The 115343-nt window shown below is 70.0% G+C and carries 85 protein-coding genes and 4 pseudogenes (2 of these 89 running past the window's edge); 56 read left to right on the top strand and 33 right to left on the bottom strand.

Annotated features, from left to right (window positions below; genetic code table 11):
- The 12 genes from OG966_RS03575 to OG966_RS03520 form a co-directional block, all read left to right on the top strand.
- Positions 1-347 carry the 3' portion of a general stress protein gene (locus OG966_RS03575; RefSeq protein ID WP_326647873.1) on the top strand. 145 nt of this gene lie to the left of the window's left edge, so only the last 347 of its 492 coding nucleotides appear in the window; its start codon lies beyond the left edge, outside the window; its stop codon occupies positions 345-347.
- Between the two features lie 60 nt (positions 348-407).
- The gene (gene dnaK, locus OG966_RS03570; RefSeq protein ID WP_326647872.1) at positions 408-2306 is read left to right on the top strand and encodes a molecular chaperone DnaK; all 1899 of its coding nucleotides are present in this window, start codon (positions 408-410) and stop codon (positions 2304-2306) included.
- A 9-nt stretch (positions 2307-2315) separates the two neighbouring features.
- Entirely contained in the window at positions 2316-2888 is a 573-nt protein-coding gene (locus OG966_RS03565; protein WP_326647871.1) for a nucleotide exchange factor GrpE, read from the top strand.
- A 6-nt stretch (positions 2889-2894) separates the two neighbouring features.
- On the top strand, positions 2895-3839 hold the full coding sequence (locus OG966_RS03560; RefSeq protein WP_326647870.1) for a J domain-containing protein: 945 nt from the start codon (positions 2895-2897) through the stop codon (positions 3837-3839).
- Complete coding sequence (locus OG966_RS03555) at positions 3836-4195, top strand: chaperone modulator CbpM (protein ID WP_326647869.1); 360 nt, start codon at positions 3836-3838, stop codon at positions 4193-4195. The genes OG966_RS03560 and OG966_RS03555 overlap by 4 nt, the downstream gene beginning before the upstream one ends.
- A complete protein-coding gene (gene clpB / locus OG966_RS03550) occupies positions 4186-6828 on the top strand; it encodes an ATP-dependent chaperone ClpB (protein WP_326647868.1) in 2643 nt (880 codons plus the stop codon). Before OG966_RS03555 ends, clpB begins: the two co-directional genes overlap by 10 nt.
- 5 nt (positions 6829-6833) lie before the next feature.
- A complete protein-coding gene (trxA, locus tag OG966_RS03545; protein WP_326647867.1) occupies positions 6834-7283 on the top strand; it encodes a thioredoxin in 450 nt (149 codons plus the stop codon).
- Between the two features lie 2 nt (positions 7284-7285).
- The gene (locus tag OG966_RS03540) at positions 7286-7549 is read left to right on the top strand and encodes a UBP-type zinc finger domain-containing protein (protein ID WP_326647866.1); all 264 of its coding nucleotides are present in this window, start codon (positions 7286-7288) and stop codon (positions 7547-7549) included.
- Complete coding sequence (locus OG966_RS03535) at positions 7549-9264, top strand: FAD-dependent oxidoreductase (RefSeq protein WP_326647865.1); 1716 nt, start codon at positions 7549-7551, stop codon at positions 9262-9264. Before OG966_RS03540 ends, OG966_RS03535 begins: the two co-directional genes overlap by 1 nt.
- A 124-nt stretch (positions 9265-9388) precedes the next feature.
- On the top strand, positions 9389-9865 hold the full coding sequence (locus tag OG966_RS03530) for a phosphate-starvation-inducible PsiE family protein (protein ID WP_326647864.1): 477 nt from the start codon (positions 9389-9391) through the stop codon (positions 9863-9865).
- A 41-nt stretch (positions 9866-9906) separates the two neighbouring features.
- Positions 9907-10071, top strand: coding sequence for a hypothetical protein (locus tag OG966_RS03525; protein WP_326647863.1), 165 nt, complete (start codon positions 9907-9909; stop codon positions 10069-10071).
- A 135-nt stretch (positions 10072-10206) separates the two neighbouring features.
- Positions 10207-10656 carry a DUF1931 family protein gene (locus tag OG966_RS03520; RefSeq protein WP_326647862.1) on the top strand — a complete coding sequence of 150 codons (450 nt, stop codon included), beginning with the start codon at positions 10207-10209 and terminating at the stop codon, positions 10654-10656.
- Positions 10657-10794: 138 nt separating this feature from the next.
- Here OG966_RS03520 and ligD read toward each other — a convergent pair whose 3' ends face one another.
- From ligD to OG966_RS03495, 5 genes are all read right to left on the bottom strand, one after another.
- Positions 10795-11817 (bottom strand): non-homologous end-joining DNA ligase, encoded by a 1023-nt coding sequence (gene ligD, locus OG966_RS03515; RefSeq protein WP_326647861.1) that lies wholly within the window; start codon positions 11815-11817, stop codon positions 10795-10797.
- Positions 11818-12206: 389 nt separating this feature from the next.
- Entirely contained in the window at positions 12207-13295 is a 1089-nt protein-coding gene (gene glsA / locus OG966_RS03510; protein WP_326647860.1) for a glutaminase A, read from the bottom strand.
- Between the two features lie 475 nt (positions 13296-13770).
- Positions 13771-14328 (bottom strand): DoxX family protein, encoded by a 558-nt coding sequence (locus tag OG966_RS03505; RefSeq protein WP_326647859.1) that lies wholly within the window; start codon positions 14326-14328, stop codon positions 13771-13773.
- A gap of 550 nt (positions 14329-14878) precedes the next feature.
- Positions 14879-15271 carry a DUF2267 domain-containing protein gene (locus tag OG966_RS03500; RefSeq protein WP_326647858.1) on the bottom strand — a complete coding sequence of 131 codons (393 nt, stop codon included), beginning with the start codon at positions 15269-15271 and terminating at the stop codon, positions 14879-14881.
- A gap of 151 nt (positions 15272-15422) precedes the next feature.
- Positions 15423-15845: an Hsp20/alpha crystallin family protein gene (locus OG966_RS03495; RefSeq protein WP_326647857.1), complete on the bottom strand. Its 423-nt coding sequence runs from the start codon at positions 15843-15845 to the stop codon at positions 15423-15425.
- 525 nt (positions 15846-16370) lie between these two features.
- Here OG966_RS03495 and OG966_RS03490 point away from each other — a divergent pair.
- Positions 16371-16820 (top strand): Hsp20/alpha crystallin family protein, encoded by a 450-nt coding sequence (locus OG966_RS03490; RefSeq protein ID WP_326647856.1) that lies wholly within the window; start codon positions 16371-16373, stop codon positions 16818-16820.
- A 207-nt stretch (positions 16821-17027) separates the two neighbouring features.
- Here OG966_RS03490 and OG966_RS03485 read toward each other — a convergent pair whose 3' ends face one another.
- A complete protein-coding gene (locus OG966_RS03485; RefSeq protein ID WP_326647855.1) occupies positions 17028-17312 on the bottom strand; it encodes a hypothetical protein in 285 nt (94 codons plus the stop codon).
- 232 nt (positions 17313-17544) lie between these two features.
- On the opposite strand from OG966_RS03485, the gene OG966_RS03480 reads away from it, so the two are divergent.
- A complete protein-coding gene (locus OG966_RS03480; protein WP_326647854.1) occupies positions 17545-18741 on the top strand; it encodes a PP2C family protein-serine/threonine phosphatase in 1197 nt (398 codons plus the stop codon).
- Between the two features lie 79 nt (positions 18742-18820).
- Here OG966_RS03480 and OG966_RS03475 read toward each other — a convergent pair whose 3' ends face one another.
- From OG966_RS03475 to OG966_RS03465, 3 genes and pseudogenes are all read right to left on the bottom strand, one after another.
- Positions 18821-20668, bottom strand: coding sequence for a serine/threonine protein kinase (locus OG966_RS03475; protein WP_326647853.1), 1848 nt, complete (start codon positions 20666-20668; stop codon positions 18821-18823).
- A gap of 131 nt (positions 20669-20799) precedes the next feature.
- Positions 20800-21298 (bottom strand): annotated as a pseudogene (locus OG966_RS03470) (YoaK family protein); the annotation flags it as partial.
- A gap of 273 nt (positions 21299-21571) precedes the next feature.
- Positions 21572-22189 (bottom strand): annotated as a pseudogene (locus OG966_RS03465) (molybdopterin-dependent oxidoreductase).
- Between the two features lie 269 nt (positions 22190-22458).
- Here OG966_RS03465 and OG966_RS03460 point away from each other — a divergent pair.
- The 3 genes from OG966_RS03460 to OG966_RS03450 are packed head-to-tail and all read left to right on the top strand — an operon-like array spanning position 22459 to position 27204.
- Positions 22459-23403, top strand: coding sequence for an oxygenase MpaB family protein (locus tag OG966_RS03460; RefSeq protein ID WP_326647852.1), 945 nt, complete (start codon positions 22459-22461; stop codon positions 23401-23403).
- A complete protein-coding gene (locus tag OG966_RS03455) occupies positions 23385-25637 on the top strand; it encodes a serine/threonine-protein kinase (RefSeq protein WP_326647851.1) in 2253 nt (750 codons plus the stop codon). Before OG966_RS03460 ends, OG966_RS03455 begins: the two co-directional genes overlap by 19 nt.
- 34 nt (positions 25638-25671) lie before the next feature.
- A complete protein-coding gene (locus OG966_RS03450; RefSeq protein WP_326647849.1) occupies positions 25672-27204 on the top strand; it encodes a phytoene desaturase family protein in 1533 nt (510 codons plus the stop codon).
- An 18-nt stretch (positions 27205-27222) separates the two neighbouring features.
- On the opposite strand, the gene OG966_RS03445 is transcribed toward OG966_RS03450, so the two are convergent.
- Positions 27223-29052, bottom strand: coding sequence for a serine hydrolase (locus OG966_RS03445; protein ID WP_326647847.1), 1830 nt, complete (start codon positions 29050-29052; stop codon positions 27223-27225).
- Positions 29053-29203: 151 nt separating this feature from the next.
- Between OG966_RS03445 and OG966_RS03440 the strand changes: the two genes are divergently transcribed.
- Both OG966_RS03440 and OG966_RS03435 read left to right on the top strand, forming a co-directional pair.
- The gene (locus OG966_RS03440) at positions 29204-30313 is read left to right on the top strand and encodes an NAD(P)H-dependent flavin oxidoreductase (protein ID WP_326647846.1); all 1110 of its coding nucleotides are present in this window, start codon (positions 29204-29206) and stop codon (positions 30311-30313) included.
- Positions 30310-31896: an acyl-CoA synthetase gene (locus OG966_RS03435; RefSeq protein ID WP_326647845.1), complete on the top strand. Its 1587-nt coding sequence runs from the start codon at positions 30310-30312 to the stop codon at positions 31894-31896. The genes OG966_RS03440 and OG966_RS03435 overlap by 4 nt, the downstream gene beginning before the upstream one ends.
- A gap of 131 nt (positions 31897-32027) precedes the next feature.
- Here the strand turns inward: OG966_RS03435 and OG966_RS03430 are convergent, their stop codons facing one another.
- Complete coding sequence (locus OG966_RS03430; RefSeq protein ID WP_326647844.1) at positions 32028-34466, bottom strand: penicillin acylase family protein; 2439 nt, start codon at positions 34464-34466, stop codon at positions 32028-32030.
- Positions 34467-34550: 84 nt separating this feature from the next.
- Between OG966_RS03430 and OG966_RS03425 the strand changes: the two genes are divergently transcribed.
- Positions 34551-36053, top strand: coding sequence for an acyl-CoA synthetase (locus OG966_RS03425; RefSeq protein ID WP_326647843.1), 1503 nt, complete (start codon positions 34551-34553; stop codon positions 36051-36053).
- On the opposite strand, the gene paaK is transcribed toward OG966_RS03425, so the two are convergent.
- Positions 36040-37326: a phenylacetate--CoA ligase PaaK gene (gene paaK / locus OG966_RS03420; RefSeq protein ID WP_326647841.1), complete on the bottom strand. Its 1287-nt coding sequence runs from the start codon at positions 37324-37326 to the stop codon at positions 36040-36042. The genes OG966_RS03425 and paaK overlap by 14 nt on opposite strands.
- A gap of 258 nt (positions 37327-37584) precedes the next feature.
- On the opposite strand from paaK, the gene OG966_RS03415 reads away from it, so the two are divergent.
- The gene (locus tag OG966_RS03415) at positions 37585-38121 is read left to right on the top strand and encodes a VOC family protein (protein ID WP_326647840.1); all 537 of its coding nucleotides are present in this window, start codon (positions 37585-37587) and stop codon (positions 38119-38121) included.
- 270 nt (positions 38122-38391) lie between these two features.
- Here the strand turns inward: OG966_RS03415 and OG966_RS03410 are convergent, their stop codons facing one another.
- Entirely contained in the window at positions 38392-40014 is a 1623-nt protein-coding gene (locus OG966_RS03410) for an acyl-CoA synthetase (protein ID WP_326647839.1), read from the bottom strand.
- A 177-nt stretch (positions 40015-40191) separates the two neighbouring features.
- Here OG966_RS03410 and OG966_RS03405 point away from each other — a divergent pair, with 177 nt between their 5' ends.
- From OG966_RS03405 to OG966_RS03385, 5 genes are all read left to right on the top strand, one after another.
- Complete coding sequence (locus OG966_RS03405; RefSeq protein WP_326647838.1) at positions 40192-41001, top strand: crotonase/enoyl-CoA hydratase family protein; 810 nt, start codon at positions 40192-40194, stop codon at positions 40999-41001.
- A 16-nt stretch (positions 41002-41017) separates the two neighbouring features.
- Positions 41018-41986: a Zn-ribbon domain-containing OB-fold protein gene (locus OG966_RS03400; RefSeq protein ID WP_326647837.1), complete on the top strand. Its 969-nt coding sequence runs from the start codon at positions 41018-41020 to the stop codon at positions 41984-41986.
- Positions 41986-43038 (top strand): thiolase domain-containing protein, encoded by a 1053-nt coding sequence (locus OG966_RS03395; protein ID WP_326647836.1) that lies wholly within the window; start codon positions 41986-41988, stop codon positions 43036-43038. The genes OG966_RS03400 and OG966_RS03395 overlap by 1 nt, the downstream gene beginning before the upstream one ends.
- The gene (locus OG966_RS03390; RefSeq protein ID WP_326647835.1) at positions 43035-44216 is read left to right on the top strand and encodes a thiolase domain-containing protein; all 1182 of its coding nucleotides are present in this window, start codon (positions 43035-43037) and stop codon (positions 44214-44216) included. Before OG966_RS03395 ends, OG966_RS03390 begins: the two co-directional genes overlap by 4 nt.
- A gap of 132 nt (positions 44217-44348) precedes the next feature.
- The gene (locus OG966_RS03385; RefSeq protein WP_326655071.1) at positions 44349-44579 is read left to right on the top strand and encodes a DUF397 domain-containing protein; all 231 of its coding nucleotides are present in this window, start codon (positions 44349-44351) and stop codon (positions 44577-44579) included.
- 3 nt (positions 44580-44582) lie between these two features.
- Here the strand turns inward: OG966_RS03385 and OG966_RS03380 are convergent, their stop codons facing one another.
- On the bottom strand, positions 44583-45167 hold the full coding sequence (locus OG966_RS03380; RefSeq protein ID WP_326647834.1) for a hypothetical protein: 585 nt from the start codon (positions 45165-45167) through the stop codon (positions 44583-44585).
- Between the two features lie 213 nt (positions 45168-45380).
- Between OG966_RS03380 and OG966_RS03375 the strand changes: the two genes are divergently transcribed.
- From OG966_RS03375 to OG966_RS03365, 3 genes are all read left to right on the top strand, one after another.
- The gene (locus tag OG966_RS03375; protein WP_326647833.1) at positions 45381-45728 is read left to right on the top strand and encodes a hypothetical protein; all 348 of its coding nucleotides are present in this window, start codon (positions 45381-45383) and stop codon (positions 45726-45728) included.
- A gap of 140 nt (positions 45729-45868) precedes the next feature.
- A complete protein-coding gene (locus OG966_RS03370; protein WP_326647831.1) occupies positions 45869-48784 on the top strand; it encodes an ATP-binding protein in 2916 nt (971 codons plus the stop codon).
- Between the two features lie 67 nt (positions 48785-48851).
- Positions 48852-49352 (top strand): hypothetical protein, encoded by a 501-nt coding sequence (locus OG966_RS03365; RefSeq protein WP_326647830.1) that lies wholly within the window; start codon positions 48852-48854, stop codon positions 49350-49352.
- A gap of 134 nt (positions 49353-49486) precedes the next feature.
- Here OG966_RS03365 and OG966_RS03360 read toward each other — a convergent pair whose 3' ends face one another.
- The 4 genes from OG966_RS03360 to OG966_RS03340 form a co-directional block, all read right to left on the bottom strand.
- On the bottom strand, positions 49487-51709 hold the full coding sequence (locus OG966_RS03360) for a terpene synthase family protein (RefSeq protein WP_326647829.1): 2223 nt from the start codon (positions 51707-51709) through the stop codon (positions 49487-49489).
- A gap of 101 nt (positions 51710-51810) precedes the next feature.
- A protein-coding gene (locus OG966_RS40705) for an IS630 family transposase (RefSeq protein WP_442806643.1) occupies positions 51811-52904 on the bottom strand; the annotation gives its coding sequence in 2 pieces (ribosomal slippage) (positions 51811-52440 and positions 52443-52904; 1092 coding nt in all).
- Positions 52905-53036: 132 nt separating this feature from the next.
- A complete protein-coding gene (locus tag OG966_RS03345) occupies positions 53037-54962 on the bottom strand; it encodes an N-acetylmuramoyl-L-alanine amidase (RefSeq protein ID WP_326647828.1) in 1926 nt (641 codons plus the stop codon).
- 357 nt (positions 54963-55319) lie between these two features.
- Positions 55320-56444, bottom strand: a complete 1125-nt coding sequence (locus OG966_RS03340; protein ID WP_326647827.1) for an aminoglycoside phosphotransferase family protein — start codon at positions 56442-56444, stop codon at positions 55320-55322.
- A 233-nt stretch (positions 56445-56677) separates the two neighbouring features.
- Between OG966_RS03340 and OG966_RS03335 the strand changes: the two genes are divergently transcribed.
- A complete protein-coding gene (locus OG966_RS03335) occupies positions 56678-58171 on the top strand; it encodes a DNA-binding protein NsdB (RefSeq protein ID WP_326647826.1) in 1494 nt (497 codons plus the stop codon).
- Positions 58172-58270: 99 nt separating this feature from the next.
- On the opposite strand, the gene OG966_RS03330 is transcribed toward OG966_RS03335, so the two are convergent.
- The 3 genes from OG966_RS03330 to OG966_RS03320 form a co-directional block, all read right to left on the bottom strand.
- Positions 58271-59707 (bottom strand): PP2C family protein-serine/threonine phosphatase, encoded by a 1437-nt coding sequence (locus OG966_RS03330; protein ID WP_326647825.1) that lies wholly within the window; start codon positions 59705-59707, stop codon positions 58271-58273.
- A 190-nt stretch (positions 59708-59897) separates the two neighbouring features.
- Positions 59898-60428, bottom strand: a complete 531-nt coding sequence (locus OG966_RS03325; protein ID WP_326647824.1) for a DM13 domain-containing protein — start codon at positions 60426-60428, stop codon at positions 59898-59900.
- 261 nt (positions 60429-60689) lie between these two features.
- Positions 60690-62183, bottom strand: coding sequence for an FAD-dependent monooxygenase (locus tag OG966_RS03320; protein ID WP_326647823.1), 1494 nt, complete (start codon positions 62181-62183; stop codon positions 60690-60692).
- Between the two features lie 53 nt (positions 62184-62236).
- Here OG966_RS03320 and OG966_RS03315 point away from each other — a divergent pair, with 53 nt between their 5' ends.
- Genes OG966_RS03315 through ligA form a run of 3 tightly spaced genes read left to right on the top strand, consistent with a single transcriptional unit; the run spans position 62237 to position 65423 of the window.
- Positions 62237-62872, top strand: coding sequence for a TetR/AcrR family transcriptional regulator C-terminal domain-containing protein (locus tag OG966_RS03315; protein ID WP_326647822.1), 636 nt, complete (start codon positions 62237-62239; stop codon positions 62870-62872).
- Positions 62865-63236 (top strand): nuclear transport factor 2 family protein, encoded by a 372-nt coding sequence (locus OG966_RS03310; RefSeq protein WP_326647821.1) that lies wholly within the window; start codon positions 62865-62867, stop codon positions 63234-63236. Before OG966_RS03315 ends, OG966_RS03310 begins: the two co-directional genes overlap by 8 nt.
- A gap of 57 nt (positions 63237-63293) precedes the next feature.
- Positions 63294-65423, top strand: a complete 2130-nt coding sequence (gene ligA / locus OG966_RS03305) for an NAD-dependent DNA ligase LigA (RefSeq protein WP_442806659.1) — start codon at positions 63294-63296, stop codon at positions 65421-65423.
- 20 nt (positions 65424-65443) lie between these two features.
- Here ligA and OG966_RS03300 read toward each other — a convergent pair whose 3' ends face one another.
- Both OG966_RS03300 and OG966_RS03295 read right to left on the bottom strand, forming a co-directional pair.
- Positions 65444-66028: a GNAT family N-acetyltransferase gene (locus tag OG966_RS03300; protein ID WP_326647819.1), complete on the bottom strand. Its 585-nt coding sequence runs from the start codon at positions 66026-66028 to the stop codon at positions 65444-65446.
- On the bottom strand, positions 66018-68099 hold the full coding sequence (locus tag OG966_RS03295) for a penicillin acylase family protein (RefSeq protein WP_326647818.1): 2082 nt from the start codon (positions 68097-68099) through the stop codon (positions 66018-66020). The genes OG966_RS03300 and OG966_RS03295 overlap by 11 nt, the downstream gene beginning before the upstream one ends.
- A 91-nt stretch (positions 68100-68190) precedes the next feature.
- On the opposite strand from OG966_RS03295, the pseudogene OG966_RS03290 reads away from it, so the two are divergent.
- Positions 68191-68915 (top strand): annotated as a pseudogene (locus tag OG966_RS03290) (siderophore-interacting protein).
- Between the two features lie 158 nt (positions 68916-69073).
- Here OG966_RS03290 and OG966_RS03285 read toward each other — a convergent pair.
- Positions 69074-70969 (bottom strand): Xaa-Pro dipeptidyl-peptidase, encoded by a 1896-nt coding sequence (locus OG966_RS03285; RefSeq protein WP_326647817.1) that lies wholly within the window; start codon positions 70967-70969, stop codon positions 69074-69076.
- Positions 70970-71267: 298 nt separating this feature from the next.
- On the opposite strand from OG966_RS03285, the gene OG966_RS03280 reads away from it, so the two are divergent.
- The 4 genes from OG966_RS03280 to OG966_RS03265 all read left to right on the top strand — a co-directional run bounded on the left by OG966_RS03280 (position 71268) and on the right by OG966_RS03265 (position 74917).
- Entirely contained in the window at positions 71268-71501 is a 234-nt protein-coding gene (locus OG966_RS03280) for a hypothetical protein (protein ID WP_326647816.1), read from the top strand.
- Positions 71502-71506: 5 nt separating this feature from the next.
- The gene (locus OG966_RS03275) at positions 71507-71974 is read left to right on the top strand and encodes a GNAT family N-acetyltransferase (RefSeq protein ID WP_326647815.1); all 468 of its coding nucleotides are present in this window, start codon (positions 71507-71509) and stop codon (positions 71972-71974) included.
- A 291-nt stretch (positions 71975-72265) separates the two neighbouring features.
- Positions 72266-73855: an adenosine deaminase family protein gene (locus tag OG966_RS03270; RefSeq protein WP_326647814.1), complete on the top strand. Its 1590-nt coding sequence runs from the start codon at positions 72266-72268 to the stop codon at positions 73853-73855.
- 99 nt (positions 73856-73954) lie between these two features.
- The gene (locus OG966_RS03265; protein WP_326647813.1) at positions 73955-74917 is read left to right on the top strand and encodes an alpha/beta fold hydrolase; all 963 of its coding nucleotides are present in this window, start codon (positions 73955-73957) and stop codon (positions 74915-74917) included.
- Between the two features lie 17 nt (positions 74918-74934).
- On the opposite strand, the gene OG966_RS03260 is transcribed toward OG966_RS03265, so the two are convergent.
- The 3 genes from OG966_RS03260 to OG966_RS03250 all read right to left on the bottom strand — a co-directional run bounded on the left by OG966_RS03260 (position 74935) and on the right by OG966_RS03250 (position 78361).
- Positions 74935-75957 (bottom strand): alpha/beta fold hydrolase, encoded by a 1023-nt coding sequence (locus tag OG966_RS03260; protein WP_326647812.1) that lies wholly within the window; start codon positions 75955-75957, stop codon positions 74935-74937.
- A 361-nt stretch (positions 75958-76318) separates the two neighbouring features.
- Entirely contained in the window at positions 76319-77266 is a 948-nt protein-coding gene (locus tag OG966_RS03255; RefSeq protein WP_326647811.1) for an NAD-dependent epimerase/dehydratase family protein, read from the bottom strand.
- 573 nt (positions 77267-77839) lie between these two features.
- Positions 77840-78361 carry a hypothetical protein gene (locus OG966_RS03250; RefSeq protein WP_326647809.1) on the bottom strand — a complete coding sequence of 174 codons (522 nt, stop codon included), beginning with the start codon at positions 78359-78361 and terminating at the stop codon, positions 77840-77842.
- Positions 78362-78698: 337 nt separating this feature from the next.
- Between OG966_RS03250 and OG966_RS03245 the strand changes: the two genes are divergently transcribed.
- The 3 genes from OG966_RS03245 to OG966_RS03235 all read left to right on the top strand — a co-directional run bounded on the left by OG966_RS03245 (position 78699) and on the right by OG966_RS03235 (position 81531).
- Positions 78699-79811, top strand: coding sequence for an XdhC family protein (locus tag OG966_RS03245; RefSeq protein WP_326647807.1), 1113 nt, complete (start codon positions 78699-78701; stop codon positions 79809-79811).
- Positions 79812-79979: 168 nt separating this feature from the next.
- Positions 79980-80582, top strand: a complete 603-nt coding sequence (locus tag OG966_RS03240; protein ID WP_326647805.1) for a TetR/AcrR family transcriptional regulator — start codon at positions 79980-79982, stop codon at positions 80580-80582.
- Between the two features lie 76 nt (positions 80583-80658).
- Positions 80659-81531: a hypothetical protein gene (locus OG966_RS03235; RefSeq protein WP_326647803.1), complete on the top strand. Its 873-nt coding sequence runs from the start codon at positions 80659-80661 to the stop codon at positions 81529-81531.
- 133 nt (positions 81532-81664) lie between these two features.
- Here the strand turns inward: OG966_RS03235 and OG966_RS03230 are convergent, their stop codons facing one another.
- Entirely contained in the window at positions 81665-86233 is a 4569-nt protein-coding gene (locus tag OG966_RS03230) for a glycoside hydrolase family 2 TIM barrel-domain containing protein (RefSeq protein WP_326647801.1), read from the bottom strand.
- A gap of 239 nt (positions 86234-86472) precedes the next feature.
- On the opposite strand from OG966_RS03230, the gene OG966_RS03225 reads away from it, so the two are divergent.
- The gene (locus tag OG966_RS03225) at positions 86473-87147 is read left to right on the top strand and encodes an alpha/beta fold hydrolase (protein WP_326647800.1); all 675 of its coding nucleotides are present in this window, start codon (positions 86473-86475) and stop codon (positions 87145-87147) included.
- A gap of 43 nt (positions 87148-87190) precedes the next feature.
- Here OG966_RS03225 and OG966_RS03220 read toward each other — a convergent pair whose 3' ends face one another.
- Complete coding sequence (locus OG966_RS03220; RefSeq protein ID WP_326647799.1) at positions 87191-88087, bottom strand: DMT family transporter; 897 nt, start codon at positions 88085-88087, stop codon at positions 87191-87193.
- Positions 88088-88106: 19 nt separating this feature from the next.
- Positions 88107-88586, bottom strand: coding sequence for a hypothetical protein (locus OG966_RS03215; protein WP_326647797.1), 480 nt, complete (start codon positions 88584-88586; stop codon positions 88107-88109).
- A gap of 328 nt (positions 88587-88914) precedes the next feature.
- Between OG966_RS03215 and OG966_RS03210 the strand changes: the two genes are divergently transcribed.
- The 7 genes and pseudogenes from OG966_RS03210 (at position 88915) to OG966_RS03180 (ending at position 99274) form a co-directional block, all read left to right on the top strand.
- A complete protein-coding gene (locus OG966_RS03210) occupies positions 88915-90360 on the top strand; it encodes an MFS transporter (RefSeq protein WP_326647796.1) in 1446 nt (481 codons plus the stop codon).
- 149 nt (positions 90361-90509) lie between these two features.
- Positions 90510-92588 (top strand): FUSC family protein, encoded by a 2079-nt coding sequence (locus OG966_RS03205; protein WP_326655069.1) that lies wholly within the window; start codon positions 90510-90512, stop codon positions 92586-92588.
- Positions 92589-92764: 176 nt separating this feature from the next.
- Positions 92765-93451 (top strand): FadR/GntR family transcriptional regulator, encoded by a 687-nt coding sequence (locus OG966_RS03200; RefSeq protein WP_326647794.1) that lies wholly within the window; start codon positions 92765-92767, stop codon positions 93449-93451.
- A 23-nt stretch (positions 93452-93474) separates the two neighbouring features.
- Positions 93475-94866, top strand: a complete 1392-nt coding sequence (locus OG966_RS03195) for a hypothetical protein (protein ID WP_326647793.1) — start codon at positions 93475-93477, stop codon at positions 94864-94866.
- Positions 94863-95992 (top strand): annotated as a pseudogene (locus OG966_RS03190) (GMC family oxidoreductase N-terminal domain-containing protein); the annotation flags it as partial. The gene OG966_RS03195 and the pseudogene OG966_RS03190, both read left to right, overlap by 4 nt.
- Positions 95993-96040: 48 nt before the next feature.
- Positions 96041-96697 (top strand): GMC family oxidoreductase, encoded by a 657-nt coding sequence (locus OG966_RS03185; RefSeq protein ID WP_326655068.1) that lies wholly within the window; start codon positions 96041-96043, stop codon positions 96695-96697.
- 162 nt (positions 96698-96859) lie between these two features.
- The gene (locus OG966_RS03180) at positions 96860-99274 is read left to right on the top strand and encodes a SpoIIE family protein phosphatase (protein ID WP_326647792.1); all 2415 of its coding nucleotides are present in this window, start codon (positions 96860-96862) and stop codon (positions 99272-99274) included.
- Positions 99275-99399: 125 nt separating this feature from the next.
- Here OG966_RS03180 and OG966_RS03175 read toward each other — a convergent pair whose 3' ends face one another.
- Together OG966_RS03175 and OG966_RS03170 are read right to left on the bottom strand one after the other, a co-directional pair.
- Complete coding sequence (locus OG966_RS03175) at positions 99400-102684, bottom strand: GH92 family glycosyl hydrolase (protein WP_326647791.1); 3285 nt, start codon at positions 102682-102684, stop codon at positions 99400-99402.
- Between the two features lie 401 nt (positions 102685-103085).
- Positions 103086-104459 (bottom strand): hypothetical protein, encoded by a 1374-nt coding sequence (locus OG966_RS03170; protein ID WP_326647789.1) that lies wholly within the window; start codon positions 104457-104459, stop codon positions 103086-103088.
- Between the two features lie 442 nt (positions 104460-104901).
- Here OG966_RS03170 and OG966_RS03165 point away from each other — a divergent pair, with 442 nt between their 5' ends.
- The 4 genes from OG966_RS03165 (at position 104902) to OG966_RS03150 (ending at position 111377) form a co-directional block, all read left to right on the top strand.
- Positions 104902-105423, top strand: coding sequence for a DinB family protein (locus tag OG966_RS03165; RefSeq protein WP_326655067.1), 522 nt, complete (start codon positions 104902-104904; stop codon positions 105421-105423).
- Between the two features lie 503 nt (positions 105424-105926).
- Positions 105927-108338 (top strand): SpoIIE family protein phosphatase, encoded by a 2412-nt coding sequence (locus tag OG966_RS03160; protein WP_326647788.1) that lies wholly within the window; start codon positions 105927-105929, stop codon positions 108336-108338.
- A 175-nt stretch (positions 108339-108513) separates the two neighbouring features.
- The gene (locus OG966_RS03155) at positions 108514-110733 is read left to right on the top strand and encodes an NADP-dependent isocitrate dehydrogenase (protein WP_326647787.1); all 2220 of its coding nucleotides are present in this window, start codon (positions 108514-108516) and stop codon (positions 110731-110733) included.
- A 287-nt stretch (positions 110734-111020) separates the two neighbouring features.
- The gene (locus OG966_RS03150; RefSeq protein ID WP_326647785.1) at positions 111021-111377 is read left to right on the top strand and encodes an STAS domain-containing protein; all 357 of its coding nucleotides are present in this window, start codon (positions 111021-111023) and stop codon (positions 111375-111377) included.
- A 166-nt stretch (positions 111378-111543) separates the two neighbouring features.
- Here OG966_RS03150 and OG966_RS03145 read toward each other — a convergent pair whose 3' ends face one another.
- Positions 111544-111840 carry a hypothetical protein gene (locus OG966_RS03145; RefSeq protein WP_326647783.1) on the bottom strand — a complete coding sequence of 99 codons (297 nt, stop codon included), beginning with the start codon at positions 111838-111840 and terminating at the stop codon, positions 111544-111546.
- A gap of 234 nt (positions 111841-112074) precedes the next feature.
- Here OG966_RS03145 and OG966_RS03140 point away from each other — a divergent pair, with 234 nt between their 5' ends.
- The 3 genes from OG966_RS03140 to OG966_RS03130 form a co-directional block, all read left to right on the top strand.
- The gene (locus OG966_RS03140) at positions 112075-112857 is read left to right on the top strand and encodes an oxidoreductase (protein WP_442806658.1); all 783 of its coding nucleotides are present in this window, start codon (positions 112075-112077) and stop codon (positions 112855-112857) included.
- Between the two features lie 61 nt (positions 112858-112918).
- Positions 112919-113890, top strand: coding sequence for an aldo/keto reductase (locus tag OG966_RS03135; RefSeq protein ID WP_326647782.1), 972 nt, complete (start codon positions 112919-112921; stop codon positions 113888-113890).
- 373 nt (positions 113891-114263) lie between these two features.
- A protein-coding gene (locus OG966_RS03130; RefSeq protein ID WP_326647781.1) for a hypothetical protein crosses the window boundary here: on the top strand, positions 114264-115343 show its 5' portion. 270 nt of this gene lie beyond the right edge of the window; only the first 1080 of its 1350 coding nucleotides appear in the window; its start codon is at positions 114264-114266; its stop codon lies beyond the right edge, outside the window.

Below are 115343 nucleotides of genomic sequence, written 5' to 3'. Positions count from 1 at the left end.
TCGGCCGGATGGACTACGGCAGGGCGGCACTGCACGGCGCCGCCGCCGGCGCGCTCCCGGGTGCGCTCATCGGGTGGATCTTCGGCCTTCTCAACTGGCTCGACCCGGTGGTCGCCGGGTTGCTGCTCGCTCTCTACGGGCTGATCTTCGGAGCGATCGTGGGCGCCCTGCTGGGGCTGCTGCTGTACGCCCTACAGGGCGGACGCCGTGATTTCGCTTCGATCAGCACGATGCAGCCCACCCGGTACGACATCGAGGTGGACACGGAGGTGGCCGAGGAGGCCGAGCAGCTCATCGCCGGCCTGCGGCGTGTGACGGGCGCCCCCGACAAAGGGGCCATCACCTGACAGAACCGTTGCCGCCCGGCATCGGCAGATGCCGACGGCAGCCAGGGCAAGGAGTTCTCCATGGGCAAGGCAGTCGGAATCGACCTCGGCACCACCAACTCGGTGATCGCCGCATGGGAGGGCGGTGAACCCACGGTCATACCGAATGCCGAGGGGACCCGCACGACCCCCTCCGTCGTCGCCTTCACCGACAGCGGGGAACGCCTGGTGGGGCAAATGGCCCGCCGCCAGGCCATCCTCAACCCCAAGGGCACCATCTACTCGGCCAAGCGGTTCATCGGCCGGCACTACGACGAGATCTCCGACGAGGCCAAGGCTGTCTCGTTCGACGTGGTCGAGGGCGAGGGCGGTGTCGCGCGGTTCAAGGTGGGCGACAAGCTGTACTCGCCGGAGGAGATCAGCGCACAGATCCTGCGCAAGCTCGCCGACGACGCGGGCAAGCAGCTCGGCGAGCGCGTGACGGAAGCGGTCATCACCGTGCCCGCGTACTTCAACGACGCCCAGCGCACCGCGACCAAGGACGCCGGGCGTATCGCCGGGCTCGAAGTACTCAGGATCATCAACGAGCCCACCGCGGCGGCGCTGGCCTACGGGATGGACAAGAAGGGGCACGAGACCGTGCTCGTATTCGACCTCGGCGGCGGCACCTTCGACGTGAGCATCCTGGACGTCGGTGACGGCGTGGTCGAGGTGCGCTCCACCGCGGGCGACAGCCACCTCGGCGGTGACGATTTCGACCGCCGGCTCGTCGACCATCTGGCCGACAACTTCAAGCAGGAGAACAGTATCGACCTGCGCAATGACCCACAGGCGCTGCAGCGGCTCTTCGAGGCCGCGGAGAAGGCCAAGGTCGAACTGAGCTCGGTGACGCAGACGCAGGTCAGTCTGCCGTTCATCACCGCTGACGCCTCCGGGCCCAAGCATCTGACCATGTCGGTCATGCGGTCCACGTTCGAACAGATCACCGCCGATCTCGTCGAACGGACCATGGACCCGGTGAAGCAGGCGATGGGCGACGCCAAGATCAGCGAGAACGATATCGACGAGGTCATCCTCGTCGGCGGTTCCACCCGGATCCCCGCCGTGCAGAACCTCGTCCGCAAGCTCACCGGCGGCAAGGACCCCAATATGAGCGTCAACCCCGACGAGGTCGTGGCCATGGGCGCCGGGATCCAGGCCGGGGTGCTCAAGGGCGAGGTCAAGGACGTCCTGCTGCTCGACGTCACGCCGCTGTCGCTGGGCGTGGAGACCCGGGGCGGTCTGATGACGAAGATCATCGAGCGCAATACGACCATTCCCGTCCGCCGCAGCGAGACCTTCACCACCGCAGAGGACAATCAGCCCGCCGTCGATGTCGTCGTCCTCCAGGGCGAGCGTGAGCGTGCCGCGGACAACCGCGTCCTCGGTCGCTTCCAGCTGACCGACATCCGCCCCGCCCCCCGTGGCGAACCGCAGGTCGAGGTCATCTTCGACATCGACGCCAACGGCATTCTCAATGTCACCGCACGCGACAAGGACACCGGCAAGGAGCAGGGCATCACCATCTCCGAGGGCTCGAACCTCGACCCCGCCGAGGTCGAGCGGATGGTCGCGGAGGCCGAGCGCAACCGTGGTGAGGACCAGGCACTGCGTGAGGCGGTGGACGCCCGCAACGAGCTGGACGCCGTCGCGTACCAGGTCGAGCGTCGGCTGGACGAACTCGGCGAAGCCGCGCCGTCGCACGAGCGCTCCCGTGCCGAGATGCTGATCACCGAAGCCCGCCAGCTGGTCAAGGACGAAGCGGGACCCGACAAGGTCCGGCCGCTCACGTCCGAGCTCCAGCAGATTTACGCCGGGCTGGCCGCGGCCCAGCGGGGCGGAACCTCGGCCGACGGACCCGTCGCGGGGGAGGCCGGGCCCACGAGCGCGGGCGGCTCCGACGACGAGGATGTCGTCGACGCCGAGTTCGACAAGAGCTGAGGCGGTCCCGTGACCACCCACCCCCAGCACCCCGAGCCGGAAGGCGCCGACGCCCCGCCGCAGCAGGAACAGCAGGAACTGCAGGAATTGCAGGAGGCTACGGCGGAGGCGGCGTCCACCAGGCCTGAGCCCCGGCCCACGGACGACCACGCGACGGCCCTGGACGAGCTCCAGGACCGCTGGCGGCGTGCCCTCGCCGACATCGAGAATCTGCGCAAGCGCCACGCCAAGGAGCTCGACCGGGAGCGGGCCTCGGAGCGGGCCAGTACCGCCGCCGCACTGCTGCCCATCCTGGACGGCCTCGAACTGGCCCTGTCCCACGCCGACTCCGATCCCGGAGCCATCGTGGAGGGCGTCAAGGCCGTCCACGACCAGGCCGTGGCCATCCTCGGGCGGCTGGGGTACGAGCGGCATGCCGAGACGGGTGTGCCCTTCGACCCCTCCCGGCACGAGGTGGTCGGCGTGGTGGACGACCCGGACGTCGAGCCCGGGACCGTCGCGAAGGTCATGCGCCCCGGATACGGGGAGGCGGAACGCCAGTTGCGGCCTGTCGCGGTTACCGTGGGCAAACGGCGGGAGTGAACGTCCATGGCACGGGACTACTACGAGGTGTTGGGAGTGTCGCGGGGCGCGAGCCAGGACGAGATCCAGCAGGCCTTCCGCACACTGGCCCGTAAGTACCACCCCGATGTGAACAAGGACCCCGGGGCCGAGGAGCGCTTCAAGGACCTCAACGAGGCGTACTCCGTGCTCTCCGACCCCGAGACCCGTGCCCGCTACGACCGCTTCGGCGAGGACTTCCGGCAGATCCCCGAGGACTACGACGAACGGGTGGCCGCCGGCGCGGGCGCCGGATTCGGCGGCTGGGGAGGTGCGGCCGGCGGAGAAGGCGGACCCCGCGTCCGGTACGTCAGGGGCGGCGACGCCGGAGGCGGCATCGACTTCGAGGACCTGTTCGGCGGTCTCTTCGGAGCCGGCGGTGCCCGCGGCCCCGTACCCGGCGCCGACCAGGAGGCCGAACTCCCCCTCACCGTCGAGGACGCCTATCGCGGGGGCAAGCGCAGCATCACCCTCGCCGGTCCCGGGGGACAGCGCACCTTCGACGTCAACGTCCCCCGCGGTGTCGTCGACGGGCAGCGCATCCGTCTGTCGGGGCAGGGCGGCCATGGCAGCGGCGACGCCCCGCGCGGCGACCTGTATCTGCGCGTACGGATCCAGCCCCACCCGCAGTTCCGGCTCGAGGGCCGGGACGTCAACGTCCAGCTTCCCGTCGCCCCTTGGGAGGCCGCGCTCGGCGCCACGGTCCCCGTCCCCACCCCCGGCGGCACCGCGAAGGTCACCGTCCCCGCGGGCTCCTCCAGCGGCCGCCGCCTCCGGCTGCGCGGTGAGGGCATGCCGAACCCGCGCGGCGCGAACGGCGACCTGTACGCGGAGCTCCGCATCATGGTGCCGCCCAAGCTCACCGACCGCGAGCGGGAGCTGTTCGAGGAGCTCGCCGCCACCTCCTCCTTCGACCCGAGGAAGCAACGATGAGCACCCATCATCCGACCTCCGCAGCGGCCCGGAACACGACGGTCGTCCGTTACGCCATGGTGCCCGTCCCGGCGCTCGGCCTGGACGGCGTCGCACGCCGCTCGCGCCTCCACCCCGATCTGATCCGCCGGTTCGTCGCGCTCGGCCTGGTCGACGCCCATCGCGACGCCGCGGGGCAGTTGGTGTTCCCGCCGTCCGCACCGGCGACCCTCGCCCGTATCCAGCGGCTCCGTACCGGACTCAACCTCAACTATGCATCCATCGGCCTGGTGCTCGACCTGCTCGAGCGCATCAGCCTGCTCGAAGCCGCGCTGCGGCGCAGCGGCACGAGGAGTGATCAACTTCCATGGATATGAACCGCCTCACCCAGAAGTCGCAGGAAGCCCTCCAGGAGGCCCAGACCGTGGCCGTCCGCATGGGCCAGACCGAGGTCGACGGAGAGCATCTGCTGCTGGCCCTCATCGACCAGGAGGAGGGGCTGGTACCGCGGCTGTTCGAACAGACGGGTGCCGACACCGGCGCGCTGCGCACTGCACTCGAGGCCGAGCTGGCCCGTAAGCCGAAGGTCACCGGTCCCGGGGCCTCTCCCGGGCAGGTGTTCGTCACTCAGCGTCTGGCGCAGCTGCTGGACACGGCCGAGAAGGAGGCGAAGCGGCTCAAGGACGAGTACGTGTCGGTGGAGCACCTGGTGCTCGCCCTGGCCGAGGAGGGGTCGTCCACGGCCGCGGGGCGGGTGCTGAAGGAGCACGGCGTCACCAAGGAGGCGTTCCTGAACGCGCTCACCCAGGTCCGGGGCAACCAGCGGGTCACCTCGGCCAACCCCGAGGTGGCCTACGAGGCCCTGGAGAAGTACGGCCGCGATCTGGTCGCCGAGGCCCGCGACGGCAAGCTGGACCCGGTCATCGGCCGGGATGCCGAGATCCGCCGTGTCACTCAGATCCTCAGCCGCAAGTCGAAGAACAACCCGGTGCTCATCGGCGATCCCGGCGTCGGCAAGACCGCCATCGTCGAGGGTCTCGCCCAGCGCATCGTGCGTGGCGACGTACCCGAAGGACTGCGTGACCGGACGGTGTTCGCCCTCGACATGGGCTCCCTGGTCGCCGGTGCCAAGTACCGCGGTGAGTTCGAGGAACGCCTCAAGGCCGTGCTCAGCGAGGTCAAGGCCGCCCAGGGACGCATCCTGCTCTTCGTCGACGAGCTGCACACCGTCGTCGGCGCGGGCGCCGCCGAAGGGGCCATGGACGCGGGCAACATGCTCAAGCCGATGCTCGCCCGCGGCGAGCTGCACATGATCGGCGCGACCACCCTCGACGAGTACCGCAAGCACATCGAGAAGGACGCCGCCCTCGAACGCCGCTTCCAGCAGGTGCTGGTCGACGAGCCGAGCGTGGAGGACACCATCTCCATCCTGCGCGGACTGCGCGAGCGTCTGGAGGTCTTCCACGGCGTGAAGATCCAGGACACCGCGCTGGTCTCCGCGGCCACCCTCAGCCACCGCTACATCACCGACCGGTTCCTGCCCGACAAGGCCATCGACCTCGTCGACGAAGCCTGCGCCCGGCTGCGTACCGAGATCGACTCCATGCCCGCCGAACTCGACGAGATCACCCGCCGCGTCACCCGCCTGGAGATCGAGGAAGCCGCCCTGTCCAAGGAGACCGACCCCGCCAGCAAAGCCCGCCTGGAGGAACTGCGCAAGGAACTGGCCGACCTGCGCGGCGAGGCCGACGCCAAACACGCCCAGTGGGACGCCGAACGCCAGGCCATCCGCCGCGTCCAGGAACTGCGCCAGGAACTGGAGCAGGTCCGCCACGAGGCGGAGCAGGCCGAACGCGCCTACGACCTCAATCGCGCCGCCGAACTCCGCTACGGCCGCCTCCAGGACCTGGAGCGCCGACTCGCCGCAGAGGAGGAGCAACTGGCCGCCAAACAAGGGCAGAACCGGCTGCTGCGCGAGGTCGTCACCGAGGAGGAGATCGCCGAGATCGTCGCCGCATGGACCGGCATCCCCGTCTCCCGCCTCCAGGAGGGCGAACGCGAAAAACTCCTGCGCCTCGACGAGATCCTGCGCGAGCGCGTCATCGGCCAGGACGAGGCCGTCAAGCTCGTCGCCGACGCCATCATCCGCGCCCGCTCCGGCATCCGCGACCCTCGCCGCCCCATCGGCTCGTTCATCTTCCTCGGCCCCACCGGCGTCGGGAAGACCGAGCTGGCCAAGACCCTCGCCCGGGCCCTGTTCGACTCCGAGGAGAACATGGTCCGCCTCGACATGAGCGAGTACCAGGAGCGGCACACCGTCAGCCGGCTCATGGGCGCACCGCCCGGATACGTCGGCTACGAGGAAGGCGGCCAGCTCACCGAGGCCGTACGCCGCAAGCCGTACTCCGTTGTGCTGTTCGACGAGGTCGAGAAGGCGCACACCGATGTCTTCAACACCCTGCTGCAGATCCTCGATGACGGCCGCATCACCGATGCTCAGGGCCGCACCGTCGACTTCCGCAACACCGTGATCATCATGACGTCCAACATCGGCTCCGAGCACCTCCTCGACGGCGCCACCGCCGAAGGGGAGATCAAGCCGGACGCCCGCGCCCGGGTGATGGGCGAACTGCGCGGGCACTTCCGCCCCGAGTTCCTCAACCGGGTGGACGACATCGTGCTGTTCAGGCCCCTCGGCGAGGCCCAGATCGAGCGGATCGTGGAGCTCCAGTTCAATGAGTTGCGCGAGCGGCTCGCGGATCGCCGCATCACGGTCGAACTCACCGACGCGGCCCGTCAGCACATCGCCAAGCAGGGTTTCGACCCCGTCTACGGAGCCCGGCCACTGCGCCGCTACATCTCCCACGAGATCGAGACCATGGTCGGCCGGATGCTGCTGCGCGGCGAGGTCGAGGACGGCTCGACGATCCGTGTGGACGACCAGCACGGCGAGCTGGTGGTCACCTACGACCAGCCCCAGCAGCAGACCCAGGTCGGAAAGGCCGCGTGAGAAGGATGGAGAGCAGGATCGTCGCCTGCGAGAAGTGCCGGCGAAAGAACCGTGTGCCCGCGGCGGGGGAGGGCCAGCCCAAGTGCGGCAACTGCGGCGCGCCGCTGCCCTGGATCGTGGACGCGGGCGACGACAACTTCGCCGAGATCGCGGAGAAGGCCACACCGTACGTACTCATCGACTTCTGGGCCACCTGGTGCGCCCCCTGCCGGATGGTCAGCCCGGCACTCGAACAGGTCGCCAAGGACCTCGCAGGCACGATCAAGCTCGTCAAGGTCGACATCGATCAGAACCCCCATCTTTCGCAGCGGTTCCAGATCCAGGCCGTCCCCACCCTGCTGATCATGGACAAGGGGGTTGTGGCCGACCGGAAGACCGGCGCCGCACCCGCCCCCACGCTGCGCTCCTGGGTCGAAGAGGCCACAGCCGGCCGCAGCATCGCGAATGGAGGATGACCATGGCAACCCATGCCGACCCGCATCTGGCCATGGTGCGCCCGGTCACCCCTCGTACCCCCGAGGGCTGCGAGGAATGTCTGCGCATCGGCTCCCCTTGGGTGCATCTGCGGGTCTGCCTCACCTGCGGCCATGTCGGCTGCTGCGACTCCTCGCCCCTCAGGCACGCCCGCGCCCACGCCGGAACTGTGGCCCACCCCATCGTGGCCTCCATGGAACCGGGAGAGGACTGGCGGTGGTGCTTCGTCCATGAGGCGCTGGTCTGATGACGGATCACGACACCGCCCCGGAACCCGAGGCCGTACCCTTCGAGACCCCCGATCGCCACGGGGCCTTCCCCCGGCTGACGCCCGAACAGATCGAATTCCTCGCCCGGCACGGGGAGCGGCGCCCCGTCGAGGCCGGTGAGGTCCTGTTCCAAGAGGGCCGGCCTTGCGGGGAGTTCCTGGTCATCCTCAGTGGCTCCGTCGTCATCCTGGACTCCTACGGCACTCCCGACGAGCACATCATCAGGGTGCACGGGCCCGGCCGCTTCCTCGGCGAACTCGGACTCCTGCAGGGGCAGGCGGCCTTCTCCACCGCACGGGTACGTGACTCCGGAGAGGTGCTGTCCATCCCGGTCGACCGGCTCCGGCGGCTCGTGGCCGAAGATCCCGTCATCGGCGATGTCATTCTCCGCGCCTATCTGGCCCGCCGGAGCCTGCTCGTCGGCCAGGGCGCGGGCTTCCGCATCCTCGGATCGCGCTACTCGCCCGACACCCGCAGGCTCCGGGAGTTCGCCGCCCGCAACCGGCTCCCGCACCGCTGGGTCGACCTGGAGACCGACCGGGAGGCCGAGGCGCTGCTGCGTCGCTTCGGCATCACCCCGGAGGAAACGCCGATCGTGATCTGGCGTGAGGAGCAGATGCTGCGCAATCCCAGCAACGCCGAACTCGCCCGGCTCATCGGCCTGCCCACCCCCGCGTTCGACGAGAGTGTCGGAGACCTGCTCATCATCGGCTCGGGGCCCGCGGGGCTGGCGTCCGCCGTCTACGGGGCGTCGGAGGGGCTGGACACCACCGTCGTCGACGCGATCGCCACCGGCGGCCAGGCGGGCACGTCCTCCCGGATCGAGAACTACCTGGGGTTCCCCTCGGGGATCTCCGGAGCCGAACTCGCCGACCGCGCCGTGATCCAGGCGCACAAGTTCGGCGCACGGATCACCGTCCCGGCGGACGCGACCGCGCTGGAGAGCCACGACGGCCACTACCGGGTCACCTTCGCCGACGGCAGCCAGGCCGCCGGGCACAGCGTCATCCTCGCCACTGGTGCCCGCTACCGCAGGCTCCCCGTCCCGGGGATCGAACGCCTGGAAGGAACCGGCGTCTACTACGCGGCGACCGTCTACGAGGCCCTGGAGTGCCGTATGGACCCGGTTGCCGTCGTGGGGGGCGGCAACTCGGCCGGCCAGGCCGTCCTCTTCCTCGCGGACTACTCGCCCCGCGTGTATCTGGTCGTCCGGGGCGACGACCTCGGGGCGAACATGTCGCGATACCTGGTCGACCAGGTCGAACGCCACGCGCGCGTCCAGGTGTTGCGCAACACCGAGGTCCGTGAGGTCATCGGCAAGGAGACGCTCGATGGGCTCGTGGTGGAGGACAACCGTACGGCGGAACGCCGTTCGCTGGACGCCCGCGCCCTCTTCCTCTTCATCGGGGCACAGCCCTGCACGGCCTGGCTCATGGGCGGGCCGGCCCTGGACAGCCGGGGTTTCGTCCTCACCGGCCGCGAGGCGGAGGCGTGCGCGGTCCCGGGGGTGTGGGAATCCCGTGGCCGGGGCTGCCTGCCTCTGGAGACCAGCCTGCCAGGGGTGTTCGCGGCGGGCGACGTCCGCAGCGGATCGGTGAAACGGGTCGCCTCGGCCGTCGGCGAGGGAGCGATGGCCATCCACCTGGCCCACCATTACTTCGGGAGGCCCGGCGGCGCGGCCGGAACGAGCTGACCCGGGGCCCGCCGTGAGGCCGGTGGCCCGTCCCCGTGAGGCCGGTGTCCGTCCGGTCATTGACGGCTCGCCGTGACGGGCCGGCAATGCGGAGCGATCGACGCGGGGGGCATAGATTACGTGTGTGTCAGAGTTCGCCCGCACCTTCGAAAAACGCGTCCAAAATCTTCTGAAGAACGCTGAGGACGGCATTCACCTGATCGTCGCGGCGCTTCTCGTGCTGCTTTCGATCCTGCTCACGATCGGGGTGGTGGGCGATGTCGTACAAGCGATCCAGGGCCCGTACCGCGAGGAAGTGGTGGTGCTGTCCGCGTTGGACAACAGCTTGATCCTGTTCATTGTGGCCGAACTTCTGCACACCGTGCGGCTCACCATCAGAAACCGCACGCTGGACGCCGAGCCGTTCCTCGTGGTCGGTATGATCGCGGGGGTTCGAAAGGTGCTCATTGTCACCGCCGAGGCAGACAAGTCGTTCCAGTGGAATGTGCAGGGTGTTGAGCTTCTGATCCTGATCGGGCTGATTCTCGTCATGGCGCTGGCCATTTACATCTGGCGCCGTTCCGGCGGCACCGCACCGACAGGTCAAGATCGCAGCGGCTGAACAATAGCTCCACCACTGCGGCACATCGGCACGGGGCGCTTTTGACACGGCGGTACCGCGCTGCCAAGCGCTACGCCGGCGCCTTCGACCGCGAGGACAGCGAGGACCTGGGCCGTCGCGCCCCGCTCATCGGACTGTTCCCGCTGAGGCTGCTGAGAGCGCTGCGCAAGCGCCGGGCGGAATCCGGGACGAGAAGCGCGAGCTGAGTCTCACCCCGGCAGCACAGATCGACGGGGTCCTTTCGTCACCACATGGGCATATTGCGCCGTGCCCCATCGGCGAGGCTGGTGTGGAGAGGGAGCGCCGCATCCGGCGCAGTTCCGATCGTGGAGGTTCGAGTCATGCCTGTGATGTCCGTGTCCCGGTTCGAGAGGTTCTTCCGCATGGCGGCTGGACTCGATGTCGACAAGAACGATCTCAAGCGCTATGGCGAGTTCGTCGACGCCAAGCTCTACGATCTCCTGCTCGTCGCCCAGGCGACCGCCAAGGCGAACGGCCGGGACGTCGTACAGAAGCACGATCTGCCGATCACCAAGGGATTGCAGGAAAGCATCCACGGCTTCAGGAAGCTCGACCACGAGATCGAGCTGAAGCCGATCCTCGATCAGCTCGCCACGCATCCCCTCCTGGACCGCGCGCCCGACGAGGAGACGGAGGCGGCGTACCCGGAGATCATCGGCGGGCTGAGCCTGGCCCTCGCCCAGACGTTCAAGATTCTCCACCCGGATCTGAAGAATCCGCAGACCCGCCACTGGAACGAGGTCCGGGCCGTCTTCGACCAGCTCCTCTGATTCGACCAGCTCCTCTGACGTCTCCGAAGGAACCGCGGACCACGGTCCCTAGGGCAGCAACGGGGCCATGGACGAGGGCACACGGGCCCTGAGGTCTTTTCGATTGGCGAGGTGTTCGTCGATCGTCTCTCTCGGCCGTCAGCCGGAGGCGGGCACCTCGCGCACCACGTCGGTGGGCTTCTTGTCGAATCGGAGGCCGAGGAAGCGGGGGTGCCGCAGCCTGCCGTCTCGGGTCCACTCGGTGAAGCCGATCTGGGCGACCAGCTCCGGACGCACCCAGTGCGCGCCGCGTTCCCGTATCTCGGGCCCCGCCTCGAACGGGGAACGCGACTGCCGCAGAGCCTCCAGGCGGCGGCGCAGATCGAGCAGGGTGGCCCGGTCGAAGCCGGTACCGACCTTGCCTGCGTAGCGCAGGCGCCCGCCGTCGTAGTAGCCCAGCAGCAGCGCGCCGAAGCCGGCCCGGCTGCCGGTTGGCTCGGTGAAGCCGCCGATGACGAACTCCTGCCCGGCGGCGCACTTGAGCTTGAGCCAGTCGGACGACCGTCTGGCGACGTAGACCGAGTCGGCGCGCTTGGCGATCAGCCCCTCCCAGCCGCGGGCGCACGCCTGGTCCAGTAGCTCCTGCCCGCCATGGTTGCGGTGCGGCGTGAAGCGCAGCAGTCCGCGGAACTCGAAGGCGCTGCGCAGCAGCTGCTTCCGGGTGCGCAGCGGCAGCCGGGTGGTGTCGCAGCCGTCCAGCCGGAGCAGGTCGAACAGGAAGTAGACGACGGGGACCCCGCTGGCCAGGGCCGTGCGCGGGTCGGTGAGCTGCATCCTTCGTTGCAGGAGGGAGAAGTCGGTGCGGCCGTCACGGAGTGCGACGATCTCGCCGTCCACGGTGAAGTCGGAGCACTCCTGCTCCGCCAGGGCGGCGGCGAGCTCGGGGTAGGTGGCATTGAGGGGCAGGCCATTGCGGGAGAGGAGCTGAACGCGGTCATGGCCGCGCAGTCCGAGGGCACGTTCGCCGTCCAGTTTGCGTTCGAAGAGCCAGCCACCGTCGAAGGTCCGCCGGTCGCTGAGCACGGCCAGCATCGGCCGGTCCACCGCGTGCCCGTCCGGTGGCGGGCAGCGCAGGCGGTCTCGTTGTTCCACGGGCAGCCGGTCCAGCAGTCCGGCACTCATGGCCGCCTCCTCCCGGGTCCGGATGCCCGCCTCGGAGAGTCAACCCTCGGGATCGCCCTCCGCTGCCTGGAACGTCCTGGTCCAGTTGGCGCCGCACCGGCAGCGGACTGCTCGATCAGATCGCCGTCCTGGGACACGGCCAGGCCGTGGTTGAAGCGGACGTGAACATGCTGACTCATGGCCGGCCGACTTCCGCTTGATATTCGGGCAGGAGCTGCTGACGGTCCTGCCCGTCCATCATGCAATGGTTCCGGGGCGGCGGTCGCCGTGGCCGCAGGAGGCGGCGACGTTGTGCGCGGCGGTCCTGCCCTGACGGACGGCGTGCTGAGCCGTCATCGGCGTGAGTTCTCCGGGGCGGGCGGGCGGGGTCGACGGGACGAAACGCCCTCTCAGTCTTCGGATCTCAGGTACGGGGCGGATGCGAAGAGGTTGAGGCCCAGCGCGCCGGACAGGTAGTGGGTCGCCCGTTGTCCGCGGACGCTGTTGCCGGCCGGGTCCAGACCGGGGGAGAACGCGGCCAGCCCGCCCTTGCCGGGAGCGACGGTCAGGATGCCGCCGGACACCCCGCTCTTGCCCGGCATGCCGATCTCGTAGAGCCAGTCGCCGCTGCGCTCATACAAGCCGGAGGTGGCCAGCGCGGCCAGAGTGTCGCGGCATACCGCGGCGTCGACGACCTGGTCGCCGGTGAGGGGATTGACCCCGCCGTCGGCGAGGGTGGCCCCCATGATGGCCAGGTCGCGGGTGGTCACCGAGAGGGAGCACTGCTTGGTGTAGACGTCCGTGGTCTCGATCGGATCCCAGCCGAGGCGCTCGTAACTGTCGAGCAGCCGGGCGATCGACTCGTTGCGCTGGTTGGAGGCAGCCTCCGACTCGTACACCCGCATGTCCAGGTCGAGTTCACGGCCGGCGAACCGGGACAGTCCGTGCTGGATGAAGTCCCAACGCTCGGCGGCGTCCGCTCCCGGGACCAGGCTCGTGGTGGCGAGTGCGCCGGCATTGACCATCGGATTCATCGGGCTGCCGTGATTGAGTTCGATGGCCAGGATGGAGTTGAACGGCAGGCCGGTGTTGTTGACCCCCACCCGCCGCCGGACCGTGTCGTGCCCGAGGGCCTGGTCCACCAGGGCGAACACGAACGCCTTCGAGATGGACTGGATGGAGAACGGATGGCCGGCGTCACCGGCCTGGCGAACGCTTCCATGCACGTCGGCGACGCTGAGCCCGAACAGGCGCGGATCGGCCTCGGCCAGAGCGGGAATGTAGTCCGCCACGCGTCCCGAGGTGTCGCCCCGAAACCGTGCGTAGGCCGCGGACAGCGCGTCATCCACCGCTTCCGCACTGGGCAGGCTGCCGGTGGAGACAGCAGCCGCCTCATGGACGGGCCCGGCCGCGTCGCCAGGATCGTGGATTACGCCGCCCATGAACTGTGGCTTCCTCTCACGGATCACCCGCAGGTCTGCCCCTACATGAGAGAGCATTTGATACATAGTGCAGCAAATGACCTGCTTGCGCGGGACGGGGCGGTGGCACCGCGCCATCGACTGAGCGTCCGGCCACGCTGCGCAGTCGCGCCTCCCGCAGTCACGAGAACCTTCGCGGTGTGGCCGTCGCGGAAGGGGGTTCCAGGACCAGTCGGGCCTCTGCTCCAGGGCCTTGAGCTGGTCATCCGGCAAGTCGCGGCCGTGCACGAGCAGGTCTTCCCACCGGCTGCGGAGGTTACTCGCCCAAACCGTCGCCTCGCCGCTCGGCATTTGAGTGGACGATGTTCCAGGCCGTGCGGGACCTCGGGGAATTGCGTCGGATGCAACGGCGACCTCGTGGTCACCTGCGGCCAACCGGATCAGGTGGCGGTCGCACGGGCTGCGTGACGCAGCAGACCGTGAACTCCGGCGAGGGTCAGGCTCCGGTGCCGGGGCAGATGCGTTACCTCCGGCACCGGAGCCCCGGTCGTGGTCAGACTGGGATACGGATCTTCAGCCGCTGCTTCGGATGCCGCGTATCGGTCCGCTGCGGCTGATCCGGCTTCTTCGCCGGCCGAAGTCGGCGCATCATGACGAACGGCAGAGCGGCGAGCAGGCCGAGTGCCGCGGCGTAGAGGCCGTATGGCCACGGCCAGTTCAGCGCGAACAGCCGGTCGAGCGACACGCCGCCGGGGCCGGTGAACGCCACTCCGAGCGCCGTGACCGCGTAGAGCAGCGGGGTCTCGTAGCCGCCGTTCTGCACCCACAGGCCGTTACGCAGGTGCACGGCGGCCGCAGCGATCATCGTGCCGATGATGATGGCGGCGGCGAGCGGGGTCAGCAGGCCGAGCGTCAGCAGCAGGCCACCGGTCAGCTCGGCGAGGCCGGCCAAAAAGGCCAAGCGACGTCCCGGCCGGTAGCCGATGCTGTCGAAGAAGGCGCCCGTGCCGGCGAGCCCGTGCCCGCCGAACCACCCGAAGAGCTTCTGGGTGGCGTGCCCGATGAGCAGCAGTCCGACGACGACACGAATGAGCAAGAGTCCGACAGTCATCATCTCCTCCTTCACACGTCCGGTGATCCCCTGATGTGCGGGGGCGCACGTCACGCAGGTCGGGCCTGTCAGGTCCTCAACCCTGATCCGGTTCGGACACACGCGGCTCTGGCGTCGGCGTCGGGCGCTGCTCCACGGAGCCAACTGTGCTCACTGGCGCGGAGCTTCCTCGCAGGGGCCGCAGGATCACATCCGTGATCAGGTCATCCAATGTGGTCCGGATCCTTCCGGGCCTCTTCACGCCCTGCCCCCGCCTCTCGAAGGCGTCCCCCCACTGCTCGAAAATCCGCCCGCACCTCAACCGGGCTTGCCCGCACCTCTTGAGGGCCGACGACACTACGGACAGGAACATCGCCATCACCCCTCTCGGAGAGGAATGTCCATCTCATGGACGAGGAAATGTACAGCTGCAAGACCCATGGGGCTGATCCGCCCCGTGGGCGGTGGTAGGCCGGCCACCACCTCACTGGTCGTCGCCCGGCACCAGCACACCTGGCGTGCGGGCTGAACGAACAGTTTCCGCAGTTCGGAGGCGACTGGCGGCAGGCGGTCAGGCCGCAAGCTGGGCCCGGCCGAACAGCAGGGCGTATCCGGGCGGGAGCAGGTGGATGATGCGGTCCGTGAGCTCGTCACCGGCAGCGTCCGCCACCACACTCAGGACCGAGCTGACGTCCCAGAGGGCAGTCGCGGGAGTGGCTCCATCGATCCGGGCCGCCACACTGTCGACGAACTGCGCACCGGTCAGCGGTTCGACGGCGGGTATCTGCTCGACAACGACCGTGGCGGCCTCGGCAGGCAGCCGCTTGACCAGATCAGCCCTCTCGGGACCGGCCAGGTGCCCGCCGAGTGTGGAGAGCACGATCCTTGTGATCCGCTCGGCCTCCTTGGTGGTGGGGTACTCCCCGCGCTCGCGCACTTCCTCCACGAGTTCACTCCACCGCATCTCTGGTCTCCTTCCTTTCTGTCTCCTGCCGAGCTCCAGGCCAAAAGCGCCGACCAGGATGTCGGGCGGTGCGAGTACGAAATGGGCCGCAGCTGCAGGCTCCCGGCAGTGCGAAGCGGGGGCTCCTGCCGGGAGCCGGGTTCAGCCCGTTTCAGGCGTCAATCTGCTTTGGAGACTCGCCGCCCGAGATCTGGATCTTCCGCGGCTTGGCCTGCTCGGCCACCGGGATGCGGAGCGTAAGGACCCCGGCGTCGTACGCGGCGTCGATCCGCTCGGTGTCGAGACTGTCGCCGAGGAACAACTGGCGGCTGCATGTCCCCGTCGGGCGCTCAGCCGCGATCAACTCCGCACCATCCGGTGCCGGCGAGCGGCGCTCAGCGCGGACGGTGAGGACGTTCCGGTCGACGTCGACGTCGACGGTCTCCGGGTCGACACCCGGGATGTCGAAGTGGACCACGAAGTCGTCACCCGCGCGGTATGCCTCCATCGGCATGACGGTGGGGCAGGACCTCGTGCCAAACGCCTGCTGGGTGAGTCGATCCAGTTCACGGAACGGGTCGGTGTGCATGAGCATCACTGGTCACTCCTTCCGAACGACGGATCCGGTCGATGCCCGTACAGCCACTTATGTAGCCCAAAGAAGAAAACTTGACAAGCCTGGACCTATACGTATCCGAAAGCCCAGCTCAGGAGCGGATTACGGTGTCGCCGCCGTGGATGCCGCGGCGGCGGCACCGGTCGCTGCGCGGCGCCGGCATCCGTATCGAGGGCTGCTGAGCAAGGTGTCGCAGACCGTGCCGGGAACTCATGTCTGACGGCAACGGAAGATTCCGAAGGAAAGTTGTGGGCGGGTGGCCGCCGTGCTGGTTCTATGCCCGGGGACCGGCTCCCACGATGACCTGTCCACTCGTGGGGCTGGCCGCCTGCCTGGGCACGCAGGAGACGGCGATGAAGGCCTCGGTGCGAATCGAGGAGTGGAGGAATAAATGATCAAAAGGGCGGAAATGTAATAACAGAAGGCCTCGATCAAGGGGTCTTTCGAGTGGCAACTTCACGTGCGTGACACGAGCAGATGCTTTTCGGAAGGAGATGATCGAATATGTCGCTTACTGTCCGTCGTGAGGCACTGCCTGCGCTGTGGGATTCCTTCCGCGAGTTCGAGGACCACTTTGACCGTCTCGGACAGCTGTGGCGGTCAGCTGTTCCCGGCGGCGGTGGGCTCGCCGACGCCTGGGTGCCGTCGGCCGACGAGGAAGAGACAGAGGACGCCTACCAGGTCGAACTCGAACTCCCTGGCGTCAGCAAGGACCAGATCACGGTGGATGTCACCGATTCCCGGCTGGCAGTCCACGGCGAGGTGGAGGAGAAGGAACGCTCCGGCGTGCTGCACCGGCAGACCCGCCGTTTCGGCCGGTTCGACTTCCGGTGGGCCCTGCCCGCCGACGCCGACGCCGACCACGTCACCGCCGAACTCGCCGACGGGGTCCTGACCGTACGCGTGCCCAAGACCGAGAAGTCCAGGCCGCGGCGCGTCGAGATCACCGGCTGACAAGCCTCTCCGGGCGGCTGGTCGCTTCACGGCCCCGGCGCGACAGCTTGGGGGCCCTCCTCGGCCCATGGGGCCAGCCTCGCCGGCGAAGGCGGCTTCACCGGCCGACGCGGGAGGCCCCTCCTCGGCCGGCTGTCCGGTAGCGGTGCCACTGCGATGCGTGGCGGCCGCCACGCCATCTGGACGGGGCCGCTGACCAGCGGCGACCTAGACAACGACAACGCTGGCCCAGTCGTCGGGCAGTGTGGTGGATGCGGTGATCGCGTGGGACGTTCCGGTGTTCCCGGTGTGGCCACCCCGCCGATGCTGGTGGACTCGGCGCGGGCTGGGATCGACGCCGAGCATTGTGCCGTGCTCTTCCCCGTGGGCGAGGTAGCAGTCCCCGCCGGTGGCGCTGACCAGCAGCGGCGGAAGGTGGCCGGCGCTGGTCCAGCGCAGCCGCCACAACGTCGCCGAGTGCTGCTCAAGCGTGGCCACGATCAGGGTGGCCATCGTGTCGCCGTCCAGGCCTGTGCCAGGTCGAGCTTGCGGACGATCTGGAGCAGACTGGTGGAGGACTGGACGGCACCACGGCGCAGGCCGTGCGCCCGCATTAGCTGCTCCCCGACGCGGCCCGTGTCCGCCGCAGGCTCGGCCGCCCCACCCAGGTGATCAGGCAGCAGGCCGACTACCTCAAGGTGCGGACGTTTTGATGGTGGTGACCCGGCGCGGCAGGGGTGATCGTATGGCAGGCGCGAGCGTGTCGGCCGGAGCCGGTGAACGGCTGCTGGAGGCGCTGGTCAGGACCGCCCAGCAGGCGTCACCTGCGGAACTGCCGACGGTCCTGGAGCGATATGCCGAGGCCATGGGTATGGGCCGTGCCATCGTCTACCTGGCCGATCTCCAGCAGAGAGTGCTGCTGCCGCTGGTCGAAGGCGAGCCGGACCTGGAGGTCGACGCTTCCCTGGCCGGATGGGCCTACCGGACAAACTCCCTGCGCGTGGAGGAAGACACGTCCGGCGGGCTGACCCTGTGGCTGCCGCTGGTCGACGGAGCGGAGCGGCTGGGAGTCCTGGAACTCCGCATGGAGACACTGGACGGGGTCAAACTCTGGCGCTGCCGGACGATAGCGTCGCTCCTCGCCTTGATCATCACTTCCAAGCGCACCTACAGCGACACCTTCGCGCAACGCATGCGGACCCGACCGATGCAACTGCCCACGGAGATGCTCAGGGCTTTTCTCCCCCCGCGCTCGATCGGTACCGGCCGGGTAGTGTCGACCGCGGTCCTGGAACCTGCGTACGAGCTGGGCGGCGACGCCTTCGACCATTCATTCACCGAGGACTTTCTGCACGCCACGATCCTCGATGCCATGGGCCACGACCTGGCGTCGGGCCTTGCCACCTCCGTGGCCATGGCGGGCTGCCGCAACGCCCGGCGCACGGGCGCGGACCTGGCCAAACTCGTCGCCACCGTCGACCAGGCGCTGGCGAAGTGGCTTCCGGACCAGTTCTGCACCGGCATCTTCGCCCAGCTGCACATGCCGACCGGCGTGCTGCAATGGTCCAACTGCGGTCACCCGGCGCCATTGCTCATCCGCGGCCAGCGCCTGCTTGACAAGGCCCTGGAGCGGGCTTCCGAACCTCCGCTGGGCCTGCCCGCCAGCCTGGCCGGCGGACCCCGGCAGGTGCACGAGACAAGCCTCGAACCCGGCGACCGGATACTGCTCTACACGGACGGCGTCGTGGAGTCGCGCGACGAGGGCGGGGAGCAATTCGGCCTGGAGCGTTTCACCGACTACATCATTCGGTCGACCGCCGCCGGGCAGAACGCGCCGGAAGTGCTCCGCCTGCTCATCCACGCGATCCTCGGTCATCGGCACAACGAACTCAGCGACGACGCCACGATTCTGATGATCGAATGGCGGCCGCCCGGCCAGTGAGCCGTCGCGGCCAAGGCACCTGGAAGCCCGGCAGGCAGGCGATTTCGCGTGCATGACACGAGCAGTGCTCTTGCTTGGCTCAGCGCGCCGTCTTGGACCACTTCTCGTCCGGTGCGCCGTTGCAGGTCCACTGGATCAGCTGGGATCCCTTGGTCGCGTTGGAGCCGAGTCCGAGGCACTTGCCGGAGTAGACGTTGCGCAGTGCATGCGTGCCCGAGTCGTACCACCACTTCTGGTCGACCGCGCCGTTGCACGTGTACTGAACCATGCCTGCCCCGTTGGCGAGGCTCGACGCGGGGCCCATGCACTTGCCTGAGTACGCGTTCTGCAGGGCGTAGGCGCGTTTGCCGTTGGAGTCGGTGGTGGCCTCGAACACCCACCGTTCGTCCTGGGCGTTGGCGCATCCCCACTGGATGACCTTCGAACTGTTGGTGACCTTGTTGCCCGCACCGGCGCAGAGGGCGCTGTAGTCGTTGCTGAGGTAGACGGCGCTGGGGTTGGTCGTCGGAGGGGCCGACGAATGTGGGTTCCCACCGCCACCACCGCTGCTCGGCGTCGTCGCGGAGCCCGCCTCGCTGTCCTTGCCGTCGTCGTCCTCGTCCGTCCGCTGAGAGGGCGCGTCGGACGGCTTCCCGCGAGCGCCTCCGGAGGGCGAGGCGCTCGGGGTGTCCACGCCGGTGTCGCCCTCGGTCGGCTGACCGCTGCCCGCCGGGGAACTGCCCCCAGGCGGCTCCGTCCGTGCCTCGATACTGCTCGTACCGCCGTACTTGTCTACCAAGGCGTACGTGACGCCGCCCCCGGCGAGCACGACCGCGACGGCCGTTGCGATGACCGTACGGCTGCGGCGCCGCGCACGGCCTGCCGCGGAGTGGCTGGCGCCGGGAGCGTGGCCTGGGGTCGGCGCGCCGGACTGCGGAAGCGTGGGCGGCAGGCCGGCCGGTGGGTAGCCGGTGTGACCAGGCTGCGGCGAAGCCTGGTGGGACGGCGCGGGACCGAACCCGGGAGGCGGCGTGGGGATGGCGGCCTGCGTCGGCGTACGTGTGGGTGTCCGTGGCGCGAGGTTCGCCGCGCTGCCCGCGGCCACTCGCTCCAGCATCTCGCGCGCTTGGTCGGCAGTCGGTCGGCCTTCCGGCTCCTTCGCCATGAGTGCCTGCAGCACCGCCGTGAGCGGTCCTGCCCGCCGCGGCTCCGGCAGCGGCTCGGTGACGATCGCCGCCAACGTGGACCACGCGGACGTGCGGCGGAACGGCGAAGTGCCCTCCACGGCCGCGTACAGCGTCATGCCGAGCGACCAGATGTCCGACGCGGGACCGGGCTCCCTGCCCTGCGCGCGCTCCGGCGGCAGATAGTCGAGGGAGCCGACGATCTGACCGCTTTGGGTCAGCTTGGTCATGGCGTCGTCGTCGGAGGCTTCCATGCTGGCGATGCCGAAATCGGTGAGCACGACGCGGCCACCGCGCTCCAGCAGCACATTTCCCGGCTTGACGTCCCGATGCAGTACGCCGACCCGGTGCGCGGCGTCGAGCGCGTCCATCAACTTGGCGCCGATCGCCGCGGCCTCGCGCGGCTCCAGCGTTCCGCGCTCCGTCAGCACGTCGTCGAGCGAGGGGCCGTCGACAAGTTCCATGACGATGACCGGCAGACCCTGCTCCTCGGTCACGTCATGCACGGTGACCACGCCGCTGTGCCGTATTCGGGCGGCGGCCTGCGCCTCCCGCTGCATCCGGCTCCGCAGATCGGCCAGTTCGGATGCGGAGGCGTCCGTGTAGGCCCGCAGGATCTTGACAGCGACCTCTCGGTTCAGCAGTTCGTCCACCGCCCGGCCGACCACTCCCATGCCGCCGCGCCCGACCATCGCGGTCACCCGGTACCGCCCCCCGAGTACCTTCCCGATCAGCTCGCCGCCGTTCGCTTCCCCCGCCGTCACCGCAGTCCCCGTTCCCGTAACTGTTCGTCAATTCACGACCTGGCGGGCACAAGCGTAGAGGTAGGAGTTGGGGTAGGCGCGGCGGCCGGGGTCCCTTTGCGGGCTCCGGCCGCTGGTGTGGGGGCCGCACTGCGACGGCCGGGCCGCGGTCCTGTGCCACCTGCCGCGCTGGAGTCGGCGGCGAGTCCGGTGAGAGTCAGGGTGAGGACGGTCGTGGTGGGGTCGGGGACGCCGAGGCGCCGGACGACAGCGTTCTGCACCCCCATGCCCATCGCGAGGAGCACGATGAGCACGTACTGGACACCCGAAGTCACCTTGTCGTCAGTGGCCGCAGCCACGACCACCGTCACGGCCACCAACAGCACTTATGCCCCGAGGGCGAGGGTGAGCAGCCGACCGCGATGCGTGCCCAGCCGGGCGTGCAGCCGGCCTCCGGCGAACGCACCACCGAGGAAGGCGCCGAGGGCGGTGACGGAGGCGGGCGCCGAGAGCCCCTGGGCACCGGCCAGTGCGAACCCGAGGAATGCGACGTTGCCGGTCATGTTGGCGACGAAAACGTGGCCGAGTCCCAGATAGCTCACCGCATCGACCAGGCCTTGTCACCACCGTGAGTGTCAGCATCAGCGGCGGGCCCTACTCCCCTCACGGCTGCGTTCACTGTGGCCAGGATGCGAACCACCGGCCGTAGTTGATCACGGGCGCGTAGAGTTTTGTTCCCGCGGCCGACCCCTCGCGACAGGAACCCCCGTGTGACGATCGCCCTTGTCGGCTTCTCGCTGCGCTTCGCCGGCGGCATCCGCGTGGCACTGGGCGCCGGGGCAACTGTCGAGACAGCCTGATACATCAGGAGTGAGCCTTCCCAGGGCAGGCCGGGGCGCTGTTCCACCCGGCGGCGGGAGAGCGTCACCTGCTCTCCTGCTCCTGATACGAGTAGCGCTGCCGCTTCCAGGGGTCGCCGAGGTTGTGATACCCGCGCTCTTCCCAGAAACCGCGTCGATCGGCTGTCATGTACTCGATGCCACGCAGCCACTTGACGCTTTTCCAGCCGTAGAGGTGCGGCACAACGAGCCGTATGGGAAGCCGTGCTCGGCGGTGAGGACTTCTCCATTGCGGTGGGTGGCCAGAAGGGTCCCCGCAGTGCTGCGGTCGGAGAGACGGAGGTTGGCGCTGGACCCGGACTCCGCCCAGGCCATGACGTGTGCAACGCCGGGTGCCGGAGGAGCTGCTTCCAGCAGTGCTGAATGCCGAACCATTCGTGGTCTGTCGAGGTTGTTTCTGTTCCGCAATGCAGGTCGGCGACGACGGTGGTGGGGGGAGGGCGGTGAGCTCCTCGAGGGTCCACGCAGCAGTGTCCCCGGCAGCCGTGGTGCCGAAGACCTTCAGGTCCCAGCGGTCGGGCCGGAAGCGGGGGACAGGGCCATAGTGCGAGACGGGCCAGCCTTTGACCAGGCGCTGCCCCGGAGGTAGACCGTCGGGCGGGCGCAGTCGGCTATCTCCGGCCGCGTCGCGGTCGCTTGACACTCGGCTCCATCCCCTCCATGTCGGTCGACGGGTGCGACCACGGTGAGGGAGCCGCCTCGGCGCGTTCTGTCATCATCCGCCTCTGGTGACTTCGGCCAGCAGGCGGACCGCGGAGTTCCGCGACATATCAGCCGCCTCTGGAGCGTCCGAGGAACCGTACGGTGGTGCCAAAGAAAGGTTCTTCAAGCGACCCGAACGATCCCTGTGCAGGTTGGCGTCTCTGCAGCTCGGGTACGTGTTTGGGTGCCAACTAAGAATCTTGGTCACATATGAGCGAAGCCGACCACCTGAGCAAGGCCGACCCGGGGCTCTTCGGACCCGATTCCGTCACCTGGCAGATGCACGGCGACCCGATGATGTGGGTCGCCGGGGTACGCGCGCTGTACCTCCAGGCGCTGCACCCCCGCGCCGTACGCGGAGTCATGCAGAATTCCGACTTCCGCAAAGACGCCTGGGGCCGGCTGATGCGTACGGCCAACTTCGTCGGCACCATCACCTACGGCACCGCCGCGGCCGCCGAGCAGGCGGGCGCCCGGGTCCGCCGCATCCACACCCGCATCAAGGCCACCGATCCCGCGACGGGCGAGCGTTACGGCGTCGACGAGCCGGAGCTGCTGTTGTGGGTGCACTGCGCCGAGGTCGGCTCCTACCTCGACGTCGCCCGCCGCTCCGGCCTCCCGGTCAGCGACGCCCAGGCCGACCGTTACCTTGCCGAACAACGTGAAGGCGCACGGCTGGTCGGCCTCGACCCGGCCGACGTGCCCGCCTCCACCGCACAGCTCGCGCGGTACTTCGACACGGTCCGCCCCGAGCTCGCCGCCGGACCCGAGGCGCACGACGTGGACGACTTTCTCCGGCGGCCACCCATCAACCCCCTGCTCGTCCCGGCGCGTGAACTGCTGTGGCGGCGTGTGGCGGCACTCGCGTACAACGCACTGCCCCCTTACGCCCACGAGCTCTACGGCAGACCCGCCCCCGCCCCCGAGCGCGTCACGCATCAGCTCATCGCCACAGGCAACGTGCTGCGCTGCATTCCCTCCCGTCTCCGCTGGCAACTTCCGCCAGGTCACATCTTGAAAGCGATGGCGCGACTCGGCCCCGGCGCGCGCCCCGCCCCGTACAAACTCCGCAGACAGGAGGCCATACTGGACGGGCCGGGGAGGGCGCAGCGAACCGACGGGGGCGATAGCACGCGATGGCGGAATCCAGGCTGATCCAAGGCCGGTACCGGCTGCTCGATGTCATCGGGCGCGGTGGCATGGGCGAGGTGTGGCGGGCCCGCGACGAATCGCTCGGGCGGCGCGTCGCGGTCAAGTGCCTCAAGCCGATGGGACCCCAGCACGACCAGTCCTTCACCCGGGTACTGCGGGAGCGCTTCCGCCGCGAGGCGCGGGTGGCCGCAGCGCTCCAGCACCGCGGGGTGACCGTCGTCCATGACTTCGGCGAGTACGAGGGTGTGCTGTACCTGGTCATGGAGCTGCTGGAAGGCAGTAACCTCAGCCAGCTGCTCGAGGAGAACAAACAGCATCCGCTGCCGGTGCCCGACGTCGTCGACATAGCCGGGCAGGTCGCCGACGCCCTCGCCTACACCCATGAACAGGGCATCGTCCACCGCGACCTGAAGCCCGCCAACATCATGCGGCTCACCGACGGCACGGTGAAGATCTGCGACTTCGGCATCGCCCGCCTCGGCGCTGACATCGGCTTCACCTCCCGGCTCACCGGCACCGGCATCGCCATGGGTACCCCGCACTACATGTCGCCCGAGCAGATCAGCGGCGACCATGTCGACCACCGCAGCGACCTCTACTCGCTGGGCTGTGTGCTCTACGAGATCGCCACCGGCGTCCCGCCCTTCGACCACGACGACGCCTGGGCGGTGCTCGTCGGCCACCGCGACACCCCACCGGAACCGCTGCGCACCCACCGCGCCGAGATACCCGAGTTCTTCCAGCGGATCGTCCTCGACCTGCTCGCCAAGACACCCGAGGAACGGCCCACCGACGCCAAGGACCTCCGCCGCCGCATCGTCGCCTCCCCGCAGCACCCGGGCCCGCACCAGGGGCACGCGCATCCGGAAGGTCCCGCGCAGCGCCCCGAGCAGCCGCCTGCCCGCGAGCCGCGGCTCCCGTCCTGGACCCGCGGCATGACCACCGGCCACAAGGCGTCCGGCACCGTGCTCGCGCGGTCCGAGCTGCCCGACCACACCGCCGGCCTGACCGGCGAGTGGACCACCTACACCGATCCGCGCGGCGGCCCCGCGCTGCCGGCCCGGTCCGGACCCGAGCGGCCCACCCCGCCGCCCGAGGTGCTCGCCGTCCTCGCGAGCCGGCACAACGCGGGCCTCAGCCTCGGCCGGCTGGGCCGCTGGGAGGAGGCGGGCGAGGTGCACCGGTCGGTCGCCGCCGAGCGCGAGCACGCGCTGGGCCCCGACCACCCGGACACCCTCGCCAGCCGGTACGAGGTCGGCTTCACGCTCAGTAGGACCGGCCGGGCAGCGGACGCCCTGCGGGAGTTCGGCCGGGTCGTGGACGGACGCGAGCGGACCATGGGCGCCGACCATCCCGAGACCCTCGCCGCCCGCCAGGAGATGGCGTACGTCCTCGGCCAGCTCGGACGGCACTTCGAGGCCCATCAGGTCTACGCTGCGGTCCTCGAATCCCGCGAGCGCACCATCGGCCACGAGCATCCCGACACACTGCGCTGCCGGCACAACCTCGCCTTCAACCTCAGCAGGCTGGGACGGCTGGAGGACTCGTACCGGATGGCGTACGACGTCGCCGCCGCACGCGGCCGCGTACTCGGCGCGGCTCACCCCGACACTTTGGTGACGAGATACGAGGTCGCCTATGCGCTCGGCCAGTTGGGCCGCTGGGCGGAGGCCCTGCAGACCTACCGCGAGGTGGCCGTCGCGCGTGCCCAGGCGCTGGGGGCCGCCCACCCCGACACTCTCGCCGCCCGCTACGAGGTCGGCATCAGCCTCGGGCGGCTCGGCCGCAGCGCGGAGGCTCTGGAGCTCTACCGCGAGCTCGTCGACGACCGTACCCGCGTCCACGGTCCCGCCGATCCAGAGACCCTGCGCGCCCGCCACGGTCTGGGCGTCAACCTCGGCCGGCTCGCCCGCTGGGAAGAGGCCCTCGTCGAGTCGCGCGACGTGTGCGCGCTACGGGAGCGGATCCTCGGCCCCGACCACCCCGACACCCTTATCAGCCGCCGCGAAGTCGCCGTGGGGCTCGGCTGGCTGGGACGCTGGGCGGACGCGCTGGCCGTGTACGGACAGGTGGCGGAGTCCCGGGAGCGGGTGCTGGGAATGGATCATCCCGACGCGCTGGCCAGCCGCAACGACGAGGCCCACTGCCTGGAGCAGCTCGGCCGCCACGCCGAGGCCGTCGACCTGTACCGGCGGGTGGCGGCCCTGCGGCAGCAGCGCGGTGCGCAGGGCCGCTGACCGCTGCGGGGTCGTCAGCGGTTAGGGTCCGGCCATGCCCGCACACACCTCGTACGACGCAGTGATCGTCGGCGGCGGCCACAACGGCCTGGTCGCCGCCGCCTACCTCGCCCGTGCCGGACGCTCCGTCCTCGTCCTGGAGCGCCGCGGAAACACCGGGGGAGCGGCCGTCTCCACCCGGCCCTTCGCCGGGGTCGACGCCCGGCTCTCCCGATACTCCTACCTGGTCTCGCTGCTGCCGGACAAGATCGTGCGCGAGCTGGGCCTGAACTTCGCCGTACGCAAACGCACCGTCTCCTCGTACACGCCGAGGGGCGGCGGCGGCCTGCTCGTGGGCGGGGACCGTACGCGGGAGTCGTTCGCCGCGCTCACGGGAGGCGACAGCGAGTACGCGTCCTGGCAGGAGTTCTACGGGATGAACGGCAGGGTCGCCGAGCGGGTCTTCCCGACCCTCACCGAGCCGCTGCCCAGCCGCGAGGCGCTGCGAGCGCGCATCGACGACGAGACGGCCTGGCGGACGCTGTTCGAGGAGCCCATCGGCGTCGCGATCGAGCAGCGGTTCGCCAACGATCTCGTCCGGGGTGTGGTGCTGACCGATGCCCTGATCGGCACCTTCGCCGACGCCCATGACCCCTCGTTGCTCCAGAATCGCTGCTTCCTCTACCACGTGATCGGCGGCGGGACGGGGGACTGGGATGTGCCGGTGGGCGGTATGGGCGCGCTGACCGACGCGCTGGCGGGCGCGGCCACGGCGGCGGGCGCGGAGATCGCGACCTTGCACGAGGTGTCCCGTATCGAGACCGACGGCGAACGGGCCGAGATCACCTTCCGCTCGCAGGACGCCGAGGGCACCGTCGCGGCCCGGCAGGTCCTGGTGAACGCCTCGCCGCAGGAGCTGGCCTCGCTGCTCGGTGACGAGCCGCCCGCCGCCGCCGAGGGGGCCCAGCTCAAGGTCAATATGCTGCTGCGCCGGCTGCCGCGGCTGCGCGACCGCTCCGTCGACCCGCGCGACGCGTTCTCCGGAACCTTCCATGTCTCCGAGGGATACGGCCAGTTGGCGACCGCGTACAGGGAGGCGGCGAACGGCCGGCTGCCGGGAGCCCCGCCGTCGGAGATCTACTGCCACTCACTGACGGATCCGTCGATCCTCGGTCCTGAGCTGGTGGCCCAGGGCTACCAGACCCTGACTCTCTTCGGTCTGCACACGCCGGCCCGGCTCTTCGCCGCGGACAACGACGGGACACGGGAGCGGCTGCTGGCGGCCACCCTTGCCGAGCTCGACGCCCATCTGGAGGAGCCGATCGCCGACTGCCTCGCGCTCGACGAGAACGGCGAGCCCTGTATCGAGGCGAAGACCCCGCTCGACCTCGAACAGGAACTGCGGCTGCCCGGCGGCCATATCTTCCACCGCGACCTCGCCTTCCCGTACGCCACCGAGTCCACCGGACGCTGGGGCGTCGAGACGGCACACGCCAATGTGCTGCTGTGCGGGGCGGGCGCCGTCCGCGGCGGCGGGGTCAGCGGTGTGCCCGGACACAACGCCGCCATGGCGGCGCTGGGCCGGTGACACAGCGCTGAGAGGTCGTCAGTCCCCGGACGCCGTCCAGCCGTTCGCCTCGATGAGGGCGGCGTCCGCGGGTCTGCCTTCGTCGAAGACCGGACGTCCGCGGTCCTCGACGCGGATCGAGTCCACATAGGCGCCGCGGCCGACGTAGAGCTGGTCGGTCGTGTACCGCCAGCGCAGCCGCACCCTGGAACCACGCCACGCCGACAGGTCCGCGCTAAGCCGGTGCCAGAGGCGACCGGACCAGCCGGTCACCGAGCCTGTCGGGTGCGGCTGCGGCTCGGCCCCGTTGCGCACGGTCGTGAACGGCACCGGCCGCCAGGTCGCCCCCTCGTCCCCCGACGCCTCCAGGAACAGGGCGTCCGAACCCGGCTCGGTGTCCCACCACAGCCAACACCGGAGGCACGCCCGCTCCGAGGCGAGGGTGAGCGCTGGCAGCGTCAGCGTGGCGGCGGTGGAGCCCGCCATGCCGGAGAACCAGGCGGTGTGGCCGCGCTCCGGCCGGACGGCGACCGCGCGGGCCATGTTGTTGGCGGCGGCGACCCGCGGGGCACTGCCCGAGCGCCAGCCGCGCACCGGGTGTACGGAGTTGCCCAGCACGATCAGGAACGAGTCGGTGCTCGGGTCGAGGACCAGACTGGTGCCCGTGAAGCCGGTGTGGCCGGCGGTGCGGGGCGTGGCCATCGCTCCCATGTACCAGTGCTGGTAGAGCTCGAAGCCGAGGCCGTGCTCGTCGCCGGGGAAGGCGGTGTTGAAGTCGGTGAACATCAGTTCCACGGACGATGCGCGCAGAATGCGGGAGCGTCCGTAGACACCGCCGTTGAGGAAGGTGCGGGCGAGGATCGCGAGGTCCCAGGCGCACGAGAAGACGCCGGCATGGCCCGCGACGCCGCCGAAGCTGTACGCGTTCTCGTCGTGCACCTCGCCCCAGACCAGACCGCGGTCGAGCCCCGACCAGGGCCGCCGGGCGTCCTCGGTGGCGGCGATTCTCGGCTTCCAGGAGGCGGGCGGATTGTATCGGGTGCGCCGCATGCCGAGCGGAGCGGTGATCTCGTTCTGGAGCAGTACATCCAGTGTCCGACCGGTGATCTTCTCGAGGATCAGCTGCAGCGAGATCAGATTGAGGTCGGAGTAGAGGTACTTGGTGCCGGGCGGACTGGCCGGGGCCTCGTTCCACAGCAGCCGGAGCTTGCCTTCCCGGGTCGGCTCCTTGTACAGCGGAATCCAGGCGCGGAATCCGGAGGTGTGCGTCAGCAGCTGGCGCACGGTGATGTCCTGCTTGCCCGCGCCCGCGAAATCCGGGAGGTACGAGGCGACCTTGGCCTCCAGCCCGAGCGTGCCCCGCTCGATCTGCTGCACGGCGAGGACGGAGGTGAACAGCTTCGAGACGGAAGCCAGATCGAAGACAGTGTCCTCGGCCATCGGGATCTGCCGCTCGGCGGGGAACTCCACGGCCGTGTCGGTCTTCTCGTCGTACGCCGAGTAGCGCACCGCTTTGCCGATCGGCTCGTGCAGCGCCACCGTGCCGCCGCGCCCCGCGAGCAGTACGGCACCCGCGTACCAGGGGTACTTGGGGGAGGGACCGAGGAACTTCCTCGCGTCGGTGACGAGTTGGTCCAGCCGGCCGGGGAGCAGTCCGGCGCGCTCGGCGGAAGCGCGTCGCAGTGTCGGCCGCGCGGAACCGTGACCGTGACCCGAGCGGAAGCCGGGGCTCGACCCGCCTCCGGGGCCCGACGCCCCCGCCGCCTCCGCGAAAGGAATGGGCGCCAATGCGAGCGCCCCGCCCAGCGCCAGAACCCCGCTGCCCAGCCTCCGCCGGCTGATCCCTCCGCCCGCTGCGTCCTCTGTCATACGGAACCCTCTCCTGAAAGTATCTTTCGGGATCTCGATCGGCAGTGAAACTTTCTTGCGAGGCTCTGGTGCTGTCAACCACCTCAAAGAATCTGACACAGCATCAGAAAATCTCTTCCCTCGTCCGCCGGGCTGCGGCATCCTGCCGCCCATGGAGACGGAGCTGAGCAAGAGACTGGGGATCGAGCACGCCATCTTCGGCTTCACGCCGTTCCCCGCGGTGGCCGCCGCCATCACCAGGGCGGGCGGCTTCGGCGTGCTCGGCGCGGTCCGCTACACCGCGGCCGACGATCTCAAACGCGACCTCGACTGGCTGCACGAGCACACCGACGGCAAGCCTTACGGCCTCGATGTCGTCATGCCCGCCAAAAAGGTCGAGGGCGTGAGCGAGGCCGACGTCGAGGCGATGATCCCCGAAGTGCACCGGCAGTTCGTCAGAGACACCCTCGCCAAGCACGGCGTCCCCGAACTCCCCGAGGGCGAGGCCTCGGGCTGGCGCATCACCGGCTGGATGGAGCAGGTCGCCCGCAATCAGCTCGACGTCGCCTTCGACTATCCGATCAAGCTGCTCGCCAACGCGCTCGGCTCACCGCCCGCCGATGTCGTACAGCGCGCCCATGACCACGGCGTCCTGGTCGCGGCCCTCGCCGGGAGCGCCAGGCACGCCAGGCACCACGCCGATGCGGGGATCGACATCGTCGTCGCGCAAGGTTACGAAGCAGGCGGACACACCGGCGAGATCGCCTCCATGGTGCTCGTCCCCGAGGTCGTCGAGGCCGTGAACCCCCTTCCCGTACTGGCCGCGGGAGGCATCGGCAGCGGCGAACAGATCGCCGCCGGACTCGCACTCGGCGCGCAGGGCGCCTGGCTCGGTTCCCTCTGGCTCACCACTACGGAGGCGGACCTCCACTCCCGGGCGCTGACCGCCAAACTCCTCGCGGCGGGCTCCGGCGACACCGTCCGCTCCCGCGCACTGACCGGCAAACCCGCCCGCCAGCTGCGCACCGAGTGGACCGATGCCTGGGACGACCCGAGCGGTCCCGGCACGCTCCCCATGCCGTTGCAGGGGCTGCTCGTCGCCGATGCCGTCTCCCGTATCCAGAAGTACGAAGTGGGCCCGCTGCTCGGCACACCCGTGGGCCAGATCGTCGGCCGGATGAACTCCGAGCGAACGGTCCAGCAGGAATTCGACGAGCTCACCGGAGGCTTCGAGCGCGCCGTGGACCGTATCAACCGCATCGCCGGAAGGAGCCAGTCATGACCGAACGGCCGTGGGAGTCCCCCCGGACGGAGTCCGGAAGAGGCTTCTGGGCCCAGGCGACCGCCGACCCGGAGCGTACGGTTCTGATCGCAGCGGACGGCGAGGCATGGACCGCCGGCCGGCTGCACGCCGCCGTCAACCAGCTCGTCCACGGGCTGCGCGCGGCCGGACTGGAGCAGGGCGACGCCTTCGCCGTGGTCCTGCCCAACGGCGTGGAGCTCCTCACCGCGTATCTCGCCGCATCCGAGGCCGGTCTGTATCTGGTTCCCGTGAACCACCATCTCGTCGGACCCGAGATCGCCTGGATCGTCTCCGACTCCGGCGCCAAGGTGCTCATCGCGCACGAGCGGTTCGCGCCCGCCGCGACGGCCGCCGCCGACGAGGCGAAGCTGCCCGCGAGCCGGCGCTACGCCGTGGGCGGCACCGTCGGTGTCGATGGCTTCCGCCCGTACACCGAACTCCTCGACGGACAGCCCGGGTCCGTGCCCGATGACCGTGCGCTCGGCTGGGTCATGAACTACACCTCGGGCACCACCGGCAGGCCGCGCGGTATCCGCAGGCCACTGCCGGGAAAGCTCCCCGAGGAGACGCATCTCGGCGGCTTCCTCGGGATCTTCGGCATCAGGCCGTTCGACGACAATGTGCACCTCGTCTGTTCGCCGCTCTACCACACCGCGGTACTCCAGTTCGCGGGCGCAGCCCTGCACATCGGCCATCAGCTCATCCTGATGGACAAGTGGACGCCCGAGGAGATGCTGCGTCTCATCGACGCCCACCGGTGCACCCACACCCATATGGTCCCGACGCAGTTCCACCGGCTGCTCGCGCTGCCCGACGCGGTGAAGGAGCGCTACGACGTGAGCTCCATGCGGCACGCCATCCATGGCGCTGCCCCCTGCCCCGATCACGTCAAGCGGGCGATGATCGACTGGTGGGGCAACTGCGTCGAGGAGTACTACGCGGCCAGCGAGGGAGGCGGCGCGTTCGCCACCGCCGAGGACTGGCTGAAGAAGCCCGGCACGGTCGGCAAGGCCTGGCCCATCAGTGAACTCGCCGTCTTCGACGACGACGGCAACAGGCTCCCGCCCGGCGAACTGGGCACCGTCTACATGAAGATGAGCACCGGCGGCTTCAGCTACCACAAGGATGAGGCCAAGACGCGGAAGAACCGTATCGGCGACTTCTTCACCGTCGGCGACCTCGGCATCCTCGACGAGGAGGGCTATCTCTTTCTCCGCGACCGCAAGATCGACATGATCATCTCGGGCGGTGTCAATGTCTATCCCGCCGAGATCGAGTCCGCCCTGCTCACCCATCCCGCCGTCGCCGACGCGGCCGCCTTCGGTATCCCGCACGCCGACTGGGGCGAGGAGGTCAAGGCGGTCGTCGAGGCCGCCGACGGCCAGGAGCCCGGCGACGCACTGGCGGCCGACATCCTCGCCCACTGCGAGCGGCGACTGGCCGCCTACAAACGCCCCAGGACAGTGGACTTCATCGAGGCCATTCCGCGCGACCCGAACGGCAAGCTCTACAAACGACGCCTGCGCGCCCCGTACTGGGAGGGCCATGAACGGGCCGTGTGAGGCGGAGGGAGGACATTATCCGCGGGCCGGGCCACGGCGCTCCAGGCGGGATACATCCGGCGCTGCGCTCCGCCTTCGTGATCCTCGCCGTGAGCCCGTGAGCCCGTGACCCGGCCCGACGCATCAGTCCGTCATCTGCGCTCGCGCGCCCACACCACCCGCAGCTCCGGCGAGCGCAGGATGTCGCGCTCGCAGAACCTCGACGTCACCCACCGCTCGGCCGAGAACAGCTCGGTCTGGTCGCTGTAGTACGGGGAGGCGGGATTCGACGACTGGGAGTACGTGAGCAGGGTGCGGGCCACCGGACAGGGCCCGCGGTCCCAGCCGACCGTCTGGATATGGCTCGAACCGGTGACCACCTCGGTGTAGCCGCCGCCCGCCGGATTCCACACCGGCTCGACCTTGTTCCATACGCCGAGACCTTCCGTACCGCCCGGCACCGGGATCCGCTTCCCGTTCCGTACGACGAACTGGTGCTCACCCAGCGGCGCGTCCAGCGGAATTCCGGCCGCGCGCAGCTCGGCGACCGCCGCCGTCAGGGCCTGCGCGAAGCCGGGCGATGCGGTGTTGAGCGTGTTCGGCGTACGCACCGGATCTGCCGCCGAGAACGGCACCGTCCACAACTGCGCCGTCGGCACCCTCGCCGTGAGTCCCCGCCAGAACCGGTCGAAGAGCAGCGCGCCCCGGCTGCCCGTGTTCATGGTCCGGTCCCACACCGCCAGCACATCGCAGGCCTGCGCGAGATCGGCGCTCTTGCCGGGCAGCGCCGCGCACGCCTTCGCCGTGTCGGCCGCGGCCAGATCCCCGGCGGGCGCACGGTTCGCGAACTGCTGCTTCTGCAGGTCCCAGACGGTCAGCCGGCCCTTGTCCGCCATCGCCGCCACATCCTCGATGCCGCCGCGGGTGCGCAGCGAACGGGGCGTGCCGATGGTGCCGAAGACCCGCTCGTAGCCGGTCAGCGGATGATCGGCATTTGCCAGCCAGGCGCTGTCGTTGGAGTTCTCCGCATACGGCGCGTCCTTCAGCGTCGGCATTTTCGACGGACCGAAGATCCCCGGCTGCACGGCGTCCTTGTCCGAGCCGAGCGCGCAGTCGCCGCGCGAGCCGTCCAGTACGGCAACCCCCGACGCCGGGTAGGTCACCTTCCCGAGCGGCGTGGAGCAGCGCTGCGCCAGCTCGTCGGTGATCCGCGGCAGCACCTGCGACTGCGAGAAGAGCGTGTGTCCCTTCGAGTCGGCGGCGATCGTGTTGACCCACGGAAGACCCTGGGTGCGCCCCAGCGCCTTCACCATGTCGCCCGTGGAGCGTGCTTTGCCGAAGGCCAGCGCGGTGTCGGAGCCGCGCAGATTGGTGGCGTTGGGGTCGTTGAGCGCATACGCGGTCGTGGCGGACCACGGCAGCGGCAGCGTCGGACCGAGCGAGGTCACGACGGGTCCGTACCGCGTCCACCACTGCGTACGGCTCACGGGTGCGCCGTCCTTGACCGGGACGCTCACGGTCCGCTTGGTCATCGGCTCCGGCTTGCCGTCCACCAGATACGCGGTCGGGTCGGCCGGATTCAGCGTCAGCTGGTGCAGATTCAGGGTGACACCGGTCGCGACGGTATGGCTCCAGGCGACTTTGTCGTTGAAGCCTATGTTGACCACGGCGGTGCCGAGCAGTGAGCTGCCGGAGACATTCAGCTCACCGGGGATGGTCTGCTGCGACTGCCAGAAGCGGCGGCCGCCGTGCCACGGGTAGTGGGGATTGCCGATCAGCAGCCCCCGGCCGTTGGCCGTCGTACCGCCGCTGAACGCGACGGCGTTGGAGCCCATGTCGGCGTTCTCGGTGGCGAACAGCTCCCGTGCGGCCTCGGCCGTCCTGGCGGCGTCGGGTGCGCCGACCGGGCTTGTACCGGGCGGTTGCGCCGCGGTGATGCCGTCGATGCCGCGCCCCTGACCGCCGAGTACCGAGACGGCGAAGCCGCGCCGGGCCACGTCGAGCGTGGTCACCGGCCCCACCCAGTCGGCGTTCCTGCAGGCCGGATCGGTGATGCGGTTCTGCTTCAGCCAGGCGTTGTAGCCGGCCGCCCAGCCCCGCATCAGTTCCTTGACCTGTCGGCCGGCACCGGCCGGAGCGGGAGTGGCGAGCAGCTTCTCGACGGTGCCCGCGTTCCGTACACCGCGGAAGTAGAGGTCGCTGGAGAGGTTCTTCGTCGCGGAGGAGAGCGAGCCGTCCGGGGCCGCGTCCGGGCCGAAGTAGCGCGAACGCTCGCCTCGCACGGTGAGGAAGCCGTCGGCGAGTACGCACACCTGGTCGGCTGCCTGTGCCCAGCCGTTGCCGAAGCCGAGACTCGCGTAGTCCCCGGCGACAATGTGCGGAATACCGTGCTCGGTGTAGCGGATGACGGCGGACAGACCGCCGCCGGAAGGATGCCGGTCCAGGCGGTCACGGGAATCGGCGGCCGCGGCCTGCGGCAGCGCGGCGGCTGCGGTCACCAGGGCTGTGCAGGTGAGTGCGAGCCGTCTCAGGCGGGTGCGGAAGAGCAACGTGCCTCCCAACGGGACTGCGGTGAAAGCTGGTTGGTCCATGCAGTCAGCCGGGGCGGGCCGTGTCAACATCCCGTTCGGTATCCAGCTCTTGACCGGCCGGTCGCAGCCACCCAAGATCGCGCCATGACAGCTGTACGAAGCAACACAGTCGACGCCGGTGTGCGCAGCGGCGCACGGCGCACCCCCGACCGCACCGCCGTGCGCTATGCGGACCGGACATGGAGCTATGCCGAACTCGACACCGCCGTCACCACGGCGGCGGCCGTCCTGACCGGCCGTGGCCTGCGCCAGGGGGAGCGGGTCGCCTCCTACGGCCATAACTCCGACGCGTATCTCATCGGCTTCCTCGGCTGCGCCCGGGCAGGGCTTGTCCATGTCCCGGTCAACCAGAACCTCACCGGCGACGACCTCGCGTACATCATCGAGCAGTCGGGCAGCGCTCTCGTCCTCGCCGACCCCGACCTCGCGCCGCGACTGCCCGGGGGACTGCCTGTCATGCCGCTGCGGGACGCGGACGACTCACTGCTGACCGAGCTGCGTACGCCGCGCGACTTCACACCCGAGCGCGAGCCGGGGACCGAGGACCTGGTCCAGCTGCTCTACACCTCCGGCACCACCGCCCTGCCCAAGGGCGCGATGATGACCCACCGGGCGCTCGTCCACGAGTACGTCAGCGCGGTCGCCGCCCTCGATCTGCGCGAGACCGACCGGCCCGTCCACTCGCTGCCGCTCTACCACTCCGCCCAGATGCATGTGTTTCTGCTGCCGTACCTCGCGGTCGGCGCGGAGAACACCATCCTGGACGCGCCCGACGCGACACAGATCTTCGATCTCGTCGAAGCAGGCCGTGCCGACAGTCTCTTCGCGCCGCCGACCGTATGGATCGGCCTGTCGAACCACCCGGAGTTCGCCACCCGCGATCTCGGCGCCCTGCGCAAGGCGTACTACGGCGCCTCGATCATGCCCGTACCCGTGCTCGAGAGGCTCCGGGAGCGGCTGCCGGGTCTCGGCTTCTACAACTGCTTCGGGCAGAGTGAGATCGGCCCGCTCGCCACGGTCCTCGGCCCGGACGAGCACGAGGGCCGGATGGACTCCTGCGGACGGACCGTCCTCTTCGTCGAGGCGAAGGTTGTCGACGAGAGCGGCGAGGAGGTCGCCGACGGCACGGCCGGCGAGATCGTCTACCGCTCTCCGCAGCTCTGTGAGGGCTACTGGGACAAACCTGAGGAGACCGAAGAGGCCTTCCGCGACGGCTGGTTCCGCTCCGGCGACCTCGCAGTCCGCGACGCCGAGGGATACTTCACGGTCGTCGACCGGGTGAAGGACGTCATCAACTCCGGGGGAGTACTGGTCGCTTCGCGACAAGTCGAGGACGCCCTCTACACCCATCCCGCAGTCGCGGAGGCCGCGGTCATCGGCCTGCCCGACGAACGCTGGATCGAGGCCGTCACCGCCGTTGTCGTCACCCGCGGTGAGGTGACGGAAGCCGAACTCATCGACCACACACGGGAGGAACTCGCCCACTTCAAGGCCCCGAAGAAGGTCCTGTTCGTGGACGAGCTGCCGCGCAATGCCAGCGGAAAGATCCTCAAGCGAGAGCTCAGGGACCGCTTCACCTCGTCCTGAGGTCCACGATCCGCTTGATCTTGCCCACCGACCGCTCCAGCGTCCCGGGATCGACCACCTCGACCCCGACCGACACGCCGATGCCGTCCTTCACGGCCGCCGCGATCGCCGTCGTGGCGGCCGCACGCTGCTCGGACGTCGCCTCCGCCCGCGCCTCGGCCCGTACGGTCAGCGCGTCGAGACGACCCTCGCGGGTCAGCCGCAGCTGGAAGTGCGGGGCGATATGCGGCGTACGCAGCACGATCTCCTCGATCTGGGTCGGGAAGAGGTTCACTCCGCGCAGGATCACCATGTCGTCGCTGCGCCTGGTGACCTTCTCCATCCGCCGGAAGACCCGTGCCGTACCCGGAAGCAGACGCGTCAGGTCCCGTGTCCGGTACCGGATCACCGGCATGGCCTCCTTGGTGAGCGAGGTGAAGACCAGCTCACCGGAGACGCCATCCGGCAGTACCTCGCCGGTGAACGGATCGACGACCTCCGGGTAGAAGTGGTCCTCCCAGACGTGCAGCCCGTCCTTGGTCTCCACACATTCCTGTGCCACGCCCGGGCCCATCACCTCCGACAGCCCGTAGATGTCGACGGCGTCGATCGCGAACCGCTCCTCGATCTCACGCCGCATCTCCTCCGTCCACGGCTCCGCGCCGAAGATCCCGACCTTGAGGGAGGTGGTGCGCGGGTCGATGCCCTGCCGCTCGAACTCGTCGAGGATCGTGAGCATGTACGAAGGGGTGACCATGATGATCTCGGGCCGGAAGTCCTGGATCAGCTGCACCTGGCGGGCGGTCATGCCGCCGGAGGCCGGGATGACGGTGCAGCCGAGGCGCTCTGCGCCGTAGTGCGCGCCGAGGCCCCCGGTGAACAGCCCGTATCCGTAGGCCACATGGACCTTGTGGCCGGGTCGGCCACCTGCGGCGCGGATCGAACGGGCCACCACGTCCGCCCAGGTGTCCAGATCGCGCCCGGTGTACCCGACGACGGTGGGACGGCCCGTGGTCCCGCTGGAGGCATGGATCCGCCGCACCTCGGACTGCTTCACCGCGAACATCCCGAACGGATAGTTGTCCCGCAGATCGGTCTTGGCCGTGAACGGGAAGCGGGACAGATCGGCGAGAGTGCGGCAGTCTTCGGGATGCAGCCCCGCCTTGTCGAAGGCCGACCGGTAGAAGCCGACGTTCTCGTACGCATGGCGCAAGGTCGCCCGAAGCCGCTCGAGCTGCAGCGCCTCGAGCTCCTCGCGGCTGAGCAGCTCCGCCGCGTCCAGCAGGTCCGTCATTCGGATACTCCCGTTCCAAACCGGACGACCGATCATTCGGTCGTGCTGTTCCGGGATCAGTAATCCAGCCCGCCCCGTCTTCTGGCAAGGGGTTGATTCCCAGAAATCGCTCTCAGCCGTTCACGATGCGCGGCGGCTCGACGGTCGACTGCTGCGTACGGACGGATATCGGGCCCTGTCGCGGTGAGCCGCTGGTGAGCGGGGGAGTATGCGGGATAATAGTTGAACCGGCAAATAATCGCAGAGAAGGAGACCGTCATGCCTCAGCCCGAGGGAGCAGAGCTCGACGCCGTACTCGCCCGCAGGGAGCAGCTGCGGCAGCGCTATCTGCGCCCGGTCGTCGACCGGCCCCCGACCACCGCCGGCGGCATCCACCACGTGGCCTTCATCTGCCGCGATGTGGAGGAGACCATCCGCTTCTACCAGGAGTTCCTGGGCTTCCCGCTGGTCGAGATCGTGGAGAACCGCGACTACCGCGGCTCCACGCACTTCTTCTTCGACATCGGCCACGGCAATCTGCTGGGCTTCTTCGACTTCCCCGGCCATGAACACCCTCCCATCGAGGAGACGATCGGCGGGGTGCAGCATCTCGCTCTCTCGGTGGGCGTCGCGCAGTTCGACGCGGCCCGCGAGGCGATGGACGAGGCGGGCATCGACTATCTGGGCCCGGAACGCGGGGTCGAGGACAGCCTCTACATCCGTGACCCCAACGGTGTGCCGCTGGAGCTGTACCGGGAGCAGCTGGGCATTTTCAACGGCGAGCGTATCCTCAGCCGGACCGGCGGCGAGGGCTGAGGTCTATGCCTGAGGCCCGGATGGGATCCCTCGGAGGCGAGGCCGGGCCGGCCCCGCACCGGCGTGGAATGCCTCGACCGCCGGGCCCCCGCCCGGCCGTACCGCGGCCGGGGTGCGGAGCGGCCGTACTCCCGCCCCCACGCCGTGGCCGGTCTCTCCGCGCAGCGGCCGGCCACCGCCACCTGGTCGCCGCGGCCGAGTGCGGCACAGGCAGTCCCATCGGCGATCCGGCCCGGCAGAAGCCGGTCGTCGACGGCAGGGCCGGAAGGGTCACCGCGCGGCCGACTCCACCGCGACCGTCCGCGCCCAGCGGTAGTCCGCCTTACCGCTCGGCGAGCGCTGTATCTGCTGCGCGATCACCAGCTGCCGCGGGATCTTGTAGCCGGCGAGCCGGGTGCGGCAGTGCGACTGGATGTCGTCCAGCGTCGGCGTGAGCGCGCCCTCGCGGACCTGCACCACGGCCGCCACATGGTTGCCCCACCTGGTGTCCGGCACCCCGGCGACCAGCGCGTCGTACACGTCCGGATGGGACTTGAGCGCCTGCTCGACCTCCTCCGGATACACCTTCTCGCCACCGGTGTTGATGCACTGCGAGCCGCGGCCGAGAACGGTGACGATGCCTTCCTCGTCGACCGTCGCCATGTCGCCGAGCAGTACCCACCGCTCGTCGCCGCGCCGGAAGAACGTCTCGGCGGTCTTCTTCGGGTCGTTGTAATAGCCGAGCGGGACGTGTCCGCGCTGGGCGATGCGCCCCGGCTCGCCCGGCCTCACCGGTTCGTACGTGGCCGGGTCGACCACCGCCGTAAGGGCGTTGACCCGGAGTCTGAAGCCCTTCTCCGGTCCTGAGTCGTCGGTCGCGGTGCCGTTGAAGCCGGACTCCGACGAGCCGAAGTTGTTCAGCAGCATCACATGCGGCACCAGCGCCGTGAACTGCGCGCGCACCGTTTCCGACATGATCGCGCCGGAGCTCGAGACGCTGAACACCGAGGAGCAGTCGGTGCCCTTGAGCGGTCCCGAAAGCGCGTCGATCAACGGCCGCAGCATCGCGTCGCCGACCAGCGACACGCTGGTGACCTTCTCCTTCTCGATCGTGCGGAGCACTTCTTCCGGCACGAACTTGCGGTGGAGGACGATGCGTTGGCCGAAGTTGAAGGCGATGAACGCGGTGAGGGTGGAGGTGCCGTGCATCAGCGGCGGAGTGGGGAAGAAGGTGATGCCGTCAGCGCCCGCGGCCACCCGCTCGGCGAGCTCCTCGGGTGCGGCGACCGGCTCGCCCGTCGGCGCGCCGCCGCCGAGCCCGGCGAAGAACAGGTCCTCCTGGCGCCACATCACGCCCTTGGGCATACCGGTGGTGCCGCCGGTGTAGATGATGAACTGGTCGTCGGCGGAGCGTGCCCCGAAGCCCCGCCCGGGCGAAGCGGCCGCCTCGGCCTCCGTGAAGGCGACGGCGGACAGCCGTGGCGCGTCGTCCGGCGGCGTACCCACGCGCACCACATGCCGCAGCTTCCGCGTCTGCGGCAACGCGGCCGCGACCCGCTCGGTGAACTCCGCGTCGAAGACGAGCGCGGCGAGATCGGCGTCGCGGTAGAGGTAGACCAGCTCCTCCTCCACGTACCGGTAGTTGACGTTCACCGGCACGATGCGTGCCTTGAGGCAGCCGAGCACGGTCTGCAGATACTCGATGCCGTTGTAGAGGTGCAGGCCGAGATGCTCGCCGGGCTCGATGCCCGCGTCGATCAGATGGTGCGCGACGCGATTGGCCGCCGCGTCGAGTTCCGCATAGCTGAGCCTGCGCTCGGCGCCCGAACCGGGATGGTCGATGTACACCAGCGCCTCGCGGTCCGGCACCACATCGACGACCGATTCGAACAGGTCGGCAAGGTTGTACTCCACCGTTCCTCCTGACCCCGGCGAAACCCGGCGAACTTCGGCCCGGCGGTCATTAGAGCGCCGGTGCGCACAACAGGGAAGGGGTGCCGCGGAAGAAATCTGACTGCATGTCAGAAAACTATTGAACTGGACCGCGGCCTACTGCAACCTGTTCTAGGTCTCAAGACGGGAGGTCCGCACATGGGACAACGTGGTGGTACCGAGCACCTCACCGTGCAGCGCGAAGGCGCCACGCTGGTGCTCACCTTGAACAGGCCCGAGGCGAAGAACGCGCTCTCGATGCCGATGCTGGTCGGACTGCACGACGGCTGGCTGGAGGCGGACGAGGACGACGCGATCCGCTCCATCGTGCTGACCGGGGCGGGCGGCTCCTTCTGCGCCGGCATGGATCTGAAGGCCCTCGCGGGCAAGGGGATGGAAGGAGAGCACTACCGGGACCGGATGAAAGCCGACCCGGACCTGCACTGGAAGGCCATGCTGCGCCACCACCGTCCCCGGAAACCGGTGATCGCCGCCGTCGAGGGGTATTGCGTCGCCGGCGGCACCGAGATCCTCCAGGGCACCGACATCCGGGTCGCGGGCGAGAGCGCCACCTTCGGCCTCTTCGAGGTCAAGCGGGGCCTCTTCCCGATCGGCGGTTCGACCGTACGCCTTCAGCGTCAGATCCCGCGGACACATGCCCTGGAAATGCTGCTCACCGGCCGTCCGTACAGCGCGGAAGAGGCGCGGGGGATCGGGCTCATCGGCCATGTCGTCCCCGACAGCACCGCACTGGAGAAGGCCCTCGCCATCGCCGAGCAGATCAACGCCTGCGGGCCCCTCGCCGTCGAGGCGGTGAAGGCATCGGTCTACGAGACCGCCGAGCTGACCGAGACCGAGGGCCTGGCCGCCGAGCTGAAACGCGGCTGGCCGATTTTCGACACCGCCGACGCCAAGGAAGGCTCCCGCGCCTTCGCCGAGAAGCGCCCGCCGGTCTTCCGGCGCGCCTGACCGAGGGAGATGCCAGATGCCCGAACTCCTCAGCGCACCGCTGGTCGTCGAGTTCCCGTTCACCCGCTCCCTCGGCCCCGTACAGAGCGCCTTCCTCACCGGACTGCGCGAGCGCACCGTACTGGGCGTGCGGACCAGTGACGGCAAGGTTCTCGTACCACCCGTCGAGTACGACCCCGCCACCGCCGAGGAGATCCGCGATCTGGTCGAGGTCGGTGCCACCGGAACCGTCACCACGTGGGCCTGGAACCCCGGCCCGCGCCGCGGCCAGCCGCTGCCGACGCCCTTCGCCTGGGTGCTGGTGAAGCTCGACGGCGCCGACACCGCGCTCCTCCATGTCCTGGACGCGCCCGGCCCCGACGACGTACGCAGCGGACTGCGCGTCCGGATCCGCTGGGCCGAGGAGCGCACCGGAGCCATCACCGACATCGCCTGCTTCGAGCCGGACGACACCGAGCCGGACGACACCGAGCCGGCCGCTCATGTCACCGGGCACAGCGGCGTGTTCGACGACGCGGTCACCGGCATCGTGACTCCCGCCAGGCTGGACTACACCTACTCGCCGGGCCGCGCGCAGTCCGGCTACATCAACGCCCTCGCGGGACGCAAGACCGTCGGCGAGCGCTGCCCGTCCTGCCGGAAGGTGTACGTCCCGCCCCGCGGCGCCTGCCCCACCTGTGGCGTCGCCACCAGCGAGCAGGTCGAGGTGGGGCCGCGCGGCACCGTCACCACCTACTGCATCGTCAACATCAAGGCCGCGCATACGGCGAATCTCGGCATCGAAGTGCCGTACGTCTACGCGCACATCGCCCTCGACGGCGCCGACCTGGCCCTGCACGGACGCATCGGCGGCATCCCGTACGACCAGGTGCGCATGGGCCTGCGCGTCGAACCGGTGTGGACGTCCAGCAGCCGCCACCCCGACCATTACCGGCCCACCGGCGAGCCGGACGCCGACTACGACCAGTACAAGGAGCTGCTCTGATGCGATACGCCAGGGACGTGGCCATCGTCGCCTTCGCGCAGACGGACACCCTGCGGCGCACCGACGAGCTCTCCGAGGTCGAGATGGTGATGCCGGTGCTGCACGACGTGCTGCGGCAGACCGGACTGCGGACCAGCGATATCGGCTTCACCTGCTCCGGCTCCAGCGACTATCTCGCCGGCCGCGCCTTCTCCTTCACGATGGCCCTCGACGGCGTGGGCGCCTGGCCGCCCATCCCCGAGTCCCATGTGGAGATGGACGGTGCCTGGGCGCTCTACGAGGCCTGGGTGAAGATCCTCACCGGTGAGGCGGACACCGCCCTCGTCTACGCGTACGGCAAGTCCTCGCCCGGCGAGGTGCGCGACGTACTGACCCGCCAGCTCGACCCGTACTACGTCGCCCCGCTCTGGCCCGACTCGGTCGCGCTCGCGGCACTCCAGGCACAGGCGCTGATCGACGCGGGCGCGGCCGACGAGCCGGCGCTGGCCGCCGTGGCGGACCGCAGTCGCACCGACGCCTCGGACAACCCGCACGCTCAGCTGAAGGGTTCCGTTCCGTCGGGCGATTACATCGTCCGACCGTTGCGGACCGGGGACTGCCCGCCCATCGGTGACGGCGCGGCCGCGGTGATCCTCGCGTCCGGGGACCGGGCCCGCGAGCTGTGCGAGCGCCCCGCGTGGATCCGCGGGATGGACCACCGCATCGAAGCGCACAGTCTCGGTGTACGCGACCTCACCGACTCGCCCTCCACCCGCCTCGCCGCCGAACACGCCGGAGCCTTCGAACGGCCGGTGGACACCGCCGAACTGCACGCTCCCTTCAGCTCTCAGGAAGTCGTCCTGCGGCGCACCCTCAAGCTCAACGACAGCGTGAGGGTAAACCCGTCCGGCGGAGCGCTCGCCGCCAACCCGGTCATGGCCGCGGGCCTCATCCGCCTCGGCGAGGCCGCCGCCCGCATCCACCGCGGCGAGTCCGACCGGGCGCTCGCCCACGCCACCTCCGGCCCCTGCCTCCAGCAGAACCTGGTCGCCGTACTCGAGGGAGAGTCATGAGCAAGGCTGCGACATCCAAAGAGTGCGTGGCCGTCGTCGGTATCGGCCAGACCAAGCACGTCGCCGCCCGCCGGGACGTCTCCATCGCCGGTCTCGTACGCGAAGCGGCCCGGCGGGCCCTGGACGATGCCCACCTGACCTGGGCGGACATCGACGCCGTCGTCATCGGCAAGGCCCCCGACTTCTTCGAGGGCCTGATGATGCCGGAGCTCTACCTCGCCGACGCGCTCGGCGCGGTCGGCAAGCCGATGCTGCGCGTCCACACCGCGGGCTCGGTCGGCGGCTCCACCGCGCTCGTCGCCTCCAACCTGGTGGCCTCCCGTGTGCACGGCACCGTGCTCACCCTCGCCTTCGAGAAGCAGTCCGAGTCCAACGCCATGTGGGGTCTGTCCCTGCCGATCCCGTTCCAGCAGCCGCTGCTGGCGGGTGCGGGAGGCTTCTTCGCCCCGCACGTACGTGCGTACATGCGCCGTACCGGTGCCCCCGACACGGTCGGCTCCCTCGTCGCGTACAAGGACCGCCGCAACGCCTTGAAGAATCCGTACGCCCATCTCCATGAGCACGACATCACCCTGGAGAAGGTCCAGGCGTCCCCGATGCTCTGGGACCCGATTCGCTACTCCGAGACCTGCCCGTCCTCCGACGGCGCGTGCGCGATGATCCTCACCGACCGTGCGGGTGCGGCCCGTTCACCGCGGCCGCCCGCGTGGATGCACGGCGGCGCGATGCGCAGCGAGCCCACGATGTTCGCCGGCAAGGACTTCGTATCGCCGCAGGCCGGCAAGGACTGCGCGGCCGATGTCTACCGGCAGGCGGGGATCGCCGACCCGCGCCGCGAGATCGACGCCGTTGAGATGTACGTCCCGTTCTCCTGGTACGAGCCGATGTGGCTGGAGAACCTGGGCTTCGCCGCCGAAGGAGAGGGCTGGAAACTCACCGAGTCCGGCGTCACCGAACTCGACGGCGATCTGCCCGTCAATCCGTCGGGTGGGGTGCTGTCCACCAACCCCATCGGGGCCTCCGGCATGATCCGTTTCGCCGAAGCCGCCCTCCAGGTGCGCGGCCTGGCGGGTGAGCACCAGGTCGAGGGAGCCCGCAAAGCACTGGGACACGCCTACGGCGGCGGAGCCCAGTTCTTCTCCATGTGGCTGGTCGGGGCCGAACCGCCCACGACATGATCCGCCGCCCGCGGCGGCGCGTCACATCGGACAGGCCGCGGTCCTTCTTCCGTGGCCTGTCCGTGACCGGAGTCGGTCGCTAGTCTGAGCCCCGGACGACGAACCGGGAGGAGCACGGACGTGGCCGAGAGTATGACCACCACGCAGATTTTTTCGGGTTGGGACAAGCCGGAACTCGACCTCAGCAACGCCGACTGGCAGTCGGGCAGCCAGGGAACGGGAGACGTCCAGATCGCCTTCGTGGAGGGATTCATCGCCATGCGCAACGGCGGGCGGCCGGAGAGCCCGTCCCTGATCTTCAGCCCGGCAGAGTGGCGCGCCTTCGTCATCAACGCCCGCGAGGGGGAGTTCGACCTCACATGACGGTCATGTGACCGTCCGAGCCGTCTTCCGGGCCGCTTTCTGCGCCTGTTTCGCCCGGGCGTCGACGACGGCGTACGGCAGACCGGGCAGTAACAGCACAAGTGTGCCCCACAGAGGCAGGTCGAACAGGGGCTCGTCGCCGGCCAGCCGGTTGGTGATCACCAGGACCGGCAGGCCGACCACGAAGGCGAGCACCCACCCCTTGCGTATGCCGAGTCTGCCGCGGCGCAGTTCCCAGGCGACGGTGACGGCCGCGACGGCGGCGTAGAAGCCGATCCGGCTCGGGAGTACGGGCAGCACCGTGCTCCACCGGAGCAGGTGGCCGAACAGCAGCGCCACGCCGAGAACGTAGGACACGGTCGCGGCCATCCGCAGCAGCCGGTACGGCAGCGGGCGGCGGGCCCGCGCCCAGGACGTGGCGAACGCCGTGATGTCCTGGCCGACGACGTCCTGTGGGGTGCGCCCGGTCGCTTCGGCGTCCGCGAGATCCTTGGAGAGCTCCTCCAGCAACTCCCGTACGGAGGCCTCGTCGAGGCCCCGGTACTCCCAGTTGCTGCGGCACACCGCCAGCACATCATCGTTCGTCATTCCGCGATTCCCCCCGTGGTCCGGTGTCCAGCGAGCCGAAGATACCTGTCCGTACGTGAGCGGCGCTGCTGTCTTCGCGGCAGCAGCTCGCCGCATGCCCTCCAGGCTTTGAACAGGGAAGGGGAGTTTCGCGTATCTCTCTGCGCACACCGGAACCCGGGGTGCGCAGGTTTCCCGCGAGGAATTCGTTCCGAGACTGTGAGGGATCAGCCCATGAATGAGTCCGTCAATCCTCCTCTCCAAGCTCTCCCGGACGGTGAGGCCGAACTCCGCCTGGTGCTCCGTCTGCAGTGGGAGGACGTTGCGGCACTGGGACAGGAGGCCGGCCGGCTGGCCGCGCAGATGCAGCGTCCGGTGACTCTCGACGAGGCCGCAAGCCATCGGCTGCGTACGCGATCCGCCTCCCACGCGCGGCCCGCACCGGAGCGGACTCAGCAGGGCGTGCCCTCCTCGGTTTCGTCGCTCACGTCCCGAACCCCCGGTGAGCATGCCCGGCAGGCCATAGAGAAGATCAACGGTACTGTCGGCCCCGGGCTCGGCCCCACCCAGACCTCGGCCTGACGGGCCGGCGGCCGCCCGACCGCGTTTGGCAAGGCGGGTCCGCGTACGCCCTCACGGGCGTACTCTGAGGTGCCTCGAGGACGTACGTCCGGCAGCCCTCTTGCCGTGCCGGGCGCACGCCCCGGCCGTGGGGGTGCACCATGACGCGACGCGCCGGCAGAACCAGGCGTCGGCTGTTCGAGCGCGAAGCCGAACTGTCCGCTGTCGACGAAGCGTTGAGCGAGCTGGTCGGCCTCCGCCCGGACGACGCGGAACCTCCCGAGCGCCCGCGCGGCGCACTTCTCTCCTTCGCGGGCCACGCGGGCCTCGGGAAGACGACCCTCCTGACCGAGGTCCGCCGCCGCGCCGCCGCGAAGGGCTGCACCCTGCTCTCCGCGCGTGGCGGCGACCAGGAACAGCGCGTCGCCTTCCACGTCGCCCGCCAGCTCATCCAGCCGCAGCTCGCCGGCTCCTCCGAGGCAGCACTCCGTCTGCAGCTGGGGAGTTGGTACGCCATCGTCGGCCCCGCGCTCGGCCTGTGCACCGCGGAGGCGGGCGCCCCGCCCGACCCGCAGGGTCTGCGCGACGGCCTCGACTGGGTCCTCACACATCTCGCCGTCCAGCGCGCCCCGCTCGTACTCGTCCTCGACGACGCCCACTGGGCCGACCCGGAGTCGCTGAGCTGGCTCGCCGCCTTCGCGCCGCGCGCCGAAGAGCTGCCGATGCTGCTTGTCGTCGCCTACCGGCCCGAGGAACTCCCCGCCCACGCCCAGCAGTTCCGCGGACTTCCCGGGCGGGCCGGACAACGTCCCATCGATCTCGAACCCCTCACGGCACCGGCCGTCGGCCGGCTCGTGCGCGAGGGGCTCGGCGCTCACGCCGATGACGCGTTCTGCCGCGAATGCTGGGCCGTCACCGCGGGCAATCCCTTCGAAGCCGTCGAACTCACGGCCAAGGTCCACGACCGGGGACTCGAACCCAACGAGGCCGGCGCCCATCTCCTGCGCGACCTCGCCGCCGCCGTCAAGGGCAGCGGACTCGTCACCCGCCTGGAGCGCCTCGGTACCTCCACCGTGCGCCTCGCCTGGGCCGGCGCCGTACTCGGCACCGAAATCCCGCCCGCACTCGCCGCCGCCGTCGCGGGCCTCGGCAGCGAAGCGGCCGCCGATGGCGCCGACCGGCTCCGCGACGCCCGCATCCTCACCGGCTCCGACACGCTCGAATTCGTCCACCCACTGATCGCCACCGCCGTCTACCGCGCCATCCCTGATGCCGTGCGCGTCGCCCTGCACGGCCAGGCCGCCTGGTCCGTCGTCGACGCCGGACTCGGCTCCACCGCGGCAGCCCGCCACCTCATGGAGACCCACCCCGAAGGTGACCCCTGGGTCGTCCACCATCTGCGCGAGGCCGCCCGCGAGACCCTGCGCGCCGGCGCCCCCGATGCCGCGTGCCGGCATCTGGCCCGCGCCCTGCGCGAACCCCCGCCCTTCGAGGACCGGGCCGCCGTCCTGTACGAACTCGGCTGCGCCTCCCTGCTCACCGAACCCGCCACCACCGTCAACCATCTGCGCGCGGCCCTCGAGGAGCCCATCGCCGACCCCGCCCTGCGCCAGGGCATCGTCTACCGCCTCTCCCAGGTCCTCGCCCACAGCGACCGCCTCGGCGAGGCCTGCGACACCCTGGCCCGCGAAGCCCGCCTCACCACCGACCCGCGCACCCGGCTGCGTATGCGGGCCGAGAAATTCATGTGGGACGCCTTCCGCGCCGACGAGTCCGACTCGCCCGCCCGCTCCCGGCGGCTGGCCCGCCTCGCTGACCGGCTCACCGGACGCGACCTCACCGAGCGCTACATCATCGGCCTGCGCGGCTGGGACGCCATGCTGCGCGCCGAACCCGCCTCCGTCGCCCTGCGTCATGCCGAACGCGCCCTCGACGGCGGACTGGGCTGGGCCGCCGAGGACCGTGGGTTCGAAGTCCCCGTCCTGGTCGCCCTCACGTTCCTCTACGCCGATCGCCCGGGCCGCGCCGAGGAGCTGTTCGCGGCCGGCACCGCGGAGTTCGAACGCCAGGGCTGGCGCGGTGCGCACCTCTCGTTCGCGTACACCCTCCTGGCCTACATCCGCTTCCGGCGCGGACGTCTGGCGGAGGCGGAGGACTTCGTACGGGCCGGGCTGCGGCTCGCCGAAAGGGTCGGTCCCCGTACGCCCGTCGAGTGGTACGCGCTCGGCACCCTCGTCGAGGTCCTGCTCGCCCGGGGACGTACGGACGAGGCCGAACGGGTCGCAGAGGACCACGGCTTCGGCGAACCGTTCCCCGCGGCCGTGACCTTCCCCGACTCCCAGACCGTGTACGGCGAACTTCTGCTCGCCTGCGGCCGCCCGAAGGAGGCGGCCGTGGAACTGGCCGCGGCCGGCCGACGGCTCGACCCGCGCGGAATGCGCAACCCCGCCTGGTGCCCCTGGCAGCTCCACCTCGCCCGCGCCGAGGCGCACGACGCTCCGGAACGCGCCCGGGAGACCGCACTCGAAGCCGTGGCCCGCGCCCGCCGGTTCGCCACCGCATCGGCGATCGGCCAGGCGCTGCGCGTCGCCGCCGAGGTCTCCGGCGGCACCGAGCGCACCGCCTTCCTCGAAGAGGCCGTGTTCCGGCTCGAGCGCTCACCCGCCGCGTACGAACTCGCCCACGCCCTCGTCGACCTCGGCACGCACCTGCGCCGCACCGGTCACCCGCGGGAAGCCGCCGAGCACCTCTACCGCGGTCTCGAGGCTGCCGGGCAGTGCGGCGCGGACGGGCTCGCGGATACGGCGCGTGACGAACTCGCCGCCGCCGGGTTGCGGCCGCGGCAGCTGCGCGTCATCGAGACCGACGCTCTCACCGCCCGTGAACGGACCGCGGCCGTGCTGACGGTCCAGGGACGCGACACGGCCGACGTGGCGGCCGCACTTCACGTCGGCGAACAGGCCGTGACCAGGTTGCTCTCCGCCGTCTACCGCAAGGTGGGCACCGATGCGGGGGGCTTGGCGGAAGCCATCGGAGAGGGTCTCGCCGACACTCCGGACGGCCCTCATGGACGGTGACAGACGGCGTCCAGGAGGCACCGGGCCCCGGCTCGGCCGGGCCCGCCCGGACACGTACCATGGCGGTATGTCCTTCCTCCGCCGCCGCAGCGCCGCCACCCCCGCGGGCCCGGACTTCGATGTCCTGGCCATGGACCCGGGGGACTGGCCCGGCAATCTCGGCGCCGGGATCCTTCCCGCTCCCGACGGCACCTGCCAGGGCGTCTTCCTGCGGTACGACCTGTTCGGCGGCCGCGGCCCCGCGATGATCATCGGCAATCTGCCGGAGGGCTCGCCGGCCCGCGAGATCGAAGAGGGCCAGATCCCCTTCGAGGTGGCGCAGCTGCTGCTCGCGCTGGAGAACGAGGAGCCCGTCGATGTGGTGGACATCGAGGACATGCCGGTGATGCAGGGCGACAACCTGCTGATCGTGCGCCGCCTCAAGCTCTCCGAAAGCCGTATCTCCTGCGTCCAGTTCGACCGCAGTGACAATGTCCTGGTCACCATCGCCAGCTGGGACCGGCCGATCACGGACGATCTGTACGCACTGCTGAAGCCGCTGCCCGCGGAGCTGTTCCAGCAGGGTTGAGAGCCTCGACAGCCTCTGGTCCGACGGTACGGCCCGCCGCGATCGCCCGCACGGTGGGCCGCAACGGCCGGTGCTGTGTTCCGACGGTGCTGTGTTCCGACGGTGCTGTGTTCCGGTTCGCTCCGCTCTGCGTGCTACGTCATGACGCCGGGCGGCCGGGCGAACAGCGTCGCTGCGCGGGCCGCCGAAGTGCCGGGTCCCAAGGGGCCGTTGAGCCGCCACGGAGCGGCATGTCCGGCCCGCAGATCCTCCTCGCGGTAGCGCCTGCAGCCGCGGTGCCAGGTCAGGATTGCGGACATCCAGTTCTCCAGTTCGTGGACATAGCCGTCCAGGATCTCCCGTGTCCCGCGGTCCAGGCCGAGGTCGTCGTACAGCTGCGGGAGCTCATGCGCGACGATGTGCTGGAACTGCCGCATCCGCGAGTTCATCAGATCGGCGACGATCGACATTCCCGCCGGGTAGTCGACGCCGAAGAAGTTCTGCACGACCAGGATCGCGTTGTGCACCTCGCCCTCGTACTCGATCTCCTTCTGGTACGAGAAGAGATCGTTGAGGAGCGCGGCCTGGTCCATGGCGGCGTTCTCCAGCGAGCGGACGGGACCGCTGAGATAGATCTCCTCGGGCACCCGGTCGCCGTGCCGGATCCGGCACAGCCTCGTCGTCATCTCGGCGCCGAAGGTGTGGCGTCGCATCTCGATGTAGTCCACCGGGTCAGGGATGCGGTGCTGAGCCTGGTTGGCCAGCTCCCACAACCAGGCTGCCGTCATGATCTCCACGGACTCACGGAAGGCGCGGCGGTCCTTCGGGGACATCGGGCCCGCCGTGCGCTGCCACAGGTCGTCCAGACCGCGTTCCATCGCGCCGGAGGGCTCCGGTGCCGGTGAGCCGTCCACCGGCATGAACAGCGAGAGACGCTCGTTGGCGGCCCGCGCCCCGGCCAGATCGCGGGTGCGCCCGTACGCCGCGGGGAAGAGATCGTCCCCGTACGTGCCCCAGGTCAGCCACGCCGACGACAGATCGAGCTCCTCGGGCGTCGCTTCCGGGTGGAGCCCCGCCGCGCAGAGCGGGAAGTCGAAGCCCGCCAGCTTCCGCTCGTCCCAGACGTGCGAACCGGGCAGCCCCGGCTGAGCCTCCAGCATGCCTGTCCGGCGGGCCCACTCGACCGTCCGGCCCCGCGATCCTTCCAGATGCGGACTGAGCGTCGTCTTGAACGGCATGAAGAATTCGGGCAGTTGGGACGGCCCCACCCGCTGGTGCGGCAGATGGGTGAGACTTCGCCACCGGGCGGCCTCCGCGCGCGGCGTGAGCCGGATGGAGGCCGCTGCCATCCCGAAGGCGTCCCCGGTGAGGCCGGGGCCGACGCGTGCCTCCTCGTTCATGTAGCGGCTGGAGCGCAGGTGCCACTCATGGCCGCCGGACTGCCAGTCCTGCAGACCCTTCACATAGGCGAGGACAGCGGCGGTCTGCGCCGGCTCGAGGCCCTTCTCGGCGCAGAGCGGCCCCAGTTCGGTGAAGAAGGTGTTCTCGAACTGCTGCAGCCGGGAGGTCAGCAGATCATTGACCGCCTCGGCCGCCTCCTGGGTCGTACAGCCCAGAAAGGTCTCCAGTACCAGTACGCCATTGCTGTTCTCGCCCTCGGCCTCGACCTCGCGCTGGTACGAGAAGAGGTCGTTGCGCAGATGCACACCGTCGGAGAAGGCGTCCCGCAGGACCCGCAGCGGCCGGGAGCCGGCGACGGACGCCGGGACCTCGGCTCGCGCCGCGTACTCCACAAGACACGCCGACCAGGGCGCGCCACCCACCTTGCGGCGCATCTCGATGTACTCGACGGGGTTGGCGATGCGCCCCTCGTTGATGTTGGACAGTTCCCAGAGGGACTCGTTCAGCAGATTCTCGGTGGCCTCGGCGAACCGGCCCCGCCAGCCGCCGGACATGCCGGGCACGGTCCGCGCCCACAGATCGGCGAGACCCGACTCGACCGGGTTGGTGGGTTCGGGTGTGCCCGCCGAAAGATCCATCGGCATGAAGGCCGACAGCCGGTCCAGATAGGCCTTGCCGCCGTCGCGGTCCTGGCTGCGCTTGAAGATCTCCAGAAAGTGGTCGTCGAAGAAGAAGACCCACACATACCAGTCGGTCACCAGGGAGAGTGCGTCGGCGTCGCAGTCGGGATGGGTGTAAGAGCACAGCAGGGCGTAGTCGTGCGCGTCGAGGTCGCTCTCCTCCCAGATGCCGGAGCCCTCCAGCATCGCCATCCGACGCGCCCACTCCTTGGTGTGCCGTCGTGCCTCCTCGACGTACGGATTGAGCCGCGCCGGATACGGAACGTAGAAGTCCGGCAGTACGAAGGGCTGTGCCATGTGCGCCAGGGCCTTTCGGTGAGCATCCACGCGCGAGAGCGCGGACCGGAGTGGACGGGCCAGCCCTACCCGTCGCCCGTACGGCCCACGCTCCACGGCAATTACTGACCTCTTCGGGGTGTTGTCGGGTGGCGGGTGAGGCTGAAGCCGGTGCCGGCGAGACACCCGTCGATGAGTTCGGGATGACGCTGGATGCGACGCAGTCCGCGGCGTAAGACGCGTTCGAGATGCGCGTCGTCCGTGAAGGCGACGTTGGCCAACGGACCGCGTCGCAGCAGTGACCACACGCCTTCCACCGGGTTCAGATCCGGTGCATAGGAGGGAAGTTGCACGATGGTGAGCCAGTCGTGTTCGGCAGCGTACTGCCGCATTCCGGCGGCCCGGTGGGTGTTGAGATTGTCCCAGATCAAGACGATCGGGGCGCCGAGTTGCAGGTGAGCACGCACGACCAGGTCGCGGTAATCGCTCCAGGCGAAGCTCTTGCGCCCTGAACCGGGATGCTTGCGGTGACGATAGGGCCGGAAGATCAGCCGCGATGTCTCGCCGGGCTTATAGCAGCACAGGGCCGCGATCGAGAAGCGGCGCCAAGAGCGTCCTCGCACCCGCACCACCGGCGTGTGCCCCCGCCGGCTCCAGGTGCGGGCGAGGGACGGTGTCATCGAGAACCCTGCCTCGTCCTCGAACACCACGTACGCCCCGAGCGCCGCCGCAGTCATTCCACGTGCGGCCACACGTCCTTCTTCCACAACCCCACCGCGTCGTCGTCCCGTTCCACAGCCCGCCGGGCAGGCGACTGCCAGGACCAGCCGTGACGGTGCAGCAGCCGCCACACCGCCGCTGACGAGCAGTCCACCCCGAACTTCCACCAGATCAAGGCCCGGATCCGTCCCAGCGTCCAATGCTGGTCCTCCCAGCCATGCACGGCCGGCCCCCGCGCCAACTCCCGCTCCAGTTCGGCGAACCGCTCATCAGATACCTTCGGCACCTTCGCAGGCCCCGACGTCGCCAGAGCCTCCATACCGCCCGCCCGCCAGACGCGCCGCCACCGCTCCACCGACCGCGCACTGACCCGCAGATCCTTCGCGATCACCGCGTTCTTCTCGCCCCGCACGAACCGCTCACCAGCCTCGAAACGGACCCGCTCCCGAGCCTGCTGCCCCTCGGCGGTCAACCCGCCACCCTGCGCATACCGCATATCACCGGCCTACCGCAGGGATCACCACCCGTCACCCCCTCCGACAACACCTCGAAGAGGTCAGTAGTCACACAAGCGCAGGGAAATGCGGACGGTGCGCCACCGCACCCCGCGGACGGTGGCACACCGCGGCTACTTCAGCAGGCGCACGTCGGACGCCTTCACAAAGGCGACCCGGTGCCCGAATTGGATCTCGTAGTACGCCTCCTCGCCGCGTACCACCCGGTGCCCGGCGGTGTCGAACGTCGTCGCGTACAGGTACTCGCCGGCAGTCAGGTCGCCGACCACGTACCGCTGGCCGGCGAGAAGCTTGTACGGCAGCGGCGAGATCGCCTGCACCGGCACATCTGCGGGGTACGCCGCCGGCTCCGGATAGGCCCGCCCGTACACCGGAACCTCCGCCACACCCTCCTTCGGCGTGAGCACCGGGCCCCGGGCGCCGACCGCCGTCGGCTGCTTGCGCGGGTTGTGGAACCAGGCCTGCTGGCCCAGGTACCAGATCGCCGTCCAGTCTCCCTGACGCCCGGCGACCGCGTACCGCTGGCCGGTCGAGGCACGGGCGCCGGTGTCGTTGACGTCGATCGTGGAGTCCTGGCCGCCCGGACGCAGACCGATGTCCTTGACGAGCGGTGCGTCCTCGGCGGGCGCGGTGTGCAGCCGGACCGCCCCCGAACCGTGCGGCACACACGCCTGCCCGGCCTGCACACAGCCCGTGTACACCGGCTGGTTTCTCAGGTAGCCGGGACGGATCGTCACCACACCACTCGCCGGTCCGGCGGTCGGCGTGAACGGCTTGCCGAGCAGCTGGAAGTAGTGGGACCAGTCCCAGTACGGGCCCGGATCGGTGTGCATGCCGCGGATGGTCGCGGCGGTCGTGCCCGGCACATTGTCGTGGCCGAGGATGTGCTGGCGGTCCAGCGGGATGTCGTACCGCTGCGACAGGTACCTCACCAGGCGGGCGGAAGAGCGGTACATCGCCTCCGTGTACCAGGCGTCCGGCGAAACAAGGAAGCCCTCGTGCTCCAGGCCCACCGACTTGGCGTTCACATACCAGTTGCCGGCGTGCCAGGCCACGTCCTTGAGCGGCACGTGCTGGGCGACGTGCCCGTCCGAGGAGCGCAGGGTGTACTGCCAGGAGACATACGTCGGGTCCTGCACCAGCTTCAGAGTGGTGTCCCAGGAGCCCTCGGTGTCATGGATGACGATGTACTTCACCGACTGGGACGCGGGCCGGTCCGCCAGGTCGTGGTTGCCGTAGTCGCCGTCGCCGAACTCCTCGTACGGCGCCGGGATCCACTCGCAGGCCACCGTCCGGGGGCACTCGGTGTTCCTCGTGTCGGCCGTACGCAGCCCGAGCCGCGCCGCCTGCGCGGCGTCGGGGGCGGCGCCAGGGTCGGCCGCGAGAGCAACCCGCTGCCCGCTGTCGGTGATGCGGGTCTGGCCCGTGCGGATCACGTCGAAGACATCGTTGGCGTACGTCGTGGCGGTCGCCGTGTCGTCCGCGCCGGAGAACCGCGCCACCGCGCCGTACCAGTCGGCGGGGTTCTCGCTCAGCGGTCGGCCCAGCTTCTTCTGCGCGTCCGCGAGCAGGGCCGCACCGCCGCGCACATTGGCGGCCGGACTGTCCCGCAGCTCCTCGGCGGAGATCCCGGAGAGCTCGACCGCACGGTCCAAGGTCCTCAGCCGGGCGGGGAGTTCGGACGTCTCGGGCAGGGCGGTATCGGTGACGGTCCGGGCCGGACGCGCATCGTCGCCGCGCGCGTCCTCGGTGCCGTGCGAATGATGCGGCGCCTCGGCGAGCGCCGTCCTGGCATCGGTCAGATGCATCGGCCCGTAGCCGCCGGTGACGCTTGCCGCACCGCCGTGCGCATCCCAGCGGGACTGCAGATAGGACACGCCGAGCAGCACGCTCTGCGGCACACGGTACTGGGCGGCAGCCGCGGCGAAGTCGTGCTGCAGCGCGCCGGACGAGGGACGCTCCGCGGTGGCGGACGGGCCGGCCGAGACAAGCGGCAGCAGCAGGGCGGCGGAGGCCACCGCACCCGCTGCCCTCAGCATGCGGCGGCGGGCGCCTCTCGGTCGTGCGGGGGCGGATCCTTGCAAGGCAGCCTCCAGGGACGGACGGTGCGCGACGGGCCTGCGGGGGTCGGACCCGACTACAGGGGTATCGGCTCCCGGACGATCCGTCAATCATGCTCCGGAGCAAGGAATTCGCACCTCAGCGCGGGTGTCGTGGAGTTTCGCGGTGAGGGGCCACGGGCCTGCGGGGCGTCAGTGGCATGGACCATTGTCTCTATGCGGAACGAGGGTTTCGCGGTCCCGGTGTGCGGGTCACGAGAGCCCGAACACCACAGTGCGCTGCTCGCCCAGTGTTTCGCCACTGGGCGAGCAGCGCGCTTCCCCCTCTGTGGCCGGTCAGCGGGTGCCGACCGCAGCGCGCACGGCCCGCCGTGCCAGCGCGCAGTCATCGTGCAGCCGCCGCAGCAGCAGCCGCTGTTCCTCACCGGCCGACAGTCCACCGGGCGGTGCCTGGCCGGCACCCGCAGGCGCCGCCTCGCGCATCGTCCGCTGCACAGCCGTCTCGTAGGTACGGATCTCCCGTGTCAGCACCAGCATCAGATTCACCAGGAAGGCGTCGCGCGCGGCGGTTCCCGCCTGCTGCGCCAGCTGACTGATCTGCCGACGCGCCACCGGTGCATCACCCAGCACCGACCACAGCGTCGCCAGGTCGTAGCCGGGGAGGTACCAGCCCGCGTGCTCCCAGTCGACCAGTACCGGACCGGCCGGCGACAGCAGGATGTTGGAGAGCAGCGCATCGCCGTGACAGAACTGCCCCACCCCCTGCCGTCCACCCGCGTGCGCCAGACCGTGCAGGAGCTTCTGCAGATCTCCGAGGTCACGGTCGGTGAACAGGCCCAGCTCGTGATAGCGCGAGATCCGGGGCGCGTATTCGAGCGGGGCATCGAACATCCCGGCCGGCGGCCGCCAGGCGTTGAGGCGGGCGATCGCGCCGAGGGCGGCCCTTACATCGGCACGGGGCGGAGCCTCGGCCGGGTGTCGTGCAAGGGCCGCCGCCCGGCCCGGCATCCGCTCGATCACCAGTGTGCAGTTGTCGGGATCCGCGGCGATCAGCCGCGGGACCCGCACCGGTGGGCGGTGCCGGACGAAGGCGCGATAAGCAACTATTTCTGAACGGAACCGCTCGGCCCAGACGGGCGAGTGGTCCAGTAAGCACTTGGCAACTGCCGTGGTGCGTCCTGTGGTTCCGACGAGCAGTACGGAACGTCCGCTCCGGCGCAGCACCTGAACCGGATTGAACTCCGGGCAGATCCGGTGCACCCCCGCGATCGCCATCCGCAACTGCGCGCCCTGAGGGCCGGACAAGTCGATTCTCCCGCTGAGGGGTTGGCCGACCGCCCCCGCCGGCCGTTGAGCCCGACCGGCGTGAGTGGGGTCGAGATACGGTCCGGTGCCGGCCGGGACAGCGGAGGAGCGCTGCGGCCGGGGCGGAGCGGACACGGAGGACGATGCTGTGTACATGCGGGTGACAGATCCCTTCGTGCGCCGACAAGTTGCGTACGCGGCCCCGCCCCGGCAACCGATCGGCACCCTGGGGAATGCGTCCGGCTGCCGGGCCGAGGTGGCGCGTTCCTACGTGACACCCGGTCGCGGGTGGCAGACCATCTGGCGCACCCTGGCGAACCCTGGCGAATAGTCGCCACCCATCTGACAGAGGGTTACTGTCAACTCAGCCGAGAACCTGGGGGCTTGACGTGACCGGAGAACCCAACACCCGCCTCTACGATCTGTTCGGCCTGGCCGGCTGGTCCAAGGGGGAACTCGCGAGACTCGTGAACCGGCAGGCGGCGGCCATGGGCCACCCCCAGCTGGCGACGGACACCTCGCGGGTGCGGCGTTGGATCGACATGGGGGAGTCCCCACGCGATCCCGTGCCACGAGTGCTGGCAGCTCTGTTCACCGAGCGACTCGGTCGTGTCGTGACCATCGAGGACCTCGGGTTCGTGCGCATCGGGCGAGCGGGTAGACGGCGGGACGTCCAGGGAGCTGACAACCCTGACGGCCTTCCGTGGGCGCCGGAACGGACGGCGGCGGTCCTCACCGAATTCACGGGAATGGACCTCATGCTCAACCGACGCGGCTTGGTGGGCGCGGGTGCCGCGCTTGCCGCAGGCTCCGCACTCAGCAGCGCCATGCACGACTGGCTGCACACCGACCCCGCACTCGCTCAGGACGCACCCCGTATCGACAGTCCCCTGCACGCCGAGCCCGCTGGGTTCGACCGCTATGAGGCCGCCCCCATCGGGTCGCAGGAGATCGAGGCACTGGAGCGTTCCGTCGAAGTGTTCCGCGCCTGGGATGCCGCCCGTGGCGGCGGGCTCCAGCGCAAGGCCGTTGTGGGACAGCTCAACGAAGTGGGCGGCATGCTCGCCTACCGGCACCCCGACCATCTCCAGCGGCGCCTGTGGGGCGTCGCCGCCAACCTTGCGGTACTCGCCGGCTGGATGTCCCACGACGTCGGCCTCGAACCCACCGCCCAGAAGTACTTCGTCATCGCCGCCCACGCGGCACGCGAGGGGGGCGACCGCCCGCGCGCCGGCGAAGCGCTCTCGAGGGCCGCCCGCCAGATGGTCCACCTGGGCCGTCCCGACGACGCGCTGGACCTGATGAAGCTCGCCAAGTCCGGCTCCGGGGAACAGATCCTGCCGCGCACGCAGGCGATGCTGCACACCATCGAAGCCTGGGCACAGGCCGCCATGGGCCGCGGCCAGGCCATGCGCCGCACCCTGGGCGAGGCCGAGGACCTGTTCGTGTCCGACAAGGGCGATGTACCGCCCCCCAGTTGGATGCAGATGTTCAACGAGGCGGATCTGCACGGTATGGAGGCACTGGCGTACCGCACCCTCGCCGAGCACGATCCGACCGCGGCGAACACCGCACAGAACCACGCCAAACAGGCGCTGGAGCTGCGCGAGGGCGGCCGCCAGCGCTCCAAGATCTTCGACTACATCTCGCTGGCGTCGGCGTGCTTCATCGCGGACGACCCCGAACAGGCCGACCGCTACGCAAGGCTGGCGCTCGTCTCGATGGGGGAGACCTCCTCGCACCGCACGTGGGACAGGCTGCGGGAGATGTACCGGCTGACAGGGCACTACGCGGGTTACCCGAAGATCCAGGACCTGCGCGAGGAAATCCAGCTGGCTCTGCCCAACAGCCCCTCCAAGAGGTCGAGGAGCGTCGAGATCTAGAGAACCTCTTCCAGCGGTCCAGCAGAGATCCAGCAGCCTGGATCGGTCCAGGCGCGTCCTACCACCGGAGTGGTTCCGCCGTGCCCCGGAAGGCGCGTCCTACCCGCCGATCCTGGCGACCATCACACAGGCGTCGTGTTCGCGGTCGTCCTCACCGAACTCTTCGACGACCGTCCGTACGCACTCCTGCGCGTCGCGGGTCCCGGTGAACCGTGGTCCCAGCGCGAGCAGCCGGTCCATGTCGCCCTCCGCGCATGCTCGTGTGCGCGTCAGCCCGTCGGTGTGCAGGACCAGCAGATCGCCGGGGAGCAGTTGCACCTCGGCCTGCTCATAGGTGGCGGCGGACGACGCTCCGAGCAGCACCCCGGCGGGCGGCGCAAGCGCACGCCCCGTCCCGTTGCGGAACAGCATCGGGGCGGGGTGTCCCGCCTGTGCCCAGGAGAGGGTTCGTCCGGCCGGGTCGTAGCGACAGCACACCGCACTACCCAGGGCGGGCTGGGCCGAGGTCTCCAGCAGGTGGTTGAGATGCGCCATCAGCGGCCCCGGCCGGATCCCGGCCACGGCCATTCCGCGCAGGGCACCGAGCAGCATCGCCATCGTCGAGGTCGTGGTCACGCCGTGCCCGGTGAGATCGCCGACGCTCAACAGTGAGTCGCCGCCCGGAAGTTGGCTCGCGTCGTACCAGTCGCCGCCGATCAGGGCGCTGTTCGTGGACGGCAGGTAGTGCGCGGAGACGTCCAGCGCGGTGGGTCCGTCGAGCGGGAACTGCAAGGGACCGCGCCAGGGCGGAAGTACGGCTTCTTGCAGTTCGACCGCGAGCCGGCGCTCGGTCTGCGCGAAGTGCTGTCGGCGCTGCAGCGAGTCACGGCTCTCACGCACGGCGCGCTGGCTGCGGCGCAGCTCGCTCACGTCGCGGAGGACAGCCCACATGGAGGCGGTGGATCCGTCGGCGTCGAGTACGGGCTCGCCCATCATGTGCACCGTACGGACCCGTCCGTCGGCCCGGACCATGCGGAATTCGCCGTCGATGGGACGGCCGTCGACGAGACAGTCCGTCACCAGCGCGGTCAGCAGCGCCTGGTCCTCCGCGAACACCATGGACGGCAGTTCGTCCAGGGACATGGGGCCGCTGTCCGGGGAGCGACCGAGGATCCGGTACAGCTCGTCGGACCAGTTGACCTCGTCGGTCAGGAGATTCCACTCGGCACTGCCGACCCTGCTGAGCAGCGAACCGGTGCGCTGGGCGTGGTCCGCCTCGTATGCGGCGAGCTCGTCCTCGAAGGCCTCGACGGCTTCTTCCGGCAGCCCTTCCTTGAGCTGTCCCAGGTGGGTGCCGAGATCGTCGAGATGGTGAACCGCCAGGTCGCACAGGGCCCGCTGCCACCGCCCCTGCGGGTCGTCGTCTTCCACCGCGGCATCCCGGCGCACGGCGTCCACGTCGCCACGCAGCCGGCGCGTCTGTGAGATCAGCGCGTCAACGGCGCCGCGCTCGGGCGGCTGCGGGGCGGGACGGTCCGCGAACACATGGGACGGCATGTCGTACTCCGATACAGGCGCGGCCACTGCCAGGTCCGAACTATCGGACCTGTTACGACTGTTGCACAGGGAGCGAGGGCCCGTAAGGGATTTGGCAACACTCGATACGGTGGTGCCTCTGTCATATGTCACAGGCCGCCCGAACACCCCGGGCGGCCTGGCGGTGCCGCATTGCACCCGGCGAGCGGAATCAGGTGCGGGTGAGTGTGGCCGCACCGAAGGAGACGTCGAACCGGTCGCACCAGATGCTGACGCTGGTGTACCGCTTCAGATCCAGACCGGCAGGCAGGGCGTAGTTCTGGTCACCCTTGTTTCCCTTGAGTTTGCCCAGGCTGACGTACTTACCGTCGTCGAAGACGCGCCAGCCCGCGGTGCCGTGCTTCACCGCGGCGTCGGTGATCCACACCCGCAGATCGGGACCGTTGCTCGTATCGAGATTCTCCAGCCTGAGCGTGCGCGTCCCGTCGGCGAGCTGCAGTACCTTCAACGAGCCACTCGTACGGTGCTCATGGCTGACCAGCTCGCCGGATGCCAGCGTCCGCGGCGGCGCAGGGGCCGCGTCCGCCGGGCCCGTGGTTTCGGCTGCCGTGGGGATCGCGTCCTGCACGGTCTCGTCCACCCACAGCTTCCACGGCTGGAACCAGTACAGCGCTACACCGGCCACTGCCAGGCCGACGGCCAGCACCGCCACCCCCCATGGCCTGCCGAGCCACTTCCGCATGCGTCCCACTGTCGTCTCCTGTCATCCGCCGGCCGCGACCGGACGTGCCCCGGTCTCCATTCAACGTCAGGAGGAGCCGCTCGGCAGGGCTGAGCACGATGACGAAAGTCTTACGTCGACGCCTTGGCCGACGACGGTCTCCGGCACCTGGAACTGCTCCACCAGGCGGACCGCCGCCTCCTGCCGCCGCGCCCGTTCCCCCTCCGAAGGCCACCCGCGCAATCCGGAAGGCGGGACAGGCCCAGGGCCGGGCATCGGCCCTCAGGCGGCGGCGGACCGCGCCGGCCACATGTCCTGAAGCAGGCCGATCGGTACGGCACCGTCGTCCGGCTCGTCGACCGCCCAGGACACATGGCCGTCGGGGCGGACGAGCGCGGCCGTCACGCCGGACCATCCGGCGTGCGGTTCCGACAGCGGAGCGCTGTGGACCGTGAGCCCCGCGGCGGCGTTCCGGGCGAGCTGCTCCAATGCCGGGCCGTCCTTGCCGGTGAGGTCGAGCAGGACGTGACGGCCGCCGTGCAGCAGCGTGAAGAGAGTCTCCGTGGAGTCGGCGAAGGCCAGGTCCGGTGCGCGATGTCCGGTCAACGGGTGTGCGCCGCTCTCCGCGGGCGGATAGCCGACCGCGAGGGCGGAGAGCCTCTCGGCGAGTACCCGGGAGAACTCCGGCACGGTGGCGATGAGTTGGCTCAGCAGGGTACGGAGCGCCTGCCCCTCGGTGGAGTAGCCGGTCAGCAGCGCGGTCTGCGCCCGGGTGCTGAGGAGCAGTTCCGCGCCGACCGGGTGCCGCTCTGTGTGATAGCTGTCCAGGAGGCCCTCGGGCGCCCGGCCGGTCATCGTCGCGGCCAGCTTCCAGCCGAGGTTGGTGGCATCCTGCACGCCGACGTTGAGGCCGACGCCTCCGGCGGGGAAGTGCATGTGGGCGGCGTCGCCGGCGAGCAGGACCCGTCCCTCGCGGTACTGCGTGGCCTGGCGGGTGGCGTTGCCGAAGCGTGAGAGCCATACCGGGTCGCGCATGCCGAAGTCGGTCCCCGCGATCCGTATGACGGTGCCGCGCAGCTCCTCGAGGGTGAGTTCGCCGGGCCGGTCGGGGCGCGTGCCGGCCGGGTCGCCGCCGACGAGGCGGTGGATGCCGCCGGACAGCGGGACGGCCATCACGCCGCCGTGGGGGCCGGACATGTTCAGGGGGCCCTGCGGAGGCTCGTCCAGGATGACGTCTGCGACCCATCCCCACGTCGTGGCGCCTGTGCCGGGGAAGTCGATTCCCGCGGCACCGCGCACGGTGCTGCGGGTGCCGTCGCAGCCGACGACGTAGGCGGCTTCGAGGGTGTACGGGCCGTCCGGGCCCTCGATGTTCACCGTCGCCCCGTCCGCGTCCTGGGTGAGGCCCACCACCCGGTGCCCGCGCCGCACCTGGGCTCCGGCCGAGACCGCGTGCTCCTCCAGCAGTTCCTCGGTGCGGGCCTGCGGCAGAGCCAGGGTGAACGGGAACGGTGTGTCCAGCACCTGGAAGTCCAACCGGTTCTCCAGCCCGCCGAAGTGACCGTTCGGGATGCGCAGACCCTCGGTGAGGAAGCGCTCCGCCACGCCGCGGAACGCCAGGACCTCCAGGGTCCGCGGGTGGACAGTGAGCGCCTTCGAGTGCGGGTCCCGCTCCTTGCGCGCCTCCAGGACGGTGACCGGAACCCCGCCGAGCCGAAGCTCCGCGGCGAGCCACAGCCCCACCGGCCCGGCTCCGGAAATGATGACCTGATCCACAGCTCTCTCCTTGGTCAGTGACCAATAATGACTCCGTCCAGTAGACTAGGTCGGTGACCAAGATGCAAGCGGGGAAACCCTCCCGGACCCGACTCGACCCCGACACCGTGGTCAGAGCCGCACTGGAACTCCTGGACGAGAAAGGTGCGGAGGCCGTCTCCATCCGCGCCATCGCCGAACGGCTCGGCGTCCGGATGAACACCGTGCTCTGGCACGCCAAGACCAAGGCGCGTCTGCTCGAGCTGATGGCGGATGCGATCGTCGCCGAGATGTCACTGGAGGATCTGCCGGAATCCTGCGAGGAGCGCGTCCGCGAACTCTCGCACCGCTACCGCCGGGCCCTGCTGGCACACCGCGACGGAGCAACGATCGTGGCCGGCACCTACGCCGCCGAACCCGCCACACTCCGCTTCGCCGACACCATGGTCGAAACCCTGCTCAGCAGCGGCCTCGCCGAGCGCGAAGCGGCCTGGGCCCTGTGGACCGTCGTCTACTTCACTCTCGGGCTCACCCAGGAGGAACAAGCCTCTCCGGAGGCTGTCGGCCACGGGCTCACCGGAGCGCTCGCCTCCGGCGAGTACCCCTCGCTCGGCAGGGTTGTCGCACATCTCGAGGCACCGTCCTTCGCCGAACGCTTCGACTACGGCCTCTCGCTCATCCTGCAGTCACTGGGCTCCCGCCATGTATGACGAGGAGCGGCAGTCCGTCCAAGCCGCCGTCGAGGGGGAGTTGCGGCTGCTGGACCCGGATGTACGGGTCTCGCCCGACCTGGTCTCCGGGCTGCTGGATCCGGAGTTCTTCGAGTTCGGAGCTTCCGGACAACGCTGGGACCGTACGACGATCCTGTCCGTGACCACACCCGCTCCGCGTGAGCGGCCGCCTGCCGTCACCGTCAGCGAGATGTCCGGGAGGCTGCTGGCCCCGGACCTCGTACAGGTGACGTATGTGTCGGACGAAGGCGGCCGCCGAGCGCGTCGGAGCTCCCTGTGGCGCAGGACGGCGCACGGCTGGCGCATGTACTTCCATCAAGGGACGCTGATCGTCCCGGAATAGCGGCCCGGTCCCGGCCGAACGCGCGGGCCGGGGCCATTGTCAGTGGTGGGCGGCACTATGAGAGCCATGACGACTTCACCTGCCGCTCATGCCGCTGCCGCCACTCTCGCCGATGCCGCCGCGTACACAGAGGCGGTCGGGACCGCCGCCGAGGCCGCTGCCGCCTACTACGCGACGGGCGAGAGCACCCTGGACGACGACGCGTACGACCGTCTGGTGCGCAAAATCGCCGCCTACGAAGAGGCCCATCCCGGGGAGATGTCGGCGGTCTCGCCGACCGGGAAGGTCGCCGGCGGAGCGGCGGTCGGGGATGTGCCGCACACGGTGCCGATGCTGTCGCTGGACAATGTCTTCTCCGCCGAACAGCTGCTCTCCTGGACCGCCTCGGTGGAGCGCCGGATCGGCCGACCGGTCGAGCAGTGGAGCGTCGAGGCGAAGCTGGACGGCCTCGCGATAGCCGCCCGCTACGAGAACGGCCGGCTCGCCCGGCTGATCACCCGCGGCGACGGGAGTGCGGGAGAGGACGTCTCGCACGCGATCGGCACCGTCATCGGCCTGCCCGACCGGCTCGCCGAGCCGGTCACGCTCGAGGTGCGCGGCGAAGTGCTCATGACCACGGAGCAGTTCGAGCAAGCCAATACGGTACGCACGGAGCACGGCGGATCCCCGTTCGCCAATCCGCGCAACGGCGCGGCCGGCACACTGCGCGCCAAGGACCGTGAATACACAGTCGAGATGACGTTCTTCGGCTACGGCGTGCTGCCGCTGCCGGCCTCGGACCCGGACCTCGCGAAGCGGATGGGGGAGTGGCCGCACAGCGAGCTCATGACCTATGTCGCGGGTCTCGGCGTGCACACCGCCGAGACCACCGCAGTCGCGCCCCGCACACTGAAGGCCTTCGACGAGGTCCAGGCGCGCATCGACGAGATAGCCGCACTCCGCCCGGGGCTGCCGTTCGGCATCGACGGCATCGTCATCAAGGCGGACCGCGCCGCCGACCAGGCCGCGGCAGGCTCCGGCTCCCGGGCCCCGCGGTGGGCCATCGCGTACAAACTGCCGGCGGTGGAGAAGGTCACCACCCTGCTCGGCGTGGAGTGGAATGTGGGGCGCACCGGCGCCATCGCGCCCCGCGCCGTACTGCGGCCGGTGGAGATCGACGGATCGACCGTCAGCTATGCCACCCTCCACAACCCCGCCGACATCACCCGACGCGACCTGCGCATCGGCGATCAGGTGATGGTCTACAAGGCGGGCGACATCATCCCCCGCATCGAGGCGCCCGTCGCCCATCTGCGGACGGGTGACGAGCAGCCGATCGTCTTCCCGCAGGTGTGTCCGCAGTGCGGCTCCGACATCGACACCTCCGAGCAGCGCTGGCGGTGTGTGCGTGGCCGCAACTGCCGTCTGGTGGCCTCGGTCTCGTACGCGGCAGGACGCGACCAGCTCGATATCGAGGGCCTCGGCGCCACCCGCGTCGTCCAGCTCGTCGAGGCGGGTCTCGTCGCCGACTTCGCCGATCTGTTCACACTGACCCGTGGTCAGCTGCTCGACATGGACCGGATGGGGGAGACCAGCACCGACAATCTCCTGGCGGCGATCGACGGAGCGAGAACGCGGCCGCTTTCGCGGGTGTTCTGCGCGCTCGGTGTGCGCGGCACCGGCCGCTCCATGTCCCGCCGTATCGCCCGTCACTTCGCGACCATGGAACACATACGGGCCGCCGACGCGGAAGCCCTGCAGCAGGTCGACGGCATCGGCGTGGAGAAGGCCGGGCTGGTCGTCGCCGAGCTTGCCGAACTGGCTCCGCTCATCGACCGGCTCACCGCCGCGGGTGTCAATATGACCGAACCCGGCGCGACATTGCCCTCCGACGCCGCGGACGCCGAAGGCGGGGAAGCCGGTCGGGCCGAGCCCGCCGCGGGCGCCGGCCCGCTGGACGGCATGACCGTCGTGGTCACCGGCGCCATGACCGGAGCCCTGGAGAAGCTCTCCCGCAACCAGATGAACGAACTCATCGAACGGGCCGGCGGCAAGTCCTCCTCCAGCGTGTCCAAGCGCACGTCACTTCTCGTGGCCGGTGAGAACGCCGGATCCAAGCGGGAGAAGGCCGTGCAGCTGGGCACGCGGGTCGTCGCACCGGACGAGTTCGCCGACCTGGTGGCCGGTTACCTCGACGCGAACGGCTGACCTGCGGGCGGTGCGGAGGATCAGTCGCGGCGCCCGACCGCGTCGCGGCTGAGAAAGGCCAGCCGCGCCCGCTTCTCCGGTTTGTCGATCTCGGGCCCGAGCACAAAACCTGCCCGGACCATCCGCTCGATGGCCTTCTCGTTGCGGGCGTCCGGCTCGACGACAATCCGCCGGTGCTCGGGGTCGGCCAGCGCGTAGCCGAAGAGCACGCTGAGGAGGCCGCCGGTGAAGCCCCGCTCCGTGCCGCCGTGGGCAGGCCCGATCAGCAGATGGACGCCGAAGTCGCCGGGCCGCACGTCGTAGCATTCGCCGACCGGATCGGCGTCCGGTTCATACGTCTGGAAGAGCGCGACCGGCTCGCCGTCCCGCTGGACCACATAGGCGTGGTGGGTGGTGAGCGAGTCCAGATACTCGTATATCTCCAGGACCTGCCCACGGCTGTGGCCGCCCATGCCCCAGAACCGGGCGCGTTCCCCGGTGACCCAGCCATGGATCAGATCCAGGTCGGCGGCGGGATCCAGCGGGACAACGCGGACCGTCCCGAAGCCCTCGACGGTCTGCTCATGCACGGCCTCGCGGCGACCGGTGGTGGGTTCAGAAGTCATCTCTCTCCTCGGTCAGTTGATTCCAGTCGGTGATCACGGGAACGAGCTCCCCGCGCAGCCACAGCGGCAGTTGGTCGCGATGGTGCTCATCGCCGGGCACACCGGACGCGCCGAGGGGGACCACCCAGAGGCTGTCCTCCCGCCGTGCGAGGTCCCAGACATAGCGCGCGGCCGGTCCCCGCACACAGCGGTCGTCGACACCCGGAACACTTGATGTGGACAGCACGCAGTCGTGGTCGCCGGAGAGGGCCGGCCACATCTCGTGCGGCGTCGCGGGCAGCGCCTGCCACGGCGCGAGCCGGTGCGTCTGGCCCCACGCCGTCGGCGTACGGTCTGCGGCGGCCACTTCCTCGACGGCCTCCCGCACCACGGCCGTCCGGTCGATCTCGGGCAGCGCCCCGGTCGTCAGCAGCCCCTCCAACGCGAACGCGACCCGCGGGACGAGCGCCAGCCAGGGCAGAAAGACCTCGGGGTACGCCGCGGGGCCGGACTTCCCGGCCAGCGCCTCCAGTGCCGGATGAGCAGCCAGCCTGCGCACCACCGCCGACCGCAGATCGGCGTACACCGCCGCGTCCGTACTTGCGGCGTCCATTCGGCGGTCCCAGATCGTCAGCCGGTCCCGCAGCAGAGCCGCCTCCTCGCTCAGCCCGTCCAGTTCCGCGAGCAGCTTCAACAGGGGCCGGGCGGAGGCGAGAAGAGTGTCCATGTGCACGGCCGCCATGTCCTTGGCCGTCAGGGCGTGTGGCTTGTCCAGCAGTTGACGGATGCGTTCGGCCCGGTGCGGTGGCGCGAACTCGACACCGAGCGGCGCGGCCAGGCCCCGCTGGTTGGCCATCACCGCGACGCCGTCGACCGCCTCGCGCGGCAGTGGCTCGTACCAGCCGCGCCACTCGTGCCCCGGTTCCCAGGCCGGCACGACACGCAGACGGTTGTCCCGGTGCCGCAGCGGTACGCGGCCCGCGACACGGTGCAGCAGTCCGCCCCGGGTGTCCGCGGCCTGTACGACATTGACGGGCTCGGCCCACCCGTCGAAGGCCCGGTCCACGTCGGCGACGGTCCGCGCCCGCAGCAGCGCGGGCAGTGCGCCGAAGCCGAGATCGCCGGTCACCCGTGGAGGTGTGCGGAGACTGATCGCCACCGCCTCGTCGGGGCCGCCGATCACCACGGGCCCGCGGTCGGTCTCGATCACCTCGATCTCCACGGGTGTGGCGCCGGCCACCGTGATGGTCTCGGTGTGGACGGTGGCGGGTCGCCAGCCGTCCGGGCCGAGGGCCTCTACTTCCGGTCCGAGCCCGGCGGCCGGTCTTCGGCGGCGCAGGCGCTCCCGGTACAGATCCTGATAGTCGGCCATGGCGTTGGTGATCGCCCATGCCACCGAACCGGTGTGCCCGAAGTGGGGGATTCCGGGGACGCCGGGCACGGCCAGTCCCACCACGTCGAACTCCGGGCAGGACAGCTGGATCTGCTGATAGATCCCTGGGTCCTCGATGAAGCGGTGCGGGTCGCCCGCGATGAGCGGCGCCCCGGTGACCGTGCGCTCGCCGGTGACGAGCCAGCCGTTGCTCCCCGAGGTGCCGGGCCCGTCGGTGGCGAACAGCTCGGTCGCCGCGTCACCGAGTGCGCGGGCGACTTCCTCGCGCCACAGCTTCGTGGGGAAGCCCGCGAAGAGGACGTGCGTGGTGAGCCACAGGCTCAGCGGTGTCCACGGCTGCCACCGTCCGGGGGCCAGTCCGGTGGCCGCGAACTGAGGCGCGCGGCGCGCCCCGTCGGCGAGGCCGGCGTTGATCCCGTCGACGTACCGCTCGATCCATGAGGCGGTGGTCTCGTCGAGGCTGCGGAAGCAGCGCCGGGCGGTGTCGTCCAGCCGTGCCTGTCGGGCGAAACGGTCCCAGGCGAGGGCGTCGGCGCCGAGGAAGGCGGCCGTGGTGCCCTGCGACCGGTGCCGGTCGACCTCGATCTGCCAGGCCCGGTCCACGGCGGCATTGCGCCCCTGGAGGAAGGCCAGTTCGGCCGCGTTCTCCGCCCGCAGATGCGGGATACCCCAGGCGTCCCGGTAGATCTTCGCGCTCACTCTGCTCCTCAGGTAGATTAGGTTAGGCTGGCCTAACTTAAGGTATGAGTGTTCCGGGAGACAATCCCGGACCTGTGGGGAGGAGTGCGTGGTGGGTCATGGCTGGGAGGGCGTCGTCCTCAAGTTGATGCGCGGCAAGGACTTCGAGTTCACCGTGACCGGGGCGGAGGAGGTCACCGAGCACTTCCGGCGGGTGCACCTCACCGATGGCGGAATGCTCGCACTGACCGGCGTGCACCCCACCATGTGGGTTCGCGTGTGGTTCGACAACGGCGGCAAACCGCATCAGCGCGCCTACACCCTGGTGGATCCCGACCCCGCCGCCGGACCTTCAGCCTGGAGTTCGCCCTGCACGACGGGTGCGCGAGCGACTGGGCGCGCAAGGCCGAGCCGGGCGACACGATCGAAGCGACACTCCAGGGCACCGGCTTCGCCACGCCCGATCCACAGCCGGCGCGGCTCCTTGTTGTCGGTGACCCGGCCTCGCTCCCCGCGATCAACTCCCTGCTCGATGCGGTCCCGCGGGTGCCCGCGACCATCTGGTTCGAGACGAGCCACGAATCGGACCACAACCTGCCGCTACGACTGGACCCCGCGCACCACGAACTGCGCGGGATCCCCCGCCGTGACGCCGGCGCCCACCTGGTCGACGAGGTGAAGGCCGCGCTGCCCGCCCTGCTCGGCGACACGGCCGGCGCGTACGTCTGGATCGCCTGCGACACCACGACAACCCGTGCCCTCACCACGTACATACGCAAGGAACTGGGCCTGCCGAAGGATCGCGTCAACGCCCTCGGATACTGGCGCACGGCCTGAGTGCCGGCTCAGTACCCTGACCACGATGACGACAGCCGACCCGCTGTCGGGCGCTCTGCACGAAGCCGGTGACCCGCCGCTGCTTCCGGCCGCCGTATCAGCCGTGTCGGCGGGCGGCCCCTCGCTGCCGGCCCGCCGACACGACGCCCCAGCGGCCGCTATCGCGCGACCGGCAGAGTCACGCTGCTGACGCCGGTCCGTACCGTCATCCGGGTCCCGGCCGGGTAACGGAGCGTGTAGTCGTAGTCGGTCGAGATCAGCACCACGCCCAGCCGGTGCCCCTTCTTGAAGACGTACTCCTGCGGCTGCATTCCCCACTCCAGCCGGTACTCGCGTCCCTGCACCACCCTGTTCTGGCGTGCGATGGAGTCGCGGTTGCGGGCGTCCAGCCAGCCGCGCGACACGATCTTGAAATCGGCGGTCTCGGTACGGTGCTTCGTACGGTAGGCGCAGCCCGTGTCGCCGGGGATTCCCTCGCCGTAACAGACCTCCCGCGATGTGTCCGTGAGCGTCCCGGCCGTCGTGCGGGTGTCGGTGCCGTAGTCGACGAGCAGCGCCGTCACATAGGGCGATGTGCCGTCCAGCGAGGCGCGCACCGACACCTCGGGCACCCCGTTGACCCGGACATCCCTCGCCAGCGGGCCGGTGGCGTACGCGAGACGGTTCGCGTTCGTGCCGTCCGGATCGGTCACGAGCTGCTCCGCCGCGACCGTACGACCCGCATCCGACAGAGACTGCTTCACTGGCAGGCCGGGCAGCGGCGACAGACCGTCCGTATTCAGCCGCAGCGTCACATCACGCGTGCCGCGCGCCGGCCAGTCCGACTGTTGGCGCCAGCTGAAGTCCGCCTGCTCGACGTCGACCCGGGGTGCGTCCAGCGCACCGTTGTCCAGGCCGTAGAGCCAGTAGTCGAACCACTGGTGCAGCTGGCTCAGCCACTCCTCCATCCGCAGCGGCATCGGATTGATGTGACCCCCTTGGTGCAGCCACAGCTTGCGCGGCACGTGATTCCTCTTCAGCGCCTCCCACAGCTGCCCGGCGTTCCTGGTCTTCACATTCCAGTCGTTGAGGCCGTGCACGACGAAGACTCCGGCCTTGATCTTGCCGATGTCCTTGAGGTAGTCACGTTCTTGCCAGAACGGGCCCCAGTCCCCGGTCGCCCGGTCCTGCTCCGCCGTCAGCCGGTCCAGGACGGGCTTGCAGATTTCGCGGTCGGTGCGGCTGTACACGTACTTGGCGAGTACATCGGTGTCCTCGCCCTGGTAGCCGCCGGGCGCCACGACGCCGCCGTTGGCCCGGTAGTAGTCGTACCAGGAGGAGATCCCGGAAATCGGCACGATCGCCTTCAGGCCCTCAACACCGGTCGTCGCCACGGCCGTTGGCAGGGTGCCGTTGTACGAGATGCCCATCATCGCCGCATTGCCCGTCGACCAGGCCGCACCGACCGGCGCTCCGTTCAGGTCCCAGCCCTTCGCGCGGCCGTTCAGCCAGTCGACAGCGGCTTTCGCGCCGAGCGTCTCGTTGCGCCCGCCGGACGTCGGGCAGCCCGTCGAGCCGCCGGTGCCGACGCTGTCGACCTGCGCGACCGCATAGCCGCGCGGCAGGAAGTAGTTGTCGTAGTACCCGCCCCAGGGCACCGAGGGCCCGGTCAGCGCCGGTCGGTTCTTGCGCAGTCGCGGCGCCGCGGCGACCGGCAGCCCGTCCTCGTCGAGGTCGACGGCGTGGTTGAGTACGTCGTTGCCGCCGGCCCAGTACGGGCTCGCCTCGATGATCGTGGCGACCTTGAGCCCGGCATCGGTCTCCTTGGGCCGCAGGATCCGCATCCGGACGGTGTCGCGCCGCCCGTCACCGTCGCTGTCCGTCGCGGTCTCGATGTCCACCTGCTGTAACACCGCGTCGGCGCGGGAGAAGACGGGTTGCGTCCGGTTGCCGACGATCCTCGGCGCCGGGTCGTCCGCCTGTGCGACGGGGGCGGGCAGTGCCGTCAGTAACGAGGCCGCGACGGCCGTGACGCCCAGCCTCCGTACCGTACGGACAACAGTGGGTCTCGCCATCGTGCCTCCAGGGCCCGGGAAGTGACGATCACGCGGGAAGCGCGCGCACATTCCACCGCGTGCGTGTGCCGGGCGCCAGACCCTCTCCGGTCACACGCGGCCGGTGGTGCTGATCGGATCCTTCGGGTGGTTGGGCTCCACCGGAGCGTGGATGGCCGCAATGTATGTATACATGCATGTATTGGCGCGAGGCAGGTCTTGGTATGAGTGAATCCGCAGGTCGGCGCGCTGGTCGGAGCCCAGCAGACCCTGGTGGGCGGGGGCAGACGCGCGCCGGCGGGCCGATTACCGTGGGGGCATGACCACGAACAACCGAGTGGGCAGCCATCCACGGGCCCGGCGCGACCTCGTGCTGCCCGCGGGCATCCAGGCGGTCGCGGCCGGAGCGAGCCCGGCCGGAGTGAGCCTGGCCGGAGTGAGCCTGGCCGGAGTGAGCCCGGCCGGAGTGAGCCTGGCCGGAGTCCGGTCGCAGGACGCCGCGCGCGTTCTCCTGGGCCCGGCCGGCTCCTTCTGCCTGTTCGCCGAGGGGTGACCGGAATGGGCAGCAGGGCAGTCGGAGCGGCCGTACAGATCAGGCGGGCCACCGCCCGGGACGCGAAGCGGCTCACGCGGCTGATGCGCAACTCCCGTGCGTACGAGGGTCCGTACGCTCCGATGATCGCCGGCTACCGGGTGGGCCCCGACTACATCGAGACGCACCGGGTGTTCCTGGCTGTCGGCGAGGACGAGAGACTGCTCGGCTTCTACGCCCTTGTGCTGTCCCCGCCGGAACTCGACCTGATGTTCGTCACCGACGCCGCACAGGGTCTGGGCATCGGCAGGCAGTTGATGGAGCACCTGGTCGGCGAAGCGCGCGGCGCCGGGCTCTCGAGTGTCCGTATCGTCTCGCATCCGCCGGCGGAGGGCTTCTATCGCAGTGTGGGAGCGAACCGGATCGGCACGGTGAGCGCGAATCCGCCCGCGGTGATGTGGGACCGCCCTGAGTTGGTCCTGCCGATCACCTGACCGCAGCCCGCGGGAACTGCCTTCTGTGGCATGCCTGGTGAGGTCACACGCGCGGCTGCCCCGTCTCCTCGACCACCTCGCGCCCACCGCTGCTGCGGAGCGCCGACGGAGGGCCGGCGGCTGGGTCCGCCAAGTCGTCCCGGCAGGCCCCAGTCGTGGCTCAGCGGCCGTCAGTCCGCCGCTGTCAGTATTCGGCCGTCGGTCCGCTGCCGGCCGGCCAGCTTTCGTTCTTTCAGGTGATCACGGCCTGTCACCGCATTTGAAGGAGGCGGGGCTGGCCACGATGCCAGCATGACCAACAGGAGTCGCAGTATCGCGCTGAAGCGCAGCGCCTCAGTTCTGCCGGCCCTTGCGGCGGCCCTGCTCGCCGCACAGCCGGTGGCCGATGCCACTGCGGCTGATGCCGGCGGGTCCCCGTCCTCGGCGGCCGAGCGGCGCGTGTCGGCGTATCTGGACAGCATCCGTGAACAGCCGGAGGAGCTGGCTTCGTTCTTCCGGGCGCTTCCCAAGGGCGGCGAACTGCACAGCCATCTGTCCGGTGCGGCGTCGACCGAGCTGTTGATGGACCTGGCCGTCGCGGATGGTCTGTGCATTGAGAACGCCACTCAGCGGGCTCTGCCCCCACCGTGCCCGGCGAACAGTCGGCCCGCCGCCGAGATGCGTACCGACGCCGGATTCCGGCAGCTGGTCCTGCGCGCCTGGTCGATGCAGGACTTCACGTCGGGCGAGGAGTCCGGGCACGACCACTTCTTCGCCACCTTCGGCAAGTTCGGCGAGGCGACCTGGCGGCATCCAGGGAAGCTGATGGCCGAGGTGTCGAACAGGGTGGCCAAGCGGAACCAGTTCTACCAAGAGCTGATGATCACCCCGAACAGTCAGGGCGCCAGGGAGCTCGCCGACCGGGTCGGCTACGACGCGAACCTCTCGCGGCTGCACGAGAAGCTGCTGGCCGGCGGCGCCATGGACCGGATCGTGCGCCAGGCACGGGCCGAAGCGGACCAGGGCCTCGCGGAGTTCCGGGCCACCGCCCACTGTGACAGCGCGAAGCCGGATCCGGGGTGTGCGGTGCCGTTCCGGTTCATCTCGCAGGTCTCGCGCAACAGCGCTCCCGAGCGGGTCTTCACACAGATGGTGCTGGCCATGGAACTGGCCGAACGCGACCCGCGGTTCGCCGCGGTGAACCTGGTGCAGCCCGAGGACGGGGCCGTATCGCTGCGGGACTACAGCCTGCACATGCGCATGCTCGGCCTTTTGCACCGCGTCTATCCCCGGGCGCACATCACGCTGCACGCCGGCGAACTGGCGCCCGGCCTGGTCAAGCCCGAAGACCTGCGCTTCCACATCGCCGAAGCGGTGAACGTCGCCCATGCGGAGCGCATCGGCCACGGCGTCGACGTGCGGCACGAGGACGGGGCGGACAAACTGCTGCAGACGATGGCGGCGTCCCGTATCGCCGTGGAGGTCCCGCTCAGCAGCAACGACCAGATCCTCGGGATCTCGGGTCCCGAACACCCCTTCCCGCTCTACCGGCAGCGCGGCGTCCCGGTGGTGCTGGCCACTGATGACGCGGGCGTCTCCCGGATCACCGTCAGCGACGAGTACCTGCGCGCGGCCCGCTCGTACGATCTGTCCTACCGGGAACTGAAGGACCTCGCGCGCGCCTCTCTCGAGTTCGCGTTCCTGCCGGGCCGCAGCCTGTGGCGCACTCCGGACGGCTACCGCCCGGCGCGCGAGTGCCTCGCGGACCGTCCCGGGCAGCGCGTACCGGGCCCGGGCTGTTCGGCGTTCCTCGCGGCGAACGCGAAGGCGGCGGTGGAGTGGCGGCAGGAGGCCGCGTTCACGGCCTTCGAGCGCCGGGTTCCAGGGCCCGTCCGCAACTAGGTCCGCCCTGGCCGCCGTGCACGCTCAGCCCCAGCCGGATCGGGCCGTCACCCGGTCCGGCCTCGTCCTGAAGAACGTCCGACGGCCATGGAGTGTCTGATGCGCAAATGCCTACCGGGCTTCACCATTGCGGTGGCTACGGCATCGCTGATCGTGTTGTCGGGATGCGACAGCACCCCGGTCGAAACCAGCGCCGCGGGCGCCCGCGCCCCTACTCCGGCGGCCCGGGAGTTCTCCGGCCAGGTCGATGTGGGCGGCGGTCGGAAGATCTATCTCCACTGCAAAGGAAGCGGAAGCCCCACGACTGTTCTGGAGTCCGGGTTCCACGACTCGTCCGACACCTGGAACGTGACCGACACACGACCGCCCGTGCCGAAATCCCCTGCGGTCTTCCCCGGTGTCGCAATGTTCACGCGTGTCTGCGCATACGACCGGCCCGGAACAATCCGCCATGAGAAGCCTCCCGCGCTCACCGCCCGCAGCACGCCCGTGACCGGCGCGCGTTCCCTGACGGGAATGGTCAGTGATCTCGACAAGGTGCTGACAGCGGCGAAAGTCCCCGGCCCTTACCTACTCGTCGGGCACTCCTTCGGAGGAATGGTCACGCGGTTGTACGCCCAGCTCCATCCGCAGCAGACGGCCGGACTTGTCTTCGTCGACGCCTTCGGAACGAATATGAAGCCGTTCTTCGGCAAGGACTGGACTGCCTACCTCGAGTTGCTCAACCATCCCGGTACAGCGCTCGACACAAAACGCGGATTCGAGACCATTGACGTCGACGGCGCTGTTGAAGCAGTCACCGGAGCACGGCGGCTGCCGGATGTCCCCCTCGCCGTCGTCAGCAAGACGAAGCCCTTCGCCGTTCCGCCCGGAACCCCGAAGTCTCTCCTGGTGAGTCTTGAGCGGGCCTGGCCGAAAGTTCAGCAGACTCTGGTGAATCTGGAGCCGCAGACACCTCATTTCCTCGCCACGGGAAGCGATCACTACGTGCAGATCCATGATCCTGACCTGACGATCGGCGCGATCAGGCTTGTCGTCGGCCGGGTCAACAACGGTTCGTAGGGCCGGCCTCTGCCGAATCATTGGAGTGGACTTGGTCTCGCTGCAACGGAGGGGGACTGCAGCCAGTCCACCAGCAGCCGGTTGACCTCGTCGGCGCGCTCCTGCTGTACCCAGTGTCCGCAGCCTTCGAGAATGTGCGAGGAGACAAGCCCCGGGAGGGTCGTGGGAAAGGCCTGGACGGCGTCGGCCATCCAGGTGGTGGAGGCGTCGAGCTCGCCACCGATGAACAGGGACGGCTGACTGATGGGCGCCCCGTCCCATACGGCGAGATCCTCCCAGTCCCGGTCGACGTTTCGGTAGCGATTGAGCGCTCCGCTCAGTCCGGTCCGCTCGAACTCGTTCACGTACACGTCGAGATCGGTTTCCGAGAGCCACGAGGGCAGGGCCTCGCCGGTGAAACGATCGGAAAGCCTGCCGCCTTCGGGGACAAGGAAGAAGCGGCCGGTGCCGGCCGGTTGCATCGTGTCTCCGGAGAGCCCGGCATAGAACCCCGCCAGCCACGCACGGATGTCGGGCTCGATCTCCGCCTCTGCCCTGCCGGGCTCCTGGAAGTAGCTGACGTAGAACTCCTCGGTTCCGCCGATCTTCGCGAGGGCCTGCGTAGGCCGGACCCCGTTCCGAGGCGCGTAGGGAACGCTGAGAAGGCCTACCGCGGTGAAGACGTCGGGCCTCAGCAGCGCCGTGTTGGCGGCAATGGGTGAGCCCCAGTCGTGGCCCACGATCGTCGCGGTCTCCTCGCCGAGGGCATGCACGACGCCGACATTGTCGGCGACATGCGCCAGCATCCGGTAGGCCTCCACATCGAGAGGCTTCGACGAACGCCCGTAGCCGCGTACGTCGATGGCGACCGCGCGGAAGCCTGCCGCGGCGATCACCGGGAGCTGGTGGCGCCATGAGTACCACGACTCGGGAAATCCATGGACCATGAGGACCAGCGGACCGGCGCCCTGCTCCACCAAATGGATCCGACCGCCGGGGACATCCACCGATCGGTGCTTCACGTCCAGCAGCGGCGTGGACAAGCGAGTGGGCTGCGACACAGGTCCTCCTCGAGGATTTCATCGGCTCTCGTACCGGAGGCGAGCGACAGCAGGCTGACCGATCGTCAGAGTCCCGGACACGACCACCTCTGCCCACGATCATTCAGTCGTGCCACCATGAGCGCGAGAATTCTTGCCGTTTCGGCAACTCGCCGACCGGGTCAACCACACACTCGCGGAGACTTCACCCGGGCGGCGGTCAGTGGCGCATGGTTCCGTGGGCTCCACCACCTTGTTCCCTCGCGCGCCAGGAGCGAGACGATGGAAAGCCAACTGCTGGCCGCTGTACGTGTGTTCAGGCTGTGGCGAGGACGGCCACGGGAGCGGTCGCGGTCCGCAGTTTCGCGGCGATGCGGCGTGGTCACTGCCGGGTGAGCCATTCGCCGTACCACGAGAGCGTCGCGTCCAGTGCCTCGGCGAGCGGGGTGTGGTGCACGCCAAAGGATTCCTCGAAGGCCGACGAGTCCATGATCTGGGGCTCGGTGTGCTGGTAGAACATCTCGGCGTACTCGGCCATGAACACCTCGTCGAAGGGGCCGAAGGGACGGGCCTCGTCGAGGATCAGCGCACTCAGGGGCCGCCCGACGCGCTCTTCGATCATGGCGTGGATCTGGCGGGTGGTGAGCGCGGGCGCGGTGGGCAGGTGCCAGACGCGGCCGTCGCCCTCCTGGCGTTCGCCCAGTGTGGCCAGGCCGGCGGCGACGTCATCGATGTACGTGTAGCTGTGCGCCAGGTCGATGTTGCCAAGGCCCAGGATCTCACCGCTGGTCAGCGCTCCGGGGAACACCGCGCCGCCGAGGGTGGAGTTGACCACGCCGGGGCCGACGAAGTCGGCGGAGCGGCCCACGACCACGCGGGCGCGGCCGGCGTGGTGGGCGGCGAGGTACTTCTCGTCGAGGTCGGCGCGCATGCGGCCCTTGCGGGAAGTGGCCTTCCACGGAGTGTCCTCGGTCATCACCGCGCCGCCGGTCTCGCCGTAGGGGTAGAGGGTGTCGAGTACGACCAGCCGCGCGCCACTGGCCTCCGCCGCGCCCAGGACGGCCTCCTGAATGCGGGGCATCACCTCGACCTGCAGGTGATAGCCGACGTTGACGCAGTGGTAGACGACGGCGGCATCGGCTACGGCGGCCCTGGCGCCTTCGGCGGTGCTGACATCGGCGGCGTACCGCTCCACGCCGGTGAGCACCGGCCCGTCGGCCTTGCGGTCGACGAGACGGACCGCGTGAGAGCGGCGCACCAGTTCCCGGGCGAGCGCGGTGCCCGCAGGCCCCGAGCCGAGCACCACGTGGAGGTTGTCTTCAGCAGGCATGGCGTCTTCCGTTTCTTCTGGAGGTTATGGTCACTCGCAACAGTTAGAGACTGTAACTCTTATGATTGTCTCTCGCAAGGGTGTGGGTCGAGGTCGTCGGCAGGCTCGCGTCAATCCCCTGGAGGTGGCAGCAGAGAACGCCCGTCGGGATGCGTCGCGCGGCGGGGAGAAGAACCGCCCCTGGCCGACGGTGCCCAGATCTCGAGTGCCCGCTACCGGGGGCAGGCGCGCGGAAACAGGAGACGGCAGCGCGGCGACCCGGTCGTGCCGGCCCGCGGCCCGCGGCCGGTGGCCGGGACTCCGGGCGGCTACCGCCGGGCGGCGCGTATGGGCCGCGGATCGTCGGGGTCCTCGCGGAACCGGGCGTGGGCTGCGCCGAGCCGGGCCGGGGCTCTGTGGCCTTTCGCTCGTGCTGAAGGCCCGTCCGCTGGTGGACGGGCCTTCAGTTCCGTATGTGTGTCATTCCGTATGTGTGTCATGGGGAGGGTGCGGCCGGGCCAGGGCCGGCCGGCGACGCGGTCCCGAGAGTGCGGGCCAGGGCTGTCTCCCGGCGGCCCGGGCCCGTGATCGGGGCTATTCGGCGTCCGGCCCCTGTGCCCGCACCTGCTGAACGTGTTCGAGGGAGTCGCGCAGGTCGCTCAGCCATGTGTCCGCGTTGCGCTGCACCAGACGGACGCACCAGGCGAGTGCGTCGCTGCGGCTTCGGGCGACTCCGCCGGCGATCAGGGTGTCGAGCGCCTGACGCTCGGGCTGGCGCAGTCGGGTCATCACCGGTGTGGACACCGTGGTGAACATGGCGCGCTTACCGCCGCACTCCACGCCCCACGAGACCTTGCGCCCGAACCGGTGCTCGGCCTCGCGCGCGACCCCGATGCGTTCGTCGCGGGTGCGTTCCCGGAACTCCGAGATGCGCCCGTCCAGGGAAGCGTCGCGTTCCACCTTGGATGCCTCTGCGGCGAGGTCGGGCTCCGGGATCCGGCCGACGACGGTGATCTCCTCACGGTCCACGGTGATGTCCAGGAGTTCGACGAAGAGTCCTTCCGGCAGCCGCCCGGCGAACCAACCGCGCAGCGCCTCTACCTGCTTGGTAATCATGTAATTCAGATTACGCCGCTGATGTGCGGGGGGAAGGGAGTCAGCCCACGGCGTAACGCGGCTCTGCCTCCGCTGTCCGGCGGCCGCAGTCCGAGGGCTCGCGTGCGGCCGGAGCCCCGCCTAGGGTTTCCGTATGTAGGAGCAGAACGGCAGATACCCCTTGCCCGCGCCCTGGAAGGGCACATGACCCGTAGCCCTTTGACGGTGGACGGCCGCCACGCAGGGGCCGGCCCGCGGAGCGGTGGCCGTCGGGCTCTGCCACGGGTGGGAGCGGGCCCCGGAGCGCAGCGCTGGGCGCGGCGGCCGCGCCTGGCGGCAGTGGTGAGAGGTGCGTGCGATGCGTGAGATCCTCCCTGCGCTCAGGCGCTGGTACGAGGCCGGAACGGCGTTCGGGCTCGCCACCGTTGTCGCGGTCAGCCGCAGTGCGCCGCGCGGGCCCGGCGCCGCGATGGCGGTGGGCCCGAACGACGAAGTCGTGGGCAGCGTCTCCGGCGGCTGCGTGGAGGGGGCAGTTTTCGAACTCGCCAAGGAGGTCGTGGAGACCGGTCGGCCACGGCTGCAGGCCTTCGGCTACAGCGAGGAGGACGCCTTCGCCGTCGGGCTCACCTGCGGCGGTGAGATCACGCTCCTCGTACGCCCCGTGTCGGCCGCCGTCGACCCCTCGTTCGGCGAGGTCGCGGCGTCCGTCGCCGAGCACCGCCCGGTGGTGGTCGCGACGGTGATCGACGGTCCTGCCCAGCGCGGCGCCACCCTCGCCGTATGGCCCGATTCGGTGTCCGGCTCGCTGGGATCGAGCGGCCTCGACGTGGCGGTCACCGCCGACGCGCGCGGAGAGCTGGCGCAAGGAGCGACGGGGCGGCGGCACTACGGCCCGCACGGCGAACGGCGCGAGGACGACGTCACCGTGTTCCTGCAGTCCTTCGCGCCGCCCCCGAGGATGCTGGTCTTCGGCGCGATCGACTTCGCCGCCGCGGTGGCCCGGATCGGCGCGTTCCTCGGCTACCGGGTCACGGTGTGCGACGCGCGCCCGGTCTTCGCCGACCCCCGCCGATTCCCGGACGGGGTGGAGGTGGTGGTCGAGTGGCCGCACCGGTATCTGCTCGGCACGGAGGTCGACGGGCGGACCGTGATGTGCGTGCTCACCCACGACCCGAAGTTCGACGTTCCACTGCTCGAGGTCGCCCTGGACTCGCCGGCCGCGTACATCGGCGTGATGGGCAGCCGTCGCACGCACGAGGACCGACTGGCGCGGCTGCGGGAGAGAGGAGTCGTCGAGACGGAGATGGCGCGGCTGCGCTCGCCCATCGGACTCGACATCGGCGCCCGTACGCCCGAGGAGGTGGCCGTCTCCATCGCGGCGGAGATCGTCGCTCTGCGGTGGGGCGGCAGCGGCAGCCCGCTGGCCGAGACAGCCGGGGCCATCCATCGTCCGCGTCTGAGGCCGGTGTGAGCGTTGTGCGGTGGTCGGCCACGGTGGCACCTCGCGGCACCACGACGGCGGTCGAACCTGCCGTCAGGGAGGCATGTGCCGGACCGGCAGAGCAACAGCCCAGCTATTGACGGGAGTTGACCGACGGTCGCAGAATGACACGTCATTCCGTTGAGGAGGGGACCGGCCGTGGCGCAGGGCGTGGTGGACAAGCGGGACGCGATACTGCGCGCGGCGGGCAAGGTGTTCGCCGAGCGCGGCTACCACGCGACCGGCATCTCCGACATCGCCCGGGAACTCGGTGCCGGGCACGGGACCTTTTACCGGTACTTCAAGAACAAGGAAGACATCGCGCGCAGCGTGGTCTCGCGCGCGCTGGGTCAGGTCATGGATGCCCTCGCCGACGAGGACCCCGGCTCCTGCCGGTCGTTGGCGCAGTACCGCGAACAGGTCCGGCGTATCGGCCACAAGCTCTTCGACCTTGTGGTGGCCGAACCCGCGCTGTGCCGCATTCTCTTCTACGACGCCATCGCGATCGACCGGGCCGAGCCGGATCTGGCCGGCAAGGCCATGGAAGCGGCGGCTCGGTACACCGCTGCCTTCATCCGCAACGGGCAGGACCGAGGCTTCCTGCGGCGCGATCTCGACGCCCATGTGGTCGGCCTCGCGGTGAACGGGATGATCGTGACCGGGGCGGTGCGGCTGCTGCATGCACAGGACCCCGACGCCATGCGTGATCCATGGATCCGCACGGTGGAGACGCTCATGTTCGACGGCCTCGGCTCCCGCTGAGCCGCAGGCCCGCAAGGACCGCTCATTTCTTCTGCCTTGAAAACGGAATGACGTGTCATTCCGGAAAGGGAGCGCGATGGTCCAGGTGGATGTCTTCTGGTCCTATGGGATAGGCGCGAGTTTCGCCACCGCCGCCGCCCATCAGCTCAGGACCGGCAACGGCCGTGCGGGGCACGGCGGCCGGTGGTCCAACCCCTATCTGATGGGGGCCGTCCTCTACTGCGCGGTGCTCTTCGCGCCCAGCGGTGCGTGGCTCCTCTGGGGCTTTCCGGACTGGGAGACGATGCAGGTCGCAAGCGGCCACAGTGCGCTGCCCGCCTGGCTCGTGGCGCTGTTCGCCGCGACGAATGTGAGTCAGGGCGTGCTCGGCTTCTGGGTTGCGGAGCGGCTCATCGCCTCGGGCCGGGTGTACGCGGCCTTCCTGCAGGCGGGGGTCGGGTACACCGGCATGTTCTTCATCCTCGTCCACGGCTGGGACGGCCGTGGGTACCAGCGCTTCTTCTCCGCCGACCGGGAGACGTTCGCGGCGGCGTGGCCCGAGCAACCCGGAGCGGGGGAGGCCCTGTCGCGTGCGGGCGGCTGGCTCACCTCGCCGGTCGCGCTGACGCTGTACGCCATGGGCGTCGTACTCGTCCCGGTCATGCTGGCGCTGATGGCCTTCTGGATCCGGTCCGGGCAGCGCGAGGCGGGCACCGAAAGCGTGACAGGCCGCATCCGCATCCTCGGCGCCGTGCTGGGGGCGGTCTTCGGAGTGGCGCTCGGCACGGCTGTCGTTGCCTCGGTCCTGGTGCACCTGCTGGGCTGGTGGCTCGGCGTCCCGGTCGCGGTCCTTCTCGCGGCGCTCCTCGTCGTACGACGGGGTGGTGCGGCCGAGCGCGTCTTCGCGACGCTTGCGCTGCCGGACCGTCCCGGCGGCCGGGGACAGCGGCTCCTCGCCACGGGGGAGTGACCTGACGGTGGCCGGCGGATCTGCTCGGCGGCCCCTGCCGGGGTAGCGGCCCGTGGCCCAGGCCCGGCGCGCTGCCGGACCTGGGCCGCTCCCACGGGACCTCACCGGCCTCGTCCACCGGTGCCGAGTAGCGTCACCCCGCTCCGCAGTGGACCGTGGCCGCCGCCCAGTCCGCATGGTCGTGGGCGTCGCCGTCGCCGCCGTCGGTCACCCGCAGCCGGAGCTTCTGTGCGCCGGCCACATTGGCCTCGACGGCGACAGCCGCATCCTCGTTGGTGAGCAGCCGGCTCGAGTGGACGCGCTCGCCGTCGGCGTAGACCTCGAAGACGACGCTGCCGTACGGGTCCGCCTCGTCGTCGAGACCGGCCTCGGCGGTGAACGTCGAGCAGTTGCCGCCCAGGAAGACCTCCACGCTCGAGTCGGCGTGCACGCCCAAGCCATGCTCGTACGCCGCATGGCCGATCGTGAGGGCCTTCCCGTCGCCGGGGGCGGATTCGCCGTTGCTGGTGTTGCGCTCGACCGGGCCCCAGCCGTTGTCGGCGGTGATGAAGTCCATCGTGGACACACGCACATCACCGCGCGGCGGGGGCGGGGTTCCGTCGACATCGACCGTTGCCCCGCTGTCCACCCGCGCCCCGCCGGTGGAGGAGGCGGAGACCTGGGCGGCGACGGGCCGCATGCCGTCCGGGGTCTCCTTGCCACGGGTGATGACGGCGGTCACGGTCGCCGACGTACCGGGGGCCAGATCGCCGATGGGGGAGGCGCCCGGGTCGGCGGTCCAGCCCGTCGGCGGGTCGAAGGTCGCGGCGACATCCTTCAGCGGTGTGTCGCAGCGGTTGGTTACGGTCAGCTTCGCCGGCGTGGACCGGCCCGCCGGCAAAGTGGTGTCATCGGCGGTGAGTTGCGCGGCCGGAGTGCAGACCACCGGTCCGCGCGGAGTCCCGGTACGGCCCTCCGCACCGGTCAGCGGGCGCAGCCGCAGTGTGTACGCGTACTCCTGGTCGGGCTGCACCTGGTACTGGGGCAGCACGGTGTGGAAGGTTTCGCTGACACCGCTGACGGCCTGGTTCAGGTGCAGCGTGTTGCCCTTCGGGTTCTTCCGCAGGGCGAACGGATAGGCGGCCCGGTCGATGCCGGTGTACGGAGTCACTCCCGCGGAGAAGTTCTGCGTCCCCGAGACCAGCAGGCCGCCTGTGCCGTCGGACAGGGAAGCCCAGCGGACGCCCTCGTGGTTGCCGTAGTCCTGCGGCTTGGTGTAGCCGGAGAACTGCCGGTCAACGTTGGTCGCGTACACGCCGACGGGAGCGCCGTCCGTGCGGTCGTTGTAATTCTCCTGCGGCCCGCGCCCGTACCAGGTGAAGGTGTCGTAGCGGTCCGGAAGCGTCAGGGCCAGGCCGATGCGGGGAAGGTAGGGCACCGTTCGGGCTTTGCCCTGGGCGTCGACGCGGTGGTCGATGCGTATCTCTCCAGTGCCCGTGACCGTGTAGCGCAGGGTCTGTGTGAAGGAGGAGCCCTTGACGCCGGGGGCGGCGGCCGTGCTGGGGACGGTGACAGTGACCGCCCCGTCCCGTTCGGCGACCTTGACCTTCCCCGGCGTGGTCTTGAGCCGGTCCAGTCCGGCCTCGCGCCAGGGGCCCTCCTCCGAGCCGATCTCATTGCTGACCGGCGGCCGCCAGGCGTCCAACTCCGGTCCCGCGCCCAGCAGTTCGCGCCCTCCTGCCTTCATGGAGATCAGCTCACCGCTTGTGCGGTCGAAGAGGTAGGAGAAGCCCTTCCCGGCGATCGTGATCCGGGTGCCGGTCTCGCTGGTCTTCACCTTGCCGGGCGCTTCGGCCTTCAGCACGCCGGCGAGCTGTCGACCGCCGATGTCGAACTGCTCGACGGCGACACGGTGTCCGGCCTTCGCCCAGCCGGTGTCCTTGGCCTGCACCGCCTCCACGGTCAGCTGGCGGTCGGCGCCCTTCGGGTTGGCCGGCGGTTTCGGCAGCTGGATTCCCGCCCTCTCACCGGGCTTGAGGGGGAGGGCTCGGCCGCCGCGGGCGAGGGTCCTGTCTCCCTCGGTGATCTTCCACTGCAGCCGCAGATCGCCGGTGCCGGTGAAGGAGCGCTCGTTGAGCACGGTGATCTTGCCGGCTCCGGCATCCGGGGCCGAGATACGCACGGGTGCGTGGACGGCGGCCATGGCGCGAGCCTCGGGCTGCACGGTGCGGTCGGTGGAGACCACTCCGTCCACGCCGCCGGTGCCGGACCCGTACGAGTAGTAAGTCCCCTTCGTGGTAAGGGTGTCGAAGTCGAGCGCGAGGACCGCGTCGGCGGCGGGGTCGGTCTCCAGCCGCTGCGGGGTGAGCGCCGCGTGGTAGACGCGGACCTGGTCGACTGTGCCGTGCGTCATGCGGGTGGTGATGTTCTCCTGGCCGTTCTCGGGGTCACGGCCGATGTTCACTGGCTGGGCGGAGTACGCAATCGTGCCCTCCCAGCCGGTCGCGGCCACCTCCTTGCCGTCCATGAAGAGCTTGAGTGCGGCGCCGTCGAAGGTGGCCGAGATCCGGTGCCATTTCCCGTACCAGTCACCGGGCACCTTCGCCGCGGCCGCGTGCCAGGTGCCGCCGCCGTAGACGGAGAACTCCAGGGTGTCCTTGTCCTTCATCTTCAGCATGTAGCTGTGATTGCCCTTGGCGATCACGGTGAAGTCGCCGGTCCACTCGGCCGGCTGGACCCAGGAGTCAAGTGTGAGGCCGCCGGAGACGGCGTCGAGTTTCGGGTCCCGGTAGACCTCCACAAAGTCGTCCAGGCCGGAGAGTGCGAGCGCCTTGCCGCGGTGCCCGGTGACATGGTCGGGCTTTCCGGTGACGTAGGAGAGAATGCCGTTCCCCGAGGAATCGGGGGTGGTGACCAGCGGCTGGGTGATGTTCTGCTCCGCCCAGTCCCAGATGTAGCCGCCCTGCACCTGGGGGTATGTGCGGACCACGTCCCAGAATTCGCGGAAGTTGCCGAGCGAATTGCCCATGGCATGGGCGTACTCGCCCATGATGATGGGCTTGGTGGTGGCCTTGGCCTTCTCCTCGAGGCCCGATGGTGACGGGTAGCGCGGCCCCCACACGTCGGCGAACGGGGCGTCGCCGTCGGGGGAGTTGGACTGGTGGTAGACCGGCCGGGACGGATCGTTCTTGTCGAGGAAGTCCGCCATCGCGTAGTGCGCCTTGCCGAGCCCTGCCTCGTTGCCGGTGTCCCACATCAGCACGCTGGGGTGGTTCTTGTCCCGCTGGTACATCGCCGTGAAGCGGTCCATGAATGCTTTCTGCCACTCGGGCCGCTCGGCCAGGCAGTTGTCGGGGCAGCCGTCGTGGTGGTGGGTCTCGATGTCCACCTCGTCGTCGATCCACAGGCCCTGCGCGTCGGCCAGCTCGTACAGATACGGATCGGACGGATAGTGGGAGGTGCGTACCGAGTTGATGTTGAGCTGCTTCATCAGCGACACATCGGACGCGGTGCGTTCGAGCGTCGCATGGCGGCCGGTTCTGGGGTCGGTCTCGGCACGGTTGGTGCCCTTGATCAGGATCCGCTTGCCGTTGACGAGCAGCTGCTTGTCCTTGACCTCTGTCCTGCGGAAGCCGACCGGCTGGGCGGTGGTGTGCGTCACCTGGCCGTCCGCGCCCAGGAGTTGCACGACGAGGGTGTAGAGGTTGGGCGTCTCGTCCGTCCACTTCGCCGGAGCGGCGACGTCGGCCCTGAGGGTGGCGGATGGCACGCCGCCGCCGGGATCAACCTGGCCCGACATCGTTGTCACCTTGCGTCCGCGCTGGTCGTAGAGCGTTCCGGTGACCTTGTGCGCACCGTCTGCCGCCGCGTCCTTGGCGGTCACATCGACCTTGGCGCTCAGCCGCGCATCACGGTACTGGGCGTCCAGGTCGGTTTTGATGGTGACATCTCGTACGTAGGTGGCGGGTGTGGAGTACAGCTCGACCGAGCGGAAGATGCCCGCGAAGCGCCACTGGTCGTAGTCCTCCAGGTGGGCTCCCGAACTCCAGCGGTGGACCTGGAGCGCGATGGTGTTCTTCCCCGGGCGCAGATGCTCGCTGATGTCGAATTCGGCGGGGGTGTAGCCGCCTTGGTCGTATCCCGCGTACGCGCCGTTGACCCAGACCAGATAGCCGCTGGTGACACCCTCGAACCGCAGGAACGTCCGGCGCCTCTGCCAGCTGCCGGGCAGCTCGAAGTTGCGGACGTACGCCCCGGTCGGGTTGACGTCGTGCGGGACCTTCGGCGGGTCGTCCGGATACATCTCGGTGGGGATATTGCGGAAGACAGGGTGGTCGAGACCGTCCGTCTGCCAGGTGTGCGGGACCTCGACGCTCTTCCAGCCGCTCCCGGCCGTGTCGTACCCGGGCGAGAAGAAGCCCTTGGGGACATCCTCGGGACGCTTGGACATGTGCAGTTTCCAGGTTCCGTCGAGCGAGGCGGTCCACGGGCTGTGGGAGCCGCCTTCGAGCGCGCTCGCCGTGTCTGCGTACGGAGTCAACTCGGCGTGCGCCGGCTCCTGTCCGATCCCGGTCGCTTCCGGATCCTCGAGCAGTCGGTAGACGTCGGCGGGAGGGTCAGCGGCACCGGCTGCCGCAGCATTCGCGGACGGCACGGGCGCCGCGAGCGCCCCGGCGAGGGCCAGCACGGCCAGTCCTCGGAACGTACGGCGGAGTCGGAGCATCAAGTGGACCACCCTCCTGGTGAGGTGTAAATCGCTCCAGAACCAACAGGACCGCACAGTAGCGAACGCGAACACATGCGCCTAGAGGACGCCTAGAGGTCCGATGCGATGACTTCACGGCCAGGAGAGAGAGGCGAAATGACTGTGCCGACGCGTGGCGGTGGTCGCCGACCGGCACCTGGCGGGGCGTGTAGCGTCGCTTCACTACTTCTGGTTCGGGGTGGGTGTTGGATGGTGGCATGGCAACGTACGTGCTCATCCCCGGTGCTGACGGCCGCGCCTGGTACTGGCATCGCCTTGTGCCGGAGTTGCGTCGGCGGGGACACGACGTGGTGGCCGTCGACCTGCCTCGGGAAAACTCCGCGGGGCTCGCCGAGCACGTGGACGCTGTGGTGCGGGCGATCGGCGGCCGAGGTGGTGTGGTGCTTGTGGCGCAGTCACTCGCCGGGTTCACCGCGCCCCTGGTCTGCGAGCGAGTGGCGGTTGACCAGCTGATTCTGGTCAACGCCATGGTGCCGGCCTACGGTGAGACGGCAGGGCAGTGGTGGGAGAACACGGGCCAGGCCGCGGCGCGTTCGGCGTTCGCGGTCCAGCAAGGACGCGGGCCGGACCCCGAGTTCGATCTGCTGATCGACTTCTTCCACGACGTTCCGCGGGAAGTGACCGAGGAGGCGATGGCTCAGGGAGCTTCCGAGCCGTCCGCGGCCCTGTTCACCCAGCCGTGGCCGCTGCGGGAGTGGCCGCATGTCCCCACGCGGTTTGTGCAGGGCCGCGAGGACCGGTTCTTCCCGATCGATTTCCAGCGCCGGATCGTCGAGGAACGACTCGGCATCAGCGTCGAGGACATGCCCGGTGGACACCTCATTGCGCTCAGCCGGCCGGCGGAACTGGCCGAGATGGTCTGCCGCTCATGAACCGTCGGGCGCGTAACGGTTGCCGGTCCGTCCGGGGGGTGCCTCAGGGGACGTCCGCACCTTGCCGTTGCTGATCGGGAGCGACGAGCGTCCGGGTGAGCGGGATCCGGGAGAGCGCGAAGACACCCGTGGCGATCATGACGACGCCGAGCAGTTGCGGCAGCAGCCACCAGCCGGAGCGGACGTGTTCCTCGTAGATGATGATGCCGAGGGCCATGCTCACCGTCGCGTCGCCGAGAGTGATCGCGGGCTGGGAGGCGACCAGGGGGCCGGCCTGCAGCGCGTTCTCGAGCAGGAAGAGCGCACCCGCGCCTGCCGCCGCGAAGGCATAGGTCTGCCAGGCGGTGAAGAAGGCCGCGACCCCCTCGTCGTCCAGGATGTGCATCGCCGCCTTCATCAGTGCGGCGGTCAGCGCGTAGCTGATGGCGGTGGCCGTACCCAGACAGGCCGCGCGGGCCCGGCCCTCAGGGCGTCTGAGCGCCGCCAGGGCGAGCACGACGACGGCTCCGGCGCACACCGCGAGCGCGGGCACCCAGCGGTCCAGCGGTACATGGGTGCGGTTGCCCGCGGGAGACGAGGCGGCAAGGGCGACGCCGAGGCCCGCCACCACAACGGTCACGGCGATCCAGCCGACGCGGGGCAGGTGCCGGCGCATCAGGAGCGAGGCGACGATCAGGGTGAGTGGCAGTTCGAGGACGAAGAGGGGCTGGACCACCGTCATCGGCCCGGTCGCCAGGGCCACCGCCTGGCAGACCGCGGCGGCGATGACGGCGAGGATCCCGGTCAGCCAGACGGGGCGCCGCAGCAGATCGAGCATCAGCCCGGCGCGGAAGCCGTCGGAGCGGGGCACGCTGACGGCCGCCCGGCGCTGCAGCACCGTGGCGACGGCGTTGCAGAGTGCCGCGCCGAGCGCGAAGAAGACCGGCAGCAGGGTGCGCACCGTGGTCGGCCTCCGGAGGTCAGCGGTCGTCGAGGTACAGACCGGATGCGGGCTGTGAGAACAGTCGTCGGGCGTTCGCGTCGAGACCGGCGAAGCCTTCGACCAATTGCGCCGCGACGCGCCAGTCGCCGTCGTTCCCGTCTCCTGGCCGCCCGTTGGCCGGAGTGTCATCCGTTGACTCGGACGGCCGGCCGTCACCCGGTGCCTTACCGGGCTCGAGCGGTGGAGCGAACTCCCAGACGTGGAACGCCTTTCCGGTGAAGGTGTCGCTCACCGGCGATCCGTCGAGCCGGTGTCGCAGAAAGAAGTCCAGGCGGGTGTGGGCGCGCCAGCGGCCGTCGGGCAGCCGCTCCGGCCGGGACATCTGCTCCATGGTGTGGGCTTCGTCGAAGAACTCGGCACGGGCCTCGAGGAAGTCCCGCAGCCCCTGCTCGCCCTGCCAGATCAGTCCGTCGACGAAGCCCGAACGGAAGTCGTCGGTGAGAACTGCCTCGCGCATCCGCTCCGCCGGCGCATGGGCCTGCAGCAGAGCGAAGTACCGCTCGATCGTGTCCCAGATCAGCGGTGCAGCGCGCTCGGAAAGACATGCGACCTCCCATGTTCCGGATCGGTCCGGCGGCCGGCACCGCCGCCGGAACGGGCCGTCTGCACTTTCCTGCCATGGTGGCCCCGGACCGCCTTTCCCCGCGATCCGGACCGCCTTCCCCCGCGATCCGATCCGGACCGGCCGGGCTGCGGACCGGCGACCGTGAGCCGACAATGGGACGAGGGCGCCCGCCCGACCCACTCGCGACGATGCGACTGAGTCGGCTGAGAGGAATGTGCGCATGCGCGCAGAGACGTCATCGGCCGCGCGGAAAGGGGCCTTCACCGCGGTCGCGGTCGCGTTGTTCTGCATTCAGGTCGACTTCTTCGCTCTGAACCTCGCCATCCCAGGAATCGCGGACGAGTTCGGCGTATCGCCTTCGGCCGCCCAGTGGACCCTCTCCGCGTACATGCTCGCTCTCGGCTGCTTCTTCATCGTGGGCGGCAGACTGGGAGACGTCTTCGGGCGGCGGGGCATCCTGCTCGTCGGAATCGCGCTGTTCGCGGCCGGTTCCGTGGGGTGCGTGCTCGCTCCCCGGCTGGCGGTGCTGGTGGCCGCCCGGATCGTCCAGGGCATTGGTGCCGGCCTTGTCTTCCCGGTGTCCGTCGCCGTGGTCAGCAATGCCTTCCCTCAGGAGAGCCGGGCCCGCGCGCTGGGCGCCGCCTTCGGTATCGCCAACATCGGCACCGCACTGGGCCCGTTCGTGGGCGGCGGCTTCACCGAAGGTCCTGGCTGGCGCTGGATCTTCTGGCTGCTCGCGCTGCTCAGCACCCTGGGGCTCCTCATCGCGGTCGTGTACGTCCCCGACTCACGGGACACCTCGGCGCCCCGCCAGCTCGATCTGATCGGATGCGGCACCATCGTGTGCTGTCTGGCCGCCCTCACGCTGGCGGTGGAACGCGGCAGCGCCTGGGGCTGGGACAGCGCCCGCACCCTCACACTCTTCGGGGCCGCGGTGCTGACGGGCGGCCTCTTCCTGCTGCGCGAACGGCTGGCCCGGCATCCGCTGGTCGACCTGCGCCTGTTCCGCAACATCCCGTACGTCCTGGTGACCGGCATGGGCACGGTCGCCAACATGGGCTACGCCGTCACGGTGTTCCTGGCGACGCTCTATCTCCAGGGCGTGCGTGGCCTGTCCCCGCTCATGGCGGGGGTCGTGTTCCTGGCCCCTGCGGCAGTCGTGGCTCTGACCGGGCCGCTGGGGGCCCGGCTGGCACCGCGGATGCGTCCCACGGCGGTAATGGCCCTCGCCGGAGCGATCGCCGGGACGGGGATGATCGCGCTCGGCAACGTCACGGCATGGTGGCTGTACGTCCCCGTGTTCGCCTGGTGCGGGCTCGGCCTCGGGCTGGGCTGGACCTTCTCCAGCGTCGCCACCCAGCAGGTCGTACCACCCGCCCGCGCGGGCGAGGCGTCCGGCGTCCTGCTGACCTTCCTGGTCACCCTGGGTGCCGTCGCCCTCGCGGCCGCGGCGGCCACGATCACGGCGATGGCCCCGGAGTATCCGCCCGAGGACGCCTACGACGCGATCCTGCGCGTGGGCGGAGCCGTGATCCTGCTGGCGTCCGTCGTCGTCATGGCCGTACGCCACCGGCTCGTCGTCCACGGCAAGGTCCCGGCGCTGTCCATGCACGCGCCCTGGCCGCCCGCGGACGCGGGCGGCAGTACCCGTGAGGCCCGGCCGTGACCGGCACACGCACTGCCCAACCGCGGAAGGCTCGTCACCCATCCGCCTGGCGATCCGCCTGGCGCAATCCGGAGAGGGCACCGATCGTGCGCCGGGCTGTCCGGGTGACCGCGGCCGCCTGTGCCGGCTTCTATCCGTTCGTGTACGGGATGGATCGGCCGGCGACCGCGCTGTACGCCCTGTTCGGGCCGGTGGCGCTCGGGATGCTGTCACCGATCCCCGGGTCCGGGCGGCAGCGGGCGGCCGTGATGCTGCGCGCGCTGCCGGTGGGCCTGGTGCTGGTCGCGCTGGGGACGATGCTGGCCGTACACACCTGGGCGGCGGTCATCGGGATGCTGGTCGTCGGATTCGTCCTCGCCTTCGCGGCGGTGGCGGGGCCCCGCCCGGCCGGCGCGGCACCCGGGCTCCAGCTCTTCTACATCCTGGCCTGCTTCCCGCCCTACGCGCCGGAAGCTCTCGGGGAGCGGCTGACCGGTCTTACCCTGGGCGTGCTGCTGCTCGTCGCCTGCGAGCGCTTCCTGCTGCCCGAGCCGCCGACCACCTCGTACCGGGAGAGCCTCGCGGACGCCATCGCGATCGCGGGCCGCGCCGCCGCGGATGCAGCCAGGGGCCGGCCCGCCGAGGCGGCCGCCGGTGCGGCGGACCGGCTCAGGGCGACCGGCCGGGAGTTGCGGTTTTCCCAGATTCCGCCCGCCGAACGGCCCGCCGGGGCAGGGCGGGTGGACCGGGCCCTGACACAGGCCGGGTCCGCCGCGCGCCGACTGCTGGACCTACTGGCGCGGTTGGGCGAGACCACGGCGCTCGTCGGCACGGCCGCCACTGGCACGATCGGCCGCGGCGCGGGCGCCGACACTGCCTCGGCCGATCTCCTCGACCGCATCGCGGCACTCTGCGCCGCCACCGCGCCAGCCCTGCGCGCCGGCCGGTTGCCCCCGCAGCCCGGGTCCCCGGACCTGGAGACGGCGATACGGGACTTCCAGGCCCTGCGAATCACGCAGGCGACGGGACCGCCGAAGGACGTGCTCCCCCTCCCGCTGCTCCGCCGTCAGGCCGCGGTCCTGGCCACGGCCGAGTCGGCCCGGGTTCTGGAGACCGCCGTACGGGTCGCTCTGGACGGCAGGCGCACGCCGCCGATCCAGCCGCGCGAACTCTTCTGGTATGCCGACATGCGTACCTCCCTCCTGTGGTGGCGGCGCCTCGCCGGCAATATGACGCTGCATTCGGTCCAGTTCCAGAACGCCATCAGGACCGCCTTCGGGCTGGGCGCCGCCCGGCTGGTGGCAGGCTCCCTGGATCTGACCCACGGCTTCTGGGTGCTGCTCGCCGTGCTCACTCTCAGCCGTACCACTGCCGCGGAGACCTGGAAGGCCGTGCGTCCGGCGCTGTTCGGCACCCTCGTCGGCGCGGTCGCGGCGGGCACACTGCTGCTCGTCGTGGGACGGCACACCGATGCCTTCGCGCCGGTCCTCGCGCCCTGCATGCTGGCCGCGTTCGCGCTCGGGCCACTGTTCGGGATCGCCTGGGCGCAGGCTCTGTTCACGCTCGTGGTGTCAGCAGCGTTCGCCCAGATCGCCCCCGCTTCCTGGCAGCTGGCCGCGGACAGGATCGTGGACGTTCTCGCGGGCAGCGTGATCGGTCTGCTGTGCGGGCTGCTCGCCTGGCCGGCCGGTGCCCGGCACGAGGTGCGAAGAACCATGGCCGCGCTGCTGCATTCCTCCGGCCCGCTGATCACCGGGACTGTCGGGGTGCTCCTGGCCACGCCGCCAGGAGCGGCACCTCTGCCGCCCACGCTCCCCCTCCTGCACCGGCTGCGCCTTGCCGAGGCCGCGTACCTGCAGTACCGGAGCGAACCGAGCGATCCGTCGGCCGTGCTCATGGACTGGCATGCCGTGCTCATCGCGGCGAACCACATCCTGGTCGGTGCTCAATGGCTGCCCCGCTTCGATCAGCCCACGGTCGCCGTCACCCCGGAGGCCGCCGCATGGGCCCGTACGACGGCCGAACGGCTCGTACTGGCAGCCGAACGGCTCGCGGCGCTCTGCGCCGGGGAGAGGCAGCCGCCTGCGCTCCCGGCGTACCGCAGACCTCCCGATGTACCGGGCGGCGGCGCACCCCTGCCCATGCTGATCGACCTCGAGCACTGGCTGAGCAGCCTCACCGCGCAACTCGCCCGCATCGAGAGCTCGGTGCCGCCCTCATGGCGAGGAGCGGCGGTCGGACGAAGTTGACCTCGGCCTAACCGCTACTCCTCGGTGCGCCGTGGGGGGTCCTGCTCATGAGGCCTTTGCACGCCTCAATCGGCGTACTCCGAAGGGCGACTGACGAAGCGACTCATTGACTTCGCCCATCGGCACTGATTCAGTGGCTCAGCCACTCATCCACTGAACAGCGAAGGAGGGACGGCATGGAGGCGCTGCCCCGCGAGACCATCGTCGATGTCCTGGAGACCCGGCTGCGCGAGGACATCCTCGCCGGGCGGCATCCGGCCGGCAGCTATCTGCCGCCGGAGCGCCAACTCGCCGACGGATACGGCGTCACCCGTACCACCCTCAAGCACGCCTTCGGCCGCCTCGTCCAGGCAGGACTGCTGGAGACGCGGCACGGAGTGGGCACACGGGTGCGCGACTACGCGCGACTCGGCGGTGCCGATCTGCTGCCCATGCTGGTGAGGCACAGCCCGGACTGGATCGGTGAAATCTTCGAAGTGCGGCGCAGCATCGGCGCGTTGATCGCCGAGCGAGCAGCGGCCCGCGCCACCGAGGAGCACCGGGCCGAGCTGCGCGCCCTGCTGGCGGCGGTGCGGGTGGCCGAGGGCGGAGACGCGGTGCAGCTCGCGGACATCGAGGTGCACCGGGCGCTGGCCCGTGCCACCGGGAATCGTGTGTACGTGCTGCTGACCAACACTCTCTTCAACGCCTACTTGCCGGTGCGGGCCGCCCTCGTGGGCCCCTTCACCAGCCCCGATGCAGCACACGCCAGGCTGCAACCCGTGGTCGAAGCCGTGGCGGCGGGCGACGGGAGTGGCGCTCGGCGAGCCGCGGAGACATATCTGACGGCAACGGAGCGGATCATGCTGGAGGGCCTCGCATGAGTACACGTACGCGGAGGAGAACCATGGGCACGAGGGGCACCGCTTTCCGGGAGACCATGCTCGGCACGGTCAGGCTGGAGGGGGAGGACCGGGCCCGCGCGGTCCGCCTCGACCTGAGCGCGGCCGCGGACCGCGTGCTGCGCCCCCGCGGCACGACCGAGGCGCGGATCACCGGCCGGATACGAATCGCCGGATGCGCCGACGACCCTTGCGCCGAGGGAGAGTTGGAGATCTCGCCGCTGGCCAGGCGGCGGATCCGCTACCGGATCTCCTTCACGGCCGGGGACCGCCGCCTGACCCTCGACGGCTGGAAGTCCGTGACGCCGCGCAGGCCGCTGACGTCGATGACGGTGCTGCCGTTCACGCTGTACGAGGAGGGAGCGCGCGCAGGCGAAGGCACCCTGCGCTTCCCGGTGACGACGGGGCTCGTGCCCTTCCTCGCGAGCTTCCGGTTCCCGTGGCAGGAGGACGCGGGTTCACACCTGGCGCCGCGCTGGAACGGCGAGCCGGGCCGCACCGAAGTCTGGTACACGACCCTGACCGACCCCGCGACCGGCACCGGACTGTGGCTGCACCACGAGCTCACCGCGCCCGCGGACGGATCCGAGGCATTCGCGCACGGCTGGGCCGCCGTGTTCCCCAAGGACGGTCCGGTACGGCACGCCCGCTTCGGCCCCGCGAAATGGACCGGGACCGGGGACGGCTTCACCGCGGACGGCGTCTCCGCAGGGCCCGGACGGCTTTCCGGCTCGGCGGGCGACATACGCTGGGATCTGGCCGAACAGGCCGAGGGGGCAGCGCTGTTCACCTTTCCCCGCTGGTCCTGGCGTCGCCCCCTGCTGCCGGCGGCGCAGATGCTGCCGGCCGCCCGGGCCTCGTACGGCGGGACATTCTCGTACGAGAACACGACCGTGACGCCGGTCGGCGCGCCCGGAGCCTCCGCCCGGATCTACGGCCACGGCAACGCGCGCCGCTGGGCCTGGCTGCACGCGGATCTCGGCGCGGGCGATGTGCTGGAGATCGTGGCGGCGGTCTCCATGCGGCCCGGACTGCGCCGGCTGCCGCCGCTGGTCTTTCTGCGGCTGCGCCGGGGCGGCCGTACCTGGCCGCGGCGGGCCGAGCGCACGGCGGTCGGCTGGGCCGGGCTCGGGCGGTTCCGTTCCGCCATCGGGCTGCCCACCTGGACGGTGACCGGCCGCGCGGGCCTGCGCCGCATCCGCGTCGAGGTCACCCAGCCCGAGGACCGCACGCTCGCGCTCGCCTACACCGACCCGGACGGCTCCCACGCGATCTGCCGCAACAGTGAAAGCGCCGACGCGCACGTCCTGTTGCAGCGCTGGTGGTGGGGCGGCTGGCGCACCGAGGCCGAGTGGACCCTGGCCGGCACGGCGCACGCGGAGGTGGGCACGCGATGAGTCTCGACGGTCTCGTGGCCGCGCTCATCGCCGACGACGGCACCGCCGGCTGGCCCGCCCGGGTCCCCGGCAGGCTGGAGGCCGTCATCGGCTCGATGCCCCCGCATGCCCGTGCCGGGGTACGGGCGGCGGCGGGCGCGGTCGACGCGTACGCCCTGGCACGGACCGGGCGCAGACTCGCCGCGCTCACCGCCGCGGAGCGCGAGACCGTGCTCGCCGCCCTCGCGGCGCGCCCCGCGCTCCTGCCGCTCCTCGATGTACTCAAGGTGCCGGTCCTGCTCGCTGCCGGAACCGAGCGCATGCTCGAACACGGCGTACGCGCCCTTGAGTTGGCGCGCGAGGATCCACCGCTCGACTGCACGCCGTCTCACGAGTGGCCGGCGCGCTCCATCGCCGACGCGGTGGTCATCGGATCCGGCGCGGGCGGTGCCATGGCCGCACGGACCCTGGCCCGGGCCGGGTTCCGCGTCGTCGTACTGGAAGAAGGGCAGCACCACTCCACGGCGTCCTTCGGACGGCGCACCCCGCTCGACCGATTCGCGGAGCTCTACCGGGAGGGCGGGGCCACCGTCGCCGTGGGCAGTCCACCACTGCTGCTTCCGGTGGGCCGGGCGGTCGGCGGCACGACGGTCGTCAACTCCGGGACGTGCTACCGCACTCCGGACCATGTGCTGGCGCGCTGGAGCGGCGACTTCGGCTTCTCGCCCGCCGAGCGCTTCGGCCCGTACCTCGACGAGGTCGAACGCACGCTGCGGGTGGCCACCCAGCCGCTGGACGTCATCGGCAACAACGGCCGGCTCGCCCTCGCAGGGGCCGAACGCCTCGGCTGGCGAGCCGCGCCCCTGCGCCGCAACGCCACCGGCTGCAAGGGATCCTGCCAGTGCGTCGTGGGCTGTCCGACCGGCGCCAAACAGAGCGTGCAGCTGTCGGTCCTGCCCGATGCCTGCGCCGCCGGAGCCCGCATCGTCACCGGCGCGCAGGCCCGGCGGGTGCTGGTCGACGCCGACCGTCCGGGCGGCCCGCGCGCGGCGGGCGTTCTCGTACGACGGGAGGGGGCGGCGAATTCGAGATCCTCGCCCCGCTGATCGTCGTCGCCGCGGGCGCCCTGCAGTCGCCGCCCCTGCTGCGCCGCTCGGGCCTCGGCCGGCATCCGCGGCTCGGCCGCAACCTCAGCGTGCACCCGGCGACCAGCGTCGCCGGCCGGTTCGCCGAGCCGGTCACCGCCTGGGAGGGAGTGCTGCAGAGTGTCGGTGTGGAGGAGCTGCACGGCGAGGGCGTACTGATCGAGGCCACTGCGACCCCGCCGGGCATGGGCTCTTTCGTGCTGCCGGGCCTGGGGAGCGAGTTGCGGCGCGAACTGGAGGGCGCCGACCGGCTGGCCACGCTCGGAGCGATGATCGCCGACCGTCCGTCCGGGCGGGTACTGGGCCGGGAGCGAACCCTGCTCCGCTACGACCTGGACCGGCGCGACGGGGACCGATTGATACGCGCCGTGCGTGCCATGGGGGAACTGCTCTTCGCGGCGGGCGCGGAGGAGGTCCTCACCGGCATCCCCACCGCGCCCCGCGTCCGCACCCTGTCCGAACTGGACGAGACCCTCGCGCACGTGGGCCCGCGTCGGCTGCACCTGTCCGCGTACCACCCCACGGGCACGGTGTCCGCGGGCGCCGACGCGCAGCGCTTCCCTGCCGACCCGGAAGGGCGGCTGCGCGGCGTGCACGGAGTGCTGATCGCGGACGGCGCGGTACTGCCGGGATGCCCGGAGGTCAATCCGCAGCTGAGCATCATGGCCGCGGCACTGGCCGTCGCCGAGGGCCATGTGCGCGGGTGACGGGACAGTCCGTCGTGCGGCTACCACGGATTTCCCTACCGCGCACGGCGCCCGGTCGGCGGCCGGGCGCCCGGCGGATGCTCGTCCGCCGGGCCCATTGCGGTTGTGCCGGTCCGTGTCAGGGCGGATTCTGGAGGCAATGAACCGGGCTGGTGTGGCGCCATGAGCACGTTGAGCGCGGCGAAAACTGCCGATTTCCGTGGCCCGCTCGACGTCGCCAGGGCTGCCACGGTGGTACTTGATGCCCAGGACACGGTCATCGGATGGAGCCACGCGGCGGAGGGTCTCCTCGGCTACCCGCAGAACGAGATCGTCGGACGGCCGCTGGCGACGTTCCTGTCGCCCCGGCAGGCCTCCGAAAGCGCTGCGGATCAGGAGCCCGCCCCGGCCTCGGGCACGCCGCTGAGCGGGAGTGAGATCCGCGTCGCCCAGCACCGGGACGGCCGTAGCCTGCTGGTCGCAACCCTGGAGTGTCCCCTGCCCGGCGCCGGCGCGGCGGCTCGTGTGCTCGTCGCGGCCGAACTGGAGCAGCTACGGCTGTGGGAATCCCGGCTGGCCCTGCTGCACGGCCTGGCCACCCAGTCGCCCGTCGGGCTGGGCATCTATGACACCGACCTGCGCCTGACGTGGTGCAATGCCGCATACGAACGGGAGATCGGGCTGCCGTTCGCCGAGTTCCGAGGCCTGCGGGCCGATGAGATGTACTCCGAGGGCAGGTTTGTGACCAAGGGGTACCCGGACACTCTCGACGCCGTCATGCACCACGTACTCGACACCGGCGAGCCGATCGTCGACCTGCACTTTCGCGGTGAGCCGCCCAGCGACCCCGGAAAAACGCACCTCTGGTCATGCTCCTACTACCGGTTGCAGGACGCCGACGGGCATGTATTCGGATTGTGCGAGGACGCGTTCGACATCACTGATCGCTACGAGGCCCAGCGGCGGCTGGCCCTGCTTGTCGAGGCCGGGCGCGCAGTCGGCACGGCCCTGGATGTGATCGTCACTGCCGAGGAGATCACCGAGGTGGCGGTCCCGGAGTTCGCCGACACCGTGACGGTCGACCTGCTGAAGGAGGTACTGGAGGGCGAGGTGCCGGCCGCCGACGGCCGGGGGGCACCTGCTCTCGTACGGGCCGCCTCCCGCTCCGCCCGGGCGACGGGCGGGCCGGGCGGCCCCGGCGATCCGAAGGAGCCGCGTCGGCCTTCGCCTGTCGCCTACCCGCCTGGTTCGCCGCAGTACCGCGCCCTCTCCTCCGGCGGGCTCACGCTGGTGGACGACACCTTGGTCGTGCCGTTGCGGGCGGGGGGCGACACGCTGGGACTCATCACCTTCCTCCGCAGTGCCCCGGTCGCCACGTTCGAGAACGGCGAGGTCGCACTCGCCGACGAGCTGGCGGCCCGTACGGCGGTGTGCATCGACAACGCCCGGCGCTTCACCCGTGAACGCACCGCCTCACTCGCCCTGCAGCGCCACCTTCTGCCGCAACATCTGCCGCAGCCGTCGGCGGTCGACCTGGCCCATCGCTATCTGCCCACGGACAACCTGACAGGGGTCGGCGGCGACTGGTTCGACGTCATAGCGCTTTCCGGAACCCGGGTCGGACTCGTCGTCGGGGATGTGGTCGGCCACGGCCTGGAGGCCGCGGCCACCATGGGACGGCTGCGCACGACCGTACGCGCGCTCGCACAGCTGGACCTGGCCCCGGACGAACTGCTCATGAGACTCGACAATCTGGTGGGCACGGCGGCGGAGGAACAGGCGGAAGCACTCGGCACGCCCGCCACTCATGAGGACGACGCCACCGGGGCCACCTGTCTCTACGTGGTCTACGATCCGGTCTCGCGACGCTGCAGCATGGCCCGGGCGGGGCACCTGCCGCCGGTGGTGGTGGACCCCGACGGCCGCGTGTCCTTCCCGGATCTGCCGGCCGGGCCGCCGCTGGGGCTCGGCGGCCTGCCGTTCGAGTCCATGGAGATCGAGCTGCCGGTGGGCAGCCTGTTGGCCCTCTTCACCGACGGCCTGGTCGAAACCCGTGACCGCGACATCGATCAGGGGCTCGACAACCTGGGACGGGTGCTCGGCGACCCCGGCGGGTCACTGGATGAACTGTGCGACCGCGTAATATCGGGACTCCTGCCGGACGGTACGACAGAGGACGACGCGGCACTGCTGATCGTCCGTACCCGTGAACTCGACGCCGGGCAGGTGGCCGAATGGGAGCTGCCCGCCGAACCGGTCGCAGTGGGCCATGCCCGGGAGCTGGCCACCGGACAGCTTCACGAATGGGGCCTGGAAGAGCTGTCGTTCTCGACCGAGCTCGTCGTCAGCGAGCTGGTCACCAATGCGATCCGGCATGCGGAGGGCCCGTTGCGTCTGCGTCTCATCCGTGATCGCACGCTCGTATGCGAGGTCGCGGACAGCGGCCACACCTCGCCACACCTGCGCCACAGTGCGGAGGACGACGAGGGCGGGCGGGGGCTGTTCATCGTCGCGCAGCTTGTTCACCGATGGGGAACGCGTTACACCGAGTCCGGGAAGACCATCTGGACGGAACAGACGTTTCCTTCGGAGGGATGAGGGACCGGGCCGGGGCGTTGCAGACAGTCGCCCCGCCCGAGAAGGGGCGGGGCGACTGCTGTGCGGTCGCGCGGTCGGGCACCACGCCGGCGGACATCGGCGGGTGGGCAGCCCGGTCGGGTATCTCAGCCCAGCGCCACCGTGAACACATGGATGTTCTGGTTGTCCGGGAGCGTCACGCTCCTGATGGTCTTGCCGGAGGGGGCGCGGAAGGACTTGGTGGCGAAGATGTAGGCGTCCACCACGTCCTTGTCGCCGCCGCTGACATTGCGGTAGGGGGTCCTGGCCACGGTCTCGTTTCCGTACTGGACGGTGCCGCCCCCGCCGCCGACCGTCCAGTCGGTGAAGGAGAGATCGGCTGTGCCCGAACTGCCGTCGGTGTACGTCACCTTCGCCGTCGCCTCCTGGTTGCCGTTGACGGCACTGCCGAGGAAGGAGAGCGTGGCCGGCGTGCCCGCGAGGTCGATCGTCCGGCCGGTGGCAGAGGCGTTGTCGGGGCGAGCAACTGGTGATGCCGGCCAGGTGAACTCAAGGCCCTGGGTGGTGCCCTTGGCGCCCGGCGCGAGTCCGGCGCCGGTGAGTGCCTGGCGCGAGTAGCTCCAGCCGCCACCGTCGTAGTCGGCTTCGTCGTGGTCGCCCGCGTCGTCGGAGGCGCCGACGTTGTTGTACGCGGCGAGCAGGCTGCCGGGCTTCGCGACAGTGAGGGTGACCGGCTGCTTCACGGCCGGGCCGCCGTCACTTGAGACGGTCACCTCGGCATCGTAGAAGCCTTCCGCCGTCCGTTCACCCGCTGTCAGCTTGATCTCGGCGGTGCCGTTCGGGCCGACCGTGCCGGAGGCGGGTGAGGCGGTGAGTCCGGCCGGCGCGGTCACCTTGAAGTCCACGTCCGGTCCCTCGCCCGAACTCACCTGTACAGCCGCGACCTTGACGGTCAGTGAGCCGCCGGGAGCGATGGTCCCGGTGGTCGGTCCGACGCCGATCTGGTAGGGCTGCTCGCCGGTGCGGAACGACGGCGGGGCGCTGTCGGCGGCCGAACCCCAGGAGCGGTCGGGTTCCTTGCCGAGGGTGTAGTCCAGGCTCCCGCCACGGGTGACGAAGGAGGCGGGCAGCCACGGCTTGTCGCTCGTCGCGCCGTTGACCTTCAGCGACTGGACGTACGGGGCGTCGGCGGCCGCGCCCGGTGCCCTCACGGTGATGTCGCGGTGGCCGCGTTCGATCCGGATGAGCGGGAACAGCGGGGAGGACAGGACGAGTTCGGCGCGCGAAGGCACCTGCGGGTACATGCCCATCGCGGAGAAGACGTACCAGGAGGACATGGCGCCGAGATCGTCGTTGCCCGGGATGCCCTCCGGTGCGGTGGACCACAGTTTCCGCATCGCGGCCCGTACGGTCTCCTGCGTCTTGTGCGGCTGGCCCGCGTACGCGTACAGGTAGGGCACGTTGATGGACGGTTCGTTGTCCATCTCGGACTTGTCGCCGCCGCTGCCGGTGAAGGCCCAGCTGCCGTCGGCGTTGTGGAAGAAGGAGTCCAGGCGCTGTGCGGCCCGGTCCTTGCCGCCCATCGCCGCGAACAGACCGGCGGCATTGTGCGGGACCATCCAGGTGTACTGGGCCGCGGTGCCCTCGACGAAGCCGTTGCCGGTGGAGGGTGTGAAGCCGGTGACCCAGCTGCCGTCGGCCTTGCGGTTGGCGATGTATCCGCCGGTCGGGTCGGCCGCCGCGTTGAAGTTGTTCTGCCACCACTGGGCGCGCTCGGCGAACGACGCGGCCGTCTTCTTCCTGCCTGCTGCGGTGGCGAGCTGGGAGAGGGCGAAGTCTGCGCCGGAGATCTCCAGGGTCTCGGCCGCGCCGCCCCAGGCGTTCGAGACGGACGGCATGTAGTGGCCGGCCAGGTACTTGTCGAGGGACGGCCGCTGGCCCACCGAGAGGATCGGCTTTCCGGCCGGGCTGAGGTCCTTCCCGGTCGGTACGGTCGCTGCCTTGACCAGCGAGTCCAGTGCTCCTCCCAAGTCGAAGCCGTGGCCGCCGAAGGCGTGGATGCCGGCGAGCGCGGCGGGTGACGGGTCTCCGTTCATGACGTGCGTACCGCCGGAGTTGTGGATCCACCGGTCCCACAGGCCGCCGTTCTGGCGGGCGAGGTTGTACAGCGACTGGGCGATGTCGGAGCCGGTGTGCGGCTTGATGAGTGTCAGCAGCTGGAGCTGCGAGCGGTAGACGTCCCAGCCGGAGAAGGTGCCGTACTGGGCTTTCTGCCTGCCTCCTACCTTGTGGACCTTGCCGTCGCTGCCGGCGTACCGCCCGTCGGAGTCATTGACGACATTGGGGTGGAGGAGGGCGTGGTAGAGCGCGGAGTAGAAGGTGGTGCGGTCGGTGTCGGCGCCGCCGCCGACGCGGATGGCGGAGAGTTCGCGACGCCAGGCCTCGTGCGCGGCCCGCCGTACGTCGTCGAACGAGCGGGACGGCGGGTTCTCGGCGGCGAGATTGGCCTCGGCGCCCTTCTGGTCGACGTAGGAGATGGCGACCTTCACGCCGACCGGGTCCTTGCCGGGCGCGAACTGCACGTATCCGCCCGAGCCCTTGCCCGCGACAGGGCGGCCGTCGGTGCCGAAGCCGCCCGTCCCGCCGTCGGCCTTGGTGGCGCCCGGCTTCAACTCGCCGTCCTTCCAGGTCCCGTGGGATGTGAAGGCGCGGTCGAAGGTGGCGGTGAAGTGGACTGTGTAGTAGCTGCGGCGCCCCTCGGGATCGAGGTAACCGCAGAAGTTGCCGCTGGTGACCGAGCCGGAGACGGTACGGCGCTGCGGGTCGATGTCGATCTGCGCGTCCGTGGAGCCGACCTCCGAGTTGGCGCTGCGGATGAGGAGCGAGGCCGCCTTGTCCTCGGGAAAGGTGAAGCGGCCGGAGCCGGTGCGGGTGGTGGCGGTCAGGTCCGCGGTGACGCCGGACTTCAGTCCGACCGTGTAGTGGCCGGGCTCGGCGGTTTCGTCGGCGTGGCTGAAGTCGGACGCGTACACCGCGTCCTTCGTGTCCGCGGCCGGGGAGGAGGTGACCTCGCCCGCGTACGGGAAGAACGGGACGTCGCCGGAGCCGCCGGCGCAGCCGGTGCCGGACATATGGGTCAGGCTGAAGCCGCGGATGCGGGTGGCGTCGTACTGATATCCGCCCGGAGCGGCGGTGCGGGTGGCGTTTCCGCGGGTGTTCTCGGGGCTCCAGGAGAGCATCCCCTGCGGGAGAACGGCGCCGGGGAACGTGTTGCCGCCGTTCCTGCTGCCGATCAGCGGGTTGACGTAGGCGGTCGGATCACTGACCAGAGGCAATGCCGTGTCCGCCGCCGCGGGAGCGGCGAGCGCGGGCACGGTGAGCCCCACGGTCAGCACCGCGGCCGCGAAGGCGGCCGGGAGCTTCAATGGCATGGCGGTCCTGCCTTGTCGGAAGGGCCACGCACGACGGGTCGAACAAGCCGGAGGGGACCGTACCGCACATCCCTCGCATCCCGTAAGGGCACCCTCGTCGCGTGTGCTCGACACGCCGAACCCTCGTCCCGAACAGCCTTGACGACACCGGGTGGTTGGCGCTCTACTGATCGGCATCTCGCTTTTGACAACGTTGTCGCGCTTCGGCCGGTCGAACAAGCCATCGCCCGTTCAAGGTCGGCAACCCGGAGGGGCGCGTCATGAAGCGGTCTTCACCCGCCACGGTGCTGAGCGCCGCCGGGAAGCTCGGTCGGTTGCCCGTGACGGTCGGTTGCCCGTGGGACCGCCACGAGCCCCTGCCCAATTTCCCGGCAGGGGCTCGTGGTTGCCGTTTCCGGACGTCAGGCCACTGCGCCCTCGCCGTGTGCCAGCGGCCACTCCCGGTGCAGGCTGCCCAGCGGGATGCGGTGCTGGAGGACGGGCGTACCGAAGATGGACAACTGCAGCTGCAGCCATCCCGTCAGATCGACCCCGCCGTAGATCTTCCAGGCTCCTACGACGGCCCCCGGTGTGGCGGCAGCGGTGGCCTCGCCTCGTAGGTAGGGGGCGAGATCGGCGGTGACGCCGACCGCGCCGTACAGCCCGACCGTGGCCTCGGCCCCGAGGGCGGCTTTCACCTTGCCCGCCGCGGTTACCTTCGCCCGCACCGGGGTGCCGGTCATGTCGGAGGTGCTGACCGGCTTCCATCCGCCCGACTTCGAGTAGCTGCCGCCGATCCGGAAGTCACCCTTGAGGTCCTGCTTGATGTCGACGGTGACGGTGCCGTCCGCGGCCACCTGGGCGTACGCCGTGAGGTCGAGGTTCACCACCACCGGCACAGGCCCGACCTGGATCACGGGATCGGCGTGCAGCTTTGCGAACGGAATCCGCACCGGCTTGCCGCCCGCGACGGCCTTGCCCTTCAGCTGCCACTGTGACGTCCAGTCACCGGTCAGCCCGAGGAAGGCGGCGTCCGGCGTAAGGACGGAGGACCCGTCGTACGAGAACTCGACCTCTGGTGCCAGCTGCACATAGCCGGCGACCGACGCCGCCCCCGCCACGGGAGCGCCCTCGGTGACCGGCAGCGGAACCGCCGCTCCGACATCGATCCGCAGACTTCCCAGCGGCAACTTCGCGCCCTGAGGGCCGACATGGATGTTCCCGGCCTTCGCCCAGGAGACCTTCACGCCCTGGACGAGTGGCTCGACGTCGACGGTCGCCGGATCGACCGGGACCGTGCCCTGGGCCTTGTCGTCACCGAGCAGCGCGCTGAGCGTCGCGGGTTCGGTCTTGACTTCGGTGCCCTTCTCGGTCTTTCCCGCCACGTCGGTGACCTTGGCGAGCAGCCCGTCGGGTGCTCCGGGCGCGGGGCCGCTGGCGATGATGTCGCCCGCGGCGGGTGTGTCACCGGCGGGTGTGGCCCCTGAAGGAGGCTTCTGCGCACTGGATATGACAGCCCGTCGACTGCCGCGGTCGTAGGAAGCTACCTTCAGCGGCGACTTCTTCGCCTGCCCGTCGCCGCCCGCCCGCGCGACGGCGGTCGGCTTCCCGTCGGGCACCCCGGCCACGGCGAGCTGCCGCGAGGGACTGGGATCCGGGTTCGCGATGCTGGTGGGGTGCTGGGCCTCGGCGGCGGTGGAGGGTGATGTCCCGCTCCCGGCCGAACAGCCGGTTGCGAGCAGGGAAATGGAAGCCAGAGTCACTAACACGACATGTCTGGCAGGGAGCTTACGCACGTAGGAATCCTCGGAGCGTGTGTTGGGGGAGACGCGCAACAGGGGAGGAACTCGCAAGTACCGGCGAGTAACAACTGGCCGTACGATCCCACACGCATCACGGGCATCGCGTAGATTCCGGCGAATCGGGGGAATGAACTCGATCACATCGCGGCCCCGCCGCCGTGTACACGGAGGAGCGCGTCATGCGCGGTCAGGAGGGTGGACGGCGGGACCTCTGTTTCTCTCAACAGCCTTTGGCGCAGGGCCCGTTGTGCTGCTCCGCCCTCGCTGTCGAGGATGCCGGCCGACCGTGGCGCCGGAAAACGTGTGGCGGATCCCGTACGGGCCGTCGATGCTCCTGGGTATGCCCGGCATCGAGTCGAACCCGTCCCCCGACAACGACCCCCTGACCGAAGGGCCGTTGGAGGATCAGCCCGCTCGGAGCTTTGGATGGTGGGACATGTTCCTCCACCCCGATGACGATCCGCGGACCGATGGAGGGTTCGAGGGGGAGCGCGCCACGCTCGTCGGATTTCTGCGCGATCAGCGCCTGACACTGGAAATGAAGTGCGCCGGTCTCGACGCCGAGGCCATGGCGCGTCGCTCGGTGGAGCCGTCCGACCTGTCGCTGCTGGGGCTGGTGCGCCACCTGGCCGGGGTCGAGCAGAGCTGGTTCCGGCGGGTGATGGCCGGGCAGGACGTGCCACGGCACTACCGCTCCGACACCGACCGCGACGGGGACTTCGACGGCGCGGTGCCCGACCCCGAGGTGGTCGCGCAGGCGTGGGACACCTGGCGGGCCGAGGTCGCCTTCGCGGAACGGTTCGTGGCCGAGGCGCCCGACCTTGAGGTCACCGGCACCAACGGCGAGGAGCGGATCTCGCTCCGCGAGGTCCTGGTGCACATGATCGAGGAGTACGCCCGGCACAACGGCCACGCAGACTTTCTGCGCGAGCGGATCGACGGAAGAGTGGGTCAGTAGGCTCTGCCTTCTTCATCGGGCCGGTCCGGCGTCCTCGACGGGAACCAGCCACTCGACGGGCGCCGCACCGTTTCGATCACGCTCGCTCGGTCGTCGTCGACGCAGACCGGGGACCGCCGCCGCCCCAGGTCCTGGGCCCCGATCCGCCGCGGAATTGCCGCGGCGCTGACGTCGGCCGGACCGCCGCGGAGCCCGGCGGGCGTCCGGTCTCAGGAGATCGGAGCTGCGGAACCCACGTAGAAGCCCGCACGCGGCGCCCGCCTTCCCTAGGCTGGAAGTGACTGGTCCCAGACGCGTGACGAGGTGGGTGTACCTCCTCGGAGGGCGGCTCGCCCTGCGAAGACCGGTCGGAGGCGAGGGAAGATGAGACGTCCGGCGATGGCGCCACCGAGCTCATGGGGGCACCAGGTGGTCCGTGCGGAGCGTGTCCGCTTCCAGCTTCGGGGGCACCAGGTGGTCCGTGCGGAGCGTGTCCGCTTCCAGCTTCGGGGGCGCTGGGGACTGTGAGAGAGCGGATAAGGGTCTTCGGCGGGGCGGTGCTGGCCGCTGTCTACGTGCTGGGCAAGAGGAACGACAGTCTGCAGCTGGCGGAGTCGGCGGGAGGGTCCGGCGCCCTGTACGGGCTGTCGCCCAGCTATCTCCTCTCCGGTCGTGCTCCCGTCGTGGACGCCTTCCAGACCGGCCGCCCCCTGTGGTTGAACGCGGCGGGGATCGCCGCCTACGGCGAGAACCCCCCGGAGATCCTGCCCGCCAACATCTCGCTCGGCGCACTGCCGCTCGGTGGGAACGGCGGTCCGCTGGGCTGCCTGGTCGTCGTGGACGATGTCGCGGACGGTTTCGACGCCGACCGGCGCAATCTTCTGGAGCTCTACGCCGACCAGGTCACCGCCTGGCTCGAAGCAGGCGGTGAGCCCGGCTCCTCCCACGACGGCCGCGCGGGATCCCGGCCGCTGCTGGGCCCCGCCCTGGACCGCTTCTGTGTCGGCTCCTTCACCCTGCTCCTGAGCTCGGGGCGGATCGACGCGGACGCCCGGGTGCTCAATCTGGTCGACATCCCGCGGGACGACTTCGACGGGCGGGTGGAGACGCTGCTGGCGCACACCGTCCCTGACGATCTGCCCGCGCTCATGTCCATCGTCGAGCCGGGCCAGATGACCTCCGGCGGCCGCGAACTCGAGTTCCGCATCCGCCGCCCCACCGGTGAACTGCGCTGGCTGCGCCTGCGGTGCCGGGTGCTGGCCGACAGCGAAGGCACACCGGAGCGGGTGCTCGGCGTGGTCGCCGACGCCTCGCATCTGCGGCCCACCGCCGACGAGGTCTCCAGGGTGCAGCGACTGTCCGTCGCGCTGGCCGGTGCGATGACCGTCCGGGACGTCAGCAGAGCGGTCGTCGCCGCCCTGCGCGACCCGTTGGAGGCCGATCGGGTCGCTCTTGCCGAGCTGGAGGGCGACCGGTTGGTGGTCACGGTCCTCGATCCTCCGGAACCCGATGCCTGGCCGGGGCTCTGGCGGTCCGAATGGAGGTCCGAGTGGCCCGATGCGCCCGCGGGCGCGCTGCCCACGCTCGAGGCCGCGGTGCGCGAGGGCCGTATGAGCCTGTGGACGGCGGGTTCCACCCTTGAACCGGGCCTCAGCGGCGTCGGCCCCGGTGGTCTCGCCGTCCTGCCGCTCCCGGCCGAGGGCCGGGTGGTCGGCACTTGCCTGGTCGGATGGGACGAGCCGCACGCGTTCGGCCCCGAGGAGCGGTACCTGCTCACCGCGACCGCGGGCATGGTGGGACAGGCCCTGCTGCGCGCCCGTGCGCTCGACGCCGAGCACGAGCTCGCCACGATGCTCCAGCGCAGCCTGCTGCCCCGTAAGCTCCCGCGGCTGTCCGGCGCGGTGGCCGTCGCCCGCTATCTGCCGGCGACGGTGGGACTCGCGGTCGGCGGCGACTGGTACGACGTGATCCCGCTCGCGGAGAACCATGTGGCGCTGGTCGTCGGGGACGTGCAGGGGCACAACGCGGGCGCCGCGACGATCATGGGCCAGATGCGTACGGCGATCAGGGCCTACGCCGTGGAGGGCCACCCGCCCGACGTGGTCGTCTCCCGCGCCAATCGCCTGCTCGTCGGCATGGAAACCGACCTGTTCGCCACCTGCTGCTATGTCGCCATCGACATGGAGGAGGGAGACGCCTGGTGCGTGCGGGCGGGACATCTGCCGCCGTTGGTCCGTACCCCCGACGGCAGCACAGGGGAGGTGGAGGTCGAGGGCGGGCCGCCGCTGGGCGTGGTGGCGGAGGCGGAGTTCCCGATGACCGCGGTCGCGCTCGCCCCCGGCGCGGTTCTCGCGCTGCTGACGGACGGCCTGGTCGAGTCGTCGAGCCTTCGCCTGGACGACGGCCTGCGCCGCGTCTGCGACATCCTGTCCACTGCCGATCCGTCCGATGCCGGGCGGATGGCCGATGAGCTGCTCGGCGGCGTCAGCCGGCGCGACGACGATGTGGCCCTGCTGGTGCTGCGGTACGACGGGATCGGGGTCCGGCCGCTCCGGGCGGCCTGGACGGTGTGGAGGCTGCCCGACGCAGTCGCGCACGCGCGCCGCTTCACCTCCCGCACTCTGCGCTCCTGGAACGTGACGACGGATGAGCGCGACGCGATCCTGCTGATCGTCTCCGAGCTCGTCACCAATGCCCTGGTGCACACCCAGGGCGAGGTGCGCCTCGACCTCACCTTCACCGCGGAGCGGCTGAGGGTGGCGGTGAGCGACTCGTCGCCGCGCGCGCCCGTCAAACCGGCGAGTATGGACTGGGAGGCGACCGGTGGCCGGGGGATCCTGCTCGTCGAGGCGGTCTCGGCGGCGTACGGCTCCGTGCCGCTCGGCGGTGGCAAACACGTGTTCGCCGACGTCGTCCTGCCCCGGCGCGACCTCTGACGGGGCGTACGGGTTTCGTTGCGCGCGATCACCGCCGGTGTGCCCGCGCGCAGCCGTGACAGGCGTACCCGGCCGACGGCTGTACGCCGCGGTGGGGCAGGGCCCTGTCGAGAGGGGGGCGGTCACGAGATATCTTGATGTCGAGCAATGTTGCAGACGTGGAGCGGAGCACCCGGTGACTGACTCGACCATCATCTATACACACACTGACGAGGCCCCGGCCCTGGCGACGTATTCGTTCTTGCCTGTGGTCGAGGCCTACGCCTCGACGGCCGGGGTCACGGTCGAGAGCCGTGACATCTCTCTGGTGGGGCGGATCATCGCCAGCTTCCCCGAGCGTCTCGAGGAGAGCCGGCGTATTGACGACGCACTCGCCGAGCTCGGCGAGCTGGCCAAGACGCCCGGGGCGAACATCATCAAGCTGCCGAACATCTCGGCTTCGATTCCGCAGCTGAAGGCTGCGATCGCCGAGCTGCAGCAGCAGGGCTACGCGCTGCCGGACTACCCGGACGACCCGAAGACCGACGAGGACAAGGACGTCCGCGCGCGTTACGACAAGGTCAAGGGCAGTGCCGTCAACCCGGTGCTGCGCGAGGGCAACTCCGACCGCCGTGCGCCTGCGTCGGTCAAGAACTACGCCAAGGCGCACCCGCACCGGATGGGCGCGTGGACGCCCGAATCGAAGACGAACGTCGCGCACATGGACGCCGACGACTTCCGCTCCACCGAGAAGTCCGCGGTGATCGCCGAGGCCGGCTCGCTGCGCATCGAACTGGCGGGGGACGACGGGACCACCACCGTCCTGCGCGAGTCGGTACCCGTGCTGGCGGACGAGGTCGTGGACGCGTCGGTGATGCGGGTGGCGGCGCTGCGTGAGTTCTTCGCCGCGCAGCTCGCACGCGCCAAGGCCGAGGGCGTGCTGTTCTCCGTGCACCTGAAGGCCACGATGATGAAGGTCTCCGACCCGATCATCTTCGGTCACGTGGTGCGGGCCTTCTTCCCCAAGACGTTCGCCGAGCACGGCGGGGCCCTCGCCGCGGCCGGCCTGAGCCCGAACGACGGACTCGGCGGCATCCTCAAGGGTCTGGAGTCGCTGCCGGAGGGCGCGGCGATCAAGGCGTCCTTCGAGGCCGAGCTCGCTGAGGGTCCCGCACTGGCGATGGTCGACTCCGACCGGGGCATCACCAATCTTCACGTACCGAGCGATGTCATCGTCGACGCCTCCATGCCGGCCATGATCCGGACCTCCGGTCACATGTGGGGCCCGGACGGCCAGGAGGCCGACACCCTCGCCGTCCTCCCCGACAGCAGCTACGCCGGCATCTATCAGGTCGTCATCGACGACTGCCGCGCGAACGGCGCCTTCGACCCCGCCACGATGGGCTCGGTGCCCAACGTCGGCCTGATGGCGCAGAAGGCCGAGGAGTACGGCAGCCACGACAAGACCTTCGAGATCCCCACCACGGGCACGGTGCGGGTCGTCGACGAGGCGGGCAACGCCGTGCTGGAGCAGGTGGTCAGCGCCGGCGACATCTTCCGCATGTGCCAGACCAAGGACGCGCCGATCAAGGACTGGGTCAAGCTCGCCGTCACCCGCGCCCGCGCGACCGGCGACCCGGCCGTGTTCTGGCTCGACGAGGGCCGCGCGCACGACGCCAACCTCATCGCCAAGGTCCGGGAGTACCTGGCCGAGCACGACACCGAGGGTCTGCAGATCGAGATCATGTCGCCGGTCGAGGCGATCGCGTTCTCGCTCGAGCGCATCCGCCGTGGCGAGGACACGATCTCGGTCACCGGCAATGTGCTGCGTGACTACCTGACCGACCTGTTCCCGATCCTGGAGCTGGGCACCAGCGCCAAGATGCTCTCGGTCGTCCCGCTCATGAACGGCGGCGGCCTGTTCGAGACCGGCGCCGGCGGCTCCGCGCCCAAGCACGTCCAGCAGCTGGTCAAGGAGAACTACCTGCGCTGGGACAGCCTGGGCGAGTTCCTCGCGCTCGCGGTCAGCTTCGAGCACCTCGCGCAGACCACGGGCAACGCACGCGCCCAGGTCCTCGCCGACACGCTCGACCGCGCGACCGGTACGTTCCTCAACGAGGACAAGTCGCCGAGCCGCAAGCTGGGTGGCATCGACAACCGTGGCAGCCACTTCTACCTGGCGCTGTACTGGGCGCAGGAGCTGGCGAAGCAGACCGACGACGCCGAGCTCGCGAAGGCGTTCGCCCCGCTCGCGCAGACGCTGAGCGAGCAGGAGCAGACCATCGTCGACGAGCTGATCGCCGTGCAGGGCTCGCCGGTGGACATCGGTGGCTACTACCGGCCCGACGCGTCCAAGGCCTCGGCGGTCATGCGTCCGTCGGCGACGTTCAACCAGGCCATCGCGACCCTCGGCTGACGCGGGCCGCGGACGGGTGAGGGGGTCCGGGTCCTGCCGCTGCCCAGGCGGCGATCAGCCCGCTGAAGCCCGATGAGACCTGTCACCGCGCAGGCGACCGCCCCTCCGTCCGTACCTGTTCCGCCCCGTCCGGCGTTGTCGTCCGGACGGGGCGGTTCCGTCTGTGCGGCGTTCGTCCGCATCGCGACCTTCCGCTTCCTCGTCCGTTGACTCGGCTCGAGGAGCGGGCGGTGTGGGAGAACGCTGTGGATCGGGGCAAGCAGCCAACGGGCACGCGAAGAGCAGCCGTGACCCAGCTGACCGTCCACACCCGCACCACCGCCGCCGGGCCGGTCTTCGAACTCACCGGAGATCTCGACAACCACAGCGCCCCGGAGGTACGTGAGCTCCTTCCGGAACTGGTCCTCCAGGCGGGCCAACGGCTCGTCATCGACCTCACCGGCATCACCTTCTGCGACTCCAGCGGCATCACCGTCCTGACCGCCGCCCGCAACCGCGCGCTGGAAGCCCACGCGGGCGTCGTCCTGGCCGCGGTGCCCGACCGCGTCAGCCGGATCTTCCGCATCGTCGGCCTGGATCACGTCTTTCCCACCCACCCCACCGCTCAGGCCGCCGAAACCGCCTGGCAACCACCCACCGCCTGAGCCGCAGACGGAAGGACGCAGTCACACTTTTCGTGTGACGGGTGCCGACGAGGTATTCGACGTGTCCGGCCTGCCTCACCCGCGCCCGGCCAACCCGCCCCTGAATTCCTCTGCCTCGCAAGACAATTGACCGGCTCCCCGAGACCACCAGGTCGCGAACCGGGTATCACTGCATCGAGGTCCGGGGCGGCATACACGGGACGGTGGCGGCGTCACCGTCCCGCACGGCTTGCACCACGGCGTCGTGAAGATCGCGGCTTTCGCTCTCGGAAGGGCAGGCGGTCGGGCTGCCCGACATCGTGAACCAGTCCGACGCCCCGCTGTACTGCACGGCGACGCGAGCTTCACCGTCTGCCCAGGTGGTGTGCACGGTGAGGTCCCCGGTGACGACGCCGACCTCGTCCGTGAGCACTCCTCCGCGCCCTGAGTACACTCCGGTGGTCGTCCACGATGCCCAGCTCATCCTCCCAGCCTCACACTGCCACCTCGCATTCGCGACTCGTATCTCCTTGATCCGGCCAGTGCGCCGGACGAGGCGCCGAGTCCCCTGAGAGACCGGGGCGAGCGGCGGCACAGCGGACATCGCCGTGGGGAGGGCGCCGTCCTGCGCAGATGCACAAGCCCGACGTGGCCGACATGCTGAGAGGGGCCGAGCCGGCGCGGTCGGTGACCGCGCAACAGGCATGTGAGGTGAGCGATGGTGACACAGGAGCTCGACGGGCGAACAGCCGTGGTCACCGGCGCCAGCAAGGGCATTGGTCTCGCCGTGGCGCAGGCGATCGCCGAAGCGGGGGCGCATGTGTTCGTCGGCTCGCGGTCTTCGTCGCCGGGCTTGGACGTTCTCGTCGAGGACGGCAGGGTGAGCTGGGTACAGGCGGACCTGACCGAGCCGGACGGGCGGGCGCGGCTGGTCGCGGCGGCGGGGGACCGGGTCGACATCCTCGTGAACAACGTCGGCTCCGCCCCCGCGCGGCCCGGTGGATTTCTCGGCATCACCGACGAGCAGTGGCAGCAGACACTGGAGCTGAACCTGCTGGTCCCGGTCGCGGTGACGAGGGCCGTGCTGCCGGGGATGCTGCAGGCGGGCCGCGGCTGCATCGTGAACATCGGTTCCGTCAACGCCGTGCTGCCGGACCCGCTGGTCATCGACTACAGCGCGGCGAAGGCGGCACTGCTGAGCTTCTCCAAGGCGCTGTCCAAGGAGGTCGGCGGCCGCGGGGTGCGGGTGAACTCGGTAAGTCCCGGTCCGGTCGAGACCGAACTGTGGCTGGGTGACGGCGGAGTGGCGGACACCGTGTCCGACGCGGCCGGGATCGCGCCCGGGGATGTCGTGGCTCAGGCGGCCGGAGCAACGGTCAGCGGGCGTTTCTCGCGACCCTCGGAAGTGGCGGAGATCGTGGTCTTCCTCGCTGGTGATCGCGCGGCCAATGTGATGGGCAGCAACTTCACGGTGGACGGTGGATTCATCCCTACCATGTAGTCGCCCACGGGGCCGGCGCCCGCCCGGCCCACCCGCCACCGCACTGGAAGAGCCGCCGTCCATGCCGATGTCCCCCGGACCTCCCCGGGCGCCGATCGAACGGATGGGGCTGGGTCTGGCCGCGGTCGGCCGACCCGGCTACATCACCCTCGGCCGGGAAACGGATCTGCCGGGCGAGCGCACCGTCGCCGCGATGCGGCGCCGGGCGCACGAACTCCTCGACCTCGCCTACGAGCGCGGCATCCGCTACGTCGACACCGCCCGCTCCTACGGGCGCGCCGAGGAGTTCCTCGCCGACTGGCTGAACAGCCGCGGCAAGCCCCGGGACCTGCTCGTCGGCAGCAAGTGGGGCTACACGTACACGGCTGACTGGCGCGTTGACTCCCCGACCCACGAGGTCAAGGACCACAGCATCCGCACCTACGACCGGCAGCTCGGCGAGACCCGATCCCTTCTCGGCGGACGGCTCGACCTCTACCAGGTCCACTCGGTCACGCCCGACAGCACCGCCCTCACCGACACCGCCCTGCACCACCGCCTTGCCGAACTGGCCGCGCAGGGAGTCACCGTGGGTCTGACCACGAGCGGCCCGAATCAGCGCGACGCCATCCGCGCCGCCCTGGACATCGCCGTCGACGGCGAACCCCTGTTCCGCAGCGTGCAGGCCACCTGGAACCTGCTGGAGCCGTCCGCCGGACCGGCACTGGCCGAGGCGTACGACGCCGGCCGCACGGTCATCGTCAAGGAAGCACTCGCCAATGGCCAACTGGCCCAGCCCCACCTCGCTCACCCCGTCCTCGCCTCGATCGCGGAGGCTGCGCACACCTCATGCGACGCCATCGCCATGGCCGCCGCACTCCGCCATCCCTGGGCCCGCCTCGTCCTGTCCGGGGCGGCGACAACCGGCCAGCTCGCTGCCAACCTGCTCGCGACCCATGTGAGCCTCAGCACCGACCAACGTGCCCAGCTCGCCGATCTCGCCGAGACCCCGCACACCTATTGGTCCCGCAGGTCCCAGCTCCCCTGGACCTAGCACCGGAACGCAGCGCACCAGCGCACCAGCGCTCCGTGCTCTCGCCCCCGCCGCCGGATCGGCACGGCGCTCACGCGTTTCGGACTCAACCTCGACCAGCCCATCGTGGAGTCAGCCCTGCTCATCGCCACGGAGCAGGCCACAGATCGAGGTCGATCGTGAATCCCGCCCGAGTCACGGCAGTGAGGGTGCGCTCGCGAGAAGGGGTCCGCCGTGCCGCGGCACTGAAGCCGCCCGGCCGGGCATCGCCCTGAGGCGCCGCCGTCCCCTGAGCGCCACATCTGCCGTTCACCCTTACGGTCGCCGAGCGTTCGCGCGTGGCTGCGCTCCGGGGTCTGCTGGCCTTGAACCCACCTGCACGGGAGGTCGCGCCATGCCGAACGACGGATCAGCGGGCCCCGGCGGGGAACGTCACGATGCTTCGAGCGCCGACGACGAACGCAAGGACCTTGAGCAACTGCGGGCACGTATCGCCGCGCTGGAGGCCGGCAAGGCGGCCCGGGCTCCCCACCACCGGTGGCGGTCCTTCTTCGCCGCGCTGCTCATCGTCATCGGCTGCGTCCTCGCCCCGCTGGCCGCTGTCGCCGCCTGGTCGGCGGACGAGATCGGCGACACGGACCGCTACGTCGACACGGTCGCCCCGCTCGCCTCCGATCCCGACATCCAGAACGCCGCTGCGACTCGGGTCACCGATGCGGTGATGAAATACATCGACCTGCCGAAACTGCTGGAGGGCGTGGCGCCCGCGGACCGGCCCCTCGCCGAGAAGGCACTCGGCAAACTCGGCGACTCCCTGGAGAGCGCCGTCCGCAGCTTCGTCCACGACAAAGCGGTGGATGTCATCGCCTCCGACACCTTCGACAAGATCTGGATCCAGGCCAACCGACGGATCCACGCGGCCGTCGAAAAAGCCCTGACGGGCAGCGGCGGCGGCGCGGTGAAGATCAACAACGACTCGGTGACCGTCGATCTCGGCCCGGTCGTCGACCAGGTCAAACAGCGCCTCGTCGCCCAAGGAATGACGGTTGCCGCAAAGATCCCCGAGGTGCACACCAACTTCACGGTGCTGCGCGCCGACAACATCGGCAAGGTCAAGACGTACTTCCGGATCCTGCAGATCGCCGGGTTCTGGCTGCCTGTGCTCGCCTTGGTGCTCATCGCCGCCGGGGTCCTGCTGTCCACTCACCGCCGGCGCGTTCTCGTCGTCGCCGCGCTCGCCTTCGCGTTCGCCATGCTGCTGCTCGGCGGGAGCCTGACCATCTTCCGCGTGGTGTATCTGAACGCGCTGCCCGACAGCGTCTCGCAGCCCGCGGCCGAGTCCGTCTACGACACCCTCACGCGCTATCTGCGCACCACGGTCCGTATGACCGTGACGCTCGGCGTGGTGATCGCACTGGCCGCCTGGCTGAGCGGTCCCGGCCGGTGGGCGACGTTCGTCCGGCAGTCGTGGCAC

The sequence above is a fragment of the Streptomyces sp. NBC_01750 genome (genome assembly GCF_035918095.1).
Taxonomy (GTDB): Bacteria; Actinomycetota; Actinomycetes; order Streptomycetales; family Streptomycetaceae; genus Streptomyces.
This window is presented reverse-complemented; position numbering and strand designations above follow the sequence as displayed.

Excerpts from the sequence above, each read along its gene's own strand:
- dnaK (WP_326647872.1), top strand. The coding sequence starts at position 408 with ATGGGCAAGGCAGTCGGAATCGACCTCGGCACCACCAACTCGGTGATC.
- OG966_RS03560 (WP_326647870.1), top strand. The coding sequence starts at position 2,895 with ATGGCACGGGACTACTACGAGGTGTTGGGAGTGTCGCGGGGCGCGAGC.
- OG966_RS03555 (WP_326647869.1), top strand. The coding sequence starts at position 3,836 with ATGAGCACCCATCATCCGACCTCCGCAGCGGCCCGGAACACGACGGTC.
- clpB (WP_326647868.1), top strand. The coding sequence starts at position 4,186 with ATGGATATGAACCGCCTCACCCAGAAGTCGCAGGAAGCCCTCCAGGAG.
- trxA (WP_326647867.1), top strand. The coding sequence starts at position 6,834 with ATGGAGAGCAGGATCGTCGCCTGCGAGAAGTGCCGGCGAAAGAACCGT.
- OG966_RS03540 (WP_326647866.1), top strand. The coding sequence starts at position 7,286 with ATGGCAACCCATGCCGACCCGCATCTGGCCATGGTGCGCCCGGTCACC.
- OG966_RS03535 (WP_326647865.1), top strand. The coding sequence starts at position 7,549 with ATGACGGATCACGACACCGCCCCGGAACCCGAGGCCGTACCCTTCGAG.
- OG966_RS03520 (WP_326647862.1), top strand. The coding sequence starts at position 10,207 with ATGCCTGTGATGTCCGTGTCCCGGTTCGAGAGGTTCTTCCGCATGGCG.
- ligD (WP_326647861.1), bottom strand. The coding sequence starts at position 11,817 with ATGAGTGCCGGACTGCTGGACCGGCTGCCCGTGGAACAACGAGACCGC.
- glsA (WP_326647860.1), bottom strand. The coding sequence starts at position 13,295 with ATGCTCTCTCATGTAGGGGCAGACCTGCGGGTGATCCGTGAGAGGAAG.
- OG966_RS03505 (WP_326647859.1), bottom strand. The coding sequence starts at position 14,328 with ATGACTGTCGGACTCTTGCTCATTCGTGTCGTCGTCGGACTGCTGCTC.
- OG966_RS03500 (WP_326647858.1), bottom strand. The coding sequence starts at position 15,271 with ATGCGGTGGAGTGAACTCGTGGAGGAAGTGCGCGAGCGCGGGGAGTAC.
- OG966_RS03495 (WP_326647857.1), bottom strand. The coding sequence starts at position 15,845 with ATGCTCATGCACACCGACCCGTTCCGTGAACTGGATCGACTCACCCAG.
- OG966_RS03490 (WP_326647856.1), top strand. The coding sequence starts at position 16,371 with ATGTCGCTTACTGTCCGTCGTGAGGCACTGCCTGCGCTGTGGGATTCC.
- OG966_RS03485 (WP_326647855.1), bottom strand. The coding sequence starts at position 17,312 with ATGGCCACCCTGATCGTGGCCACGCTTGAGCAGCACTCGGCGACGTTG.
- OG966_RS03480 (WP_326647854.1), top strand. The coding sequence starts at position 17,545 with ATGGCAGGCGCGAGCGTGTCGGCCGGAGCCGGTGAACGGCTGCTGGAG.
- OG966_RS03460 (WP_326647852.1), top strand. The coding sequence starts at position 22,459 with ATGAGCGAAGCCGACCACCTGAGCAAGGCCGACCCGGGGCTCTTCGGA.
- OG966_RS03455 (WP_326647851.1), top strand. The coding sequence starts at position 23,385 with ATGGCGGAATCCAGGCTGATCCAAGGCCGGTACCGGCTGCTCGATGTC.
- OG966_RS03450 (WP_326647849.1), top strand. The coding sequence starts at position 25,672 with ATGCCCGCACACACCTCGTACGACGCAGTGATCGTCGGCGGCGGCCAC.
- OG966_RS03445 (WP_326647847.1), bottom strand. The coding sequence starts at position 29,052 with ATGACAGAGGACGCAGCGGGCGGAGGGATCAGCCGGCGGAGGCTGGGC.
- OG966_RS03440 (WP_326647846.1), top strand. The coding sequence starts at position 29,204 with ATGGAGACGGAGCTGAGCAAGAGACTGGGGATCGAGCACGCCATCTTC.
- OG966_RS03435 (WP_326647845.1), top strand. The coding sequence starts at position 30,310 with ATGACCGAACGGCCGTGGGAGTCCCCCCGGACGGAGTCCGGAAGAGGC.
- OG966_RS03430 (WP_326647844.1), bottom strand. The coding sequence starts at position 34,466 with ATGGACCAACCAGCTTTCACCGCAGTCCCGTTGGGAGGCACGTTGCTC.
- OG966_RS03425 (WP_326647843.1), top strand. The coding sequence starts at position 34,551 with ATGACAGCTGTACGAAGCAACACAGTCGACGCCGGTGTGCGCAGCGGC.
- paaK (WP_326647841.1), bottom strand. The coding sequence starts at position 37,326 with ATGACGGACCTGCTGGACGCGGCGGAGCTGCTCAGCCGCGAGGAGCTC.
- OG966_RS03415 (WP_326647840.1), top strand. The coding sequence starts at position 37,585 with ATGCCTCAGCCCGAGGGAGCAGAGCTCGACGCCGTACTCGCCCGCAGG.
- OG966_RS03405 (WP_326647838.1), top strand. The coding sequence starts at position 40,192 with ATGGGACAACGTGGTGGTACCGAGCACCTCACCGTGCAGCGCGAAGGC.
- OG966_RS03400 (WP_326647837.1), top strand. The coding sequence starts at position 41,018 with ATGCCCGAACTCCTCAGCGCACCGCTGGTCGTCGAGTTCCCGTTCACC.
- OG966_RS03395 (WP_326647836.1), top strand. The coding sequence starts at position 41,986 with ATGCGATACGCCAGGGACGTGGCCATCGTCGCCTTCGCGCAGACGGAC.
- OG966_RS03390 (WP_326647835.1), top strand. The coding sequence starts at position 43,035 with ATGAGCAAGGCTGCGACATCCAAAGAGTGCGTGGCCGTCGTCGGTATC.
- OG966_RS03385 (WP_326655071.1), top strand. The coding sequence starts at position 44,349 with ATGACCACCACGCAGATTTTTTCGGGTTGGGACAAGCCGGAACTCGAC.
- OG966_RS03380 (WP_326647834.1), bottom strand. The coding sequence starts at position 45,167 with ATGACGAACGATGATGTGCTGGCGGTGTGCCGCAGCAACTGGGAGTAC.
- OG966_RS03375 (WP_326647833.1), top strand. The coding sequence starts at position 45,381 with ATGAATGAGTCCGTCAATCCTCCTCTCCAAGCTCTCCCGGACGGTGAG.
- OG966_RS03370 (WP_326647831.1), top strand. The coding sequence starts at position 45,869 with ATGACGCGACGCGCCGGCAGAACCAGGCGTCGGCTGTTCGAGCGCGAA.
- OG966_RS03365 (WP_326647830.1), top strand. The coding sequence starts at position 48,852 with ATGTCCTTCCTCCGCCGCCGCAGCGCCGCCACCCCCGCGGGCCCGGAC.
- OG966_RS03360 (WP_326647829.1), bottom strand. The coding sequence starts at position 51,709 with ATGGCACAGCCCTTCGTACTGCCGGACTTCTACGTTCCGTATCCGGCG.
- OG966_RS03345 (WP_326647828.1), bottom strand. The coding sequence starts at position 54,962 with ATGCTGAGGGCAGCGGGTGCGGTGGCCTCCGCCGCCCTGCTGCTGCCG.
- OG966_RS03340 (WP_326647827.1), bottom strand. The coding sequence starts at position 56,444 with ATGTACACAGCATCGTCCTCCGTGTCCGCTCCGCCCCGGCCGCAGCGC.
- OG966_RS03330 (WP_326647825.1), bottom strand. The coding sequence starts at position 59,707 with ATGCCGTCCCATGTGTTCGCGGACCGTCCCGCCCCGCAGCCGCCCGAG.
- OG966_RS03325 (WP_326647824.1), bottom strand. The coding sequence starts at position 60,428 with ATGCGGAAGTGGCTCGGCAGGCCATGGGGGGTGGCGGTGCTGGCCGTC.
- OG966_RS03310 (WP_326647821.1), top strand. The coding sequence starts at position 62,865 with ATGTATGACGAGGAGCGGCAGTCCGTCCAAGCCGCCGTCGAGGGGGAG.
- ligA (WP_442806659.1), top strand. The coding sequence starts at position 63,294 with ATGAGAGCCATGACGACTTCACCTGCCGCTCATGCCGCTGCCGCCACT.
- OG966_RS03300 (WP_326647819.1), bottom strand. The coding sequence starts at position 66,028 with ATGACTTCTGAACCCACCACCGGTCGCCGCGAGGCCGTGCATGAGCAG.
- OG966_RS03285 (WP_326647817.1), bottom strand. The coding sequence starts at position 70,969 with ATGGCGAGACCCACTGTTGTCCGTACGGTACGGAGGCTGGGCGTCACG.
- OG966_RS03280 (WP_326647816.1), top strand. The coding sequence starts at position 71,268 with ATGACCACGAACAACCGAGTGGGCAGCCATCCACGGGCCCGGCGCGAC.
- OG966_RS03275 (WP_326647815.1), top strand. The coding sequence starts at position 71,507 with ATGGGCAGCAGGGCAGTCGGAGCGGCCGTACAGATCAGGCGGGCCACC.
- OG966_RS03270 (WP_326647814.1), top strand. The coding sequence starts at position 72,266 with ATGACCAACAGGAGTCGCAGTATCGCGCTGAAGCGCAGCGCCTCAGTT.
- OG966_RS03265 (WP_326647813.1), top strand. The coding sequence starts at position 73,955 with ATGCGCAAATGCCTACCGGGCTTCACCATTGCGGTGGCTACGGCATCG.
- OG966_RS03255 (WP_326647811.1), bottom strand. The coding sequence starts at position 77,266 with ATGCCTGCTGAAGACAACCTCCACGTGGTGCTCGGCTCGGGGCCTGCG.
- OG966_RS03250 (WP_326647809.1), bottom strand. The coding sequence starts at position 78,361 with ATGATTACCAAGCAGGTAGAGGCGCTGCGCGGTTGGTTCGCCGGGCGG.
- OG966_RS03245 (WP_326647807.1), top strand. The coding sequence starts at position 78,699 with ATGCGTGAGATCCTCCCTGCGCTCAGGCGCTGGTACGAGGCCGGAACG.
- OG966_RS03235 (WP_326647803.1), top strand. The coding sequence starts at position 80,659 with ATGGTCCAGGTGGATGTCTTCTGGTCCTATGGGATAGGCGCGAGTTTC.
- OG966_RS03230 (WP_326647801.1), bottom strand. The coding sequence starts at position 86,233 with ATGCTCCGACTCCGCCGTACGTTCCGAGGACTGGCCGTGCTGGCCCTC.
- OG966_RS03225 (WP_326647800.1), top strand. The coding sequence starts at position 86,473 with ATGGCAACGTACGTGCTCATCCCCGGTGCTGACGGCCGCGCCTGGTAC.
- OG966_RS03215 (WP_326647797.1), bottom strand. The coding sequence starts at position 88,586 with ATGCGCGAGGCAGTTCTCACCGACGACTTCCGTTCGGGCTTCGTCGAC.
- OG966_RS03210 (WP_326647796.1), top strand. The coding sequence starts at position 88,915 with ATGCGCGCAGAGACGTCATCGGCCGCGCGGAAAGGGGCCTTCACCGCG.
- OG966_RS03205 (WP_326655069.1), top strand. The coding sequence starts at position 90,510 with ATGGATCGGCCGGCGACCGCGCTGTACGCCCTGTTCGGGCCGGTGGCG.
- OG966_RS03200 (WP_326647794.1), top strand. The coding sequence starts at position 92,765 with ATGGAGGCGCTGCCCCGCGAGACCATCGTCGATGTCCTGGAGACCCGG.
- OG966_RS03195 (WP_326647793.1), top strand. The coding sequence starts at position 93,475 with ATGGGCACGAGGGGCACCGCTTTCCGGGAGACCATGCTCGGCACGGTC.
- OG966_RS03180 (WP_326647792.1), top strand. The coding sequence starts at position 96,860 with ATGAGCACGTTGAGCGCGGCGAAAACTGCCGATTTCCGTGGCCCGCTC.
- OG966_RS03175 (WP_326647791.1), bottom strand. The coding sequence starts at position 102,684 with ATGCCATTGAAGCTCCCGGCCGCCTTCGCGGCCGCGGTGCTGACCGTG.
- OG966_RS03165 (WP_326655067.1), top strand. The coding sequence starts at position 104,902 with ATGTTCCTCCACCCCGATGACGATCCGCGGACCGATGGAGGGTTCGAG.
- OG966_RS03145 (WP_326647783.1), bottom strand. The coding sequence starts at position 111,840 with ATGAGCTGGGCATCGTGGACGACCACCGGAGTGTACTCAGGGCGCGGA.
- OG966_RS03140 (WP_442806658.1), top strand. The coding sequence starts at position 112,075 with ATGGTGACACAGGAGCTCGACGGGCGAACAGCCGTGGTCACCGGCGCC.
- OG966_RS03135 (WP_326647782.1), top strand. The coding sequence starts at position 112,919 with ATGCCGATGTCCCCCGGACCTCCCCGGGCGCCGATCGAACGGATGGGG.